108 protein-coding genes, 1 pseudogene, 1 riboswitch and 1 other annotated feature (2 of these 111 cut by a window edge) are annotated in these 115,343 nt (G+C 44.6%); of the genes and pseudogenes, 49 read left to right on the top strand and 60 right to left on the bottom strand.

Annotation, left to right across the window (positions count from 1 at the left end; translation table 11 throughout):
• Positions 1 to 393, bottom strand: partial view of a 16S rRNA pseudouridine(516) synthase RsuA gene (gene rsuA / locus R7Z10_RS09155; protein WP_017820850.1) — the 5' portion only. Its footprint begins 309 nt before the window's first position; only the first 393 of its 702 coding nucleotides appear in the window; it begins with the start codon at positions 391 to 393; its stop codon lies beyond the left edge, outside the window.
• Between the two features lie 121 nt (positions 394 to 514).
• On the opposite strand from rsuA, the gene R7Z10_RS09150 reads away from it, so the two are divergent.
• The 5 genes from R7Z10_RS09150 to rplY all read left to right on the top strand — a co-directional run bounded on the left by R7Z10_RS09150 (position 515) and on the right by rplY (position 5,425).
• A complete protein-coding gene (locus tag R7Z10_RS09150) occupies positions 515 to 2,266 on the top strand; it encodes a DEAD/DEAH box helicase (protein ID WP_021707635.1) in 1,752 nt (583 codons plus the stop codon).
• 95 nt (positions 2,267 to 2,361) lie between these two features.
• Positions 2,362 to 2,787: a PepSY domain-containing protein gene (locus R7Z10_RS09145; protein WP_005378075.1), complete on the top strand. Its 426-nt coding sequence runs from the start codon at positions 2,362 to 2,364 to the stop codon at positions 2,785 to 2,787.
• Between the two features lie 76 nt (positions 2,788 to 2,863).
• Positions 2,864 to 3,523 carry a response regulator transcription factor gene (locus R7Z10_RS09140; protein WP_005378073.1) on the top strand — a complete coding sequence of 220 codons (660 nt, stop codon included), beginning with the start codon at positions 2,864 to 2,866 and terminating at the stop codon, positions 3,521 to 3,523.
• Complete coding sequence (locus R7Z10_RS09135) at positions 3,513 to 4,862, top strand: ATP-binding protein (RefSeq protein WP_005378071.1); 1,350 nt, start codon at positions 3,513 to 3,515, stop codon at positions 4,860 to 4,862. The genes R7Z10_RS09140 and R7Z10_RS09135 overlap by 11 nt, the downstream gene beginning before the upstream one ends.
• Positions 4,863 to 5,146: 284 nt before the next feature.
• A complete protein-coding gene (rplY, locus tag R7Z10_RS09130; protein WP_318104666.1) occupies positions 5,147 to 5,425 on the top strand; it encodes a 50S ribosomal protein L25 in 279 nt (92 codons plus the stop codon).
• A 147-nt stretch (positions 5,426 to 5,572) separates the two neighbouring features.
• Here rplY and R7Z10_RS09125 read toward each other — a convergent pair whose 3' ends face one another.
• Positions 5,573 to 6,088: a GNAT family N-acetyltransferase gene (locus tag R7Z10_RS09125; RefSeq protein ID WP_017634886.1), complete on the bottom strand. Its 516-nt coding sequence runs from the start codon at positions 6,086 to 6,088 to the stop codon at positions 5,573 to 5,575.
• Positions 6,089 to 6,840: 752 nt separating this feature from the next.
• Between R7Z10_RS09125 and ushA the strand changes: the two genes are divergently transcribed.
• Both ushA and R7Z10_RS09115 read left to right on the top strand, forming a co-directional pair.
• Complete coding sequence (ushA, locus tag R7Z10_RS09120) at positions 6,841 to 8,529, top strand: bifunctional UDP-sugar hydrolase/5'-nucleotidase UshA (protein WP_017820852.1); 1,689 nt, start codon at positions 6,841 to 6,843, stop codon at positions 8,527 to 8,529.
• Between the two features lie 415 nt (positions 8,530 to 8,944).
• Positions 8,945 to 9,166 (top strand): hypothetical protein, encoded by a 222-nt coding sequence (locus R7Z10_RS09115; RefSeq protein WP_005386686.1) that lies wholly within the window; start codon positions 8,945 to 8,947, stop codon positions 9,164 to 9,166.
• 134 nt (positions 9,167 to 9,300) lie between these two features.
• On the opposite strand, the gene R7Z10_RS09110 is transcribed toward R7Z10_RS09115, so the two are convergent.
• The gene (locus tag R7Z10_RS09110) at positions 9,301 to 9,549 is read right to left on the bottom strand and encodes a DUF1289 domain-containing protein (RefSeq protein ID WP_005378062.1); all 249 of its coding nucleotides are present in this window, start codon (positions 9,547 to 9,549) and stop codon (positions 9,301 to 9,303) included.
• A 184-nt stretch (positions 9,550 to 9,733) separates the two neighbouring features.
• Between R7Z10_RS09110 and R7Z10_RS09105 the strand changes: the two genes are divergently transcribed.
• The 9 genes from R7Z10_RS09105 (at position 9,734) to R7Z10_RS09065 (ending at position 20,019) form a co-directional block, all read left to right on the top strand.
• On the top strand, positions 9,734 to 10,180 hold the full coding sequence (locus R7Z10_RS09105; protein ID WP_005378077.1) for an META domain-containing protein: 447 nt from the start codon (positions 9,734 to 9,736) through the stop codon (positions 10,178 to 10,180).
• Positions 10,181 to 10,615: 435 nt separating this feature from the next.
• Positions 10,616 to 11,776: an ABC transporter substrate-binding protein gene (locus R7Z10_RS09100; RefSeq protein ID WP_017820853.1), complete on the top strand. Its 1,161-nt coding sequence runs from the start codon at positions 10,616 to 10,618 to the stop codon at positions 11,774 to 11,776.
• Positions 11,777 to 11,785: 9 nt separating this feature from the next.
• The gene (locus R7Z10_RS09095; RefSeq protein ID WP_017820854.1) at positions 11,786 to 13,495 is read left to right on the top strand and encodes an ABC transporter permease; all 1,710 of its coding nucleotides are present in this window, start codon (positions 11,786 to 11,788) and stop codon (positions 13,493 to 13,495) included.
• A complete protein-coding gene (locus tag R7Z10_RS09090; RefSeq protein ID WP_017820855.1) occupies positions 13,461 to 14,108 on the top strand; it encodes an ATP-binding cassette domain-containing protein in 648 nt (215 codons plus the stop codon). Before R7Z10_RS09095 ends, R7Z10_RS09090 begins: the two co-directional genes overlap by 35 nt.
• Positions 14,101 to 14,712, top strand: a complete 612-nt coding sequence (locus R7Z10_RS09085; RefSeq protein ID WP_017820856.1) for a CDP-alcohol phosphatidyltransferase family protein — start codon at positions 14,101 to 14,103, stop codon at positions 14,710 to 14,712. The genes R7Z10_RS09090 and R7Z10_RS09085 overlap by 8 nt, the downstream gene beginning before the upstream one ends.
• 123 nt (positions 14,713 to 14,835) lie before the next feature.
• Complete coding sequence (locus tag R7Z10_RS09080) at positions 14,836 to 15,315, top strand: glycine zipper 2TM domain-containing protein (protein WP_005386695.1); 480 nt, start codon at positions 14,836 to 14,838, stop codon at positions 15,313 to 15,315.
• Between the two features lie 202 nt (positions 15,316 to 15,517).
• Complete coding sequence (gene norR / locus R7Z10_RS09075; RefSeq protein ID WP_025766857.1) at positions 15,518 to 17,047, top strand: nitric oxide reductase transcriptional regulator NorR; 1,530 nt, start codon at positions 15,518 to 15,520, stop codon at positions 17,045 to 17,047.
• Between the two features lie 174 nt (positions 17,048 to 17,221).
• Positions 17,222 to 18,883, top strand: coding sequence for a hydroxylamine reductase (gene hcp, locus R7Z10_RS09070; RefSeq protein WP_258645916.1), 1,662 nt, complete (start codon positions 17,222 to 17,224; stop codon positions 18,881 to 18,883).
• A gap of 80 nt (positions 18,884 to 18,963) precedes the next feature.
• Positions 18,964 to 20,019, top strand: a complete 1,056-nt coding sequence (locus R7Z10_RS09065; protein WP_025766859.1) for a hybrid-cluster NAD(P)-dependent oxidoreductase — start codon at positions 18,964 to 18,966, stop codon at positions 20,017 to 20,019.
• A 213-nt stretch (positions 20,020 to 20,232) separates the two neighbouring features.
• On the opposite strand, the gene R7Z10_RS09060 is transcribed toward R7Z10_RS09065, so the two are convergent.
• The 3 genes from R7Z10_RS09060 to R7Z10_RS09050 all read right to left on the bottom strand — a co-directional run bounded on the left by R7Z10_RS09060 (position 20,233) and on the right by R7Z10_RS09050 (position 23,351).
• Positions 20,233 to 21,174, bottom strand: a complete 942-nt coding sequence (locus R7Z10_RS09060; RefSeq protein WP_047100750.1) for a class I SAM-dependent methyltransferase — start codon at positions 21,172 to 21,174, stop codon at positions 20,233 to 20,235.
• Positions 21,175 to 21,205: 31 nt separating this feature from the next.
• Positions 21,206 to 21,898 carry a TIGR01621 family pseudouridine synthase gene (locus tag R7Z10_RS09055; RefSeq protein WP_213907082.1) on the bottom strand — a complete coding sequence of 231 codons (693 nt, stop codon included), beginning with the start codon at positions 21,896 to 21,898 and terminating at the stop codon, positions 21,206 to 21,208.
• An 82-nt stretch (positions 21,899 to 21,980) separates the two neighbouring features.
• Positions 21,981 to 23,351 (bottom strand): sodium-dependent transporter, encoded by a 1,371-nt coding sequence (locus R7Z10_RS09050; protein ID WP_042522154.1) that lies wholly within the window; start codon positions 23,349 to 23,351, stop codon positions 21,981 to 21,983.
• Between the two features lie 430 nt (positions 23,352 to 23,781).
• Here R7Z10_RS09050 and cls point away from each other — a divergent pair, with 430 nt between their 5' ends.
• The 4 genes from cls (at position 23,782) to R7Z10_RS09030 (ending at position 28,680) form a co-directional block, all read left to right on the top strand.
• Positions 23,782 to 25,236 (top strand): cardiolipin synthase, encoded by a 1,455-nt coding sequence (gene cls / locus R7Z10_RS09045; protein ID WP_053303198.1) that lies wholly within the window; start codon positions 23,782 to 23,784, stop codon positions 25,234 to 25,236.
• Positions 25,237 to 25,447: 211 nt separating this feature from the next.
• Positions 25,448 to 26,653 (top strand): cystathionine beta-lyase, encoded by a 1,206-nt coding sequence (locus tag R7Z10_RS09040; RefSeq protein ID WP_042522027.1) that lies wholly within the window; start codon positions 25,448 to 25,450, stop codon positions 26,651 to 26,653.
• A 224-nt stretch (positions 26,654 to 26,877) separates the two neighbouring features.
• The gene (locus R7Z10_RS09035) at positions 26,878 to 27,807 is read left to right on the top strand and encodes a triacylglycerol lipase (RefSeq protein ID WP_086013868.1); all 930 of its coding nucleotides are present in this window, start codon (positions 26,878 to 26,880) and stop codon (positions 27,805 to 27,807) included.
• Positions 27,808 to 27,819: 12 nt separating this feature from the next.
• Positions 27,820 to 28,680 (top strand): lipase secretion chaperone, encoded by an 861-nt coding sequence (locus R7Z10_RS09030; RefSeq protein WP_047100759.1) that lies wholly within the window; start codon positions 27,820 to 27,822, stop codon positions 28,678 to 28,680.
• A gap of 24 nt (positions 28,681 to 28,704) precedes the next feature.
• On the opposite strand, the gene R7Z10_RS09025 is transcribed toward R7Z10_RS09030, so the two are convergent.
• The 7 genes from R7Z10_RS09025 to pspA form a co-directional block, all read right to left on the bottom strand.
• Positions 28,705 to 29,271 carry a DNA-3-methyladenine glycosylase I gene (locus R7Z10_RS09025; protein WP_017634671.1) on the bottom strand — a complete coding sequence of 189 codons (567 nt, stop codon included), beginning with the start codon at positions 29,269 to 29,271 and terminating at the stop codon, positions 28,705 to 28,707.
• 72 nt (positions 29,272 to 29,343) lie between these two features.
• Positions 29,344 to 32,454, bottom strand: coding sequence for an efflux RND transporter permease subunit VmeI (gene vmeI, locus R7Z10_RS09020; protein ID WP_085569587.1), 3,111 nt, complete (start codon positions 32,452 to 32,454; stop codon positions 29,344 to 29,346).
• Complete coding sequence (locus R7Z10_RS09015) at positions 32,451 to 33,548, bottom strand: efflux RND transporter periplasmic adaptor subunit (RefSeq protein WP_005378112.1); 1,098 nt, start codon at positions 33,546 to 33,548, stop codon at positions 32,451 to 32,453. The genes vmeI and R7Z10_RS09015 overlap by 4 nt, the downstream gene beginning before the upstream one ends.
• A 1-nt stretch (position 33,549) precedes the next feature.
• Positions 33,550 to 34,581, bottom strand: a complete 1,032-nt coding sequence (locus R7Z10_RS09010; RefSeq protein ID WP_053307438.1) for an efflux RND transporter periplasmic adaptor subunit — start codon at positions 34,579 to 34,581, stop codon at positions 33,550 to 33,552.
• A 161-nt stretch (positions 34,582 to 34,742) separates the two neighbouring features.
• Positions 34,743 to 35,132, bottom strand: coding sequence for an envelope stress response membrane protein PspC (gene pspC, locus R7Z10_RS09005; protein ID WP_025766867.1), 390 nt, complete (start codon positions 35,130 to 35,132; stop codon positions 34,743 to 34,745).
• A complete protein-coding gene (gene pspB, locus R7Z10_RS09000) occupies positions 35,125 to 35,358 on the bottom strand; it encodes an envelope stress response membrane protein PspB (RefSeq protein WP_005378117.1) in 234 nt (77 codons plus the stop codon). The genes pspC and pspB overlap by 8 nt, the downstream gene beginning before the upstream one ends.
• A 14-nt stretch (positions 35,359 to 35,372) precedes the next feature.
• The gene (gene pspA / locus R7Z10_RS08995; protein WP_005378119.1) at positions 35,373 to 36,044 is read right to left on the bottom strand and encodes a phage shock protein PspA; all 672 of its coding nucleotides are present in this window, start codon (positions 36,042 to 36,044) and stop codon (positions 35,373 to 35,375) included.
• A gap of 232 nt (positions 36,045 to 36,276) precedes the next feature.
• Here pspA and pspF point away from each other — a divergent pair, with 232 nt between their 5' ends.
• The 6 genes from pspF (at position 36,277) to R7Z10_RS08965 (ending at position 42,728) form a co-directional block, all read left to right on the top strand.
• Positions 36,277 to 37,284, top strand: coding sequence for a phage shock protein operon transcriptional activator (gene pspF / locus R7Z10_RS08990; RefSeq protein WP_017820869.1), 1,008 nt, complete (start codon positions 36,277 to 36,279; stop codon positions 37,282 to 37,284).
• 205 nt (positions 37,285 to 37,489) lie between these two features.
• Complete coding sequence (sapA, locus tag R7Z10_RS08985; protein ID WP_005378121.1) at positions 37,490 to 39,109, top strand: ABC transporter substrate-binding protein SapA; 1,620 nt, start codon at positions 37,490 to 37,492, stop codon at positions 39,107 to 39,109.
• Positions 39,109 to 40,071, top strand: coding sequence for an ABC transporter permease subunit (locus R7Z10_RS08980; RefSeq protein WP_005378122.1), 963 nt, complete (start codon positions 39,109 to 39,111; stop codon positions 40,069 to 40,071). The genes sapA and R7Z10_RS08980 overlap by 1 nt, the downstream gene beginning before the upstream one ends.
• Positions 40,058 to 40,945 carry an ABC transporter permease subunit gene (locus tag R7Z10_RS08975; RefSeq protein WP_005378123.1) on the top strand — a complete coding sequence of 296 codons (888 nt, stop codon included), beginning with the start codon at positions 40,058 to 40,060 and terminating at the stop codon, positions 40,943 to 40,945. The genes R7Z10_RS08980 and R7Z10_RS08975 overlap by 14 nt, the downstream gene beginning before the upstream one ends.
• The gene (locus R7Z10_RS08970) at positions 40,945 to 41,940 is read left to right on the top strand and encodes an oligopeptide/dipeptide ABC transporter ATP-binding protein (protein WP_005378126.1); all 996 of its coding nucleotides are present in this window, start codon (positions 40,945 to 40,947) and stop codon (positions 41,938 to 41,940) included. The genes R7Z10_RS08975 and R7Z10_RS08970 overlap by 1 nt, the downstream gene beginning before the upstream one ends.
• Positions 41,937 to 42,728, top strand: coding sequence for an ATP-binding cassette domain-containing protein (locus R7Z10_RS08965; protein WP_005393308.1), 792 nt, complete (start codon positions 41,937 to 41,939; stop codon positions 42,726 to 42,728). Before R7Z10_RS08970 ends, R7Z10_RS08965 begins: the two co-directional genes overlap by 4 nt.
• Before the next feature lie 82 nt (positions 42,729 to 42,810).
• Here R7Z10_RS08965 and R7Z10_RS08960 read toward each other — a convergent pair whose 3' ends face one another.
• Positions 42,811 to 43,200 (bottom strand): DUF2750 domain-containing protein, encoded by a 390-nt coding sequence (locus R7Z10_RS08960; RefSeq protein ID WP_182039741.1) that lies wholly within the window; start codon positions 43,198 to 43,200, stop codon positions 42,811 to 42,813.
• A gap of 68 nt (positions 43,201 to 43,268) precedes the next feature.
• Positions 43,269 to 44,174 (bottom strand): manganese-dependent inorganic pyrophosphatase, encoded by a 906-nt coding sequence (locus R7Z10_RS08955; protein ID WP_017634678.1) that lies wholly within the window; start codon positions 44,172 to 44,174, stop codon positions 43,269 to 43,271.
• Positions 44,175 to 44,360: 186 nt separating this feature from the next.
• Here R7Z10_RS08955 and R7Z10_RS08950 point away from each other — a divergent pair, with 186 nt between their 5' ends.
• Positions 44,361 to 45,575, top strand: a complete 1,215-nt coding sequence (locus R7Z10_RS08950; protein ID WP_085569590.1) for a putative manganese transporter — start codon at positions 44,361 to 44,363, stop codon at positions 45,573 to 45,575.
• Positions 45,576 to 45,652: 77 nt separating this feature from the next.
• Here R7Z10_RS08950 and R7Z10_RS08945 read toward each other — a convergent pair whose 3' ends face one another.
• The 4 genes from R7Z10_RS08945 to torE form a co-directional block, all read right to left on the bottom strand.
• Complete coding sequence (locus R7Z10_RS08945) at positions 45,653 to 47,392, bottom strand: glycoside hydrolase family 36 protein (protein ID WP_085569591.1); 1,740 nt, start codon at positions 47,390 to 47,392, stop codon at positions 45,653 to 45,655.
• Between the two features lie 198 nt (positions 47,393 to 47,590).
• A complete protein-coding gene (gene torA / locus R7Z10_RS08940) occupies positions 47,591 to 50,053 on the bottom strand; it encodes a trimethylamine-N-oxide reductase TorA (RefSeq protein ID WP_318104655.1) in 2,463 nt (820 codons plus the stop codon).
• A 26-nt stretch (positions 50,054 to 50,079) separates the two neighbouring features.
• Positions 50,080 to 51,264 (bottom strand): pentaheme c-type cytochrome TorC, encoded by a 1,185-nt coding sequence (gene torC / locus R7Z10_RS08935; protein WP_005378139.1) that lies wholly within the window; start codon positions 51,262 to 51,264, stop codon positions 50,080 to 50,082.
• Between the two features lie 50 nt (positions 51,265 to 51,314).
• Entirely contained in the window at positions 51,315 to 51,494 is a 180-nt protein-coding gene (gene torE, locus R7Z10_RS08930; protein ID WP_005378141.1) for a trimethylamine N-oxide reductase system protein TorE, read from the bottom strand.
• Positions 51,495 to 51,956: 462 nt separating this feature from the next.
• Here torE and R7Z10_RS08925 point away from each other — a divergent pair, with 462 nt between their 5' ends.
• Together R7Z10_RS08925 and R7Z10_RS08920 are read left to right on the top strand one after the other, a co-directional pair.
• On the top strand, positions 51,957 to 52,769 hold the full coding sequence (locus tag R7Z10_RS08925) for an ABC transporter permease (RefSeq protein WP_047100766.1): 813 nt from the start codon (positions 51,957 to 51,959) through the stop codon (positions 52,767 to 52,769).
• Positions 52,770 to 53,123: 354 nt separating this feature from the next.
• Entirely contained in the window at positions 53,124 to 53,261 is a 138-nt protein-coding gene (locus tag R7Z10_RS08920; protein WP_005378145.1) for a hypothetical protein, read from the top strand.
• Between the two features lie 85 nt (positions 53,262 to 53,346).
• Here R7Z10_RS08920 and focA read toward each other — a convergent pair whose 3' ends face one another.
• Complete coding sequence (focA, locus tag R7Z10_RS08915) at positions 53,347 to 54,207, bottom strand: formate transporter FocA (RefSeq protein ID WP_005378146.1); 861 nt, start codon at positions 54,205 to 54,207, stop codon at positions 53,347 to 53,349.
• Between the two features lie 298 nt (positions 54,208 to 54,505).
• Here focA and R7Z10_RS08910 point away from each other — a divergent pair, with 298 nt between their 5' ends.
• Positions 54,506 to 54,739 (top strand): TIGR02647 family protein, encoded by a 234-nt coding sequence (locus R7Z10_RS08910; RefSeq protein WP_005387662.1) that lies wholly within the window; start codon positions 54,506 to 54,508, stop codon positions 54,737 to 54,739.
• 43 nt (positions 54,740 to 54,782) lie between these two features.
• Here the strand turns inward: R7Z10_RS08910 and R7Z10_RS08905 are convergent, their stop codons facing one another.
• Positions 54,783 to 55,229 carry a PACE efflux transporter gene (locus R7Z10_RS08905; RefSeq protein WP_042522041.1) on the bottom strand — a complete coding sequence of 149 codons (447 nt, stop codon included), beginning with the start codon at positions 55,227 to 55,229 and terminating at the stop codon, positions 54,783 to 54,785.
• A gap of 89 nt (positions 55,230 to 55,318) precedes the next feature.
• On the opposite strand from R7Z10_RS08905, the gene R7Z10_RS08900 reads away from it, so the two are divergent.
• Genes R7Z10_RS08900 through R7Z10_RS08890 form a run of 3 tightly spaced genes read left to right on the top strand, consistent with a single transcriptional unit; the run spans position 55,319 to position 57,678 of the window.
• Positions 55,319 to 56,197 (top strand): LysR family transcriptional regulator, encoded by an 879-nt coding sequence (locus R7Z10_RS08900; RefSeq protein WP_005378151.1) that lies wholly within the window; start codon positions 55,319 to 55,321, stop codon positions 56,195 to 56,197.
• 18 nt (positions 56,198 to 56,215) lie between these two features.
• Positions 56,216 to 57,043, top strand: coding sequence for an NAD-dependent epimerase/dehydratase family protein (locus R7Z10_RS08895; protein WP_064353801.1), 828 nt, complete (start codon positions 56,216 to 56,218; stop codon positions 57,041 to 57,043).
• The gene (locus tag R7Z10_RS08890) at positions 57,040 to 57,678 is read left to right on the top strand and encodes a YdcF family protein (RefSeq protein ID WP_318104652.1); all 639 of its coding nucleotides are present in this window, start codon (positions 57,040 to 57,042) and stop codon (positions 57,676 to 57,678) included. The genes R7Z10_RS08895 and R7Z10_RS08890 overlap by 4 nt, the downstream gene beginning before the upstream one ends.
• A gap of 60 nt (positions 57,679 to 57,738) precedes the next feature.
• On the opposite strand, the gene R7Z10_RS08885 is transcribed toward R7Z10_RS08890, so the two are convergent.
• Together R7Z10_RS08885 and cysS are read right to left on the bottom strand one after the other, a co-directional pair.
• Complete coding sequence (locus tag R7Z10_RS08885) at positions 57,739 to 58,317, bottom strand: thymidine kinase (RefSeq protein WP_005378154.1); 579 nt, start codon at positions 58,315 to 58,317, stop codon at positions 57,739 to 57,741.
• An 87-nt stretch (positions 58,318 to 58,404) separates the two neighbouring features.
• Complete coding sequence (cysS, locus tag R7Z10_RS08880) at positions 58,405 to 59,787, bottom strand: cysteine--tRNA ligase (RefSeq protein ID WP_005378155.1); 1,383 nt, start codon at positions 59,785 to 59,787, stop codon at positions 58,405 to 58,407.
• A 202-nt stretch (positions 59,788 to 59,989) separates the two neighbouring features.
• Between cysS and R7Z10_RS08875 the strand changes: the two genes are divergently transcribed.
• The 4 genes from R7Z10_RS08875 (at position 59,990) to R7Z10_RS08860 (ending at position 63,191) form a co-directional block, all read left to right on the top strand.
• The gene (locus tag R7Z10_RS08875; RefSeq protein ID WP_005378156.1) at positions 59,990 to 60,484 is read left to right on the top strand and encodes a peptidylprolyl isomerase; all 495 of its coding nucleotides are present in this window, start codon (positions 59,990 to 59,992) and stop codon (positions 60,482 to 60,484) included.
• Between the two features lie 60 nt (positions 60,485 to 60,544).
• Positions 60,545 to 61,282, top strand: a complete 738-nt coding sequence (lpxH, locus tag R7Z10_RS08870; RefSeq protein ID WP_170897160.1) for a UDP-2,3-diacylglucosamine diphosphatase — start codon at positions 60,545 to 60,547, stop codon at positions 61,280 to 61,282.
• A 98-nt stretch (positions 61,283 to 61,380) separates the two neighbouring features.
• The gene (locus tag R7Z10_RS08865) at positions 61,381 to 62,595 is read left to right on the top strand and encodes an EAL and HDOD domain-containing protein (RefSeq protein WP_005378158.1); all 1,215 of its coding nucleotides are present in this window, start codon (positions 61,381 to 61,383) and stop codon (positions 62,593 to 62,595) included.
• An 80-nt stretch (positions 62,596 to 62,675) separates the two neighbouring features.
• On the top strand, positions 62,676 to 63,191 hold the full coding sequence (locus tag R7Z10_RS08860) for a YchJ family protein (RefSeq protein ID WP_171344584.1): 516 nt from the start codon (positions 62,676 to 62,678) through the stop codon (positions 63,189 to 63,191).
• Positions 63,192 to 63,470: 279 nt separating this feature from the next.
• Here the strand turns inward: R7Z10_RS08860 and hisIE are convergent, their stop codons facing one another.
• The 9 genes from hisIE to tet(35) form a co-directional block, all read right to left on the bottom strand.
• On the bottom strand, positions 63,471 to 64,106 hold the full coding sequence (gene hisIE / locus R7Z10_RS08855) for a bifunctional phosphoribosyl-AMP cyclohydrolase/phosphoribosyl-ATP diphosphatase HisIE (RefSeq protein ID WP_005533681.1): 636 nt from the start codon (positions 64,104 to 64,106) through the stop codon (positions 63,471 to 63,473).
• Positions 64,103 to 64,876 carry an imidazole glycerol phosphate synthase subunit HisF gene (gene hisF / locus R7Z10_RS08850; RefSeq protein WP_004749837.1) on the bottom strand — a complete coding sequence of 258 codons (774 nt, stop codon included), beginning with the start codon at positions 64,874 to 64,876 and terminating at the stop codon, positions 64,103 to 64,105. Before hisF ends, hisIE begins: the two co-directional genes overlap by 4 nt.
• On the bottom strand, positions 64,858 to 65,595 hold the full coding sequence (hisA, locus tag R7Z10_RS08845) for a 1-(5-phosphoribosyl)-5-[(5-phosphoribosylamino)methylideneamino]imidazole-4-carboxamide isomerase (RefSeq protein WP_005390889.1): 738 nt from the start codon (positions 65,593 to 65,595) through the stop codon (positions 64,858 to 64,860). The genes hisF and hisA overlap by 19 nt, the downstream gene beginning before the upstream one ends.
• A 12-nt stretch (positions 65,596 to 65,607) precedes the next feature.
• Positions 65,608 to 66,222: an imidazole glycerol phosphate synthase subunit HisH gene (gene hisH, locus R7Z10_RS08840; protein ID WP_017821716.1), complete on the bottom strand. Its 615-nt coding sequence runs from the start codon at positions 66,220 to 66,222 to the stop codon at positions 65,608 to 65,610.
• Positions 66,223 to 66,248: 26 nt separating this feature from the next.
• On the bottom strand, positions 66,249 to 67,322 hold the full coding sequence (hisB, locus tag R7Z10_RS08835; protein ID WP_005378173.1) for a bifunctional histidinol-phosphatase/imidazoleglycerol-phosphate dehydratase HisB: 1,074 nt from the start codon (positions 67,320 to 67,322) through the stop codon (positions 66,249 to 66,251).
• A gap of 69 nt (positions 67,323 to 67,391) precedes the next feature.
• The gene (hisC, locus tag R7Z10_RS08830) at positions 67,392 to 68,432 is read right to left on the bottom strand and encodes a histidinol-phosphate transaminase (RefSeq protein WP_262668612.1); all 1,041 of its coding nucleotides are present in this window, start codon (positions 68,430 to 68,432) and stop codon (positions 67,392 to 67,394) included.
• 18 nt (positions 68,433 to 68,450) lie between these two features.
• Positions 68,451 to 69,743, bottom strand: coding sequence for a histidinol dehydrogenase (gene hisD, locus R7Z10_RS08825; RefSeq protein WP_318104647.1), 1,293 nt, complete (start codon positions 69,741 to 69,743; stop codon positions 68,451 to 68,453).
• Positions 69,744 to 69,748: 5 nt separating this feature from the next.
• Entirely contained in the window at positions 69,749 to 70,645 is an 897-nt protein-coding gene (gene hisG, locus R7Z10_RS08820) for an ATP phosphoribosyltransferase (RefSeq protein ID WP_005378180.1), read from the bottom strand.
• A 53-nt stretch (positions 70,646 to 70,698) separates the two neighbouring features.
• Positions 70,699 to 70,836 (bottom strand) — a sequence feature (His leader region).
• Positions 70,837 to 71,016: 180 nt separating this feature from the next.
• Entirely contained in the window at positions 71,017 to 72,618 is a 1,602-nt protein-coding gene (gene tet(35) / locus R7Z10_RS08815) for a tetracycline efflux Na+/H+ antiporter family transporter Tet(35) (RefSeq protein WP_005378182.1), read from the bottom strand.
• A gap of 109 nt (positions 72,619 to 72,727) precedes the next feature.
• A riboswitch (Lysine riboswitch) is annotated at positions 72,728 to 72,910 on the bottom strand.
• 582 nt (positions 72,911 to 73,492) lie between these two features.
• On the opposite strand from tet(35), the gene R7Z10_RS08810 reads away from it, so the two are divergent.
• On the top strand, positions 73,493 to 73,900 hold the full coding sequence (locus R7Z10_RS08810) for an H-NS family nucleoid-associated regulatory protein (protein WP_005378185.1): 408 nt from the start codon (positions 73,493 to 73,495) through the stop codon (positions 73,898 to 73,900).
• Between the two features lie 126 nt (positions 73,901 to 74,026).
• Here R7Z10_RS08810 and R7Z10_RS08805 read toward each other — a convergent pair whose 3' ends face one another.
• Positions 74,027 to 75,331 carry an inosine/guanosine kinase gene (locus R7Z10_RS08805; RefSeq protein WP_132936560.1) on the bottom strand — a complete coding sequence of 435 codons (1,305 nt, stop codon included), beginning with the start codon at positions 75,329 to 75,331 and terminating at the stop codon, positions 74,027 to 74,029.
• Between the two features lie 117 nt (positions 75,332 to 75,448).
• Positions 75,449 to 75,718, bottom strand: a complete 270-nt coding sequence (locus R7Z10_RS08800; protein ID WP_005378190.1) for a hypothetical protein — start codon at positions 75,716 to 75,718, stop codon at positions 75,449 to 75,451.
• A 188-nt stretch (positions 75,719 to 75,906) separates the two neighbouring features.
• On the opposite strand from R7Z10_RS08800, the gene mnmA reads away from it, so the two are divergent.
• The 3 genes from mnmA to purB all read left to right on the top strand — a co-directional run bounded on the left by mnmA (position 75,907) and on the right by purB (position 79,183).
• Entirely contained in the window at positions 75,907 to 77,031 is a 1,125-nt protein-coding gene (mnmA, locus tag R7Z10_RS08795; protein WP_005378192.1) for a tRNA 2-thiouridine(34) synthase MnmA, read from the top strand.
• 10 nt (positions 77,032 to 77,041) lie between these two features.
• Positions 77,042 to 77,659, top strand: a complete 618-nt coding sequence (gene hflD, locus R7Z10_RS08790; protein ID WP_005378194.1) for a high frequency lysogenization protein HflD — start codon at positions 77,042 to 77,044, stop codon at positions 77,657 to 77,659.
• 153 nt (positions 77,660 to 77,812) lie between these two features.
• Positions 77,813 to 79,183 carry an adenylosuccinate lyase gene (gene purB, locus R7Z10_RS08785; protein WP_262627719.1) on the top strand — a complete coding sequence of 457 codons (1,371 nt, stop codon included), beginning with the start codon at positions 77,813 to 77,815 and terminating at the stop codon, positions 79,181 to 79,183.
• Positions 79,184 to 79,316: 133 nt separating this feature from the next.
• Here the strand turns inward: purB and R7Z10_RS08780 are convergent, their stop codons facing one another.
• From R7Z10_RS08780 to htpX, 9 genes are all read right to left on the bottom strand, one after another.
• Positions 79,317 to 79,850 carry a DUF3833 domain-containing protein gene (locus R7Z10_RS08780; RefSeq protein WP_017821713.1) on the bottom strand — a complete coding sequence of 178 codons (534 nt, stop codon included), beginning with the start codon at positions 79,848 to 79,850 and terminating at the stop codon, positions 79,317 to 79,319.
• The gene (locus R7Z10_RS08775) at positions 79,850 to 80,443 is read right to left on the bottom strand and encodes a chalcone isomerase family protein (protein ID WP_017821712.1); all 594 of its coding nucleotides are present in this window, start codon (positions 80,441 to 80,443) and stop codon (positions 79,850 to 79,852) included. The genes R7Z10_RS08780 and R7Z10_RS08775 overlap by 1 nt, the downstream gene beginning before the upstream one ends.
• A complete protein-coding gene (locus tag R7Z10_RS08770) occupies positions 80,403 to 80,915 on the bottom strand; it encodes a DUF2878 domain-containing protein (protein ID WP_042522066.1) in 513 nt (170 codons plus the stop codon). The genes R7Z10_RS08775 and R7Z10_RS08770 overlap by 41 nt, the downstream gene beginning before the upstream one ends.
• Before the next feature lie 6 nt (positions 80,916 to 80,921).
• A complete protein-coding gene (locus R7Z10_RS08765) occupies positions 80,922 to 82,178 on the bottom strand; it encodes a cyclopropane-fatty-acyl-phospholipid synthase family protein (RefSeq protein ID WP_238765127.1) in 1,257 nt (418 codons plus the stop codon).
• Positions 82,172 to 82,990 carry a DUF1365 domain-containing protein gene (locus tag R7Z10_RS08760; RefSeq protein WP_025766884.1) on the bottom strand — a complete coding sequence of 273 codons (819 nt, stop codon included), beginning with the start codon at positions 82,988 to 82,990 and terminating at the stop codon, positions 82,172 to 82,174. Before R7Z10_RS08760 ends, R7Z10_RS08765 begins: the two co-directional genes overlap by 7 nt.
• Position 82,991: 1 nt before the next feature.
• Entirely contained in the window at positions 82,992 to 84,302 is a 1,311-nt protein-coding gene (locus R7Z10_RS08755) for an NAD(P)/FAD-dependent oxidoreductase (RefSeq protein ID WP_318104640.1), read from the bottom strand.
• Between the two features lie 12 nt (positions 84,303 to 84,314).
• Complete coding sequence (locus tag R7Z10_RS08750; RefSeq protein ID WP_025766886.1) at positions 84,315 to 85,040, bottom strand: SDR family oxidoreductase; 726 nt, start codon at positions 85,038 to 85,040, stop codon at positions 84,315 to 84,317.
• On the bottom strand, positions 85,037 to 85,456 hold the full coding sequence (locus R7Z10_RS08745; RefSeq protein ID WP_005378211.1) for a nuclear transport factor 2 family protein: 420 nt from the start codon (positions 85,454 to 85,456) through the stop codon (positions 85,037 to 85,039). The genes R7Z10_RS08750 and R7Z10_RS08745 overlap by 4 nt, the downstream gene beginning before the upstream one ends.
• A 209-nt stretch (positions 85,457 to 85,665) precedes the next feature.
• Entirely contained in the window at positions 85,666 to 86,535 is an 870-nt protein-coding gene (gene htpX, locus R7Z10_RS08740; protein WP_005388085.1) for a protease HtpX, read from the bottom strand.
• 510 nt (positions 86,536 to 87,045) lie between these two features.
• On the opposite strand from htpX, the gene R7Z10_RS08735 reads away from it, so the two are divergent.
• Positions 87,046 to 87,213, top strand: a complete 168-nt coding sequence (locus R7Z10_RS08735; RefSeq protein WP_005378215.1) for a hypothetical protein — start codon at positions 87,046 to 87,048, stop codon at positions 87,211 to 87,213.
• An 82-nt stretch (positions 87,214 to 87,295) separates the two neighbouring features.
• Here R7Z10_RS08735 and bioD read toward each other — a convergent pair whose 3' ends face one another.
• From bioD to bioB, 4 genes are read right to left on the bottom strand one after another with little or no spacing between them, the layout of a single operon-like run.
• A complete protein-coding gene (gene bioD, locus R7Z10_RS08730) occupies positions 87,296 to 87,982 on the bottom strand; it encodes a dethiobiotin synthase (protein WP_005388086.1) in 687 nt (228 codons plus the stop codon).
• Positions 87,979 to 88,800, bottom strand: coding sequence for a malonyl-ACP O-methyltransferase BioC (gene bioC / locus R7Z10_RS08725; RefSeq protein WP_005388087.1), 822 nt, complete (start codon positions 88,798 to 88,800; stop codon positions 87,979 to 87,981). Before bioC ends, bioD begins: the two co-directional genes overlap by 4 nt.
• Positions 88,800 to 89,951, bottom strand: a complete 1,152-nt coding sequence (gene bioF, locus R7Z10_RS08720; protein WP_064376604.1) for an 8-amino-7-oxononanoate synthase — start codon at positions 89,949 to 89,951, stop codon at positions 88,800 to 88,802. Before bioF ends, bioC begins: the two co-directional genes overlap by 1 nt.
• Positions 89,938 to 90,990: a biotin synthase BioB gene (gene bioB, locus R7Z10_RS08715; RefSeq protein WP_005378222.1), complete on the bottom strand. Its 1,053-nt coding sequence runs from the start codon at positions 90,988 to 90,990 to the stop codon at positions 89,938 to 89,940. The genes bioF and bioB overlap by 14 nt, the downstream gene beginning before the upstream one ends.
• 130 nt (positions 90,991 to 91,120) lie before the next feature.
• Here bioB and bioA point away from each other — a divergent pair, with 130 nt between their 5' ends.
• Positions 91,121 to 92,401 carry an adenosylmethionine--8-amino-7-oxononanoate transaminase gene (gene bioA / locus R7Z10_RS08710; RefSeq protein ID WP_017634395.1) on the top strand — a complete coding sequence of 427 codons (1,281 nt, stop codon included), beginning with the start codon at positions 91,121 to 91,123 and terminating at the stop codon, positions 92,399 to 92,401.
• A gap of 69 nt (positions 92,402 to 92,470) precedes the next feature.
• Here the strand turns inward: bioA and R7Z10_RS08705 are convergent, their stop codons facing one another.
• From R7Z10_RS08705 to lrp, 6 genes are all read right to left on the bottom strand, one after another.
• On the bottom strand, positions 92,471 to 92,737 hold the full coding sequence (locus R7Z10_RS08705; protein WP_005437185.1) for a DksA/TraR family C4-type zinc finger protein: 267 nt from the start codon (positions 92,735 to 92,737) through the stop codon (positions 92,471 to 92,473).
• A gap of 196 nt (positions 92,738 to 92,933) precedes the next feature.
• Positions 92,934 to 94,241, bottom strand: a complete 1,308-nt coding sequence (serS, locus tag R7Z10_RS08700) for a serine--tRNA ligase (protein ID WP_005437179.1) — start codon at positions 94,239 to 94,241, stop codon at positions 92,934 to 92,936.
• 91 nt (positions 94,242 to 94,332) lie between these two features.
• Positions 94,333 to 95,688 carry a replication-associated recombination protein A gene (locus R7Z10_RS08695; RefSeq protein ID WP_017821702.1) on the bottom strand — a complete coding sequence of 452 codons (1,356 nt, stop codon included), beginning with the start codon at positions 95,686 to 95,688 and terminating at the stop codon, positions 94,333 to 94,335.
• Entirely contained in the window at positions 95,689 to 96,315 is a 627-nt protein-coding gene (lolA, locus tag R7Z10_RS08690) for an outer membrane lipoprotein chaperone LolA (RefSeq protein ID WP_104978964.1), read from the bottom strand.
• 61 nt (positions 96,316 to 96,376) lie between these two features.
• Positions 96,377 to 99,430, bottom strand: coding sequence for a DNA translocase FtsK 4TM domain-containing protein (locus tag R7Z10_RS08685; protein WP_318104637.1), 3,054 nt, complete (start codon positions 99,428 to 99,430; stop codon positions 96,377 to 96,379).
• A 152-nt stretch (positions 99,431 to 99,582) separates the two neighbouring features.
• Positions 99,583 to 100,077 (bottom strand): leucine-responsive transcriptional regulator Lrp, encoded by a 495-nt coding sequence (gene lrp / locus R7Z10_RS08680; RefSeq protein WP_005378234.1) that lies wholly within the window; start codon positions 100,075 to 100,077, stop codon positions 99,583 to 99,585.
• A gap of 156 nt (positions 100,078 to 100,233) precedes the next feature.
• Here lrp and ald point away from each other — a divergent pair, with 156 nt between their 5' ends.
• On the top strand, positions 100,234 to 101,358 hold the full coding sequence (gene ald, locus R7Z10_RS08675) for an alanine dehydrogenase (protein ID WP_005378241.1): 1,125 nt from the start codon (positions 100,234 to 100,236) through the stop codon (positions 101,356 to 101,358).
• Between the two features lie 93 nt (positions 101,359 to 101,451).
• On the opposite strand, the gene R7Z10_RS08670 is transcribed toward ald, so the two are convergent.
• The gene (locus R7Z10_RS08670; protein WP_054577965.1) at positions 101,452 to 102,648 is read right to left on the bottom strand and encodes a methyltransferase; all 1,197 of its coding nucleotides are present in this window, start codon (positions 102,646 to 102,648) and stop codon (positions 101,452 to 101,454) included.
• Between the two features lie 53 nt (positions 102,649 to 102,701).
• A complete protein-coding gene (cysB, locus tag R7Z10_RS08665) occupies positions 102,702 to 103,676 on the bottom strand; it encodes an HTH-type transcriptional regulator CysB (RefSeq protein ID WP_005388967.1) in 975 nt (324 codons plus the stop codon).
• 313 nt (positions 103,677 to 103,989) lie between these two features.
• Between cysB and R7Z10_RS08660 the strand changes: the two genes are divergently transcribed.
• Positions 103,990 to 104,754 (top strand): hypothetical protein, encoded by a 765-nt coding sequence (locus R7Z10_RS08660; protein ID WP_005378247.1) that lies wholly within the window; start codon positions 103,990 to 103,992, stop codon positions 104,752 to 104,754.
• A 97-nt stretch (positions 104,755 to 104,851) separates the two neighbouring features.
• Entirely contained in the window at positions 104,852 to 105,622 is a 771-nt protein-coding gene (locus tag R7Z10_RS08655) for a tRNA isopentenyl-2-thiomethyl-A-37 hydroxylase MiaE (RefSeq protein ID WP_047100806.1), read from the top strand.
• Between the two features lie 125 nt (positions 105,623 to 105,747).
• Here R7Z10_RS08655 and R7Z10_RS08650 read toward each other — a convergent pair whose 3' ends face one another.
• Positions 105,748 to 107,376 (bottom strand): methyl-accepting chemotaxis protein, encoded by a 1,629-nt coding sequence (locus tag R7Z10_RS08650; protein ID WP_318104634.1) that lies wholly within the window; start codon positions 107,374 to 107,376, stop codon positions 105,748 to 105,750.
• A gap of 155 nt (positions 107,377 to 107,531) precedes the next feature.
• The gene (locus tag R7Z10_RS08645) at positions 107,532 to 107,798 is read right to left on the bottom strand and encodes a hypothetical protein (protein ID WP_017634954.1); all 267 of its coding nucleotides are present in this window, start codon (positions 107,796 to 107,798) and stop codon (positions 107,532 to 107,534) included.
• Positions 107,799 to 108,089: 291 nt separating this feature from the next.
• Here R7Z10_RS08645 and R7Z10_RS08640 point away from each other — a divergent pair, with 291 nt between their 5' ends.
• Together R7Z10_RS08640 and R7Z10_RS08635 are read left to right on the top strand one after the other, a co-directional pair.
• On the top strand, positions 108,090 to 109,418 hold the full coding sequence (locus tag R7Z10_RS08640) for a sphingomyelin phosphodiesterase (RefSeq protein ID WP_318104632.1): 1,329 nt from the start codon (positions 108,090 to 108,092) through the stop codon (positions 109,416 to 109,418).
• The gene (locus R7Z10_RS08635) at positions 109,415 to 110,371 is read left to right on the top strand and encodes a hypothetical protein (protein WP_054575121.1); all 957 of its coding nucleotides are present in this window, start codon (positions 109,415 to 109,417) and stop codon (positions 110,369 to 110,371) included. Before R7Z10_RS08640 ends, R7Z10_RS08635 begins: the two co-directional genes overlap by 4 nt.
• Before the next feature lie 84 nt (positions 110,372 to 110,455).
• Here the strand turns inward: R7Z10_RS08635 and R7Z10_RS08630 are convergent.
• Positions 110,456 to 111,383: pseudogene (locus R7Z10_RS08630) on the bottom strand (tryptophan--tRNA ligase).
• A 601-nt stretch (positions 111,384 to 111,984) separates the two neighbouring features.
• Between R7Z10_RS08630 and R7Z10_RS08625 the strand changes: the two are divergent.
• Complete coding sequence (locus tag R7Z10_RS08625) at positions 111,985 to 112,941, top strand: AEC family transporter (RefSeq protein WP_005388415.1); 957 nt, start codon at positions 111,985 to 111,987, stop codon at positions 112,939 to 112,941.
• Positions 112,942 to 112,985: 44 nt separating this feature from the next.
• On the opposite strand, the gene R7Z10_RS08620 is transcribed toward R7Z10_RS08625, so the two are convergent.
• Positions 112,986 to 113,441 (bottom strand): MarR family winged helix-turn-helix transcriptional regulator, encoded by a 456-nt coding sequence (locus R7Z10_RS08620; protein ID WP_017635039.1) that lies wholly within the window; start codon positions 113,439 to 113,441, stop codon positions 112,986 to 112,988.
• Between the two features lie 187 nt (positions 113,442 to 113,628).
• Positions 113,629 to 115,343: the 3' portion of an efflux RND transporter permease subunit gene (locus R7Z10_RS08615; RefSeq protein ID WP_005378264.1), read on the bottom strand. 1,447 nt of this gene lie beyond the right edge of the window; the window shows 1,715 of its 3,162 coding nt (coding positions 1,448-3,162); its start codon lies off the right edge, out of view; it ends in the stop codon at positions 113,629 to 113,631.

Here is a 115,343-nt window from a genome sequence, read left to right as displayed (position 1 = left end):
GTACGTTTTCTCACACTTATGCTTAGGTGAGGTAATACGATGAGACCACTTACCATCATCCGTAATCAATACTAAACCAGTTGTGTCGACATCTAATCGGCCCGCAAAGTGAAGGTTTTCAATTTTAGGCTCATCAAGCAATGCGAATGCAGTTTGGTTGTAGCCATCTTCATGTGAACAAACAAAGTCAGCAGGCTTATACAACATAATGTAACGAGGACCAGGAGCACCAATAACACGGTCTTCCCACATCACTTCCGCACCTTTAGGTACTTTAAATGCACCACTTTTTTGAACCTCACCGTCAACGGTGATGTCTCCACTTTTGATGATCTTTGTTGCCTGTTTGCGTGTTGCACCCAGAGCGTCACACAAATATTTATCTAAACGCATGAATACCTCATTGAATTATACCCAAGTGATCTCTAAATCTTGGTTTAAAGGTCACTTGGGTATAAAAGTCAGGTATTATAGCGTTCCTCGTTCGAATAGTTGAGCAATTTCACATATTTTCATGTACACACTTCGTCCTTATCAAGCCGACTCGGTTAAAGCCGTTATTCATTACTTTCGTAAACACTCGACACCAGCAGTGATCGTGCTGCCAACCGGTGCAGGAAAAAGCTTGGTGATCGCAGAACTTGCTCGCCTTGCGAAAGGACGAGTGTTAGTCCTCGCCCACGTAAAAGAACTGGTCGAGCAAAACCACGCAAAGTATGAAGGTTATGGTTTAAAAGGTTCTATCTTCTCAGCAGGATTGGGACGAAAAGAAACTGACCAGCAAGTCGTGTTTGCTTCGGTTCAATCGGTCGTACGTAACTTAGATTCGTTCAAAAACCAGTTTTCTCTGCTCGTTATTGATGAGTGCCATCGTGTGCCAGATGACAAAAACAGCAGCTACCAAAAAGTTATTACTCACTTACGAGAACTGAACCCTGGCATTAAGGTGCTGGGACTAACTGCAACGCCCTATCGTTTAGGAATGGGCTGGATTTATCAGTATCACACCCGAGGTCAAGTGCGAACCGAAGAGCCTCGATTCTTCCGCGATTGTATTTTCGAACTGCCGATCCGTTACTTGCTCGACGAAAACTTCCTCACTCCAGCCCGCATGATGGATGCCCCCGTTTTGTCTTACGACTTCTCTCAGCTGAAGCCCGCTAACACCGGACGCTACAAAGAAGCAGAAATGGACATGGTGATCGATAAAGCCAAACGTGCGACTCCGCAAATTGTTGAGCAAATCATGCAATATGCGAAAGAGCGTCAAGGTGTCATGATCTTCGCTGCAACTGTTCGACACGCACAAGAGATACACAGTTTATTGCCAGAAGGCGAAACTGAAATCGTCATTGGTGATACACCTACGCCGGAGCGCGATGCGATCATCCAAGCGTTCAAGAATCGTCAAATAAAATACTTAGTCAATGTTTCGGTACTGACAACCGGGTTTGATGCGCCGCATGTCGATTTAATCGCGATTTTGCGACCAACAGAGTCAGTCAGTCTGTACCAACAGATAGTAGGACGAGGATTACGCTTATCAGACGGAAAATCAGAATGTTTAGTGCTTGATTACGCAGGCAACAGCTACGATTTATACCAACCAGAAGTCGGTGATCCCAAACCAGACTCTGACAGTGAAATTATCACGATTCCTTGCCCGGCTTGCGGATTCAATAACAACTTCTGGGGTAAGTTGGATAGTAACGGTTTCTTGGTTGAACACTTTGGCAGACGTTGCCAAGGTTACTTTGAAGATGAAGACACAGGCGAACGTGAACACTGTGGCTACCGTTTTCGTGCCAAATACTGTGGTGAATGTGGTGCGGACAACGATATTGCTGCACGAATTTGTCATGAGTGTGACGCGACGCTCGTTGACCCAGATAAAAAGCTAAAAGAAGCCCTTAATCTCAAAGATGCATTAATCTTTGAATGCACAGAAATGGACCTATCTGTATTTAAGTCCAGTGATGGTAAATCTCAGCTAAAGGTGACGTATTCTGGTGAACCATACCAAGGCGAAGGCAATGCGTTAGTTCATGAGTTTTGGTCATTGAGTACCAAAAAACAAAAACAAACGTTTAAAGATCAGTTCGTACGCCCCCACTTAGCAGACAAGCATCGCCCTTTTGAAGAGGCTTCACCGACACGCGTTGTAGCTAATCAACATCGTTTCCGTTTGCCTCAGTTTGTTATTGCTAGAAAATCTGGTCGCTTTTGGAAGCTGCGGGATAAGATTTTTGAAGATGAGTTGAAATAACATCGACAACACATGGCAAAACTCAATTAGCTGATTCACTCTCTGTTCATCTATATCCGATATACTGCGGCTAACGCTCCAGAAAAGGTTTGACTATGTATAAAGCAACGACTTCTCTACATTCTGCGTTACTTTTCGGCCTTATCACGACATTCATGTGTGCACCAAGTTTTGCCAAGCATGGCAACGAGTACACATCACAAAATGGCCACGCCATCGTGCAAGATGTCGAAAAGCCAGGAACACGCATCGAATTCGATGAAGATCAAGATGAGGTCTATCGCGCGGTTCAACAAGGATATATACGACCATTTTCGGAACTTTACGCCGCAGTAGAAAACGACCTATACGGCCGCATCATCAAGGTCGAGCTTGAAGAAGATGATGATGCTTGGGTGTATGAATTGAAAATTCTGTACAACAATAGCGTCCTGAAAGTTGAGTACGACGCCGCCACGCTGGAAATGCTTGAGATCAAAGGTCGCAGCTTTAACAAAGCGTTAAAGCCGCAAAACAACTAAACTTGTCTAATGCGTAATCCAGACGCGATGCGTAGCTTACTTCGATAAAAATCCAAACATAATAAGAATCATCAATATGAAAATACTTGTTGTTGAAGATGATCCTCGTTTAGGCGAGCAAATCATCGAAACATTAGAAAGTACCGGCTGGGTACCAGAACTGTCCCAAGATGGCATAGACGCTCTGTATCGCGCGACTTCGGAAGAATGGGACGCCATTGTTCTTGACCTCGGCTTGCCAAAACTGGATGGTCTTACCGTCCTAAAAGGCATCCGAGATGAAAACATTAATACTCCTGTCGTGATTCTAAGCGCTCGCGACACCCTAACGCAGCGAGTTGAAGGCTTAAACGCAGGTGCAGACGATTACCTAACTAAACCATTTGAAATGGTTGAGCTTATCGCTCGTATTCGTGCACAGCTACGAAGAGCCTCTGGTAATGCCTCTCCTGTGATGCAAATTGGCGACTTGAGCTTGGATACACGCACTTCTAAAGTCATGTGGCAAGGGCAAGCGGTAAGCTTGACGGCGCTAGAGTATAAAGTGGTCGCTTACTTTATGCATAACCCGGAAAAAGTGATTTCTCGAACCGAACTCGTCGAGCACATTTACAAACAAGACTTTGATCGTGACTCCAACACAATCGAAGTTTTTATCGGCCGAATTCGCAAAAAAATCGCACCAAAGATCATCAAAACTGTCCGAGGGTTGGGATACCAATTAAATGCCGAATAGAAACAGGCTACCGTTGAACGCAATAAAACGACTGAGTATCAAAAGTCGCCTCGTTTTAGCGGCGATCGTTTGGTTAACGGCAATGATCCTCGCCGCTGGTGTGACGATACCGACGCAGGTCTATAACTATATGGTTGATGACACTCGCTCACAGCTCAGCATTTTTATGGATGAAGTCGCCGCACAGTTAGAAGTCGATAACACCGGGCATCTTTCACTCGCAGCTCAGCTATCAGACCCTCGATTTAACCGACCTTACAGTGGTTTGTATTGGAGCGCCTCTACAGAGGCAAGCCTCGAACGTTCTCGTTCGTTGTGGGACAAAAAAATCGAATACAAAGGTTTGGATAAAGATGCGTATGGAGCAAGAGGCGAAAAACTAATTACGCTAGAAAAAGCGCTGTATCTTCCTGATTACGATGGTCCTATTCACATTATTATTGGTATTGACGAAGAGCCCATTAAAAATACCCTTCAAACGTTAATCGGCCAACTTTGGCTTATTTTGGGTTTATTATTCGCGGGCGTACTTACCGTCATTTTACTGCAAATTGCTTGGTCATTGAGTCCGCTTACAAAGCTACAAAAAGAATTAGCCGAGCTGAAGTCTGGTAATAAAAAGAGTCTAGAAGAAACCTACCCAAAAGAGATTTCTCCTCTAATCTTCGACCTCAACGCTCTGCTGTTCCATTACCAAGAATTACTAGAGAGAGCTCGCAATCATGCAGGTAACCTATCTCATGCACTTAAAACGCCACTTTCTGTTCTAAAAAATGAAGTTCAGACGTTAGAACCTGAGGCACAATCCCGTCTCCGAGCTCCAATCAATCAAATACAAGACCATATCGATTACCATTTGGGTCGTGCCCGTATGGCCGGATCGATGAACATATTATCAGTGAAGTCGAACCCAGCAGATCGTGTGGATGCTATCTCAATGGCGTTTGATAAAGTGTATGCGAGCCGAAGCATTACCTTAATTAATGAACTTGATTCAGAGCTGAATGTAGCAGTAGAGCAGACCGATCTCGATGAAATGCTAGGTAACTTGCTAGAAAATGGCTATAAGTGGGCCAACAGCATGATTCGTGTGCACTCCTCTCAGGATAAGGAAAATATACACATCATTATTGAAGATGATGGGCCAGGCATCCCTAAAGAGAAACTGAGTCAAGTAATCAAGAGAGGAGTTAGATTGGATGAAACAACCCCTGGCTCAGGTCTTGGTCTAAACATAGTCAGTGAAATGGCACACAGTTACCGAGGTCAATTAACATTGGATACAAGCGCTTTAGGTGGATTAAAAGCATCTTTAGTCTTACATCTCAGCCGAACATAAAGCATATAACACATAAACTTTGTTTTTCGGACCATGATCAGTAAACCGATGAAAATGAAGTCGATGTGAACAAAATCCAAGCAAAGCGTTAAAAGGGATAGCCTTCCACCCCGCTAAATCATACCTTTTTGTTGATTTGGATACGATTTGGGTTGCCCATTTATAAGTGGAATGATAGTATCTGCGCTCGCTTGAACAGTTCCTGTTTCAAGCTTTACCACGAACAACAAGGTCGCATTGTTGATTGTGAACATTTGATTTTTACTAATTTGAGAGTAAATACTATGAAATTCGAAGCAGTAGTACGTACTGAACTAGGTAAAGGTGCGAGCCGCCGCCTACGTCACGCTGGCAAATTCCCTGCAGTTGTATACGGCGGTGAAGAAGCAGCAGTAGCTATCGTTCTTAACCACGACGACATCGTAAACCAAATGGACAAGCCTGAATTCTACAAAGGCATCGTTCTAGTTATCGATGGCAAAGAAGTTAAAGTTAAGCCACAAGACGTTCAACGTCACGCGTTCAAGCCAAAAGTTGAACACATGGACTTCATCCGTATCTAATTCCCTACCAAGGAATTAATCGGATTAAATCCAAACCTTTTGCATAAAAGATAATCGGATTTACCAACCGAGACATCTACAAAATTTCAAAACCCCGGAGTCTTACCACCTCCGGGGTTTTACTATGTTTGGCATATAGCATTTGATTTATGAACGGGCAATATACTTCACTAAAGTGAGATCGGTCAGCGTCATACTCTCAATCACTTCCGACTCTTCCTCTCCAGTACGCACAAAACCACACTTCTTGTAAAAGTTAAGCCCCTGTTGATTAGTATCCAGTGCTTTCAAACTGATCTGCATAACTGACGTAGAGAGCAAACGTGTCTCTAACTCATCTAACAGTGCACTTCCTGCTCCTTGCCCATAATGTAGCGGCGTAACGTAGCAACATGTCACTAATGCCGTTTTATCTTCGCTGGTGTGGTTAGGTAACTCGTAACTTAAAAAGCCAACAATTTCTCCTTGCCTCTCAACTACGATCAATTGGGCCAGTTGCTCCGTCATCACTCGTGCCCACATCCTTTCTCGACGCTCAATCGTAAACTGCTCTATGTAGCTCTTTGGCATTAATCCTTTATACGCCACCTGCCAAGAATCAACGTGTATCTTGGCGATTTGGGCTGCTTCCTTTTTGAGTGCGTCCCTTACTGTGTATCTCATAAGCATCCTTTATTAGCGTTCACCACTTACAAATTCTTTTAACCCTACCCTTTAAACCAAAGCTCAAAGATAACAGTTACAGTCGCAACGCTTTACATTAATCCATTTCATTTTCATTAATTAAATGATAGTTCACATCATAATATTCGAAGAAGAACGATCCATTATTTACTTTTCATTTTGACTCATTAGGTTGAATCTATTTGTTTAAACATTCGAGTGTCAAATGCGGAATAAGCACGATAAGGTATCGGATGAGGATAAATAAACGATGCTTAAAGCATAAGGTTTCTAAACGATCGCAATTATAGTAAAGAGATAAATACAATTTTTAATAGAGTTTGGCAGAATAAAGCCATGATCAAATGAGTTTAAGCTCTGTGCTGTTCATTATGCATACAAACCGCCACCCCTCATCATCAGAGCGAAAATTTATAACGATTTGTGTCATACCTATTAGGAAAAACATAAACTTGGCAAAATAATCACCAAAATCAGCGTAATACTTCGCAAAAATGCGCATTGATTCACACAAACAACACACATTCAATTAACTACCTCACAAAAAATAGAGCTAGCTATATAAAATAAATACTAAATACCAATTCTGTTTATTTATAGACGTAGTTTGCAGGCTTATTAATTCATTTCTCCGATAGAAGTATAAATAAGAGATAGATCACTAAAGTTTCACATTAATTCCGTATATTTCACGCCGTAACAATAACAAAATCACAAAGAAAGGATCCCTTATGAAGTTTTCCAAATCTCTTTTGGTAGTGGCAGTGGGCGCTGCGCTAGCAGGATGCGGCTCAGACAGCGACAATTCTCCAGTAACCTGCGAGACTGCAGATTCTTGTACTAAGTTCACCGTTCTCCACACTAACGATAACCATGGTCGCTTTTGGCATAACAGCGACGGCGAATACGGCATGGCTGCGCGTCACACTTTAATCGAATCTATCCGCGCAGAAGTCGAAGCAAAAGGCGGTGAAACCATTCTGCTATCTGGCGGTGATATTAATACCGGTGTACCAGAATCAGACATGCAAGATGCGGTTCCAGACTTCGTAGGGATGAACCTACTTGGTTACGATGCAATGGCTGTCGGTAACCACGAATTTGATAACTCACTAGATATTCTCGATATGCAAGCCGAGCTAGCTGACTTCCCTATGCTGGCTGCGAATATCTATAAAAAAGATACAAACGAGCGTTACTTCGACCCTTACAAAGTATTTACTATCAACGGCCTTAAGATCGCTGTTATTGGTCTAACAACGCAAGACACTGCGAAGCTAGTCAATCCAGACAACGTATCAAACATCCACTTCGAAGACCCTCAAGTAGAAATCAAAAAGGTACTGAAGGAAATCGAAGAGAACGAAAAGGTAGACCTAGTATTTGCAACGACGCACATGGGTCACTACGAAGATGGTAAAAACGGTAGTGAAGCACCAGGTGACGTGAAACTCGCTCGCTCTCTTGAAGAAGGACAGCTAAACGCTATCATCGGTGGTCACTCGCAAAACCCTGTATGTATGGAACCAGGTACCAATGAGTATGCTGATTTCAAACCTGGGGATGATTGTGCCCCAGACCAACAAAAAGGCACTTGGATTATGCAAGCGCATGAGTGGGGTAAATATGTGGGTCGTGCAGACTTCGAATACTACGACGGCAAGCTTCACTTAGCGAACTACGCACTGATTCCTGTAAACCTTCTAGACGAAAACGATGAAGTTATCGGTGAACGAATTCAACAAGATGCAACAGTAAAAGCGTTACTACTGCCATACCAACAACAAGGTCAAGAGTTATTAGATGAGAAGATTTCTAATACGACGGGTAAGTTAGAAGGTGATCGTAACGTAGTTCGCTCTCAACAAACTAACCTAGGTCACCTACTCGGCGAGGCATACCGTACTTACAAAACGGTAAATGCTGACTTTGGTGTTATGAACTCTGGCGGCGTGCGTGATTCAATCCAAGATGGTGATATCACTTACCGTGACGTACTAACGGTTCAGCCATTTGGTAACTTCGTGACTAAAGCAACTATGACAGGTAAAGAAGTTAAAGAATACCTAGACGTGGTTGCGACGAAATCTGCAGGGTCTGGTGCTTACGCTCAACTAGATAACATCACTTTAGATGTAAACTGTGATGCTGGCTCAGTAACCATTACCGATATTAACAATAAAGGCTTCGATCTAAACGAAACGTACACATTCTCTGTAATCAGCTTCAGTGCTGCTGGTGGCGATAACTATCCAATCATCGATGTTCAATCTACACAGCTAACCGATGCATACGTTTTGCGCGAGTTCTTCGTAAACAACCCACAAATCTCTGCGGATAACTACAACAAGAACTTAGAGAACGTCAAGTACTTCAGTAATGGCCAACCAGTAAAAGGTTGTCCTGCAACTGGTAGCTAATACTCAACACCTTACCCCTGGCGCTAAGAGCTTTTACAAGCAATTTCGTCAGGGCTTTCCTTAAAACCGAAGCTTTGTGCTTCGGTTTTTTATTTTCGATAAATTACTGAAAACTCTCCACCTTCACAATATGTTCAAAAATTGTTCATTTGTGTTATTGACGCCCCTGTGTTGGGCTTCTATGTTTGATAAGGTCTTTTAAATATGCAGGTTCATCGGCTAAATTTCGCGAAACATTTTCAATCGCACAGTCAATGATTCTGAGAAAGATGTGAATGGCGTTACAAACACTGCTCTCAAACAATTTGTCTTTGGACTTCAAACGATGGTGATGTGCCTCCACGCGCACACTAATGAGCAGCGATCTGGACGTCAATGTGTTCAAACTGCTGCCATCGAGTTCTGGAGGTCAAAAATGAAACGAGCCAGCAATAGCTACAGACTCCAAATGATCAAAGAAGTAGTTACCCGTAGAGAGCGTGAAGCTTGTACGGATCCTATGGCGAGATACATTCATCAACTCATGGATGAACGCCCAACAAGTAAATTAGATGTTGAATTCAATCATCGATTTTCAGGAAATCACTTCGACGAACAAGCGGGAGGCTGGGTTAGCGACCGTTGGTCGATGAAATAACGCCAATTACCGCTTTATAGGGAAAATGGATAGGAGATTCCCGGTTCTTAAAGGACACCTTGCCGGACCGGGAATATGTAAAAGCCTAATCAGAACCGAAAGCGAAGGCGTAACCCACAGACTGAACAAGAGTTCTAGAATAAGTCTTGTTGAGGCGATGACTCATCTTGAAGCTGTTCTGGCTTCGTCTTCCCTGCCAACATCTTTCTTCTGTACCTTTGACGACACAACTTAATAACGTGCAACTGCTGAGCGGGGGTTAAGTTAAGCCAATTAAACCTTTCCTCTCTCTTTCTCATACACCCCTTGCAATACCCTTTTTCATCGGAGGTACATACTCCAACACAAGGGCTTGGGACAGTAAAAAACTCCAGTTGCTCCATACTAAAACCGCTCTTTCCATATTAGGGCGTATTGGCCTAGTTTAAATAATGAGAAGATTAGTCAGCAACAAAACTTGCTATATACTTCGTTATGTCAAAAACATACGAAACCATAACCTTATGCTGACAAAAACAGTGTTTTATTACTTATACTTACCGCGTTTATAAAAACGGAGTCTATAAAATGAAGCTTAGCCTAAAAACGTTAGTTACAGCAATCTCTCTCCCTGTTCTTATGACTGCTTGTGCTAGCAACGGTGATGATGTGAAAGAAATAACGGCTCAAGATTTGCAGCACCACAACTGGGAACTTGTTCAAGTTGATGGCAAAAATATCGTTCTAGACGAACACCAAAAAGCGGCTCGCCTAGAAATCGGTGAAAATCTAACCGCAAACGGCAACGCAGGTTGTAACAACTTCTTCGGTCAAGCCGAGCTGAAAAACAACCAACTACGCATCGAAAAAATGGGCATGACCATGAAGATGTGTATGGAAGATCAAATGAAGATCGAAAACGCAATGACACAAACACTATCTAACTGGAGCGATATCACGCTAACTAAAGATGGTCTTGTTCTGAAAAGTGCCGATCACGAATTGACGTTTACACTACGTGACTGGGTAAACTAATCCCAACTAAGTAAACCAGATAGTATCTTAAAGCAGCCAAACGGCTGCTTTTTTTATATCGATGAATCGTTAGTCATGCATGCTAAAGTCATTTAAATGGCCAACTTTCTTTCTCTTTTCGCCCTCAATTCCATGCTTTAGACATCAATTTTGCTCTGTAAAACAACCTATTCATATCTCTGGGGACAATAATTTTCAATTACTTGAAAGAATATCCTCAAACAAACGGTCCGCTCCTAAAATGACACCAAATTTGTCCTTTATTCGTTTTGCTTCACATTGAGAGTAATTCTTTGAATCAATGAGTGATTCCGTTTGGGATTGGCATTGATAATAGAGAGAGATGAATTACTATCCTTGTAACAGAGCGGAACGACTTGCGAAAACGTCAATAGAAACGAAAGCAAGAACCAAAAGACATAACACGGAATAGATATGAAAAAGCTACTCAGCAGCATTGGCATTTTAGCCACGACTTTTGCGACACCTTCTTTTGCCGATTCATCAGTGAATAGCGAATGGCAAAAAATCGAACAGCAAGCCGACGGGCAATCCGTCTACTTTCATGCTTGGGGCGGGAGCCAAGAAATTAATCGCTACATACAGTGGGCGAGTAGAGAGCTAAAATCACGTTATAACGTGACGCTAAACCACGTTAAAGTAACTGATATTTCTGAGACCACTACTCGACTTATCGCAGAAAAAGCGGCAGGCAAAAACAGCGGTGGTAGTGTTGATATGGTTTGGATCAATGGCGAAAACTTCAAATCAATGAAGGATAACCAATTGCTATTTGGTCCTTTTGTCGAAGGTTTGCCAAGCTGGCAATATGTGGATAAATCTCTACCAATTGATGTGGACTTCTCCGAGCCAACAGAAGGTCTAGAAGCACCTTGGGGAGTAGGACAATTAGTGTTTATCCATGACGAGCAAACCCTCCATAACCCTCCAAAATCATTCTCAGAAATGCTGAGCTATGCAAAAGCGTTCCCGAATCGCCTGACTTACCCTCGACCACCAGAGTTTCATGGCACAAGCTTTATCAAAGCATTACTCATTGAACTGTCTAACAACGCCCCTGAGCTGCAACAACCAATTACCGATGACACGTTTGAACAAGTCACTCAACCGCTGTGGTCTTATCTAGATGAGTTTCATAAAGTCGCTTGGCGCGGTGGTAAGCAGTTTCCAGGCGGTACAGCAGAAACCCTTCAGCTACTAGATGATGGTCAGACTGACCTGGCGATTACCTTTAACCCGAACGCGGTTTTCTCTGCGCAGTCGAGCGGTAATCTTGCAGAGAGCACCAAAGCGTACGCAATGGACGCAGGAGCACTCTCAAATATCCACTTTTTAGCGATTCCTTGGAACGCAAATGCCAGTGCTGGTGCACAAGTTGCGATAAACTTTTTATTGAGCCCTGAAGCACAGTCTCGCAAAGGTAACCTAAACATCTGGGGCGACCCTTCGGTACTAAGCAACCAATACCTAACTGGTTCGGCCAAAAACACTCAACAATTCAAATCCATCGCTGAGCCACATCCAAGTTGGCAAGCGGCGTTGGAAAAAGAATGGTTGAAACGCTACGGGAATTAGTAAGAATCCATGTTAAGAGCGCTGTATTTAGTCATTATCGCAGTTTGTATTTTGCCTACCATTCCGGGACTACTTGGAGTGGTGGTCTCTGCGCTCGGTTATGTACCTCCTATCGGTCTACACCACTTTTCTTTTGATGGCTTCAATGCCGTCTTTGATTGGGAAGGTGTTTGGACATCCATCGGGCTTACTTTCTACTCCGCCATTTTCAGTAGCTACTTGGCTTGCTTCATCACGTTTGCCATTCTACAGGCGTCTTGGGGCAGCAAGTTTTGGCGAAAAATTGAAGTTAGCCTTTCCCCACTTCTCGCGATGCCGCACGTCGCGTTTGCAATTGGCTTTGCGTTCTTGTTTGCCCCAACTGGTATGGGCGTTCGTGTTCTCAACCAACTGTTTGGTTACGACCCGAATGCACAAACGGTGAATGACTTAGCATTGTTGATTAAAGACCCACATGCACTCGGTTTGGTCATCATGCTTGCGATTAAAGAAGTGCCGTTTTTATTGTTGATGAGTATTCCGATCCTTCAGCAATTGAAAGTCGATAAGGTTGAAAAAGTCAGTCACTCGATGGGCTATAGTTCGGCGCAAGCGTGGTGGAAATGCGTATTTCCGCAATGGTTAGCAAAACTTCGTTTCCCAATGCTGGCGGTATTGGCTTACAGTTTGTCCGTTGTCGATGTCGCCCTGATTATTGGCCCTACCAACCCGCCGACGTTTGCGGTTTTGGTATGGCAATGGTTTAACGATCCAGATTTATCGCTCCTACCAAGAGCGGCCGCTGGCGCAGTAATACTGTTTGTGATGGCTAGTCTTTTGATTGGTTTCGCTCGATTGGTGGAATGGTTAACGACCAAAGGCTTCAAACGCTGGCAGTACTCTGGTCGAAACGGGTTTCGTTTACCCGGTAAAACCCTATTTTCACTGATTGCGCTACTTGCACTTCTAATGATTCCACTCATGGTGCTGTGGAGCTTTGCTCAACGTTGGCGCTTTCCAGATTTGCTCCCAAGCCGTTACAGCCTGCGTTTTTGGGAATACGAATGGCACAGTATTCTAGGGACTCTAGAGCAAAGTATGTCAATCGCCCTGATCAGCGCGACTATCGCGCTAGTTCTTGCTTTAATAGCACATGAGTATCGCCTTCGTTATCGCTGGCAGATACCCGGTTACATCATCGCCATCCCGATGCTGATTCCTCAATTATCGGTGCTATTCGGTATGCAAGTGGTAACACTGTACTTAAACAGTAACGCGTATTTCTTTTGGGTATGCTGGGCGCATGTGTTCTTCGCATTCCCATTTATTTACCTCTCGCTAGACGGGCCGTGGCGCAGCTTCGATAACAGCTTAACTCGCGTCGCACTCAGCTTGGGTAAAACACCGATGCAAGCTTGGTTAAAAGTGAAACTGCCAATCCTCCTACCTGCGATTGCATTCGCGTGGGCTGTCGGTATTAGTGTCAGCCTAGCGCAATACCTACCTACATTAGTGCTAGGGGCTGGGCGCATTAGCACCATCACAACCGAAGCCGTTGCACTATCCAGTGGTTTTGACCGACGTGTCACCGCTATTTACGCCATTTGGCAAGCTCTGCTGCCATTCATGTTCTTCTCTTTTGCGATACTGCTTAGCCACTTGCACAGGACGTATCGCCGCTTGTCTATAAAAGGTTTACTACTGAATGAGTCTTTGTCTCGAAAACCTCGCCATCCGTAAAACCAATGGCGACGCGCTTTTCTCGGCGTTTAATATGACCGTAGAAAAAGGTGAAATCGTTACCCTGATGGGGCCTAGCGGTTGTGGTAAATCCACTTTGTTGGATGCCATTGCCGGGCACCTATCCGCCGAGTTCAATTACTCTGGAGCCATTACGCTTGATAACGAAAAGTTGGATGCCCTCCCTGCCCATAAGCGTCAGGTCGGTATTCTGTTCCAAGAAGATTTGCTCTTCCCTCATTTAACGGTGTGGGAGAACCTTGCCTTCGCGCTACCAAACTCAATCAAAGGTGAAGAGCGTAAAGCTCACGCCATGCAAGCACTGAAGAACATTTCATTGACCAAGCTAGCAGAGTCCTTTCCTGACCAAATCTCGGGAGGGCAACGCGCCCGTATCTCATTGACTCGTATGCTGCTAGCAAAGCCGAAAGTTGCGCTACTTGATGAGCCCTATAGCAAGTTGGATAAAGACCTGCGTGTACAATTTCGCAATTGGGTGGTCGAACAATTGCAGCAAGCGAACATCCCTACTTTGATGGTAACGCACGATGAAGACGATATTCCTGATGGCAGCCGCTGCATAAACTGGCCGTGGGAGACAAATCATGCTTGATAGCCTGAGTATAAAGCTCATCCGCAAACCGCTGGCACTCAGTGCGACATATATCGATAAATGTGGTATCACTGCAAATCAGACGACAGTATTTGGTTTTGTGCTTGGCTGTTTTGCCCTGCCTGCTTTGATCGCCGAACAGTACTTGTTGGCGTTGCTGTTTATTTTGCTGAACAGAATCTGTGATGGGTTAGACGGAGCACTGGCAAGGATTCAGGGCATTACCGATGCGGGTGGTTTTCTTGATATCAGCTTAGATTTTTTGTTCTATTCGTTGATTCCTTTTGGCTTTGTGCTTGCCAACCCAGAGCACAATGCCGTTGCAGGCGCATTTTTGATTTTTTCCTTCATCGGCACTGGTAGTAGCTTTTTGGCTTTTGCCATCATGGCAGGAAAACAAGGCATCGATAATCCGGTATATAAAAACAAATCGCTTTACTACATGAGCGGCTTAACCGAAGGTACAGAAACCATTGGCTGCTTGATTTTATTTTGTTTGCTACCGCAACACTTTGCCGTCATCGCGTATATCTTTGGCGCGGCATGCTGGTTTACTACTTTTACACGTATTTATTCAGGGTTTCATACGCTTAACGATCATTAATACTGCTTAGACAATCGCGTTTCCTTAAGGGACAGGCCGCTAAGCCACTGTTTTATAAAGCACCAAAACGCAGGTTAAATTGGGGTATATACTCTTTGAATGAAGAAACCATTCGGAGGCTATATGAAAAAACAGATCAATTTAGGCATGTTGCTCACCATTACTTGTGCGCTCGTGCTTGGCGGCTGTAGCTCACCTAACCCGTACGGAGATGCATACGGCTCATCCGACACTCGCAAAGTTCAGCAGGTTTACTACGGCACAGTAGAAAAAGTAGAACCCGTAACCATTGATGCCTCTACCCAATCCAATGCCATTGGCACCATCGCTGGTGCTGCCGTGGGCGGGATCTTAGGCTCAAAAGTTGGGGGCGGTTCTGGCTCGGATATCGCTGCCATTGGTGGTGGTCTATTGGGTGGCTATGCAGGCAGCAAAGCGGCTGAAGCAACCGCGAAAAGAAATGGCGTGAATCTGACCATTCGTTTAGAGGACGGAAAGATTATCTCTATTGTTCAAGAAGCAAATCCAAACATGATTTTCCAACCAGGCCAAGCGGTCCAAATCAATGTTTCTGGTAATGACGCCAGAGTCGTTCCTCGTTAATTCGGACGAACCAAACCTTTGGCCTGCTTTGATTCAAACACCTAACCCGCGCAAGCTTACATCACTGGCTTGTTAACTTGCGCGTTTCTTTTCGTATCAAACTTGATCGTCGTCAATGGAACATCAATCTCCCACACCTTTCGATGTTCAAATGACATCAAGTTGCTAGCATGAGCCCATTCCAGATAACTTTGGGCTTGTTATGACTCCGACTGTTGACCACGTACTCCTTAATATTGCGCTAAACCTCAGCTCAAATCGCTCTCACGAGCAGCAATATCAAAATCTCATTGATGGGGTCGCGCAAGTATTCCCATGTGATGCGAGCTGCCTGTTTATCTTCGATGAGGATGGGTTTCTAACTCCTGTCGCGGTAAAAGGCTTATCCAGCTCGGTCTTAGGTCGTCGCTATTTCCCCAAGGCGCACCCTCGCTTAGATGCCATTATTCATAGCCGTGAACCGGTGCGTTTCGATGCCGATTGTTCACTGCCGGATCCTTTCGACGGCACACTATTAACTGAAGACCAATGCATTGATGTTCACGATTGCATGGGCTTTAGCTTGTATGTCGAAGGCCAACTTGTTGGCGCACTAACGATGGATGCACTAACAGTGGGCGCGTTTGATGGCATCGATCCTGTCGCTATCGAAACCTTTGCGGCTTTGACCGCTGCGACATTGCGTAACATAGCTCAATTAAAAGCGCTCAAAGCGCAAAACCAGAAGCAAAAAAGCGTCACTCAAACCCTTATCCAGCAAGCCCGTTCTCAACATGGTGAAATGGTGGGTTTGAGTCCGCAGATCAACCAGTTACGAAACAACATTGCGACTGTTGCTCAATCAGATTACGCGGTACTTATCACAGGAGAGACCGGTACTGGTAAAGAACTGGTCGCGCACTCGGTACACGCGCAATCTCATCGTAGCGATAAGCCGATGATTTACGTCAACTGTGCGGCCCTGCCTGAAGGTCTGGCTGAGAGTGAACTGTTTGGCCATGTCAAAGGCGCATTTACAGGTGCTAATAGCCACCGTGCCGGTAAGTTTGAACTGGCAGACGGTGGAACGATTTTCCTTGATGAAGTGGGCGAACTGCCTTTGATTTTGCAAGCAAAATTGCTGCGCGTAATTCAGCAAGGCGAGCTGCAACGTGTGGGTAGCGATCAGCATTTGATGGTCAATGTGCGCATCATCGCCGCGACCAATCGACAATTAGAAAAAGAGGTCGAAGCTGGCACATTTCGAGCAGACCTATTCCACCGTTTAAATGTATTCCCAATCCAAGTCCCCCCACTTCGTGCCCGTGACGGGGATATTCCCGTTTTAGCAGGATATCTGTTAGAAAAGGTACGCCAACAATTTAATGCGCCCAATCTGCACGTTCACCCTAAAGTGTTGACTCAACTGGAGTCTTTACCTTGGTACGGAAACGTACGCGAGCTCGAACACACTTTAACTCGCGCGGCTTTACACGCTATTCAACAAGGTGCAAGCACGATCATGCTTAACCATTTTGACACCTCACTGGCTCTCGATGATGTAAAAAACACATCGCATTATCTGCCTAAAGAAAGCCAACCAATGCGAGAGCTAATAGAAAGCTATCAACGTGATTTAATTGAACATGCTTTGAGCCAAACTGGTGGCGTTTGGGCAAAAGCAGCGGAGTTTTTACAAATGGATCGCGGGAACTTATATCGGATGGGTAAAAAGCTCGGGATCAATAAATAACCAACCACAAGAAGCCGATGTAATTAAGACATCAAGCCCGTTGTCTTAATTACATCAACCACTCTCCTAAATCTGATAAAAATCAATACAAATCAACAAGATAAAAACTGGCACACATTCTGCTCTCTAGTGGTCAACATCACGACTATTAAAACAATCACTGGAGAACCCAATATGTTCTGTATTCAATGTGAACAGACAATTCAAACCCCTGCTGTTAAAGGTTGTTCTTTTGCACAAGGTATGTGTGGTAAAACTTCTGAAGTATCTGACCTTCAAGATGTGTTGGTTTACACACTGCAAGGGGTTTCTTTTTGGGCATCAAAAGCACTTGAATTCAACATCATTAACGATGAAATCAACCAATGGGCACCAAAGGCATTTTTCTCTACATTGACGAACGTAAACTTTGACCCTGAACGTGTCCTAGAGCTAACTTCTCAAGCGGCAACGTACAAAGCATTGCTAAAAGAGCAAGTAATGTCTGCTGCAACACTCGCCGATACCGAAGTTGCTGACATCCCTGTTGTTGCTCACTTTGAGCTACCAAATAGCGCAGAAGCAATCTTAGCTTTTGCTCCTCAAGTCGCGGTTAACCGTGGTAAGGACCAAGTACATGAAGATGTTATTGGCCTACGCCTACTTTGCCTATACGGCCTTAAGGGTGCCGCAGCATACATGGAGCACGCACGTGTTCTTGAGCAAACCAACAACGATATCTATGCCGAATACCATGAAATCATGGCGTGGTTGGGCACAGACCCTGAAGATCTTGGCGAACTACTTGATTGCTCAATGCGCATCGGCCTGATGAACTACAAAGTGATGGAAATGCTCGACCAAGGTGAAACAACGACCTTCGGCCATCCAGAACCAACCACGGTGAACGTCAAGCCAGTAAAAGGCAAATGTATTCTTGTTTCTGGCCATGATTTGCATGACCTAGAAAAAATCCTGCAACAGACCGAAGGCAAGGGCATTAACGTTTATACCAACGGTGAAATGCTGCCTGCACACGGCTACCCTGAGCTGAAGAAATATCCTCATCTTGTCGGCAACTACGGCAGCGCATGGCAAAACCAACAGAAAGAATTCGCAAACTTCCCTGGTGCAATCGTAATGACGTCAAACTGCTTGTTGAATCCAAATGTGGGTCAATACGCAGACCGTTTATTCACTCGTAGTATTGTTGGCTGGCCTGGTGTGGCTCACATCGAAGGCGATGATTTTAGCCAAGTGATTGAATGTGCTCTAGCGCAAGACGGTTTCCAACACGATGAAATCGAACACCACATCACGGTTGGTTTTGGTCGCAATGCACTGATGAACGCCGCCCCTACGGTTATCGACCAAGTGAAGCAAGGCAACATCAAACACTTCTTCCTAGTCGGCGGTTGTGATGGTGATAAAGCGGAACGCAGCTACTACACCGATTTTACGGCTGAAGCGCCAGAAGACACGCTAATCCTGACCTTGGCGTGTGGTAAGTTCCGCTTCAACAAGAATACGTTCGGAGATATCAACGGCATCCCTCGCCTATTGGATGTGGGCCAATGTAACGATGCTTACTCTGCAATCCAGCTTGCACTTGCACTGGCGAAAGAGTTTGACTGTGATATCAATGAACTACCACTCACGCTTGTGCTTTCTTGGTTCGAGCAAAAAGCGATCGTTATCTTGCTAACGCTATTTGCATTGGGCGTGAAAGGCATTTACACAGGCCCTACTGCACCGGCATTCCTAACGCCAAACCTAATCGCCATCATCCAAGAGAAGTTCGATATGCGCAGTATTGGCAATGTTCAGGATGATCTAAAAGCCATCCTAGCAGCTTAATAAACTTGCTTGTTCGCGCCTCCTTACGTGGAGGCACTATCTATTTCGAACTAAAAATAGCCACAACCAAAGAGATTGTTATGTTTTTTGAATGGCAAGGTAACCAACCCGTCACACTCCGTTGCATCGACAAATACTTCGAAACACACGACACCGTCAGCATCAAATTGGCCGAACTAACCGAATCACTTCTGTTTCAGTTTAAGCCAGGCCAGTTTATTAACTTAGGCGTCGAAATTGATGGAAAAATGGAGTTTCGTGCCTATTCAATCAGCTCTATCAATGAAGACGATCACCTTCAACTCACCATCAAACGAGTATCTGGCGGTAAAGTATCGAACTACATCGTTGACTCGCTGCTGCTCGGTGATACCGTTCAAGCATTACCACCAGCGGGCGAGTTTAACTGCATTGACCACCCACCCGTTTTACGTAATGGCGAAACAAAAGCCTTGCTTATCAGTGCAGGTTGCGGCGTCACGCCCGTATTTTCGATGGCAAAACACTGGCTGAATAATCAAGATGAAGACGACAACGATGTGGACATCGCATTTCTTCATATCGCACGCAGCCCAGAAGAGACGATTTACTACGATCAGCTAGAAACGTTCGACGCTGTGTATCCCAACTTCCATTTAAAGCTGTTGCTGAAAAACCGCGAAGGAACGTCACACCCACAAGGTCGTTTGAATGCCGACTGGCTTAAAGAGCTTGTTCCTGATTTCAAGCAACGCACCGTTTACCTGTGTGGTCCAAGCCAGTTTATGCAAGATGTTCACGGCTATTTGAATGACCTTGGTTTTGACATGACGAACTTCTACCAAGAGAGTTTTACGCCTGCGACTGGCGCAGAAACATCGGTCTCCGATGAGACGGTTAACGTTTCTGTTCCTGATTTTGCTCAAAGCATCGATGCGCAAAAAGGTCAGGTACTGGCCGATGTGCTCGAAGGCGCAGGTTTACCATTAATCGTCGCTTGTCGAAGCGGGATTTGTGGCTCGTGTAAATGCAAGGTTCGTAAAGGCAACGTCTCTTCCACCAGCCTAGAAACATTGACGCCAGAAGAAATTGAACAAGGCTATGTGCTCGCCTGCTCATCAACCATCGAAGCGGATCTTGAAGTGCAGATCGGTTAATGCTGCTGGTATCAATCTTTTATTGTTTCCCGTCATTCCGGCGAGCCTAGGCGAGATCAGGAACCTAATATCAGCGTGTTAAGAATAACTCATTCTGATAATAGACTCTGAATCACACTCGCGTCTCGCTATTCAGATTGACGGGGTATCGCGGAAATGCCAGCCGTACTCAAACGGCTGGTATTATAGATAGGTACAACTTTCGTTTCGTCGTCATTGCTTCTCGCTAAACAGCAACACTTTCAATGCTGCTTCGCTGTCTACGTCCATAAACTCTGGTGGGTTATCCAGACGCTCACGGAATGTCAACTCTGGCGCTTCTTCTTTCATGCTTTCAATCAAGAAGTCGCTTGTCACAGATGGCGAGTTCACACATGCCATCACTTGACCGCCGTCTGCCAACAAATCCGGCAATCGACGTAGAATCTTTTTGTAATCTTTCGTCAGCGCAAAGCTGCCTTTCTGGAATGAAGGCGGATCGATGATAATCAAGTCATACTGACCAGATTTTTTAATCTTACCCCACGATTTAAAGATATCGTGCCCCATAAAGCTTACCTGGTTGATGTTATGACCATTTAGCTTGTGGTTCTCACGACCTTTAGACAGCGACGCTTTTGCCATGTCGACGTTAACCACTTTATCTGCGCCACCCGCAATGGCAGCGACAGAAAAGCCACACGTGTAAGCAAACAAGTTGAGCACGTTTTTTTGCTTCGCATTTTCGCGAACCCAATCACGACCGTAGCGCATGTCCAAAAACAGACCGAAGTTTTGATTGCGGCCAATATCCAATTGGTATTTCAAACCGCTTTCTTCAACGACAGGGCGAGCGTCTAATTCACCGACAAGCACTTCTGAAGGCGCACCATCGGCATAACGGTGCTGAAGAACCATAGTGCGACCTTGCTTGTCTGCCCACAGTGGTGATTGTGCCAACGCATTGAGGCTGCTTTTCAGCTCAGCGAGAAACGCGTCGTCGACTTCTTTAAACAAGTTGATGATCAACTGACCTTGTAACCAATCACAGGTGATTTGCTCTAGGCCCTCAAAACGACGGCCACGACCATGAAACAGTCGACGAATTTCGTTAGGAGCTTGCGCGAGCTCGGTTTCTAGATGCTGAAAGAACAGCGGAAGTTGTGATGCTTGCATCGAGTTCTCTTATTAGTTTTCTTTGTGACGGTTATTTGATCGTAGGCCAGTTCAGTTCCCAAGGGGAAAGCCAAGTATCCAAACCCTGAGAGACGATTTCACTGTGCCATTTGTTACCCAGCACTTGGTATTCTCGTGGATCGCAAACAAAGCGATATTGCTCATCTCGGTATTGGAAGCAAAGTGAAAATGCATGCAGGTAACCGCGATCAGCCTCATTGCCTGCATTGTAAATCGGGTCGCCAACAATACCTGAGCCAACCGATTTTAATGCCACGCGGATTTGATGCGTTTTACCAGTGTGTGGCTTACATAAAAATAGGCGCTCTCCGGACTCTGCCGCAAGAGAGAAAAACTGGGTGACGGCTGGGTTATTTTTGCTGTTGACCAGCTTCCATGATGAACGGCGCGAACGCTCCATATCACCAACGACCAAACCTTGTTTCTTTTTCGGCTTTTTAGAGCCAATCGCCAGATAGAACTTTTCCACTTGGCGGTCAGCAAAAGCTTGCGATAATGCACTGGCCGCTTTGGCGTTGCGTCCGAGGAGCAGAATACCCGATGTCATTTTATCCAAGCGATGGATAAGATAGAGCTGCTGATCACCACTCTGCTTAGCCACTTCTTGCAGCAGCATTGTGTCGCCATCGTCTTTATGAACAGAGACGTTGGGATGCTTATTGATGATCAGAAAATCGGGATGGGTATGTAGAATATCGAACATAAAAAACTGGCTCCACGTTTGGAGCCAGCAGTATACATAAGTTACCGGACAAAGCTATCGAGGCTTGCCCCCAAGGTCTTTGCTAAAGCTTCTTCGAGAAAATGCCAGCAAGACCAATGATTGCGATACCCAGCAGCATGATTTCACCTTTGCCACTATCAAAGCCAGACTTAATCCCCATGAAGGCAACAATAGCAATCGCAACAGGAATCAGGTATTTAACTAGGTTGTACCACAATCCAAATAACGGGAAGGATACTTCGCCGTCATTAGTGATCTCTTTTTCTAGCTCAGCACGGCTTAGGCGCCATCCAGCAAAGATACAAACCAACATACCACCAACCGCTAGGAAGATTTTGTCCGTTAGCAAGTCGAAGATATCAAAGGCACCTGTACCAAACAGCGTTGGCCCCATTCCACCTAACGATAGTGACGCAAAAATACATAATGCCGCCATAACTGCACTTGCAGACAGAACCGCGTTAGAGCGCTTCATGCCTTTCTCATCGATTAGGTAAGACACGACAACTTCCAATAGTGATACTGAAGAAGTTAATGCCGCCACCGTCAAGCCGATGAAAAATAGCAACGCGAATAGCAACCCAATCACACCGCCCATTTCAGCAAATAGTTGAGGAACGACAACGAATACAAGACCAGGGCCTGCCGCAGGCTCCATGCCAAAGGCAAACATAGCTGGGAACATAGCAACACCAGCAAGAATCGCTACACCTGTATCCATCGCAGTAACCATACCGGTTGTTTGAACTAGGTTCTCTTTCTTCTTCAGGTAAGAACCGTACGTCATCATACAACCCATACCTAAGCTAAGTGAGAAGAACGCCTGCCCTAGTGCAGCAAGAACCACATTGCTGTCGACTTTAGAAAAGTCCGGCATGAACAAGAACTCAAGGCCAGCCATTGCACCTGGCAGCATCAAGCCTTTAACAGAAACAACGATTAGGATTAAGAACAAAAGCGGCATCAGAACCTTACCGGCTTTCTCAATACCACCCGAGATCCCTTTCATCACAATCATGACGTTAAGGAACAGGTAAACACCCATCCACATTAAAGGTTGAATCGGATCTGAGATGAAACCGCCAAAGCTGTCGCCAATTGCTTCTGGCGCGCTGAGTAGACCACCACCCACTTTAAAGATGTAGGCCAATGCCCAACCACCAACCACAGGGTAGAAGCCCATGATCAAAAGACCACTGAAGACTCCCATAACGCCAGTGAACGTCCAGCGTCGGTCAGTTGTTTTGAATGCACCTACGGCAGAAAGACCTGTCTTACGACCAATAGCGAACTCTGTCAGCATCACGCTAAAGCCGATAAAAATTACAAAGATAAGATAGATAGCAACGAATGCACCGCCGCCACTCTCACCTGCTGTGTAAGGGAATTTCCATATATTGCCTAAACCGACAGCGGAACCCGCTGCTGCCATTACGAAGCCTAGTTTAGACCCCCACGTATCACGTGGTGCTGCTGTATTAGTTGTAGCCACGCTTTTTCTCCAAAATTAGTTTGTTGTGTATGCATAGAGATAGGCGTCTAAAAAGTTTATGTAAAAATTATTGTACACTTATAAAATAAGCGTTCGACGCACTATGTCTAGAAAGTAAAGCAGCTCCCCTTTAAAATTGGAACCCCAAAAAAGTACATTTATCGCACAAGTGTCGAGTTACGCAGGTTAAATGCTGCTTTTTTGTTCAAAAGTTAAAGAATGACCTTATTTTTCACATTAAAATAACAGAATCAGCTGTTAAGAAATTCGTTCCTCATATAAGGTCAATCCCATGTCTAAATGGGAAATCTATTCCCCCAACCCACTTTTATGCTTAATATCCTAGAAGGGCATATTACTCTGAGCGTATATGGACAAGTTTTATCACTTTCTTACTTTAGCTGGCATCGGGCTATATTGGTTATTGGTCGCAGGTGTGACCATTCGTGTCGTTTTAAAGCGCCGTGCAGTGAGCGTGTCTTTAGCTTGGCTAATGATCATTTATATCCTTCCCGTTCTGGGTGTCGCGTGTTATTTCCTCTTCGGTGAACTGAACTTAGGCAGAAAACGGGCCGAACGCGCAAAAGAGATGTTTACACCATTTGAGAAGTGGTTCAGTCAGCTTAACGACTGTAACGCGCACAACCCAGAAACGATGGGAAGGCACATCTACCGAATTGATGAACTATGTAACAACCGCCTTGGTCTTCCCGCATTGAGCGGTAATACATTGTCGCTGCAACAGTCACCTAATGAGATTTTGCATTCCATTATTGAAGACATCGAAAACGCGCAGAGCAGTATTCGAATGGTATTCTACATTTGGCATCCAGGTGGTTTGGCTGACTCTGTCGCTTCTGCACTTATCCGAGCGGCTAAACGCGGCGTAGATGTCAAGCTATTGCTCGATTCAGCAGGTAGCCCGCGTTTTTTCAGAAGTCCTTGGTATCGAATGATGCAGGATGCTGGAATTGAAGTTATTCAAGCGTTAGAAGTGAAGATGTGGCGTATTTTCTTACGTCGTCTTGATCTTCGCCAGCATCGCAAGATCATCGTAATTGATGATGAAATTGCTTATACCGGTTCAATGAACTTGGTTGACCCGGCTTACTTCAAGCAAAATAGTGGCGTTGGGCATTGGGTGGACATCATGGTTCGCATTACGGGACCAACGGTAAACGTATTGAGTGCCATCCACTGTTGGGATTGGGAAGTCGAAACTGGCGAACGCCATTTACCGAGACTACCTGAATGTAAAATCGATGAGAGTGAATTCCAACACCCTATTCAGGTTGTGCCTTCTGGCCCAGGTATGCCGGAATATCTGATCTATCAAGTATTAACATTGGCAATAAACCAAGCCAATCGCTCGGTACGAATCACAACACCATATTTCGTGCCCAATGCTGATTTACTCGAAACGTTAAAGATGACAGCACAACGAGGCATTGACGTTGAACTCATTATTCCCCATAAAAATGACTCTATGATGGTGCAATGGGCGTCACGCGCTTTTTATAGTGAGCTCTTGAGTGCAGGGGTCAAGATTTATGAGTTTTATGGTGGTTTGCTGCATACAAAATCTGTCGTAATTGACGACCAATTCTGTTTAGTTGGCACCGTAAACATGGATATGCGCAGCTTGTGGCTGAACTTCGAAGTGACCCTCGCCGTTGATGACGAAGAGTTCACCAAGCAAATGTCTTGGTTACAAGATAGCTATATTAAGCAATCTCACACTGTTGTATTGGAAGAGTGGGAGAAAAGGAGCCTATTTTCTCGGTTCTTAGAGCGAGTGTTCTATCTCTTCAACCCACTCCTCTAATACCTCAAATACACCGACTAAAAAACCTCCAGCGCTACATGCATCCTGCTGGAGGTTTGTTCTTTTAGCTCCCTATCTACACGATACCTCTCGACATCATTACCTGTTCATCTTGGCTGTTATTGGCTGATAGTCGACTTTTCCCTTGCATAACCTACGTCGTCCATGTTTTAAATATTCAAAACCGCAATATTTAAGACAGGGAACTTTTATGTCAGAGGGAAAAAAAACCAAACTCATTACCGCTGGCCGCGATAAAAAGTGGACAAATGGTGTTGTAAACCCACCCGTTCAACGCGCTTCAACTGTGGTATTCAATACCGTTGCAGAAAAGAACCAAGCCACCATTAATCGTGCAAACAAAACGTTGTTTTATGGTCGCCGAGGCACCAACACGCACTTTGCTTTCCAAGACGCAATGGTTGAGATTGAAGGTGGAGCTGGTTGCGCGCTTTACCCTTGTGGAACGGCAGCAATTTCAAACGCCATCCTCTCTTTCGTTGAAACTGGCGATCACATTCTAATGGTGGACACTTGTTACGAACCAACTCGTGACTTTTGTAACACCATAATGAAGAAAATGGGCATCGAAACCACCTATTATGACCCAATGATCGGTGAAGGTATCCGAGACTTGATTCAGCCGAATACCAAAGTCCTTTTCTTGGAGTCTCCTGGTTCAATAACCATGGAAGTCCAAGATGTACCTACATTAGCGCGCATTGCCCACGAGCAAGATATCATCGTGATGCTTGACAACACATGGGGAGCAGGCGTGAACTTCTCTCCTTTCGAGCATGGCGTAGACATTTCCATTCAAGCGGCAACTAAGTATATTGTTGGACATTCAGATGTCATGCTAGGTACTGCTGTGGCTTCTGAAAAGTATTGGGATCAGCTTCGTGAACAAAGCTACCTGATGGGTCAGTGCGTTTCTCCTGACGACGCATACCTAGGTCTTCGAGGTATTCGCACGTTGGATGTTCGCCTAAGACAGCACGCAGAAAGCAGTTTAAAAGTCGCTCAGTGGCTCGCTTCTCGCCCAGAAGTTGATCATGTCCGCCATCCAGCTTTAGAAACAAGCCCTGGCCATGAGTTTTTCAAACGAGACTTCACAGGTGGAAACGGCTTGTTTTCATTTGTTCTCAAAACGTCTTATCCAAAAGCGACGACGGCTCTGCTTGATGGTATGAAACACTTCAGTATGGGTTACTCTTGGGGCGGTTATGAAAGCCTCATTCTAGCTAACGAACCTAAGAGCTTTAACAGCCTGAGAACCGTAGCTCACCCACACTTTGAAGGTACTTTGGTTCGTATTCATATTGGCTTAGAAGACGTAAATGACTTGATCGCTGATTTAGAGGCTGGTTTTGCGCGTTATAATGCCTTAATGCTTGAAAAAGAAGCCTCCCTATAACAATGATTGAATCGCCCTGCATTGCGGGGCGTTTTTATAACCCTCTGACTTAATTAGAATTAACTAACATTCGCCCGAACCATTAATTAATGTTAATCATTTGTGTTGTTTTTCAATTGAGCAGTCACAGAATGAAATAATGTGCCATAAATAGGCTTTTCAAATTTAGAGTTTCTCTCCTACTTTTTATCATTCATAAGAGGTCATACCACAAGGAGATAGTTTTGAAACTCAAATTTATAGCGCTAATGCTTTTTACCTTAGTTACCGTCCCAATAACCTCCGTATACGCTGCGACAGGTTATACCCAAACCAAGTATCCGATTGTCTTGGTTCACGGTTTGTTTGGTTTTGATACCCTGGCAGGCGTTGATTACTTTTTCGGAATACCACATTCCTTAACAAAAGATGGTGCTAAAGTTTATGTTGCACAGGTATCCGCGACCAATAGCAGCGAAGTTCGAGGGGAGCAACTGCTTGCTCAAGTAGAAACCTTACTTGCAGCTACAGGCGCAGAGAAAGTCAATCTCATTGGTCACAGTCATGGTGGTCCAACAACGCGCTATGTTGCCTCTGTCCGTCCTGACCTAGTCGCATCAGTTACGAGTATAGGAGGCGTTAATAAAGGGTCTAAAGTAGCCGATTTAGTTCGTGGCACCGTATCTGAGGGTTCGGGGAGTGAGCAGCTCGCGGTAAAACTGGCGCAAGGTTTAACCACTCTTATTAATCTTCTATCAGGTGGTTCTGATCTCGACCAAGACCCTTTAGCCTCATTAGCAGCCTTGACCACGGAAGGATCATTGGCGTTTAACCAGCACTACCCAGAGGGAGTCCCTACCAGTGAATGTGGTAATGGCGACTTGCTAGCTTCAAATGGCGTTTATTACTACTCATGGACCGGATCATCCACTTTTACAAACGTTTTCGATCCGACTGACGCTGCCATGATGGTACTTGGCTTAGCCTTTGATGGGCCGAATGATGGCTTAGTTGGTGCGTGCAGCACACATTTAGGCAAAGTCATACGTGATGATTATCAAATGAACCATTTGGATGAAATTAACGGTCTACTCGGTATTCATCATCTTTTTGAAACCGATCCAGTCACGCTTTATCGCCAACATGCAAATCGTCTCAAACTTCAAGGTTTATAAGAGGTCATCACAATGAAGAAAGTCGCTCTCACCACTTTTATCCTGCTCTCGATATTTGGCGTGGGAGCGCTTTCTCTGTTGCAAAGCGACAAACAACAAGAGATAACCTCTAACCATTCGCCATCTCAGCAAGATATAGCCGCCGATGTCTCTTCCCCAAAAGATTTCTTCGAATATTCTCTTAGCCGGCTGGGCGAAGAAGATCTCGATACGATCAAAGCGGAAGTCAATGATGACACTTTAGCAAAGCAAACTCTGAATATTGATGCCAAACTTTTTCAAACCTACCTTTCCTACAAGCAAGCACTCTCTGCATTAGAGCCTTTTGAGCACAATCACCTAACGCTTGAACAGTTAACCATGCTGAATGAAGCAATACTGAACTTACAGCTTCAATACTTTAGCGAGGCGCAGATAACCCAATTGTTTGACGAAGAAAACCGACTTCGCCAACTTGCTTTAGAAAAGCTGACGATTAAAACACAGGCATCGGATATCGAGAGTCAAGAACACCTTCTCAATCAAGCGTTATCAGAACAACCGGATTACATACGAGAAAGTGAACGCAATAACGCATTAGCAAAGCAGCTCGAGCAAGCTTCTCAGCTTGATTCACAAGACAAGTACATCGCCCGTGTTGCTCTGGTAGGAGATGCCGGAGCGCAGAGGCTGCAAAAACTTGATGAGCAAAGAGAATCATTTGAGACTCAACTCGCCACTTACTTAAAGCAGCGTCAAAATATTCTGAATAGAGATTTTCTAGGGCAAGACGAAAAACAGGCAGAAATCATTGCTTTAAGAAAACAAAGCTTCGATGCCACTCAATGGCGTCGAATCGAAGCTTTGGAACGTATTCATGATAGCCAGAACTAACAACATTAGCTTAATAGCCAAACGTTACTTATTCTGCTTTTTAGGACATCCAACGATATGGTCATCCACCATGCCGACGGCTTGCATGAAAGCATAACAGATGGTTTCACCGACAAACTTGAAGCCTTTCTTTTTTAGGAATTTACTCATGGCTTTGGATTGCTCTGTCGAAACTGGCACGTCACTCATATGTTGCCATTGATTAATGATTGGTTCGCCGTCCACGAACTGCCACAACGCGTCTGATAAACTTCCGTATTCAGCAATTAACGCTTTGGCCGCTTTGGCATTACTGAAAACCGAGTTAATCTTTCCGCGATGCCTTACAACATCGAAGTTTTCCACGATGTATTCAGCGCGTTCTTCATTTCTTTGTTCCAACGCATCTAGATCGTAATTCTCGAACGCTTCTCTGTAACCTTCGCGCTTTTTAAGGATGGTGATCCAACTAAGACCAGCTTGCGCACCTTCCAAAGTAATAAATTCAAACAGGACTTGGTCGTCATATACTGGCACGCCCCATTCGGAATCATGATATTCGCGCTCTAATGGGTGATTCATCGCCCACGCACACGTTTTTTGTTCTGTCATTATTCTTCCTTAAAAAGCGCCTCTAACTGATGAGCTAGAGGCGCGATATTTTTCATCGTTATATCAGTAGCACTAAGCCTGTTTCGGTACTGCCACTTTATGGAACAAACGATACAACACTGGCACGACAATCAGTGTCAGGACTGTCGCAAAACCCAAACCAAACATAATCGTAACCGCCATTGGTTTGAAGAAAATATCTGGCAACAGTGGGATCATACCAAGGATCGTCGTGATAGCAGCCATACAAACGGGACGGACGCGACTTACCGCAGCATCAACGACCGCGTCATAAGCCTCTTTACCGGACTTCATTTCAATTTCAATTTGGTCCAGTAATACGATGCCATTTTTGAGCACCATTCCCGATAAGCTTAAGAAGCCGAGCAATGCCATAAAACCAAACGGCGTGTTGAGTGCCAACAAACCGGTGGTGACACCAATTAACGCCAGTGGCACGGTAAGCCAAACAATGAGTGGCTCTTTGATAGAGTTAAATAGGAATACAGTGATCAAGAACATGAACAAGTACCCCATTGGCATAGTAGTAAACAGTGACTCTTGAGCATCACCTGAAGATTCGTATTCACCACCCCACTCTAGTGAATAGCCAGGAGGCATTTGAATCGCTTCGATTTGGGGCTGTAAACGTTTTTGCAACGTCGATGCGGTTTCTTCACCTAGAATATCAGGGTCTGCCATCACAGTGAGCATACGCTTACGGTTCTTACGTACGATGATAGGATCCTCCCAACGCATGTCGTAACCCATTGTGACTTGTTGAAGTGGGATAAACTCACTCTGTGCTGGACTCCATATTTTCATGCCTTCGATGTTACGAATATCAATGCGCTCATCTTCTGGTAAACGAGCCACGATAGGCATGAGCGTCGTGCCGTCTCGGTATAAGCCTATCGTCATTCCAGAGAATGACATGGACAAGAAATCATCGACGTCCGATTTGGTAATGCCATAGCGACGTGCCTGACTCTCGTTAAACTGAGGTTCAAGAACTTGGGTTCGTTCACGCCAATCATGCCTGATATTTGTTGCCTGAGGGTCGGCGTACATGATGTCCTTGACCTGAGCGGCTATCGTACGAAGGACGGTTGGATCTGAGCCAATAATACGCGCTTCAATTTTTGCACCACCACCAGGGCCTAACTCAATCTGTTTGAGCTTGTAATTGATTTCTGGGTAGTTGGCTTTTAAATACTCTCGAAACTTCGCCATTAATGGTTTTAACGCTTCGTAATTTTCCATACGAGTGGTTATCTCACCATAAGCCGCATAACTTTTCTCTGGCGCGTACGTTAACATGAAGCGCTGTAAACCTTTACCCGCGGTCGTCGTGATATGGTCAACATGCTCTTGCTTAGCTAACCAACTTTCTAACTCTTTAAGCGTTGTGTTAGTTGCTCGAATATCAGTTCCTTCTGGCATCCATACATCTAACTGAAAAATCGGCGTTGTCGACGATGGGAAAAACGCTTGCTTCACAAAGGTGAACCCGTAAACACTTGCCGCTAATCCCGCAATCAGCACCACAACGGTAAACCAAGCACGACGCATACAAAACTGAAGAAACTTTTTATAAATAACGAAAATAACCCCGTTATATGGATCATTTTCTTCCCCTTCACCTTGTTTAATCTTCTGGCCTTTAAAGAAGATGTCAGCAAAGAATGGTGTCAACGAGATAGCGGTAAACCAGCTCAACATTAAAGAGATCAGCAGAACCGTAAACAAAGTGCCACAGTATTCACCCGTAGAGTCTTCAGACAGTCCAATTGGCGCAAATGCAGTTACCGCAATCACAGTTGCCCCAAGTAATGGCCACTTTGTTTGGGTAACAATGTCGGTCGCTGCTTGGAGTCGAGTTCGCCCTTTTTGAGTACCAATCAAAATCCCCTCAACCACAACGATTGCATTGTCCACCAACATACCTAACGCGATAACCAAGGCACCTAATGAAATCCGCTGCAAATCTATCGCGAGATACTTCATGAAAATGAACGTACCCAACACCGTCAGCAGTAAAATTAAACCGATAAGCAGACCTGAACGTAGCCCCATAAAGAACAGAAGTACGATAATGACGATACCGACAGCTTGAGCCAAGCTCACAACAAAACCGCTAACCGATTTATCCACTTCTTTCGGCTGACTATAGATTTCCGAAATTTCGATACCGACAGGTTGTTGGTACTTTAGCTCTGCAAGGCGATGATCAAACGCTTTTCCGACTTCAACGACGTTGACGCCTTCAGCAAAAGAAACACCCACGTTTAGTGCGAGGCTGCCGTTAAAATTAATAATATTATTCGGGACTTCTACGTAACCACGTTTTATTTCCGCCACATCTTTCAAGAAGATGAGCCCCTGAGCACCCGACTCAGTAATCAACAAATCGCCTAGCTCATCCACACTCTGGAACTCGCCAGTCGGCTGAATTCTGATGTACTCGTCACCAATTCTGATCGCTCCTGCGTCAGAAACTACGTTTTGCGTCGAAAGAAGATTAAACACGGTATCCGGAGCAAGACCTATACTGCTCAATTTTTTCATCGATACTTCGATGAACACTTGCTCTTGCTGTTGCCCAGATACCGAAACTTTACTCACGCCATCAACCAGTTCGAGCTCTCGGCGTAAGTAATCGACGTAATCCAGTAGCTCTTTATAGCTATAACCGTCGCCAGTCACCGCTAACAAAATCCCGTAAACATCACCAAAATCATCGATCACTTGAGGTTCATTCACACCTGGAGGCAACGTCCCTTTAAGGTCGTTCACTTTACGGCGCAACTCATCCCAAATTTGTGGTAGATCATCAGGGCCATAATTGTTCTTCATCGTGACCGTGATTTGAGATAAGCCTCGGCTAGAAATCGAATTTACTTCATCAACATAAGTAAGCTGCTGAATCGCTTTTTCGATTGGATACGTCACTTCTTCTTCGACTTGTTGCGGTGTCGCACCAGGGTAAGAGGTCACTACCATCGCATCTTTAATAGTAAAAGCAGGGTCCTCAAGACGCCCTAAACCAAAGAATGCGGCGATACCACCAATCAAAAATATCAGTGCGACCATCCAACTGATGACGCGATTTCGGATGAAGTACGCAGCAATACCGGTCACATCATCATCACTTTGAGGCACTGATTTATTAAGATCGCTCATAGACCGGCCTCCTGCGTAGCCATTTCCTGTATCACTTCCACTTTCATGCCATCCCTTAATCGAGAAACACCGGCAATCACAACTTTGTCTTTGAGCATGAGACCATCAAGGATTTGAATGGACGTTTTAGATGCCTTACCTGCTCGCACCTGTTTGCGCGATACCGTATTGTCGTCATTCAGTACCCAAACAAATTTGTTTTCGCGCCCCAGCTCGTCACCATCCGCATTAAAAATGGCTTCGATAGGGACATTAATTCCTAGGTTGAGATCAAGCCCAACATTCTCGTCTTTAGACGTTACTTCAACAGCCATCCCATCTAGGATGTACTCTTCTTCCGGCATAGGAAGCGACAGTGTGACAGTAAACGTACCTGTTGTTGGATCGGGTTCGGTCGTAAATTCTTTTACCGTCGCGTTATATTCGTTACCGCTGGGCACGCGCACCAATGCTTTGATCGCTGTGAGTCTTTCTTCCGTTGGCGGTTGGTTCACATAGAGGCGGTCTGGAAGCTGAATCAACACTTCGACTCGCTCCAAGCTGTGAATATTAACGATATGCTGTCCGACTTGAACATTTTCGAATTGGTCGATATTAACTCGCGAAATAATCCCATCCACGGGCGCTTTTAAGGCAGTAAATGATAGACGAAGTTTGGCTAACTGAAGCTCAGCTAAGGCGATTTGTCGTTGTGCTGCAATTTCATCAAACTGAGACTTAGCTAATAGGCCTTTATCAACCAAAGGGCGTGAGCGGCGATACTGACTGTCGACAACAGAAAAACGCGCACTCGCATTATCTACATCCAACTCATAGTCAGTGGGATCTAGCGTTGCAATAACATCACCCTTCGTGACTTTGTCGCCCTCTTTTACCATGATGCGGCTGACTTCTCCTGCCACTCTGAAGCTCAAATGAGAGCGATCCGCTGCATTCGCAACCGCAGGGAAGTACAAGTTGTCGTCCACCTTGTTTCCCGCTAATGACGTAACTCTAACTCGTGGCGTTTCGAGCTCTTTTTCTGGCGCCTTATCCCCACAGCCAACGAGAAAAAGCGTTGAAAGTAAAGTCGCTAGAGAGATGATTCCTTTCATATTACAACCCTCTTTCCTTAATCCACGCTCTTACCTTAATTCCGGGTTCAATTACACTGACACCCGAGATAATGATTTGGTCGCCATCGTTAAGCCCGGCTAACACTTGATTTTTGTCATTCATCTCAATTGCGGCTTTGGACACAATGCCTTGCTCATCGACACGCCAAACGTATGTTTTGCCGTTCTCTTCTAGCAACGCGGAGTTAGGAATCTTTGTCGCTCCTGCACTTTTGGACAGGAGGTAAGCATTGCCAGACATTCCCGGCAAAAGGCCTATTTCTGCTGGTCGCTCCATGACCATCGTAACTTTGTAACTGCCCGTTTTAGGGTCGGCTTCAGTATCGATTTCCTGAAAGGTTAAGTCAAAGGCTTGCTCGGGGAACGCATCAAATATCATTCTGGCAGAGACATCGCTCCCCTGCGTGTAACGATTTAGAAGATAGTCTGGGATTTGGAATATCACTTTGAGGAGTTGGTTGGACTGAATATTCATCACCCCTTCTTTCGCGGCAACATATTCATGGTTTTCTGCTGGAATGTACGAAATGGTGCCATCATATGGCGCGACAAGTTTGGTATATCTTAAGTTTGCCTTTGCTTGATTCCATTGAGCTTTTGCCGAGTTGTGGTTCGCTTTTGCCTCATCAAAATCTTGCTCAGATACTACTTGGTCTTTACGTAGCTTTTGGTATCGCTTGTATTGCACATCTGCGAGCAAAAAATTTGCCCGAGCTTGCTGTTCGAGCAGAGAATATTCATCTGGGTTTAATGACGCCAAAACATCACCTTTACTGACGACTTGACCTTCATTCACTTCTATCGTTTGAAGAAGCCCTGGAACTCGAAATGTCAGTACTGCTCTATCGCCAGCTTCCGTCGTGGCAGGAAAATGTCGCTCAAACTGGGCATTGCCAACAGATACTGTAAATAGCTTCGCAGGACGCGATTCAGGTTCAGGAACAGGAGGAAGTTCTTTGCCGCACCCCGACAAGACAGCCGAGATGGCAATAGGAATGAGCAATTTTCTCATTACATTCATCCATAAAAATTGGGGGATTATTTTTAAAGTAGATGAATTTTGAACGAACTTCCAGAGCAGAAAAGATTAATAGTGCTTTAAAATTAGTAATTTGTGATAAAAAAGCAGGCTTTATGCCTGCTTCAGTTAAATCTTCTTTGGATACAAAATGCCTAGAGCTTACTGAATTCTCTGTTCACCCTATATGTATCAGACGTAACATAAGCTTCCATGTTACGAATTTTGCCATCAAGACGGTCAAAATCCCTTTCCAACACACTGAGCAGTTGATCAGGGCTTTGCCCTTTCTGCCAAGGCTTACTTTTGAGCGTATGCTCTTGCTGAGCTCTGATATTTTCAGAATACGTTACTGGTTGCTTTTCTAACATAAACGCCATCGCGATGTACGCTAACAATACCAAAAACGTACCACCTAACAGCGCTGCAGAAATCACTACAATACGAATCAACCAAACTTCTGCACCAAAGTAGTTGGCAATTCCGGCGCAAACACCGGAGATTTTGCCATTTACTGGATCACGATACAGTTCTCGATTATTCATACTTTCGTCTCCATGTTGGTGACTCAGCATCCAAGATGCGCTCCAATGTATCAACTCGGGACTGCATCGCTTCCGCTTTTTCAGATAGTACCTGAAGGCGCTCTAAATCTTGGCTCGACAGTGCACTATCTGTTTTGCGTTTGCTGCGATAGTGTAAGAAGAGCCATAGTGGAGCGACAAAGATTAAAAAGACAATCACTGGTCCTGCTATAAAAAATGCCGACATAAATGGCTCCTTTCTTATTTATCTTTCGATGACATCTGTTCTTTCAGTTTTGCCAACTCTTTTTCAATTTCGTCTTGTGCCTGCAACTCTGCAAACTCTTGTTCTAGCGATTTAGCATTACCAGTTTGAGCATACAGGTCTGCTTCCGCTTCCATTTCATCCACTTTACGTGAGTACTGCTCAAATTTCGCCATCGCTTCATTAGTACGGCTAGTGTGCAGGTGTTTTTGCACATCACGACGGTTAGATGCAGTTTGGTTACGAATTGCTAGTGCTTGCTGTTTTGCGCGCGTTTCAGCAATTTTGCTTTCCAACTTACCAATCTCGCCAGTAAGCTTATCGATCGTTTCTTCCACTAAGGTTTGCTCAGTGTGGAGGCCCTTAATCACTTGCTCTAGCTTTTGCTTTTCAATTAACGCTGCACGAGCTAGATCTTCACGCTCTTTAACTAATGCTAAGCTCGCTTTTTGGCCCCATTCGCCAATTTGCTCTTCTAACGTTTCAACCTTACGAGCCAACTCTTTCTTGTCTGCAATCGCTTTAGCCGAGTTAGTACGCACTTCAACAAGTGTGTCTTCCATTTCTTGAATGATAAGACGGATCATTTTTTCAGGATCTTCCGCCTTGTCCAGTAATGCACTGATGTTTGAGTTAACGATATCTGCAAATCGAGAAAAAATACCCATAACGGAACTCCTCTTTTTTCCTATTAAAACTCGACAAGGTGGTGATTAACCTTGTGTCTCCCTGAATATATAACAAGTAACGTGCCAACTTATAATTTTCTTTTAAATCAGATTGTTATTCATTTTGTTGTCGTTACACACTATTGTGCTATGATGTTTTTCACCAACTGTTGGTGAAATTTACCAACTCTATCTCTAAATCATGGCTCGGCTGTTAAATAAGAAGGACTTTATGAAGCAAAACCTGATTGGTGAATCACCTGCTTTTCTCGCTGTACTAGATAAAGTATCACAACTTGCACCCATTGAGCGCCCTGTCCTCATCATTGGTGAACGAGGTACGGGTAAAGAACTCATCGCTCAGCGTTTGCATTATTTATCAAGACGTTGGGATAAACCACTACTATCACTCAACTGTGCGACATTAAGCGAAGGGCTAATAGATTCCGAATTGTTTGGACATGAATCCGGCTCCTTCACGGGCTCTAAAGGTAAACATAAAGGGCGTTTCGAGCGTGCCGAGGGCGGTACTTTGTTTCTTGACGAACTGGCAACCGCACCACTTTTAGTTCAAGAAAAGCTATTACGTGTCATTGAATATGGTGAATATGAGCGAGTTGGCGGTCATACCGCTCTCAATGCGGATGTTCGACTTGTTTGTGCAACCAATGCCGACCTACCAAAATTGGCAGAGCAAGGTGATTTTCGTGCAGATCTGCTCGACAGGCTAGCCTTCGATGTCATTATGTTGCCGCCTCTTCGCGAGCGCAAAGAAGACATTCTCTCTTTAGCAGAGCACTACGCGATGAAAATGTGTCGTGAACTGCAACTGGAATACTTTGTCGGTTTTACCCCAAAAGCGCAGCAGTCGCTTATTGAATATGAATGGCCCGGTAACGTCCGCGAACTAAAAAACGTGATTGAACGTGCGATTTACCAACATGGTCTGAATGCTCACCCAATTGATGAACTGGTTTTCAATCCCTTTGAAACGGTTTGGCACAGCGCGCTTGGCCATAGTGCAAAACAAGCAGAACAACAAGAAGAGGAAGCATCAAGCAACACCATCCAATTCCCTCTAGACTATAAACAATGGCAAGAGGAACAAGATATCCATTTACTCAATCGTGCATTGGAAGAAGCCAAGTTTAATCAACGACAAGCAGCCGAGCTACTTGGCTTGAGCTATCACCAATTACGAGGGATGGTTAGAAAATATGGTTTGGTCGGACAAAGCTAACTTGACCGAGAGTACTCAATCAATACACGAGCTCGTGACTGCGCTCTAATTCGCATGCATTTATGGCATAACACCTTACAGTGTATGGATTTTATGTTTGGAGCGAGTTCACAAAGGTGATAAATTAGCGAGATCATTTTCGCTTGTTAGCTTTGAAAGAGTAAGATCAAACGAAACGAGCAAGATCCAATGAACATTTCATATTATGAATGCTTTTATAAGATTATCGCTGAGCCTTATTGGGATTAGCCTACTGACCGCTTGTGGCGATGAAATTGACCACAATGATATTCGCAAAGCTGGCTTTGTGTTTTGCGGACAAGGTAAGCCGACCACGTTTAACCCTCAGCTTATTGATAGCGGTATTACCGCAGAGGCTCTGAGCCCGCAGCTGTACGATACGCTGCTCACGCTCGATCCTAAATCACATCAGCCCGTGGCAAGCATCGCCGAGAGTTGGTCAGTAAATGAATCAGGGACGGAATACACGTTTAAGCTTAAACGTGGTGTTCAATTCCAAACCACGCCTTGGTTCGCACCCACTCGCCCATTGAATGCAAAAGACGTGGTATTTAGCTTCAAGCGAATCATCGATGTAGACCATCCTTTTCACCAAGTAGGTGGTGGTTTTTATCCATGGTTTGCAGGGTTAGATTTTCAAAACCTACTCCAAGACGTGGTTGCAATAGATGAGCATACGGTAAGGTTTACGTTATCTCAGCCAAACTTTTCTTTCTTGGCCAATATTGCCACCAGTCATGCGGTTATCTTGTCTGCGGAGTACGGACAGCAATTGGCAGCAAAAGATCATAAAGAAGAAATCGACCAACTTCCTATCGGTACCGGCCCTTATCAATTAAAAGAGTACCAAGTGAACGATTTGATTCGATTAGAGCGTCATTCTAATTACTGGAAGTCACCAGCAAAAATGGAACAAGTGGTGTTCGATATATCTCACAGAGGCACGGGTACATTAGCTAAACTTTTAAGAAACGAGTGTGACGTACTCTCTTCACCTATTTCGAGCCAAATACCTGTCATTCAAGAAAATGACAACCTTGAGCTGACGGCTACACCAGCTAACAACGTTTCCTTTATTGCGATAAACACAGAAACCACCGCGCTGAGTGATGCTCGAGTTCGCCAAGCACTTAACTTAGCGATCAACCGTCAAAATATTTTAGATTCGGTTTACTACGGAACTGGCTCCCAAGCTTATACCTTGCTACCACCTAATTCATGGGCTTATCAAAAAGACAGTGTAAAAATTCGTTATGACCGGAATTATGCATTGGCACTACTTCGAGATGCAGGCTACGAAGACGGCCTAGAATTGACCATGTGGGTACCACTTGAACCACGTGCTTTTAACCCAAGCCCTCGCAAGACCGCGGAGCTAATCCAAGCGAATTTTGCCGATATTGGGGTTAAATTAACGCTACTTACCGATGATAGGTTTGAACGTGTGGATTTGGAGAACATCAACGATATCGATTTACTTTTAACAGGTTGGATTGGTGATACCGGGGATCCTGACAACTTTTTCCGCCCTTTACTATCTTGCGAATCTGACCGCGTTGGCCTTAACGTGTCCATGTGGTGTAACGATGACTTCGATTTCTTGCTCGATTTGGCGTTAGAAACTCAAGAACCGCGTTACCGTTTGAACCTATATCGCCAAGCACAGAACATTTTGAATCAAGAGTTCCCGGTTATTCCTCTGGCGCATGGCGTGCAGTTCCGTGTGCACGACAAATCGCTGACAGGCTTCAAATCAAGCCCTTTCAATGCCCAACCGTTTGATAGAGTTGAGAGAATTCACTGATGTTTTGGTATACCGTTCGACGCTTTAACCTATTTATCATCACTTTGATGATCCTTACATTAGTGGGTTTTTCTCTGCTTCGCCTTGACCCTCTCTCGCACTGGGCAAACGTTGATTTTTGGTCTGGTTGGCAAACTTACTTAATCAACCTTTCTCAGCTTGATTTTGGCATAAGTAAAAACGGCAACGCGATTTATGACGAGCTCGCCGTCGTATTCCCTGCCACTTTGGAACTGTGCTTTTTTGCCTTTTTGGTGTCCCTTTTGATCGGTATTCCACTTGGAACCGTGGCTGGGATGAAGCAAGGTAAATGGCTCGACACCAGCATTTCATTCATGTCGATGTCTGGTTATTCCGCCCCAATTTTTTGGGTGGCTTTGTTACTTATCATGGTTTTTTCATTAGAGTACCAACTCTTTCCCGTGGCAGGACGATATGACCTGCTTTACGAAATTGATCATGTAACCGGATTTGCCATTATCGACGCATTCATGGCGAAAGGTGAATACCGCGCTCACGCACTGCAAAGCGTCATTGAGCATATGGTGCTGCCATGTTTGGTGCTTGCTTTGGCTCCAACCACCCAGGTTGTCGGACTAATGCGCTCCTCGGTAGCGGAAGTGATGAGCCAAAACTACATCCGTGCAGCGAGAATCAAAGGTCTTTCGAACCGCGAAATCGTAACTCAACATGTATTGCGGAATGCGATACCGCCTATCATTCCCAAAGTTGGTGTTCAACTTTCGAGTATGATTACCTTAGCTATCATCACGGAGTCTATTTTTAACTGGCCAGGTATTGGTCGTTGGCTTTTAGATGCGCTAGCAAGCCAAGACTATGCATCTATCCAAGCTGGCGTGATGGTACTTGCGACTTTGGTTCTTACCGCTAACATACTCTCGGATTTGATTGGCGCGATGATTAACCCTTTAGTTCGAAAGGAATGGTATGCTAACAAATAACGTTTATCAGGAAGAGCGCATTCCAACACAGTTTGAGCGTTTTTGGCGAAGCTACCGCGCCAACGGACTAGCCATGTTTGGCTTGTGGTGCTTGGTGTTTATCGTCCTTATTACCATTTTTGCCCCCCTACTTGCACCATTTGACGCCCAAGCACAGTCAGGTGAGTTGCTTGTGCCGCCATCATGGGCTCCAGCAGGAACGGTTGATTACTTTTTGGGGACCGATGACTTAGGTAGAGATATTCTTTCGCGCCTGATTATGGGCTCTCAGCTGACATTTGGCGCTGCTGTCGCCATCACCGCAATTGCTGCCGTTGTAGGCTGTTTAATTGGCGTATTGGCAGGTATGACGAAAGGCTTACTGTCGAGTACTCTCAACCACTTGCTCGATACCGTCATGTCGATCCCGTCGCTCTTATTAGCAATCATTTTTGTGGCATTTCTAGGCTTTGGTGGGTTCAATATTTTACTCGCAATCTGCTTGGCTTTGATTCCGCGTTTTATTCGCTCCGTTTATATCGCAGTCCACACCGAAGTTGAAAAAGACTACATAATGGCAGCACGCCTTGATGGCGCTAATGATTTCTACTTACTGTGGAGTTCAATTCTTCCTAACATTCTGACGGTCATTGCCGCTGAAATCACACTCGCGCTCTCTGCTGCGATTTTAGATATTACGGCACTGGGTTTTCTTGGCCTAGGCGCACAGGCACCAAGCACCGAGTGGGGAGCAATATTAGGTGACTCTGTCGAGCTTATTTATATTGCACCTTGGACAGTGACCCTACCCGGCCTGACCATCATGTTTACTGTTATTACCCTAAACTTAGTAGGTGAAGGTGTACGTCAAGCGCTTAATGCGGGGATCGAATAATGCCGTTGTTAGATATTCGACATTTGACCATTGAGATCGAAACACCTCAAGGGTTGGTCAAAGCCGTTGACCGAATGAGCCTAACTTTGAACGAAGGCGAAATTCGTGGTCTTGTAGGTGAGTCTGGTTCAGGGAAAAGCTTAGTTGCAAAAGCGATTGTCGGGGTAAGTAAAGATAACTGGCGCATCACCGCAGACCGTATGCGCCTTGGCAATATTGACTTGCTTCAGCTTACACCAAAAGAGCGTCGGCGCGTCATTGCTCGTGATATTGCGATGATTTTCCAAGAGCCTTCAACTTGTCTTGACCCTTCAGAGGAAGTCGGGCGTCAATTGATTGAATCCATTCCATCTCGCGCATTTGAAGGGAAATGGTGGGAGCGATTTAAATGGCGTAAAAAACAGGCCATCGCGCTTTTGCATAAAGTGGGTATTAAAGATCACAAGCGTTTAATGGGTAGCTACCCTTATGAACTGACTGATGGTGAGTGTCAAAAAGTCATGATTGCCATGGCGATAGCGACCAAACCAAAGTTGCTGATCGCAGATGAGCCAACCAACGACTTAGACCCAATTACTCAATCGCAAATTTTGCGTCTGTTGAGCCGCATGAACCAACTTAATAACACAACCATTTTGCTTATCGGCCACGACTTAGCGACCATAACACAGTGGGCAGGACGTATTACGGTAATGTATTGTGGTCAGTCGGTGGAGTCTGCCGATACCAGTAAAATCATTGCGGCACCCAAGCACCCGTACACCGATGCCTTGCTTAAAGCGATGCCTGACTTTAATGATTGGGTACCACACAAGCAAAAACTCCAATCCCTACCGGGCTCGATTCCGCCATTGCAGCATCTGCCTATCGGTTGTCGCCTCGGACCACGTTGCCCATATGCGCAGAAACAATGTGTAGAAATTCCACACACCAGACGAATTAAGAATCATAAATTTAACTGCCACTTTCCATTGAACACGGAGAAAAAGTCATGAGTGCGTTACTTGAAGTCGATAATTTATCGAAGCAATTTGTTACGCGCTCCCGTCTGTTCAAACGTCAGGTTAATGAGGCAGTTAAACCGGTAAGCTTTACTTTAGAGCCAGGACAAACTATTGGTTTTATTGGTCAAAACGGGTCAGGAAAATCCACACTAGCTCGTATGCTTGCTGGCGTTGTTGAACCAAGCTCCGGAGAGATCCGTGTGAATGGCGAACGATTGGAGCACAAAGATTACGCGACACGCTGCAAGCTCATCCGCATGATTTTCCAAGATCCAAACACATCGTTAAACCCACGTATCCAGATTGGTCGTATTTTAGAAGGTCCGCTAAAGCGAAATACCAACATGCCGCCAGATGCGCGCATGCAGCGTGTAAAGAACACCTTGCTCCGCGTAGGATTGCTGCCTGAGCACGCCTATTTTTATCCACAAATGCTAGCTGCCGGTCAAAAACAGCGCGTATGTTTGGCTCGTGCACTTATTCTTCAACCTTCCATCATTGTCGCTGATGAGGCGTTAAACGGTTTGGATATGGCAATGCGCTCGCAGATCATTAACTTATTCCTCGAGTTGCAAGAAGAGATGGGATTGTCATTTGTGTACGTGTCTCAGCATATTGGCATTGTTAAGCATATTACTGATAAAGTGATGGTGATGCATGAAGGTGAAGTGGTCGAGTTTGGCGAGACCAACCAAGTACTGACTCATCCCGAGCATCCTATTACTCAACGATTAGTCGAAAGCCACTTTTATAAAGCGCCAAGCCATCAAACAAAATAGCTTATCAAAGATGTAATCGTGCAAATGTAAAGAAGCCTGCTTTAACGCAGGCTTCTTTATTGCATGGGTACTAATCAAAAAACTAACAGCGGCTCGCTTGTTTGCGCAGTTCAAAATCAAACTCGTCAGGAAACAATACGACCCCTTCTTCATTTTGATTTGGGAATACAACAATCGATAGCTCGTCATCCTCTAGACCAGAGGTCCAACGGCTGTGCCACTTGTTTAGAGAGATCGCTTCTGGCTCGCAATCTTCCCAATCACCATTCGCCCATTGCAAAGCGAACTCTTCGTTTGGCCATACTGGTACACAATCATCATCTTCTGTATTTAACATGACACAGCCATGTTCGTCTTTCAGAATCCAAACCTTACGATTCGCCACAATCTCTTTTACGCAGTACTTTAAACGTTGCTCTTCGTTGTAGCGATTAATGGTATCCATCTGCTCTTGGGTCAGTTGCTCAGACATATTCGTCTCCTATTTCCCATAGAAAAATGCCCGCAGCTAGGCGGGCATTTAAAGTATATGCTAGAAAATTAAGCTAGCTCAGTTTGAAGCCAAGGCCAACCTTGCTTCTTACGGCTTAGCGTGTTTTCCATCATTAGCATGCCGTCTTTTTCGTGCTTAACAAGCTTCTCAGCCCACTCACCTTTGTATAGAAGACGAGTTTGAGCAGTCGTGATGTCTGTTAGCATTACAGCAGCGAACGCTAGGTTATCTTTCTCACAACGAGATTCTAGGTCTGCTTCTAGTGCTTCGATCATACCGTCAACTTGCTCAAGAGTTGCAAGTTCAACTTGACCAACCACTACGTCACGACCGTTGAATGGGTAACCTTTAAGGTCTTTCTCAACAAGCTCAGCCGCTGATAGACCTTCGATGTTTGTTTTAGCAATTAGAAGATCTTTAGTGAACGCGTCAACATCTTGTACGTCTGCGATTGCCGCTAGTTCAGCAACGGCATCTTTGTCTTTTTGTGTACAAGTTGGAGAAGCAAAACCTACTGTGTCAGATAGAATTGCTGACATCATTAGCTTAGCAATTTGTGGAGTAATCGCGTGACCTTCAATCTTGAACATGTTGAATAGAACAGTGTTGGTACAACCAACAGGCCAGATCCATGCTTCCATTGGGTTTACTGTCATCACGTCACCTAGACGGTGGTGGTCAACAATACCCGCAATTTCAGCTTCTGCGATATCGTCTGGTGCTTGTGCTAGATCTGAGTAATCTACTAGCCAAACGGTCTCACCCGCAACTGATGTGCGAAGCTCAGGAACTTCAGCGCCAGCAACTTCTAGGATGTGCTGAGTTTCACGGTTGATTTCGCCTTGGCGAATTGGCATAGCTTCAACGCCACGCGCTTTTAGAAGTTCAGTTGCAACGAGTGCACTACAAATACTGTCACTGTCTGGGTTCTTATGACCTACAACTAGAATCATGTTTCTTCCTATTCAAGTCAATTTTATACGCCGCCTAATACAGTTAATTAGGGCGTGTTTGCTCACAAAGGCCGATACTTTACCTGATTTCAGAGAGTTTGACACGAAGAAAAGTTCACAATGCTATTGCGAATAAATCTCATTTACATATAATGATAATTATTCCTATTTGCATTTGAGTAAACGATGAACGCGACCCAATTTTTACACTCTGCACAACAGTTGTTTCAGCCTACTCAGTTTCGTTTAGCTTATAAGCGATTGCTGATCCCTATCGTCATGCTCATTTTGCTAGGCAATGAAAATACACGTGACGTAGCCGTACAGACGCTATCCGACTCATTCTGGGCAGTGTCATGCTATGTTGCTGCCACATTGGCTATTTATCATTATCTTTCAAACTTTATGTCGAAAACCAATCGAATTACCGAGCTATATCATCGCTCGCGTAATCATCAGGTTTTCTTTGCTTCTTTGTTGGGTGCTTTGCCTGGCTGTGGTGGCGCTATTGTTGTGACAACGCAATTTATTAGTGGCCGAGTGGGATTTGGTGCGATTGTCGCGGTACTTACTTCAACAATGGGTGACGCTGCCTTTTTACTTCTTGCCGCCAAGCCAAGTGTTGGATTAGGCGTGGTTGGATTAGGCATTATCGTGGGTACTCTTTCAGGGTTAGTCGTTAATGCTTTTCATGCTGATAACTTTCTGCGACCAGAACCAAAAGAAGCACCTCAGACACATGCTTGTTGCCAACACCAGACAGACCGACACACACCCCTTGAACAACGTGCAATCAATCTACAAGGCGCCTTTTGGAAATGGCTTATTGTGCCTGCTAGTGTCGTTGCTGTGTTAATGTCTTTCCAAATAGATATTAATCAGTTGCTATCTTTGAAAGCCAACACCATTGAATGGCTGGGCGCTATCTTCGCGGTGATCACAATGTCGTTGTGGGCTATGACAAAAGAGCTCGGCGATTATCAGTCAACGGTCTCTGAAGATGAAAAAATTGTGGACTCGCATCCAATTCAAAAAGCGGCTCAAGACACAAACTTCGTCAGTGCTTGGGTGATCGTCGCTTTTCTGGCGTTTGAACTGACGACCTATTTTTCTGGAATCGACCTCGTAGAAACCTTTTCTCATTGGGGGATATGGATGCCATTAGCTGGCTTAGCCATTGGTATGCTACCTGGTTGTGGTCCGCAAATTTTAGTCACTAGCCTGTACATCTCTGGTGCAGCGCCACTTTCGGCGCAATTGGCAAATGCGATTTCCAATGATGGTGACGCCCTATTCCCCGCCATTGCTATGGCACCGAAAGCTGCTTTGGTCGCGACAATTTATTCGTCCATTCCTGCGTTTATTGTTGGATACGGGTATTACTTTTTATTCGAGTTCTAACGCCCAGAGCATCAAAACGAGAAAGGAGCCGCAGTAGGCTCCTTTCTTGATCTCGGTATTGGGCGATTTACTTCACGCTATGCTGTAACGATCGCTTTCGCATTGAGCCCTTTATCCACGCTCACCATTAACAACTGGCAAGGTTCTTGGTTTAGCTTTTCCCCTGTCCAGTAATCATACCAGTCCACCGGTTGATCAGACGTCAGCGTAAATTCCATCGCTCCGTAACTCGCATAATTAAACAAACAATGGAGGTCATTCTTCGTCGTTAGTTTTAAAAACGCGTGATTTAAACTCAAAGCGGTAAACTTTGCAGATTGTTGGTTACGTTGTTGACGTAACATGAGCTTAGACAGTGTCTTCTTAGCAAACGGCGTAATCTCAGGGAGCGGATCACCAGATAGCAGCAAACCACCACTCGCTAATAACACCGTGCGATGAAATTCATACTCTTCTCTGGATGCAGATTGATTAGCTAATGAAGTGAACGTGGCGCAATCCGGGTCAATTTGCCACAATTTTCGATGCTGCCAACTACGGTAAAAGGTTTCTTTGGCTATCTGTTCGAATCGACGACTATGACGCTCTACATCGTCAGAAACACGCATTGCATCCACAAGCCCCAGAGATGGCCACATTGGCGCGTTGCAACCTAAAAGCCACGCATCACCAACGCCTTTAGCAATCGCTTCCATTCCTAAACGATACGCCTCAACGCCTGTAATACCAGATTGTTTACGCACACCTTTTAAGGTGCCCCAATAGTTCGCGTCTAGCTTGAACAATTCAACGCCCCACTCTTGTCTCATGACAGAGACCACATTCGTCAGATGGTCTTGCACTTCTGGATTTGAGGTATCGAGTATGTACCAAGGTGTGCAGCGCCAACCACCGTATGTGACATCTTCTGCTTTAAGTAAGCTTCCATCTTTGTGGCGAACAAACCAATCTGGATGCTGTTTGAAGATCTCCGACTCAGGCTGAGCAATAAAGGGCGCCATCCAAATCGCCGGCTTTTTGCCTTTTGCACGGATACTATGAATGAGCTCTTTTACGCCACCAGAAAACTTATCTGATGGGGTTAACCAATCGCCCATAAAGGCTTGATAGCCATCATCCAGAAGTACCCACTCCAGGTCTTCGAGCTTATCTTGCATGCAATCAACGTTCTGCATGATGTTTTGCTCTGTCACGTCTGCGTAGTACGCGTACCACGAACACCAACCAACAGGCGCATCTTGTGTCACACCTTGGCGAACAGGATGATGCTTTGCAATCATCTCGCCATAGGTTTGATAAAGCTCGGACAGCGATTGACCACAGAGTACCGCCACGGATTCAAGTTGATTACTTTCCCAATCCGCCACTTGAGTCAACTCACCATCAATTGCGGCTGATAAAACCCAATGCCCATCACGCAGCACAACATCAAAATAGCCTGCAAAGCGATGACATGATGTGAAGCCAAATAATGTGTAGCCCGCTGAACCTTCCACCACTAAATAGTTGTAATAACGCTTAGGTGCATCTTTAGGGTAGATTCGATAAGAAGGATTATTGTCTGGGCAGCGACCAATATCAACGGGGTGATTGATCGTTCCCGCCGTTTGCGCCAACATTTGAAAACCATCCCCAATTACGTCGGCCTCGTGCTCGTACAAAAACGGCATTTCGAATAACACTTCACGGTCCGTAAAGGTTTTATTGTGAAGACCAGCAAAAGAAAAATGTAATTGATTACCCTCGACTTCAACTTGGAAGTCATTGTTATTCACAGTGATCTCAGTGTGATTTGCTAATTGAATGCTCTGAGCCATAAAGAGTCTACTCACTTAATTATTATTGTTTAGCTTGGCGCATTATCTCCTGCTTGTCTCACCCAATTCGTTACCATCATCACGAATACCAGTCTCGTTTAACGTTATGAAGTTACTATTGAGACAACGCTCACTGAAATTTTGATAAAAAAATACCAGCCCTGAGGCTGGTATTTGGATTTATGCAAACTGCACTAATTAAGCAACTTCGATCGGACCACCAAATGAAGTGACTGGCGGCACTTTACCTGTGAGCTTCTCGAAGTCTACGATACATGTGTTCGCAGAAGTCGCCTGTGCAAGCTCAGAAGAACCGATGTCTTGCGTTAGGGTGTTAGGATCACCGTAGGTACAGATTGCGCCTTCTTTCTCGTTTAGAGGACCGTACCATGCACCTTCTTCGATACGAATAACGCCACGTGGGTAGCTGTCAGTCAAAACAGCACCAGCTAACAGCTGACCACGACCGTTGAATACACGTACCAAATCACCATCTTTGATACCTTTTGCTTTGGCATCTGCTGGGTTGATGTAAACCGGCTCACGACCTTGTACCGCGTAAGTCGCGCGGAACTCTTCAGACTCACACATTTGAGAGTGAAGACGCTTATCAGGGTGGCAAGACTGCAACCAGAATGGGTATTTATCTGAACCAGGACCACCGTGTGAACGCTCTGATTTTTCGAACCACATTGGGTGCTCTTGACAGTGTTCGTAACCGTAACGGCCGATCTTGCGTGATGTAATCTCGATGAAGCCAGACGGTGTACCTAGTGGGTTAAGCTCAGGGTCTTTACGGAAGTCCGCATGACGAACCCAAGGTTTACCTTCACCGAAGTCTAGTACGCTCTTCTCCCAGAACTCGTTGAATTCTGGCATTTCAAACTTACCTTCGTTCGCTTTTTTACAATCGTTGTAAAGGCTTTCGATCCATTCCATCTCGCTCATACCACGAGTGTATTCTTCGCGGCGACCAAAACGCTGAGTGAGTTCACTCATGATTTGGAAGTCAGGCTTAGATTGGAACAATGGATCAACGAGACGATGCATCGCAATCAGACCTTTGTTCGAGTATGAACCGTATACGTCGATGTCGTTACGTTCCCATTGCGTACACGCCGGTAGAACGATATCTGAGAAACGACATGTCGCAGTCCAAGCAAACTCGATCGTTACAACCGTTTGAAGTTTGCGGAACGCTTTCTTCATGCGGTTACGATCTTGATGGTGGTGCCATGGGTTACAACCCGAGATAACCATCATCTTGAAGTCTGGCAGTTTCACTTTACCGCCGTTGTAGTTGATCTCTTTGCCAGGCTCTAGCAGACAGTCGATCCAACGTGCAACAGGGATAGTACGACTGTAACCGTTAAAGTCGTTGTTGTCCCACTTCGGTTTCATACCTTGGTCAAGGTTACGAGGGAAACCACCAGGGCCCGCGAAACCAGTAGAAGGCACACCGATACTTGAGTAATGGTGACCGTAAGAGATACCACCGCCAGGTAGACCGATTTGACCAACCATTGCAGCAACCACAGCCGCTGCCCAGTATGGCTGCTCACCGTGCTCTTGACGCTGGATACACCAACCCATCAGGATCTGTGTACGACCGCTGACTAGCATGCGTGCGAATTCACGGATCTTGTCCGCTTTCACGCCACAAATCGCTGCTGCCCATTCAGGCGTCTTCTCTACTTTGTCTTTTGTCTTACCTTGAACGTATTGAATGAACTCTTCAAAGCCGAGACAGTAAGTATCAATGAACTTCTTATCGTACAGGTTTTCGTTGTACAACACGTGTGCCACAGCGAGCATGAACGCTACGTCTGTCAGCGGGTTGATGTACAAGTGATCGTTCTCTAAGTAGCGCTGAGTTTTGTTCTTCACTGGGTCTACAGATAGAACGTTGATCTCACCTTTCGCCACTTTTTCTTTTAGTTGTGCAAGGTACTTAAACGACTCATGCGTTTCACAGTTCCAACCTACTTGAAGGTTTTTCACTGGGTCGTTAGCCCAAAGAACGATGTTGTCAGAGTTTTCTAGGATCTCAGACCAAGACGTACCTTGTGCATAAACTTCGGTTGAGCCTAGCACGTACGGCATAATGGTTTGACCTGCACCCGTCGAGTAGTCACCTACTTTAGTGATGAAGTTGCCATGCATACCTACTGCACGTTGCATGTGCGCAGTACAGTTGTTAAATGAACCCGTTTGGTTCCAACCTGTTTGACCTGCATGCAGCGCCCATGGGCCGTAGTCTTTTTGAATACGTTCTAGTTCGCGATAAAACAAATCTAGCGCTTCATCCCAAGTTACTCGGATGAAACGGTTGTTACCACGAGTATCCGCGCTGTATTTGTGTTTCTTCAACCAATCTAGACGAACCATTGGGTAACGCACACGTGAAGGGCTGTAGATAATACCCTTGATGCCGTTCAACATTTCTGTTGGGTTTTTGTCTAGCTCTAGCGGCTTGATCTCTTGAACTTTACCCGCGTAGATGTGGGCGCGGAACGCGCCCCAGTGAGAACCGGTTACTTTCCAAGTACCTGTCGTCTCAACGGCATTTGCAGAGGCGGACGCCAATAAGCTAGGACCAATTACTGACGCTGCACTTGTGGTTGCTACACCTTTAAGAAAACTTCTTCGTGTAATAGCCATTTAAAATTACTCCAATCCGACGCTTATTAGTGGTGACCTTCAGCATAATCTGAAGAGTGTTTCTGTAGATACTTCAAGATCAGTGCTTCACTGTCTGTATCTAGGTTAACGAACGCCAACATACCGTCGAACATACCTGGCCAGGTGTTCGCGTCGAAGTGCGCTTCCGCAGGTTGAGTGTGACATACAGAACAATTGGTCTTGTAGGCTTCACGAGATTTTTCCCAAACAGGATTGATGTCGTTCAGCATAGACTCTTTCTTAATCCATACTTTCGCCGCTACTTTTTCCCAAGGAAGGCCTGTTAGCTCATCCACTTTTTTCTCACCAGTCGTCACAATGTTGCTGTCTGTTGCTGCTTCTTTCATCAGAGACGCAGTCGCAATGTTCTTACCGAAGTCTTCTTGAATTACACGACCAAAACCTTTTGCTTTGCGCCAACCGTCAATTTCGATCTCAACAAACTCGCCTTTGTCTTCAAGAACTTTAACGGTCGATGCAGGATTAAGAAGACCAGCTTCTTTACTGCCTTGCGCATCAAAGTAAATTGGTAGGTGACGAACGCTCACGAGTTGCTGACCAACGCCGTAATCAGTGTTAGAAGTCATACCCTCTAGATCACCCACGATACCGCCAATGCTGTCCATGCCTGCTGGTAGGTTGTGCGCAATACCCTTGTGACAGTCAACACAGCTTTGATCTTTCTCAGCGGCTTGCTTCATTTGGATACGAGCCGTAGGAGACATTTGCTCGAAATCCATCGATTCGTAGTTGTGGCAGTTTTTACACTCCAGAGATTTGTTTGCCGAGAAACGATCCCATTCGTGTTTAGCAAGTTCGATACGACGCTCTTCGAACACACCCGGTTCGTCGTAGTTGCCAAATACTTGTGCAAATACTTCTTTAGAAGCTTGCATCTTACGAGCGATCTTATCTGTCCAGTTATGTGGAACGTGACAATCAGGGCAGGTAGCACGAACACCAGAGTGGTTTTTCCAGTGCACCGTTTCTTGTAGCTCAACGTACACGTTGTCACGCATTGTGTGACAACTAATACAGAATTCTTCTGTGTTGGTTGCTTCTAGAGCGGTGTTAAAGCCACCCCAAAAGATAACACCAGCAATAAAGCCGCCCATAGTCAGCACACCTAGGCTGATATGTACAGCTGGGCGCGTCATAGTACGCCACAGTTTAATGATTAATGATTTCATTATTTGCTCTCTTAAAATCTTTTCAAAAGTGTGGTTATGAGCTCACTGGCTTACATGCCGTGCGCGCCTGGAGGTCCAAAGAAGAAGACTTGCAACATCCAAACGATGAACCCGTAGCCGCCAACAAAGGCCACACTCAGAATTGGGAAGAGAACAACTGCAATGAAGAGGAACGACTTCCACTCCAGGGAGCGTTTTTCACCACTCTCAATTTTATTAACATCACTCATACATTTGCCTATTTTGTATCTAGTGTTATTGAAAAGCCCGCGTAACCAAGCTTAAGTTTTTTACAATCTCTAATGGAAAATGTTAGACCATACTAATAGTAGGGTTCAATCAAATAAGCGACCTCAGACCTTGTAATTCAACACTTTTTTGAGCTCATCCAGAGATATGATGGATTGATGTTATTTATTAAAAAACATGAACAGATGTGACAAAATAAGTCTTTTAAGGAGTTGTTAAATAACCAACATTTAAGAAACATCGATCACATTTAAATCGTAATTACCATGCCATAAATCGACTTAAAAACTCCGAAAAAGATAACCGTTTGTAAACAAAATGCTGCGTATTAATGTCGAAAATAGCACTCAAGATTTACTTTAAGAACAGCAAAAAGTGCACGTAGTGGTTCATATAAAGGGGAGGCTTAGATACAATTATTCGCGTATTTTCAAGGAGCGATTATGGACAACGTGGTGGATATAAGCTGGGTCAAACTGGCACTGTTTGGTTTGATTTTATTGGTCCCCTTCTTTATCAATGCCCGCTACAAATTAGGGATAGCAAAAGACACCATAATCAGTGTTATCCGAATGACACTTCAGCTCATATTGATTGGCGTGTATTTAGAATATCTTTTTCAATTAAACAGCTTACTTGTCAATATACTTTGGCTTGCCATCATGCTACTGATTGGTGCCAGCTCAATTGCGGGAAAAGCTCGCTTACCTAAAAAGCCACTTATGCTTCCGCTACTAACGGGCCTTACCTGTGGTCTAATACCACTTCTGATAGCAATTACAGCAGGCTTAGTGCAACCATCCCCTATTTACAATGCGCAGTACATGATCCCACTTGCTGGTATGTTATTGGGTAACAGCTTGAGTAGTAATATCATCGCTCTTCAGAATTTGTTTACGGCTTTTGAGCAGAGACAAGCAGAATATGAGGCTGCAATCTCACTTGGAGCCTCTCCTCGCTACGCATCCTTCCCCTTCATTCAGGAGGCTCTTAGAAAGTCCCTTGCCCCGACTTTAGCTTCTATGGCCACTACAGGGCTGGTTACCTTACCGGGTATGATGACCGGTCAAATTCTAGGTGGCGCGAGCCCGATGGTTGCGATTAAATACCAGTTAGTAATTATGCTGGCTATTTTCGTCATGTTGAGTGCCTCCGTAACCATAACGTTAGAAATGACATTGCGCTGGGTACAAACCAAAGAAGGCCGAATAAAGATAAAAATCGAGCAACCCGAATCGACCAAAACTCATGGTTAGCTGGCGCTTGTGGGTAAAGACCGTTAAACAACTTATATTGCCAAGTCGAACATACTTATAACTGAATAACTCAACTATTCTTCGAGCACTCATCAAGACGCTTTCAGATGAAAAGTCAGGCAGAATTCTTTTTGATATAAGCCTCTAATTTTATGAAATTTTCTTTGCAAGTTTAGATACGCACGACCTTTGATACAGGTTATCCACAGAAAATGTGGATAAGCCCCCAAAACCCATACGCAACCAGAAACATAGCAACATAAGTGATCAATCGAATCGTCATGCATTGATCACGTGACTGACATGTTCTAATTTTAAAGTAAAGGCAGTGACCACAAACTTGGAGAGACGTACATGGATGTCTTAATGATCAAAGAAAATTACGATGAACTCCTGTCCGATGCACCTCTGGATTGGCTCGTTCAAGAACCAAAGGAAGTAACTTCTCATTGGCTCCCAACCGATTTTGGCATCAACGAAGAGTTGATTTAACATGACTCGACTTATTTGACATTTGCAGAGACAAATAAAAAGAAAGGCGAACCATCTGGTTCGCCTTTCTTGTGATCTTCTAAACTTATCGCAAATGGTTATCTTCATCGCGTAGATAAATCATCCAATACCACATGCCAACAAATACGCCACCACCAATAATGTTTCCTATCGTAACAGGAATTAGGTTGTTTACGATGAACCCCATCATGTTTAAGTCCGCGTAGTTTGCAATATCTGCCCCTGTCATTTGCCAAAACGCTTCTGGCGCAAAGTACTTAATACCAATCGCCATAGGTACTTGGAACATGTTCGCAATACAGTGCTCAAAACCTGCCGACACGAACATAGCCACAGGCAAAATCATGACCGCTATTTTATCTGTCAATGTTCGCCCACTAAACGTCATCCAAACTGCAATACAAACTAATACGTTACACATAATGCCAAGCGCAACAGCAGCAAAGAAACCATGATGTAATTTGTGTTGGGAGATCGCCATCGCGTTAAGACCAACTTGGCCATGATCAAACATATATTGCTTGGTAACTAGCATACAGGCCACGAGCAAAATGGCCCCAACCATATTGCCAAAGTAAACCACCAACCAGTTTTTGATAAGTGCTTGCCAAGAGATTTTTCCACTCGCACGCGCAACTAGTGTCAGCACAGAGCTAGTGAAAAGCTCGCCGCCAGTAACCACCACCAAAATCAAACCAAGGCTAAATGCCAGACCACCAATGAGTCGTGTAATGCCCCAAGGCAGCTCGCCTGCGCCTGTCGTTACCGTGGTATAGAAGATGAAAGCAATACCAATATGAAGCCCCGCAGAAATGGCGAGCAGAAAAGATTTGATTGGAGCTTTCGTTGCTTTGCCTACCCCCACTTCAGCCGCGCGTTCCGCAGCTTGTGGCGGTAATAGTGAGTCAAACTGATTAAAGTTCATTCTGGTGTAACATTTAGAAACATTTAAAGAGGCGCGGATAATCGCTCTATTTCCCTATTTTTTCAAGTGCTATTTGGCGTGTTTACTAAAATCGTTGTTATTGGGAGATCAAGCAATAAATAGCGCCTATCATTCGCTACCGTAAGTATCATTGATACTTAACAAGTATTCGGCCTTTCGAACAAAGATCCTGCGTTATATCAGCCTGATAGCGCCATACTTAACACTTCTTGTCGTTGAATGTTGCCCAACGCTACTTTTCAGACTAGCTTGGTAAAAAAGCGCAAAGGAATCATTTATGAAATATTCAGCTGAACATATCGCCGAATTGAATCTACTTCTTCAGTTCGACCTAAGTAGTGCTGCAACTGGTATTAAAGTTCATACAGACGCGTCAGAAGAAATGCAGGCAGCCGTTGCTCGTCTATATAAGAAGCAACTTTGTACACAGCCTGACGGTGGTTATCTAACAGACGAAGGCATTGAAGTTGCAGAACATGCAGATAAGATTTTGAGAGTTCTGTCTGTGTAATTTGAACAAAAAACGCCACCGAACTCGGTGGCGTTTTTTAGTCCTATATTTTTCCTGTCGATGCCTGTGGCAATAATCGCTTTTTCATTTTGCTAAATGGTTGAACCTTGTCATACAACCAGTTAAAACCAGTGGCATAAAATAGGAAGAAAACGAGGAAGCCGGCTTCCAGCATCAGAGCTTGAAGAAGCGTAATTTCTAAGAACCAGGCAATCACAGGTAGAGAGATAAAGATTAATCCTCCCTCGAAACCAATAGTGTGTCCAAGCCGCATCGCTAAACTTCGCTCAGCTCGATTGTCACCAAACCACTTATCAAAATACAAGTTGTAGATGTAGTTCCATATCACGGTATACATGCTCAACCCGACCCCAACCAACGCGAGATCACTAGAACCCTTTCCAGTGATCAATGAAGCCGCTGGTACAATAATCGCGAGTGCGATTAACTCAAAAAGTACTGCATGAAAAATTCGTTCGTTACGAGTCATATTTCTCTGTCCAAATAGTTCTACTCAATGCTTAGAATTTTATCTATCATTTAGATAACCAAAAGTTAGATACCATCGGTTTAAGCGATATGTTTACCATCGAACAACTGCAAGCTTTCATTGCTACATCAGAAGCAGGATCATTTTCAGGAGCAGCTAGAAAACTGGGGCGAGCTCAATCTGTAGTGAGCCAGCACATCATGAATATGGAGATCGACTGTGGTGTTGAGCTTTTCGATCGATCAGGCAGGTACCCTAAATTAACTGAGAATGGCCTCGCGCTCGTACCTTATGCACAAGCAACAATCAGCCAACTCGACCGCCTAAACAATAGGGCATCGCAGCTCTTTTCCACGCCAACGAACAAATTAGTCTTAGCTATTGATGAAGGGATTCCTCTGACTCGCTTGCCGGATGTGCTAAAGAAGTTAGAGCAACGCTTTCCACACTTACAAGTTGAATGCTTAACGGCTTCAAGCCCTGATATCATTGAATTGGTTAAGTCGGAACGCGCCACGACTGGGATTATTTTGAGTGATTTACAAATGCCAAGACACATCGATTTCACCAATCTTGGCAATATTGCATTTGATGTCTATGTCTCTTCAACACATCCTTTAGCAAAGCAGCAAATCACTCACATTGATCAACTAAAACAACATCGTCAATTGGTCATACGATCCAAAAGTGCAGAGCCATGTGGTCTCAATCAAGCATTTAGCCCAGATATCTGGTACGCTGATAACTACTATATTTTGTTGGAATTGGCGAATAAAGGGTTTGGTTGGTGCTTTCTACCACAGCATTTAGTCGCGTATTCACCTAATACATTAAAAAAGGTTGGGGATGATTTCACAAAACTGGCTTGGCAAGTCAATGTTGACCTTATTCAGCACCAGAAATGGCATTCAGATCCCCTCCATCAACAAGCCAAAGCAGAACTGCTCAACCTATTCGGGCAGACATAAGTAAGTAGGAAGACCCAAATGGCAAATACATTGATCGTAGGTGCAGGCTGGCTCGGAACTCCGCTAGCAGAAACATTGATGAAAGATGGACACTATGTTGTCGTCACTCGTCGTAGCCAAACTCGATTAAAAGAGTTACCCACCTCATTAACTCACTCCGCATTGTTCGATTTCAATCAATTGAACGCCACAGCACGGCTAGATGAGTTGCTCAAACAGCATCAAATTACGCACGTTATCGGTGCTTTTCCTCCAGGGTTTCGTAAAGGACGCGGTCAAGAATATGCCCAGCAATGGCAAATACTTGCCAACGCAGCTAAGCAAAACAACGTTGAAAAACTTCTCATGATCAGCTCTACCACGGTTTACCCTAACCTTGCTTCCGATATGGAAGAAGCTGACGCGTCACTCTCTTTAGCAGCCGAAAGCCCTTATTTCTCTGATAATGCACGTATTATGCTTCAAGCAGAGCAGCATGTTATCGACTCGAATATTAGCTTTGTTATTCTACGTTGTAGCGGATTAATCGGGCCAGATAGACACCCATCTCGCTTTGCAGCAAGGCTTCAACAAGTTAGTCGTAAAGCACCAGCTAATATGCTTCATCAAGATGATGCTGTCTCGGCTGCGAAATTTGCCTTAGGCAATTTAAGCAACCAAGTCATTAATGTGACGACACCTCATACTGTCAGCAAGGCTGAGTTCTACCAAGCTGCCATAAACAAAATCGGAAGTGAGATACCTCTTCCACCCGTCACAGAGCAAGCTGACAAGCGTATTCTTGCTGACAAACTACTCTCACTTGGTTATCGATTTCACTTCAATTCAACTTTGGATGCGCTATGAGACTCTATAGACATATAGAAACGCTTTGGGATTACATGCAACTCAAACATAAACTGAAGCCTGCGGACTGTTTGTTTGTGATGTGCAGTAATGATGTGCGTGTAGAGGAGCACGCTGCCAAGCTCTACCACCAAAAGTTGGCACCTTTGATTGTATTTTCAGGGGGTGAAGGTCGCTTCACAGATGGACTGTTTGAAAAAAGCGAAGCAGAAACCTTTGCCGAGATTGCAAAGATGTCGGGCGTTCCAAGTGAAGCAATTTTGCTCGAAACTGAATCCACAAACAGTGGAGAAAATGTTCGCTTTACTGAGCAACGATTAAAAGAGGAAGGAAAACAGTGTTTCTCGTTTATTCTGGTACAAAAACCGTTTATGGAGCGTAGAGCAATCGCGACATTTGAAAAACAGTGGCAGTCACCCTACACTCAGCTCCAAGTAAGCTCTGCGGCTCTTCCATTTTTTGAATACATTAATGAAGACATGCCATTAATGATGGTGCTAGAAGCACTAATGGAAGATTTCTCTCGCGTAAAAAGCTATCCAGAGAAAGGATTTCAAACCAAGCAGAACATCCCTCATCAAGTCGAATCTTCTTACCAGGTTTTACTCGAGCGGTTTGGTTTTGACTTAGTCTAACTTTTTCTAACCGACAACAAAAAGCCACCAAGTTCGGTGGCTTTTCTGTATCAATGCGGCTTATTTACCGAGCGCTTCTTTGTAATGTTGGCGGCATACGGAGACATACTTATCGTTACCGCCGATCGCAACTTGATCGCCTTCTTTAATTGCCACGCCGTGTTCATCGGTACGAATAACCATATTCGCTTTGCGGCCGCAATGGCAGATTGTTTTGAGCTCAACCAGCTTGTCTGCCCAAGATAATAGATACTTACTGCCTTCAAAAAGTTCGCCTAGAAAATCGGTGCGAAGGCCGTAACACAATACTGGAATATGCAACTTATCAACGACTTCAGTAAGTTGATAAACTTGTTCTTTCGACAAGAACTGACACTCATCAACAAGAATACAGTGACGTTTTTCAACCTCATTCAGAGCTGCGATCTCCTGATACAAATTGGTATCCTGACGAAATAAATGTGCGTCAGATTGAAGACCAATACGAGAGCTCACTTTACCGACACCAAAACGATCATCTAGCGCAGCCGTAAAAATAACTGGCGTCATGCCGCGTTCTTGATAGTTGAAAGAGGATTGAAGAAGCGTTGTTGATTTACCCGCATTCATTGCTGAGTAATAGAAATACATCTGAGCCACAGAGCATTACCTAAAGTTAAAGTTTTAATTTATGGAAATGGAAAATAAAAGGGCTGAATTATCAGCCCTTTAAAAATGAAAATTCAATTACTTACGACGCCACGTTGTGCCTTCTGGACCATCTTCCAGAACAATGCCCATTTCGGTCAGCTTGTCACGAGCCATATCTGCATTCGCCCAATCTTTCGCAGCGCGAGAGTCATTACGCAGCTTGATCAGAGCTTCAATTTCAGCCACTTCATCATCGTTACCCGCATCACCTTTTAGGAAGGCTTCAGGATCTTGGTGAAGAATACCGATCACGTCAGCTAGTTCACGCATTAGCGCACCGAGTTCGCTCGCTTTCTCTAGGTTTTCTGTCTTCAGACGGTTAACTTCTCGCGCCATGTCGAACAGTACTGAGTAAGCTTCTGGTGTGTTGAAGTCATCGTTCATCGCTGCAGTGAAGCGAGATACGTATTCTTCACCACCAGCAGGCGCAGCGTTTAGGTCTAAACCACGTAGAGATGTGTACAGGCGCTCAAGCGAAGCACGTGCTTGGTTTAGGTTATCTTCGCTGTAGTTTAACTGGCTACGGTAGTGACCAGACATTAGGAAGTAACGCACTGTTTCAGCATCGTAGTGACCAAGAACGTCACGGATAGTAAAGAAGTTACCTAGAGATTTAGACATCTTCTCACGGTCTACCATTACCATGCCGCTGTGCATCCATGTGTTCACGTATTGTGTATCGTGTGCACAGCATGATTGCGCGATTTCATTTTCATGGTGTGGGAACTGAAGGTCAGAACCACCGCCGTGAATGTCGAAGTGGTTACCTAGGATTGAAGAGTTCATTGCTGAACACTCAATGTGCCAACCTGGACGACCTGGACCCCATGGTGACTCCCACGTTGGTTCACCCGGCTTTGACATCTTCCAAAGAACAAAGTCTAGAGGGCTGCGTTTTGCTGTTTCGATATCAACGCGCGCGCCAGCTTGAAGCTGATCAAGGTCTTGCTTAGAAAGCTTGCCGTATTCGTTGAATTTACCTACTTCAAACATTACGTCACCGTTATCTGCAACGTATGCAAAACCGCGCTCGATTAGCTTCTCAACCAATTCGATGATTTCAGCAATAAACTGTGTCGCACGAGGTTCAACGTCCGGACGTTTCATGTTCAGCGCATCAAAATCAGCGTGCATTTCACCAATCAAACGCTCAGTCAATGAATCGCAAGACTCACCATTTTCTGCGGCACGTTTGATGATCTTATCGTCGATATCTGTGATGTTACGTACAAACGTCAGATCATAGCCCAAGTAGCGAAGGTAACGTGATACAACGTCAAAAGAGACGAAAGTACGACCGTGACCAATGTGACAGAGATCGTAGATGGTAACTCCACAGACATACATACCGACTTTGCCAGCTGTAATTGGTTTGAATTCCTCTTTCTGTCTTGTGAGTGTGTTATATATCTTTAACATGATCTCTATCTATGATTGTGAATGAATAAAAGAAGATGAGTATATCAACTCCAACCTAGTTAGGTAATAGCAATTAACCGATAAAACGATAATCGGCTAAACTTCAAGCACAAAACGAAGAATTTCCTCTTCCTGAGTTTTTAAAGCACTAGAACTTAGGCTAGAATCTCGGGCTCAACACAACACAGTAAAGGAAAGTAGCATGATCACCCTTCACACTAATTTTGGTGACATCAAGATTCAACTAAACGAAGAGAAAGCGCCAGAGACAAGCGCAAACTTCCTTCAGTACTGCCGCGACGGTTTCTACGACAACACGCTTTTCCACCGTGTTATTGACGGCTTCATGATCCAAGGTGGTGGTATGGAGTCTGGTCTACGTGAAAAAGCGACTCGTGCACCTATCAAGAACGAAGCAAACAACGGCCTAAGCAACAAAGTGGGTACACTTGCTATGGCACGTACTATGGAGCCGCATTCAGCAAGCTCTCAGTTCTTCATCAACGTAAACAACAACACATTCCTAGACTTCCGTAGCGAAAGCCTAGACGGTTGGGGTTACTGTGTGTTCGGTGAAGTAATCGAAGGCATGGACATCGTAAATAAGATCAAAGGCGTTAGCACTGGTTCTTACGGCATGCACCAAGACGTACCTCTAGAAGACGTAGTAATCACTGGTACAACAATTGAAGAGTAATTCTTAGGAATTATTTTTAAAAGATAAGTTAATGGGGAGGCATAGCTTCCCCTTATTTCTATGACGACATTATTTATTTCCGATCTTCACCTTACCCCATCACGTCCTGATATCACGGAATGTTTTGTGACGTTCATGCGAACAGAAGCAACAAAAGCTGATGCACTTTATGTACTCGGCGATCTGTTTGAGTTCTGGATTGGTGACGATGACAACACCCCTTTTGCAGACCAAATCCGTGCAGAATTTAAAGCACTGACGGATGCGGGTGTGCCAACTTTTTTCATCCAAGGCAATCGAGATTTTTTACTCGGCAAACGCTTTTGCAAAGAAACCGGTATGACATTACTCGACGATGTCTGCACGATTGATCTTTATGGTCAAAAAGCCGTAATCCTACATGGCGATACGCTCTGCATTGACGATGTGAAATACCAAGAGTTTAGAAAAACCGTTCACAAACCATGGCTACAATGGTTGTTTAACCGTATTCCTTGGTTCATTAAGAAGAAAATTGTCTCAAAAGTTCAATCCGATATTCGTGATGATAAAATGAGCAAGTCATTAGATATCATGGACGTCAACCAAAATGAGGTCGAGAAAGTGATGTCTCAGAACTGCGTCAACTTAATGATTCATGGTCACACACATCGCCCGTACACACATTTTTTTGACGTCGATGGCGTTAAAAAGACCCGAATTGTTTTAGGGGATTGGTATACGCAAGGCTCAGTTTTAAAAGTAAATTCTGATAGTTTTGACCTACAAACGAGACCGTTCATACAGAATTTGCGTTAAGCATGTAGAGCGTGTAGAAGATTCACGCTCAAGTCGTAGATATTTTGTAAAAAATCGCTATTATCATAATACTAAGTTAAACAGAACGAAGTACCTAATTGAAGTATTCTTACGTAGCTCGCCAACCGATTCTGGATAGAGAAAAACGAACCATAGGTTACGAACTCCTCTTTCGAGACGGCCCTAAAAATACCTTCCCTGAAGTAGAACCAGAGCTGGCTACTAGTCGACTGCTATCCGATCATTTTTTGTCGACGCATTACAACACATTAGGAAACAAACTTGGCTTTGTTAACTTTCCGCATCAAAGCTTGGTAAACTTGGTCCCAACTTTGTTCCCTAAAGAATCTCTCGTCATTGAAGTCCTTGAAGACTGCGAACCGACAGAAGAACTGTTAGAAGCCATCAAGCACCTTCATGAGTGCGGATACAAAATTGCTCTGGATGATTTTGTTCCGACGAAAGCTTGGAAGCGTTTTCTTCCATACGTTTCCATGATCAAGTTTGATATTAGACTTGTGCCGATCAAGAAAGCTGCCATTTTTATTCAGGCGTTGAGCCCATTTAAAATCGACTTTCTTGCGGAAAAGGTAGAGACCTATGAAGAGTTTGAGCAAGCTCTAGAAGCCGGTTTTAACTATTTTCAAGGGTATTTTTTTAGCAAACCTGAGATGATCCAGAAAAAACGGTTGAACCCCGCGTTTCTTACCGTCATCCAACTTTGTAAAGAGATTGCAGATAAGCCCATCGACTTCAATGAGGTTGAACGTCTGTTTTCGATTGATGTGACGCTGTCATACAAGCTGCTTACTTACGTAAATTCAGGATATACATTAACGACTAAGATCAAATCGTTCAGACAGGCGCTTATTTATCTGGGTGAAGAGCGACTACGACGCTTTATTTCCTTAGTTGCAATTGCGTCCGTTCAAGAAGATAAACCTGACTCTCTTTACTCTTTAGCGATTCAGCGTGCACGAATGTGTGAACTGTTACTTAGTCAAATGAACACTAGGTATGACCCTGGGCAGGCTTTTTTGACAGGCATGTTTTCTTTACTCGGCTCTTTGCTCGATCAACCGCTCTCGGATGTCATTGAAGATATCCCCGTTGACGAAGATATAAAACTCGCATTAACCAGTCGAAAAGGCGTACTTGGTCACTTACTTTCGATGACGATCGCCTATGAACAAGCGGACTGGGAGTTAGCCGAGCGATATTGCACCGTTCTTAAATTAACCGAACCTCAATTAGCGGACGCTTTTAATCAATCTACCGAGTGGGCTCAAGAACTGCTGTCTCAAACGCCCTAAATCGCTATAATGCCTCACCTCCAGCCTCGCAATTGTGAGGTTGTTTGTTTTTACCGCTTAATTAATCGAGATTTCATTTTATGGCTTCTTCTTGCCCTTGCGGATCTAACCGCACCTACCAACAGTGTTGTGAAATTGCCCACAACAACCATGCTGACGTCACCACTCCAGAGCAGTTAATGCGCTCTCGTTACAGTGCGCATGTGTTAGGTCTAGTCGATTACGTGGTCAACACTTATCATCCAAGCTGTAATGCAGAAGAGCAACGTGAAGGCATTGCCCAATCTATCGACAGCGATTGGTGCAAACTTGAAGTTGTAAAAACAGAAGCTGGCAGTAATAACAATGAAGGCTTTGTAGAGTTTAGCGCTTATTTTGATGAAGACGGCAAACGCTACTGCATGACCGAGCGTTCTCGTTTCGTGAAAGAAAATGGGCTTTGGTACTACATTGACGGCACGTTTCCAGAAAAAGAGCTAGAAGAAGAACCAGAACAAGATCCTCGCCTAAACCAACCAGTGAGTAGCCTAAAAGTAGGTCGCAACGACCCGTGTATCTGTGGAAGCGGTAAGAAATTTAAGAAGTGTTGTGGGTAAGATCATCCACTCCTAGCTTATTGAGCTCTCTTTAATGAGATTCCTGATCTCGTCTAGGCTCGTTGGAGTGACGTGAATATATGTACCTGTTTGAAGTAAATAACTCTACTGCAAGCACCATTAGAAAATATACCGTCATTCTTAACAGCGAGGAACGAGTGTGATTCAGAATCTAATCGCTACTAGCACTGTTGCTGGTTTTACCCCGAATCAAGAACACTAAATTAAAAAAGCCCCTAGGCTCGAGAGCATAGGGGCTTTCACTTATCTATAGCAAGCTTACTTATGACGCTCTTTCAGTTTGTTCACTACGTCATTCATCGATAAGCCTTGGTCTTGAAGCAATACCATTAAGTGATAAATCAAATCTGCTGATTCACACACTAACTCCGCCTTATCGCCCGACGTCGCCGCAAGCGCGACTTCAACGCCTTCTTCGCCCACTTTTTGCGAAATACGCTTGGTGCCACGGGCATAAAGACTGGCAGTATAAGAGGAATCTGGGTCGGCACTCTTGCGGGCAGCCAGTAACTGCTCAAGTTGATGAAGCCACACCATTTGTGACTCCTCTTGAGGGTCCACATCCCAGCAAGTTGTGTTACCCAGGTGACACGTAGGGCCAATGGGATTAACTTTCACCAGTAGCGTATCGTTGTCGCAATCGAGCTGCATGTTCACCAATTGCAATACGTTGCCAGAAGTCTCACCTTTCGTCCAAAGACGTTGCTTGGTACGAGAGAAAAACGTCACTTGACCCGTTTCGCCCGTTTTTGCCAACGCATCTTGGTTCATGTAACCCATCATCAGCACTTGGCTTGATTGGAAATCTTGTACGATGGCAGGTACCAGACCATCCACCTTTTCCCAGTTGATTCGCTCAGCTAGCGAACTTACTTCGGCGGCTTTCACACTCATAGTCGTACCTCAATGCCTTGTTGTTTCAAATACTGCTTTAATTCACCAATGTTGATGACTTGTTTGTGGAATACCGATGCGGCAAGCGCGCCATCCACATTGGCTTTTTGGTATGCTTCCGCAAAGTGCTCCATAGCACCCGCGCCACCCGATGCAATCAGCGGTACATTACATACTTCGCGCACCATATTCAGTTGTTCGATATCGTAGCCGTTACGCACACCGTCTTGGTTCATCATGTTCAGTACGATTTCACCAGCGCCGCGTTTTTGTACTTCTTGCACCCAATCACGCGTTTCCCATTGGGTCGCTTTGGTGCGTTCTTCATCACCAGTAAACTGGTAAACCTGATACTTGCCCGTCTCTTTGTCGTAGTATGAATCGATACCAACGACGATACATTGCACACCAAACTTATCAGCAAGGTCAGTAATCAACTGAGGGTTCGCCAAGGCAGGAGAGTTAATAGATACCTTATCTGCACCAAACTCAAGAATGCGCGCCGCGTCCTCTGCTGATTTAATGCCACCAGCCACACAGAACGGAATATCAATCACTTCTGCAACGCGAGCGACCCAACTTTTATCAACGACACGCCCATCACTTGAAGCGGTAATATCGTAGAACACAAGCTCGTCAGCGCCTTCTTCAGCATAACGCTGTGCCAGAGGAACGATGTCGCCAATGATTTCGTGGTTGCGGAACTGGACGCCCTTCACCACTTGTCCATCACGAACATCAAGACATGGAATTATTCGCTTTGCCAGCATGCAAATGCCTCCTCTGCTGTGAATTTACCATCTAACAGCGCACGACCAACAATCACACCAGCCACACCGCTGCCTTTTAGCGCTTCGATATCTGCTAATGAGCCAATGCCACCTGAAGATTGAAACTGCACTTGTGGGTACTGTTTACATAGGTCGACATAAAGCTCTACGTTTGAGCCTTCTAGCGTACCGTCACGAGAAATGTCCGTACAAAGCACGTGCTGCAAACCTACCGTCAGGTAATCGTTGATCAGAGCTTCGATAGTCACGCCTGAATCTTCTTGCCAACCAGAAATCGCTACTTTACGTGTGCCGTCTTGATCGATGTTGATGTCTAGCGCGAGAACGATTTTCTCTGCACCGTATTTTTCCATCCAACCTTTCACAAGCTCTGGCTGTTTTACTGCTGTTGAGCCAACGACAACACGCTGAGCCCCCGCTTCTAGCAGATCAATCACGTCTTGCTCTGTGCGCACTCCGCCACCGATTTGGATGTTCGCTGGCGTGCTTGCTAGTAGCTTTGCAATTAAATCAAGTTGACGTGCTGTCGTGTCTTTCGCGCCAGTTAAATCCACCAAGTGCAGCCAGTTAGCACCAGCTTGGTGGTACAAGTTGAACTGCTCTGCTGGGTCGACTTTGTACTCAGTTACTTGGCCGTAATCACCTTGATAAAGGCGAACCACCTGTCCTTCAATTAAATCAAGAGCTGGAATAATCACACTAAATCCCTTTTATAATTCTAAGAAGTTTTGAATAAGCTTCGCGCCCGCTTTTGAAGAACGCTCAGGGTGGAATTGCACGCCGTAATAGTTACCGCTTTGTACTGCTGCTGTGAACGGGTTGCCGTATTCACATTCCGCAATCGTGTAATCCCCAACAGGCATCGCAAAGCTGTGCACGAAGTAGAAATACTCTCCTTCTTCAATATCTTTGAAAAGTGGATTACCTGCTTTTGCAGAGACCGTGTTCCACCCCATATGCGGCAACGGCAAATCGCCAGTTTGTAGTAGCTTCACTTCGCCATCACAAAGTCCAAGACACTCAACTAACTCGTCGGCTTTCTGCCCTTTCTCTTGAGACACTTTGCCCAACAGTTGCATGCCTAAACAGATACCTAGTAATGGCTTTTCTACCTGTTTTACCAAGCTGATCAGATCGCGCTCTTCTAGGTTCTTCATCGCTTCGCTGGCGGTTCCCACACCCGGTAGGAATAGCTTATCTGCGGATAATACGACTTGCGGATCTTTTGAAATCGTTACGTCATAGCCTAGGCGTTCAATGGCAAACTTCACCGAAGAAACGTTGGCACAGCCAGTATCGATAATGACAACTTTCTGTTCTGTCACTGTTTTTCTCCTTGCTAACGTTAGCCTTAAAGCACGCCTTTACTACTTGGTAGCTCAGTGCCTTCTACTTTGATTGCTTGGCGTAACGTACGACCAAACGCTTTAAATAGACTTTCAATGATGTGGTGATCATTGTTGCCCGCAGAAGAAAGGTGCAACGTACATGCTAATGTGTCAGTCAGAGAGCGGAAGAAGTGAACTACCATCTCTGTTGAAAGATCACCCACTTGCTCACGGCTGAATTGCGCGTCGAACTTAAGGTAAGGACGACCTGATAGGTCTAGTGCGCATTGCGCCAAACACTCATCCATTGGCAAACTAAAGCCAAAGCGACCAATACCACGCTTGTCACTCAGTGCTTCTTTCAACGCTTGACCCAACGCAAGAGCGGTATCTTCTACTGTGTGGTGATCATCAATGTGCAGGTCACCTTCCACTTTGCACACCATTTGGAATCCACCGTGCGTCGCAATTTGATCCAGCATGTGGTCAAAAAAGCCAAGACCTGTAGAAATATCGTTACCGCCTTGCTCGTCAAGGTTAACGAATACTTTAATGTCTGTTTCTTTTGTGGTTCGAACGACTTCAGCAACACGCGCCTTCACTGTGAGATCTTTTAGGATCTGTTTCCAGCCCATGGTTTCTGGGTTGTATTGAATACCACGAATTGCCATGTTTTCTGCAAGTTGAAGATCAGTTTGACGATCGCCAATCACAACAGAATTTTGGAAATCCACTTTGCCACCTTGAAGGTACTCTTTTACCAAGCCTAATTTAGGCTTACGGCATGAACAGTTATCTTCATCAAAGTGAGGACAAATCAGCACGTCATCAAATTTCACACCTTGAGATTCAAAGATCTCCATCATCATGTTGTGTGGTGCATCAAAATCAGCTTGTGGGTAGCTGTCGGTACCCAAACCATCTTGGTTCGTGACCATCACTAGGCGGTATCCTGCATCCTGCAACGACAGCAGGCTTGGGATAACAAATGGTTCTAGTTTTAGCTTATCTAAACGGTCTACTTGAAAATCAATCGGCGGCTCAACAATTAAGGTGCCATCACGGTCGATAAAAAGGATTTTTTGTTGTTTGCTCACTCGAACTTCCTTATTGCTATTCTTTTGGCGCTCCCGCTATTGAGCGAGAGCGATAAATTCTGTCTCTATTTATGCGTAGTAGTTTCTGATAAATCCAAGCGTTTTTTCGCACTCGTCACGGTTACCCACACTGATACGCACACAGTTTTCAATTGGCGAGTTACGCAAAATAATGCCCGTATCCCAAGCCGCTTTGAAAAGGTCATCGCCATCTGGGAATTTCACCAATAGGTAGTTTCCCCACCCTTCAAACACTTCCAAGCCCGGAATCATTGAAAGGCCAACTTGCAAGTAAGCACGGTTTGCATTCAAATCGAGAACTTGAAACTTCGCTCGTGCTAAACCAGCTTCCGAAAGCGCCTGAGTCGCAATTTCTGCCACTGGAACTGGGACTGGGTAAGGTGCGATAACTTTAAGAAGTACATTAATCAGCTCTTCGTTCGCAAGCGTAAATCCACAACGCAGACCTGCAAGCGCAAAAGCTTTCGACAGAGTACGCAGAATTGCAAGGTTCGGGTATTGCGCCAGTAGGTCTACCGTTGACGCTTCTGGACAAAAATCGATGTACGCTTCATCCATTACCACGATTGCACGGTCTTTTGTCATCTCAAGCAGAGACACAATGTCTTCACGCTTAACCAAGTTACCCGTTGGGTTGTTTGGCGAACATACAAAAACCAGTTTCACGTTATCCAGATTAGCTTCGATGCCTGCAAGGTCTAGTTGCCAATCTGACGTTAGCGGCACGGTTTTACGCTCTACACCTATGGTTTCTGCACTGATGGCGTACATACCGTAAGTCGGTGGGCAGTAAAGAATCGCATCTTCACCCGGCTCACAGAAAGCACGAATCAGTAGTTCAATACTTTCATCAGCACCGCGAGAAGTCAGTGTTTGTTCTGGTTTAACACCCGCATACGCTGCGTAAGCGGAAATCAGTTCTTTCGGTTGGCATTCGCTGTAACGATTAAGACGAGCAAAGTCTGTTTTGTATTCATTGTTAAATGGTGATTCGTTGGCATTTAGCCATACGTCACCCGTACCACCGATTCGGCGAGCCGACATATAAGGGGTAAGCTGTTGGACTTGTTTACGCGCTAGCTTTTCCATCTCATTACTCTCTTATTCTTACTTACTTGCTAATTTTTCTACGCGGATAGTAACAGCACGTTTGTGAGCGTCCAGACCTTCCGCTTCAGCCATCGTGACTACCGTTGGTGCAAGGTTCTTTAAACCATCAGCAGAAAGCTCCTGAACCGTCATTCGTTTAGAGAAATCCGCCAAACCTAAGCTTGAATAAGTACGTGTGTAACCGTAAGTAGGAAGGACGTGGTTGGTGCCCGATGCGTAATCACCTGCTGATTCAGGCGACCAATCACCTAGGAAGATAGAACCTGCGTTATCTAATAGAGGTAAAAGCTCGCGTGGGTTCTTAGTCTGAACAATTAAGTGCTCAGGACCGTAGTAATTCGAAATGGAAACCGATTGAGTAAGAGACTCGGCAATGATGATCAAGCTTGAAGCCAATGCTTGCTCTGCGATGTCTGCACGAGATAGCTCCTTAAGCTGACGTTGAACCGCATCCGTCACTTGATCAGCAATCACAGGAGAAGGAGTCACAAGTACCACTTGAGAATCAGGACCGTGTTCCGCTTGGCTCAAAAGATCCGCAGCGATAAAGTCTGCATCTGCGGTTTCATCGGCAATCACAAGAACTTCTGATGGACCTGCTGGCATATCAATCGCAGCACCACGGAAATCATTGCTAACCTGACGTTTTGCTTCGGTCACGTAAGCGTTGCCCGGACCAAAGATCTTATCTACTTTCGATACAGTCTCGGTGCCATAAGCCATTGCAGCAACTGCTTGGCCACCACCGACGTTGTACACTTCATCAATGCCACACAGTTTCGCGACATAAAGGATCTCATCAGCGATTGGCGGTGGAGAACAAAGAACGACTTTACGACAACCTGCAATTTTTGCAGGAACGCCGAGCATCAAAACAGTCGATGGCAAAGGCGCACTGCCACCAGGAATGTACAAACCCACTTTTTGAATTGGACGTGTTACTTGTTCACAAAGAACACCTGGCTGCGTTTCCACCTTGATCGGTTGCGGCTTTTGCGCTTTGTGGAACTTAGAAATATTGGCGTAAGCTTGCTCTAGTGCGCTCTTCATTGACTCTGACAAACGCTCTGACGCTGCCTTAATTTCCTGAGAAGAAACACGAATGGATTCAGGCTTAACACGGTCAAACTTTTCTGTCAGCTCAATAAGAGCAGAGTCACCTTCTTCTCGAACTTTAGCAATAACTTCGGCCACAGCAGTGGTGATATTGGCACCTTCTGCAATAGCAGGGCGCTCCAAAATAGAGTCTTGCTGATTCTCACTTAATGATTGCCAAACGACTGTTCTCATGATGCTTACTCCATCATTTTTTCAATTGGTAGAACGAGAATTGAACTTGCGCCCAACTCTTTCAGCTGTTCCATTGTTTCCCAGAACAGGTTTTCAGAACTCACCAAGTGAACAGCCATTTTCTGCTTATCTGCAGAAAGAGGAAGAACAGTTGGGTCTTCAGCACCTGGCAGTAGCGCTTTAATTTGATCTAACTTCTCTGCTGGGGCGTGAAGCATAATGTACTTAGATTCTTTCGCTTGCTGCACGCCTTGCATGCGAGTTAACAGCTTTTCGATTAGCGCCACTTTGTCTGCGTCGAACTCACCTGTGCGTTGAATCAATGTCGCTTTTGATTTGAAGATAATTTCAGCTTCTTTAAGGCCGTTCGCTTCCAGTGTTGCACCTGTAGAAACCAAATCAGCGATAGCATCAGCGAGACCCGCGCGAGGCGCAACTTCTACAGAGCCTGTCAGCATACATGTAGAGAATGGAACGCCGGCTTCATCCATGTACGCTTTTAGAAGTTGAGGATACGTTGTAGCAATACGCTTGCCAGCTAAGTCTTGTGGACCGTTGTACTCTTCGTCCTTGTCGATTGCGATAGATAAACGACAGCCACCAAAATCAAGTCGACGAAGCTGAACAAACTCGCAGGGTTCACCTAATGCTTTGCGGTCAAGGCGAACTTCTTCTAGTTCATTTTCGCCAATAAAGCCAAGGTCAACAACGCCATCCATAATTAAACCTGGGATGTCGTCGTCACGAACCAAGAGTAAATCAATTGGCATATTTTCAGAATGGACAACTAAACGCTCGCCCATCACGTTGAACTTTACGCCGCACTGTTTTAGTAGAGCTTGACTCTCTTTGCTAAGACGACCTTTTTTCTGAATTGCGATTCTTAAACGTTGTGTTTGCATTGCTTTGTCCCTATACAAGATTTTGATATCTAAGTATTTTTCAAACTAATAAAACTAAAAAACCCTCGGGAGATTGAAGTCTCCCGAGGGTTTAAAATCTGCTTTTACTTTGATTTTACCTCCGGGAGTTTCCTGCCTCCCGGGTATGCGTACATCTCCCGAAAGACTAGATTGGGTGATGATGGTGATGAATGTTCATTACAAAATTACGCATACTTATTTCAAGGCTCTTCTCATTTGCTTTGTTACCAACCACACTAACCAAGCTGATTACTTTTTTCAACCCTTAATTTTAAAAAAATTCGAATTGTATAATACAAATAAAAAAGGAGGCCGAAGCCTCCTACAATTTCACCTTTTAAATCAGTGAATTACGCACTCTGGCAAGACGCTATTTTAGACTTTGAAAGCCATGACAAAATAGCGCAAACGATAACGAATGTGATCGACGCTGCAATGAACGAGAACGCAATTGAAGCAGTCATACCAAGGGCAATAAAGCCGACGCATGAAACAAGCGCGACTGATAATGCATAAGGTAGCTGTGTTGATACGTGATCAATGTGGTTACAACGTGCACCCGTCGATGACAAGATAGTCGTATCTGAGATTGGTGAACAATGGTCACCGAATACCGCACCAGCTAAAACCGCACTCAGCATCGGTAGCATTAGCGCTACGTCTGTTGCCCCAGCCATGTCACCCGCGATTGGTAACATGATACCGAACGTACCCCATGAAGTACCTGTTGAGAACGCCATTAGGCCAGACAACAAGAATAGGATAACTGGTAGCCAGTGCGGGTTAATGTTGCCCTGCGCCATTGTCGAAAGGTAAGTACCAGTCTTCATATCACCGATAACAGAACCAATGGTCCAGGCAAATACTAAGATTAGAATCGCACCAAACATAGACTTAGCACCAATCCAAAGTGTACGTGCGATCTCAGCCATTGGTAGACCTTGCTTCACAACAGTAAACAGTGCAACTGCTAAGCCAAGCAAGCTACCGTAGATTAGTGATGTACCTACATCTGTATTTTCAAAAGCACCAAGAAGCGCAAACTCCTTACCATCAGCAGCCAATGCTTGGCCACCCGTGTAAAGCATTGAAGCGATAGTCGCGATAATCAGCGTCACGATAGGAAGTATCAAATCTGACACTTTACCCTTTTCACTTTCACGGATATCTAGCTCTTCGTTTAGGTCATGCGCTTCTTGCGAGTCATTTTCTTTGTCTTTATCAAAGCCACGACCTTGCGATGCAGAAATTTCATGCTCACGCATTTTACCAATATCAAGACCAAACCATGCAACAGCGAACACCATTAGCAGCGCAAAAACGGCGTAGAAGTTCATTGGGATAAGACGAACATATGCGCCAAGAGCCGAATACTCTGTGATCCCATGTGAGACTAAGATCCCGCCAATAATAGTAATAATGTAAGCACCCCAGCTAGAAGCAGGCATAATTACACACATTGGAGCAGCGGTTGAGTCTAGAATGTACGCAAGCTTAGCGCGAGACACATAAAAGCGATCGGTTACTGGGCGAGAGATCGCACCAACAGCAAGGCTATTAAAGTAATCATCGACAAAAATGAATACGCCTAAAAAGGCGGCAAGAAGTTTGGAGCCGCGTTTACTCTTCACTCGAGATTGTGCCCATTCAGCAAAAGCACGAGTACCGCCAGATAGCGTTAATAAAGCTGTTGTCATACCTAATAAGATTAGGAAACCAACAATGCTCATGTTCCAAGTGTTAATTCCGCCATCTTCAATAAAGACAGAAGAAACTTGAGAACTGACGTAACCTGCGGTGTCGCTGATAGACCAGCTATTAAGTAGCACCGCACCTAGCACGATACCTACACCCAAGGAAACTAATACACGTCGAGTCAAAATCGCCAAAGTCAAAGCGACAATAGGTGGCAATAATGAAACAGGAGAACTAGAAAAATCTATTAAATTCATGATCTTCAAAAACCAAAGTTTGGCTAGAGATCTACTGCAGACAAGTCACGTAGCATACGATACGTGCTCATGTTGAACTTAGCGACAGGGAAGCGAACACTCCACCCAACCCTACAGTAGCGCTCCATAGTTTAATGTGAATATATACTATGGCAGTGTTGTTCCTTTCAGATACAACCCCAGCAAGTAACTTTGATGAGTTACTTACTTCGGCAATCTTCGCCTTCCACTATTACTCATTGGCATCACCCCAATAATAGCTACTCTTCGAGACCGCGCCTCTACGGCAACAACAAACAATTAACCACTAACTGTACAAATTAACAACAAATTGTCTGCAATATTGCATCAGGTGGCAGCCATTGTACTTATGATGAGAGTCAATGCAACACATCAAACTAAATTAAACAAATAAATAATGGCTGAGATAATTTATAAACCTTGCCTACTTCCATAAGTTTTGTGCAACTGAAATCACATCAATCATGTTATTTATGAAACATTATTACTACCTTAGAAATATCATGGTTTATCTTATATCAATAAATTAAGGATATATGACACAGCATTAAAGATGGATGCTTCATATTTTTAAGTAATAACTCAAAATTTTTTATAAAAAACCAAGCTGTCACTCTCTCTATACAATAATGATTGTTGATTTTAGTTCTCATCTAATAATGATTTATTTCGAGTGTAATAATATTAATTGCTTTAAAAAATAGTCAAATTTAAACAAAATCTTGATTTAGCATTTGCACATAAGGAAAAGATAAAGTTAAATATAAGGACTCTTTGTTTATTTATAGATTGGCATTATTTAATCGTAACGATAAAAAGTGCCCAACACATTAACCTTTTAATAGGAATCGTTATGTCAGAGCTGACTAAAACCCTTCTAAATATCCGTAGCCTTCGTGCATTTTCTCGTGAGCTGACTCTAGAACAATTGGAAGAAGCTCTAGATAAACTCACTACTGTCGTAGATGAGCGTCGTGAAGCAGAAGAAGCAGAACGCGCAGCACAAGCAGAGCAAGAAGCTAAGCTTGCAGAGATTGCTGAGAAAATCGCTCAAGACGGTATTGATGTAGAAGCACTTATTACTGCGCTATCTGGCGAAACTAAGACGAAAGGCAAAGCGAAGCGCGCACCTCGCCCTGCTAAATACAAATACACAGATTCAAACGGTAATGAGAAAACTTGGACTGGCCAAGGTCGTACACCTTCGGCGATTCAAGAGCAACTTGATGCAGGTAAATCTCTGGATGAGTTCCTAATCTAGATCCGTGCTATTTTTAAAAGGCTCCCATAGGGAGCCTTTTTATTTAAACCATTACAAATAAAAAAGGCACATTTCTTAATGCGCCTTTTACTTTAGTTACAGAATAGTTAATTAAACCGCTTCGTATTAACGTTCCCAGTATGCTTCTTCTAGGCTATCTTCTCGCTCAGGAAGTCCGCGCGACAATCGTGGTGAATGTTGCACGAGAACTTCGTAGCTCGCACGGTTTGCGTATTTGCAGACTTGAGAAAAAGAAGAGTAAGTTAAATACTCGTTACTGTGCTTGCTTGAATTAGGCACATTTTCTTTATGGTATTTATTTGCTGCCATATCATGAAGAACCGCAGATAACGCGGCATCACCTGCGCCATTTGTATTCTTAATTTTTTCTGGACCACCCATATATGGCGAGATATGCGAGTACACTTTTATTGGCGCCTCGCATGAGTCTTTTTTCGCCGGACGACTAAATTCATAACGATTAAATTCAGCAATTGACCCTGGAAGTAATGGCAAAGAAGTTTCGCGCTTCGCGCTATCTTCCGTATACCCAGCCATAAATAGACCTACAGGACCCGCCGTGCACAATACTAGATCAGCCCACTCCAATGTTTTATCAGACGCAGCAAGTGGATCAGATTCCCCCGTCAGAGCTTCTGCTTCATCTTCATTCATCGCAACGACTGAAACGTTATCTCGAATGAATTCTTGCCAATATTTAGGGTCATCTTGAATAACAAACTTTGTGCCTAAAGTCAGAACAACAGGCACATCATTCTTTTTCGCGTACTCAATTGCTTTCATTGTTGCTTCCGGCATTGGGTCGCCGTCTTTGCAACGTACTAGATATGACGTCAGTACAAGTGCTGATGCATTTTTAAAGATTTTCTCTGGAATGCTATCAGGATGGAGTTGGTTCATTTGCCCTTCGCTGATAGCAAAAGTACGTTCACCGTCTTCTGTGATAAGAGCAAAACAACGGCCAATTGCACCATCTACACCTTGTAGGTAGTTCAAGTCCATGCGGCTTGATGTATTACAAAGATAACGGTAACCGTAGCTGCCAATCTTAATATCCTGGCTCATCACTCCAAGTAGTGTGGAGCGGTCATCCGCTAGCACGGAGTAGTTATGTAGCGTGTTACCAATTGTACCGCCCGCATACTCATTGGTAATCAAGTTCTCTTCTTTCAGTTGCTGGTATAACTCTTCTGCTCTTTCGTCATCGATAACCAGAGAGTGACCTTTACTCAGACCGTACTTTTCAATCACATCCGTTGTAACTTTTGCTTCAATATCAACCAAGGTTTGGTCAATACCAATGATGTGAGTGCGCGTCATCTTCTTGCTTTCTTGTGCTTGGCTCACCAGCGGGTCACGAGCATGAACAGGAAAATAGTGCTTCGATTTGCGTTGTCCAGGAAATTTCATATTGTCAGTCTGAGTAAGGGGATGAAAAGGAGAGCGGATTCTATACCGCTAATAATAAAGCAGCAATAAAAGCGATTATAGCAAACGTTTGCTGACAGCTTTTTTCTTTTAGGTGGCTTATTCACCTTCCATAAAGCTGAGATCTGGTAGTTGCTCAAGGTGCTCGCTATAACGCTTTAGGTTGAACTCACCTTCATTCTTCATTACATCAAAAATCTCAATTGACATCGCACATGCCATCATCGCAACCGCATCTTCACGTGGTGTGCCAGTCATCATTAAACGCATAAGGGTTTCTTTTACTTTAAGCGGGTTGCCATCTTCGAGCTGATTTTCCACAATTTCAATCAACTCACTTTCTTGCATAAATTGGTTTTCTTCTGTCATTTGGTGTTTCCTCTTGGATTTTGGCCAACTATGCCATATATACCTCTTCTATACTTGCGAAATTACTCGTTCGAATCTTTGTTGAAGAAAAATCCAGCGAAACGAATTGTGATTTCGATCTCGGATCTGTCACCGGTCTGTGGATTCTGATAGAATCTGCATCCCGTTTATTTAAGTGGTGTTTAGTAATGTCTGATAACAGCCAAAAGAAAGTCATCGTCGGTATGTCCGGCGGCGTTGATTCATCTGTTTCCGCGTATCTTCTAAAGCAGCAAGGCTACCAAGTAGAAGGCCTTTTCATGAAGAACTGGGAAGAAGATGACAACGAAGAATATTGTACAGCGGCAGAAGATCTTGCTGACGCTCAGGCAGTATGTGACAAGCTAGGCATCCACCTACACACTATCAACTTTGCTGCCGAATACTGGGATAACGTATTTGAGTACTTCCTTGCTGAATACAAAGCTGGCCGTACTCCGAACCCTGACATTCTTTGTAACAAAGAAATCAAGTTCAAAGCATTCCTAGAATTCGCTGATGAAGTACTTGATGCTGATTACATTGCAATGGGCCACTATGTGCGTCGCTCTTTCCCAGAAAATGGTGAAAAACCACAGATGCTACGTGGTCTAGATGGCAACAAAGATCAAAGCTACTTCCTGTACACATTAAGCAACGAGCAAATCGCACGTAGCCTATTCCCTGTTGGTGATCTAGAGAAGCCAGAAGTGCGCCGCATTGCGGAAGAACAAGATCTAATTACCGCTAAGAAGAAAGACTCAACTGGTATTTGTTTCATCGGTGAACGCAAGTTTACAGAATTCCTCGGTCGCTACCTTCCAGCTCAGCCTGGTAATATCGAGACTCCAGAAGGCGAAGTGATTGGTCAACACCAAGGCCTGATGTACCACACACTTGGTCAGCGTAAAGGTCTACACATCGGTGGCCGTAAAGGCGGCGGTGGTAACGAGGACCCATGGTTCGTTGGTGAGAAAGATCTAGAACGTAACGTTTTGATTGCTGTTCAAGGTAAAGACCATCCAATGTTGAAATCAGAAGGTCTACTTGCATCACAACTTCATTGGGTAGATCGTGAGCCAATTCGCGATGTTATGAAGTGCACAGTGAAAACTCGTTACCGTCAGGAAGATATTCCTTGTACAATCATCCCTATCGATGATGAAAACATTAAAGTTATCTTTGACGAGCCACAAATTGCTGTAACTCCAGGTCAATCAGCAGTGTTCTACAAAGGTGACGTGTGCCTAGGTGGCGGCATCATCGAGCAACGCATTAAATATTCTCAAGCTTAGGAGTCGTTACGTGGCGAATACACTTTATGACCGTACTATCGCTTTCGCTGGGATTTGCCAAGCTGTTGCTTTAGTTCAACAGGTAGCGAGAAACGGACATTGTGATCAAGATGCTTTTGAAACATCAATCAACGCTATTTTGAGCACGAACCCTGCTAACACAGTTGGCGTATTCGGTCGCGAAGCCGATCTAAAGCTCGGCCTAGAATGCTTGGTTAAAGGGATTGATAGCACACCATCAGGCAGTGAAATTACTCGTTACATTATTAGTTTAATGGCGTTAGAACGTAAGTTAAGCTCTCGTAACGATGCTATGTCTCAGCTTGGTGATCGTATTCAAATGGCCAAGCGTCAGTCAGAGCACTTTGAGCTACTAGACGATCAAATGATCAGCAATTTAGCGAGCATCTATCTGGATGTCGTTAGCCCTATTGGCCCACGCATTCAAGTAACGGGCACGCCATCTGTACTGCAGCAGACGGCAAGCCAACACAAAGTTCGTGCGCTGTTGTTATCTGGCATTCGTAGTGCAGTTCTTTGGCGTCAAGTTGGTGGTAAGCGTCGCCACCTAATCTTCGGGCGCAAGAAGATGGTAGAGCAAGCACAAATCCTTCTTGCTCGTCTGTAGTAAAATATCAAATAAGCAGCTCGCGTTTATCGCGAGCTCATTTTTTTCGACTAAAACAAATCTCGCGCAAACGTTTGCGCAATATTCGTGACAATTGCCACAGTTATTGGTATAAAGCTCACGAAATTTAGAAACCCAATTCAGGAGAACATCATGGAACTGTCAGCATTGACTGCTGTTTCACCAGTAGACGGCCGTTACGGAAGCAAGACAATTGCGTTACGCGAAATTTTCAGTGAATACGGTCTACTAAAGTACCGTACTATCGTTGAAATCCGCTGGCTACAAAAGCTTGCTGCTACTGCTGAAATTGCAGAAGTGCCAGCGTTTAGCGCAGAAGCAAACCAATTCCTAGACGACCTTGCTGCAAACTTCTCTGAAGAAGATGCACGCCGTATCAAAGAGATCGAGCGTACAACTAACCACGACGTAAAAGCGGTTGAGTACTTCCTAAAAGAGAAAGTAGCAGACGTTCCTGAACTGCACGCAGTAAACGAGTTCTTCCACTTCGCATGTACTTCTGAAGACATCAACAACACATCACACGCTCTAATGCTTAAAGAAGCTCGTGATAACGTGATTCTTCCAGAAATCCGTAACCTAATCGACGCTATCAAAGCACTAGCAGTGGAATACCGCGACATTCCTCTTCTATCTCGTACACACGGTCAGCCTGCTTCTCCATCTACTATGGGTAAAGAAATGGCAAACGTGGCGTACCGTATGGAGCGTCAATTCAAGCAAATCGAAAACGTTGAGATCCTAGCGAAAATCAACGGTGCAGTAGGTAACTACAATGCACACCTTTCTGCTTACCCAGAGCTAGATTGGCACAAGTTCTCTGAAGAGTTCATCACAGAGTCTCTAGGCGTAACTTGGAACCCTTACACAACTCAAATCGAACCGCACGATTACATCGCTGAGCTGTTCGACGCTATCGCTCGTTTCAACACTATCCTGATTGACTTCGACCGTGACGTTTGGGGTTACATTGCACTAGGCCACTTCAAGCAAAAAACTATTGCTGGTGAGATCGGTTCTTCAACAATGCCTCACAAAGTTAACCCAATCGACTTTGAAAACTCAGAAGGTAACCTAGGTCTTGCGAACGCTGTATTCGGCCACCTAGCACAGAAACTGCCTATCTCTCGTTGGCAACGTGACCTAACTGACTCAACGGTTCTACGTAACCTTGGTGTTGGTGTTGGCTACGCTATCATCGCTTACACTTCGACACTTAAAGGCATCAGCAAGCTAGAAGTAAACCGTGAAGCGCTTCTTGCTGAACTAGACAAGAACTGGGAAGTACTAGCTGAGCCAGTACAAACCGTTATGCGTCGTTACGGCATCGAGAAGCCATACGAGAAGCTGAAAGAGCTAACTCGTGGTAAGCGTGTAGACGGCGAAGCAATGCGTAACTTCATCGACGGTCTTGAGCTTCCTGAGCACGAGAAAGCACGTCTGAAAGAGATGACACCAGCGAACTATATCGGTCAAGCAATCGAGCTGACAGATAAGCTGTAATACTCCTGTAACGACCAGATACTTAAAAGGTTGACGCGAAAGCGTCAACCTTTTTTAGTTAGGAGAGTTAGGTCGGGAGAAAATAATTTTAGTTATATGGAATGGATTATTAATTGAAGATCAGCCCCATTTGTTATGGCAGCTTTTGGAAGAACAAGGTTATTGTTCCTACTTCCACACCAAACTTTTTTATTTTCGTTAGATTGAAAACGTGTCTGTCATCCTGACGATAAAGCCAATCATCAAAAGCAACCGTCACTGATGAATCCTCCATTTGTAGCTCAAAGTCATATTGCCACTGTAGCGCATTGCCCTGCTCTTCCCCTGTTGCCACACCTATAATATCGTCTGCCTTACCTTCATAACGACCGTCTTCTAATCTAGTGATAACCCAAATTCGCTGGTCCACCTCTCCGTCATCAAACACGAAGTCTTCCACCAGCGTCAGCGTATCACCCGCTACAGTACCCACTATATCGACTTCAAAGCGACGCGTTTGCTGTCCGGTATAATCTTGCACCATCCCCCACGCCTTTATGTCGCCTTCGAAATAACCGAATACGTCAAAAGTCGGTTTAGAAGAGCGGTAATTATCAATGTCTGCGGAACATGCCGAAAGAAAAACAGCTGCCACTAAAGTCGCTGATTTAAAAATTCGTTTAAACACTATCTAACCTGCCCTATCAATTGTTTTCGGAGTTTCGGAAATTCTGTGTTGGGTGATAACCATATAGCCAAAAATGCATCGTTCATTCGTTCGTCTTCAATGATGCCAACGTTCTTTACTTGCACGTCCCCAACCTGCTTATAAAAAAGCTGACCAGATTTTCCATCTGTTAGATAAGTAAGCTCGTCACCTTTTTGAATATCAGGAAACATACGATCGAGCTCGCTGATCCAAGCTTTTCGATATGAGTCCGTAAAACCCAATTTCGCCCACTGCTCATCCGTCACATCAAGCAGCTGTTGCTTACTGATGTCTCTCTTGTAATTAATTTCCAACGCAAGGGGATGTGGCGATACGTCATCGCTTACGATGAACTTTCCATCAGGCGCTTTTAATCTTGAGTGATAAATATCGAAGATGAACCAAGTAAGTTGGGCTTCTCCAACAGTTTTCCATCCCTTCCAATTCGCAATGTTGCTAGCAGCTTCGCTGTTTCCAACAGGTTGAGCTTGCAGAGCAAAAGAGCCAGTTACTATTACCAACGCAAGCAGCCTAGTCAGTCTCTGAGTTAAGTCTCTCTTCAAGCTTTTCATTTCCGTACACCTTGAGTATCAAGAGCATCATGACGCACCATTCGACAAACAACATTGCCAGTGTAGCGCCAGTGCTAAATCCAAATTCAACGGCTTGGAGCTTATAGCCAGCAAAGTAGCTCGCTGTTCCTCCGAGTCCGCCTACTATTGATACGTAGGTTTTTGGGAAACGGTACAAAATTGACTTGAGTTGATAGGCATACCAGGCGAACAGAATCCAAAGGCACAAAAGCCAAAGGGGTAACCATTGAGTGGCAAACATGAAAATTGAAAATTGCTGATTTAATGTATCAAGCACGAGACCAATCGTGGCGATAACACCAATACTTTTGAGCGAAGATGCGTCAGTTTTCAAACAATATAGTAGGGTTGCCAAAGTAAGGAATAACGTCACCCATTGCCATTGATAGGTTCCAAGCACCGCTGCAAACCAGCAGAGTTGGAACCATGTCGAAGCAAGAAACACCTTCATAACGAACTACGGGCGTTGAAACGTCATGTGAACGGCACTGATCGTGCGAGCCAAAAAGCCACCTTCACAGTAGCTCAAATAGTAGCGCCACATACGCACAAAGCGGTCGTCGTAGCCAAACGAGCGCACTTCATTCTCTGCTCGATTAAAACGTAAGTGCCATTCGTTCAGCGTCTTGGCGTAGTCCAAACCAATATCGAACAAGTCTCGCGTCACTAAGTCACTGTACTTTGTTGTTGCTTGGGTTAGTGAGGTTACCGACGGTAAAAAACCACCCGGGAAAATGTACTTTTGGATAAAGTCGACGTTGTTACTGTAGTAATCGTAACGCTGATCGGCAATCGTAATCGCTTGAATCGCCATCAAGCCACCAGTCTTCAATAAAGACTCACAGACCTTAATGTACGAAGGCAGGAATTGTTTGCCCACAGCTTCAATCATTTCAATAGAAACGAGCTTGTCATAAGTGCCGGTTAGGTTTCGGTAATCTTCTTTGAGTAGAGTGATTTTGTCTTCTAAGCCACGCTCTTTGATTTTTTGCTCCGCGTACGCGTGTTGCTCTTCAGATATCGTTGTTGTGGTGACCTGACAACCGTATTGTTCAGCCATGTAAATCGCCATAGCGCCCCACCCAGTGCCAATTTCAACAACATGATCGGTAGATTTCAGCTCAAGTTGCTGACATAGACGATCCATTTTGTTGATTTGAGCCTGCTCTAGAGAGTCATCCGCATGATTGTAAAGCGCCGACGAGTACAGCATATTGGTGTCAAGGAACGCTTCGTATAGGTTGTTACCCAAGTCGTAATGCGCATGGATATTTTTACGTGAGTTCTCTTCAGAATTTCTGTTTGACCAATGGCTGAACTTGTACAGTATTTTAGTCAACCAACTGCCTTGCTCTTCGAGTTTATCTAGAGCACGCATGTTAAGGGCCATCAGTTTCATTAATGAGGTTAAATCGGGGCTATCCCACCACCCATCCATATAAGCCTCACCAGCAGCAATACTGCCGCCCTGCAAGATCCGTGAATAAAAGCCTGGATGTTTTACCTCTATAGTAGCGACAACAGGTTGACCACTGTACTCCCCATTTGGCGCACTAAAACGCTCGCTTCGCTCTGTCGTTTCCGTCTTAAAACTTTCAATAACTGTTAAGCAGCCGATTTCCATTTTTTGCAGACATTGAAAAATAACTCCGCGAGCCGCTTTTTGCGTTGTCGTCAATTTACGCGGCAATGTCATAGAACTAGTATTTAACATGCAGAATTCTCCTTGTGCTTTTTATTTTTTTTGTCTGTTTTTTCAGTATCGGCTTCTATTTCTTCATGCGTTGAATATTTAGGATGAGAATAAAAAGGTGCGCCTTTCACCCAAAGTTTTAATGCGTGCCAATAAATACCAACCATTACTTTTACCGTTTGTATTGGTGTAACGATCAAACACCTCAATAAGGTTTTGCTTGAAAGTGGCTTGGCTTTCATAACCATGGTGGCATCAAAGTGTTTCTCTCCTTTGTGACATTCAAGATGAATATTCAACTTGTCTGTCAAAGGTTTAATTCTCCAGCGGTAGAGTTGGTCAATCGGGTTGAATGGTGAAACATGGAATGCTTTAACTTGTTCCCAACCAAACTTTTCTTCTTCTTTATCTGCTGACACCACGTAGTAATGTCGTTCATTCCAAGGAGTGTTACTCACCTCTGCGAGGAGATACTTCCATTCTCCTTCCGCGTTATAAACGTAGTAGAAATTAACGGGACTGAAATAAAGTCCTAGATAACGCAAGTGACAGACTGCGATTACCTTGCCGGTACAGCGAACACCTGTCAGTTCTTCAATTTTGCTGTGCACTGCCGACTTGACGCTACCTTCACCAATGTAATCACTGCGCTTGAAGCGAGCCCAATGCCACCAACGCGAACCAAAACCCCATACTTTTTTCTCTAAAGCATCGATCTCGTCTACATCAATGGCGGGCATAAATAAAGAGTAGTTCAACTCATGATTCACCGGCGTGAATCGACGGTGACGAACGTTGCCTATAAACAATCGGCTGTTCATTTGGCTATCCATATCACGCTGCGCCTTTTTCGAAAGGAACCACATTTTGTTCGCGGTACTTTTCTTCTAGTTCTTTCACAACATCAAGCGCGCTACGCACGCCATCTTCATGAAAACCGTTGTACCAATAAGCCCCGCAGAACCAGGTACTTTGTTTGCCCTGTATCTCATCTTTGCGCTGCTGCGCTGCAATAGACTCAGTGGTGAATACTGGATGATGATAAGTGAACGAACGCAAGACTTTATTTGAGTTAATTTGCTCAGTACTGTTCAACGTTACACAAAACGTGTGTTCTGATTGAATATGCTGAAGAATATTCATGTTATAAGTGAGCGAAGGGAGGCGTTGCTGTTCCTCTTCACTTCCTTCCAATAGGTAGTTCCATGATGCCCATGCTGCCTTACGTTTTGGTAGTACGGCAGAGTCGGTATGAAGAACAACTTCATTTGCTTGGTATGTCATATCCCCCAAGATTTCCTGCTCAATTGGGCTGATATCCTCTAGCGTTCTCATTGCTTGATCACTGTGACAAGCAAAGATAACGTCATCAAACCAATGTGTTTCTCCGCGAACTTGAACGCCAACCCCTTTTTCGTTGCGAACCACTTTTTCGACAGGACTATTAAGACGAATATTCTCGACAAAGCCTTTAGTCAATGGTGGAATGTATGAACGTGAACCACCTTTAATCACATACCATTGTGGTCGGTTAGTCACATCTAGCAGACCGTGGTTGAGGAAGAAACGTAAGAAGAACATAAGAGGGAATACGCGCATGTCAGCCAAAGTCGACGACCAAATCGCAGCGCCCATCGGTAATATGTAGTTATCGGTAAAGAAAGCACTGAATTTGTGTTCGTCAAGGAACTCACCTAACGTCTGAGAGTGCGTGGACTGCTCGCTAGCGAAGCGCTTGGCAAGTTTATTGAAACGAAGTATCTCGAAGATAAATCGATAAAATTTAGGGTTTGCCCAGTTACGTTTTTGAGCAAACAATGTCGACACTGTGTGGCCGTTGTACTCTAGTCCGTTCCCATCATTTCTGACACTGAAGCTCATTTGAGTCGGCAGACCTTCAACGCCAATCTCGCTCATCATTTTAATGAAATTAGGGTACGTACGGTCGTTATAGACGATGAACCCAGTATCTATCGCGTATTCTTTACCATCAAGGCTCACATCAACGGTTGCAGTATGGCCACCGATGTAATCGTTCGCTTCAAACAGCGTTACATCATGTTCTTTATGCAAGTAATAACCACAAGTAAGGCCAGAGATTCCCGTTCCCACAATCGCTATCTTCTTTCTTCCTGCTGTTTTCATTTTTATTCCTTCTTATGATACGAGTTTAGCAGTTAGGCGAGCTTGCCAACTGTATGGAAGTAACGAGATAAAACGTAAAATACTGGTAAATCTCGCCGGGAAATAGATATAGGTCTTGTTGGCGGCTAACTGCTTCCTGATAGAGTCCGACGCTTGCTGAGTAGAAATGATCATTGGCATTTCGAAGTCGTTTTTGTTAGTCAACGGCGTTTCAACAAAACCAGGAAACACCGTTACCACTTTGATCCCTTTCTTTTTCAAGTCGACGGCGAGCGTGCGTGCAAAATAACTGACTGCCGCTTTGGATGCGCCGTAAGCTTCAGCACGAGGCAATGCCACTTCTGATGCGATAGAGCCAACAATAACAATGCGGTGCCCTCTCTCTAAATGCACTTGGCAGCCTTCAACGCAGTTGGCAACACCGACAACATTTACGTTCATCACACGCGCCATGAGTTTCGCGTCGACCACTCCCTCATCCATGTACTCACAATCGCCTGCGTTAAAAACCCATGTGTTTGGCGTAAATGGCAAATTAGAGAGCGCCTGCTGAGTTTCCTCATAATTTGTCACATCAAACTGCAATGTATGAATTTTGGAGGAAACTGCCTCCAGTTCTGCAAGAACATCTTGATTCCGACCACAAGCAATCACATTCCATTCTGAGTTCGCGTAATCTAGGGCAAGCTGCCTTCCTATTCCGGAGGTGGCGCCTGTGATTAAGATGGTGTTGTTCATTGTCCTAACCTCTGCTTGATGGTTTTAACGACTGAACCAAGTAACGGTAAATGCTCATAGAGCATCTCTCCGAGATCAAAATAGTCTCGGTGATAAATGACCTGACCTTCGCTAAATTTGAGGTGCGAAACACCATTGACGAGAATAGGCGCACCCTTCTGAAGTTTGGGATGCTGAAGGTCCATTGTCCAAGTTAGGAAGCCTGTATCTCCGACTTGTTGATGCTCATGGATTACAAAATCACAACTGATGACGTTGGCATATAATGAGGTGAAATAATCCGAAAGTGCTGGCCATCCTTCTAAACGATGCGCTGCGTCCTCAAATACTACATCTTGGTGATATATATCCTTAAGCAGATGTAAGTTCGCTTTGTTGAGCTTTTGATAGATATTGCCAACAGACTGTATGTCCATTTTTTACTCCTACACGCCCATTAAGTTGTACAAAATTATTATATGTACAAGATAGTTCATTCCACCAAAGTTGTACAAAAATAATTTTGTATAACTTTATTTCTGTAAGTAGTACGTGATGAAGTTCGCACGCGATCAATCGGCGAAAAAAAAGGCTTGGTCAAAACCAAGCCTTTTCAGCAGATTAACAATTATTTAAGTAGGAACAATTAGTATTGCTGGCCTCGCAACGCTGCAATACGTTTATCTAGCGGAGGGTGGCTCATTAATAGCTCAGTCAGCGACTGCTTGCCATTGATACCAAACGCCATCATGGTGCCATCCAGTTGAGATTCATGACTCACCTTCAAACGCTCTAGAGCCGCAATCATTTTTTCTTTGCCAACGAGGCGCGCAGCACCTGCGTCCGCGTGGAATTCGCGATGACGGCTGTACCACATAGTCAAGAAGCTAGCTAGGAAACCAAATACCAGTTCAAGCACCATGGATACGCCAAAGTAAACCATCATATTTGTACCTTGGCCTTCTTCATCATCGTTCGATGCCACGATATTGGCAATAAAGCGTGATAGGAAGATAACAAACGTGTTCACGACACCTTGCATCAACGTCATCGTGACCATATCACCATTTGCAATATGGCTCACTTCGTGTGCAAGTACTGCCTCTGCCTCATCACGAGTCATATTGTGTAAAAGACCAGTAGAAACGGCGACAAGAGAGTCATCTCGTTTTGCACCTGTCGCAAATGCATTGATATCTGGTGAATCATAAATAGCCACCGTTGGCATACCAATACCCACTTGTTGAGCTTGACGACCCACAGTTTCGACTAACCAATGCTCCGTTTCGTTGCGCGGGCTTTCAATGACCATACCACCAACCGAGCGTAGCGCCATACCCTTTGACATCATCAACGAAATAAATGCGCCACCAAAACCAAATACAGCAGCCATTACAAGTAAACCTGACAGACTGCCTGGTTGCATTCCAGTTACAGCGTAAACAATATTCAGAACAACACTAAGCACTAGCACGACAGCTAGGTTAGTTGCTAGGAATAACATAATTCGCTTCATTACTTTTCTCCGAGGAAGCTTATCGTTTTTTTTAAAACGGATTGTTATAAGGAACAAATGGTAATCGCTATAAAAGCCAATTCCGTTGATTTTCATGTTCCGTGCGTTATAGATATAATCTATCCGCGATAAAAACAAGGTTAAGCAATAAATTGCAACATTTGTTTTCGGGACTGAAATATTTAATTCAAGCGATTTCAAAACATGCTTTGGTAGGAGCCGGAACCTCCGTTCATATACATTTATCAAAATGATAAAATAAGCTCTGAGCTACCCATCATCTATTGATAGATGATCTTGGTGTTAAATCTATCACCTCTTAGCAACTTAGCTAGAAATTTTTTAATAGACCAAAAACAGTACGTTAGCTCTGCTATAGACTTTGGTCTTATTGTGCGGCTACATGGACATGCTAAATTCGAATGAGATGAACAAAACAGAGCCACTCTAAGTACATTGCAAAAAGTGCATTGGGTGAGCTCAAAAACTCCATGTATTGAGGGAAAAACCATGGTAGAAACTAACGACTATCAAATGGCTATTGATTTACTACGTTGTCACCTAGGCATCTCAGAGGACGAGGCAAAGCAACAACTTGGTATTTCAACCGATCATCATATGTCTCAGCGTGTTGCAGAAACACAACAAGCATTGATGGGGCTCAGCCAAGATAAGTAATCTGACTTTTTAGGTTACACCAACAAGAAAGGGCTGCATTGCGCAGCCCTTTGGGTTTTTTAGTCTTTTATCCTAAACACCATTAGTCAGTGTTTAGCAACGGCTCTACATTAATGTACTTGCCTAGCTCTTTGCGTTTAGCACTTGGAATATATGGAATTTCCCCAAGCTTAGGTGCATCGATACGTGCTTCTAGCATCTCGATAATGTCAGCGTAGTGCTCTGTGCCTGGGTTGACGCGGTTTGCCACCCAGCCAACAAGATTCAAACCATCCGCTTTAATACTCTCCGCTGTGAGTAAAGCGTGGCTCAAACAGCCTAATTTAATGCCAACCACCAGTACAACAGGTAACTGCTCTTCTTTTACCCATGTAGATAAACAGTCCGTATCGGATACTGGCACACGCCAGCCTCCAGCACCTTCAACGAGAACAACATCGGCTTGCTGCTTATGTTGAGCCAGTTTTTGACTCAGAACATCGTAACTTATTTCGACATGTTCATGCTTCGCTGCAATGTGGGGAGAAGCAGGCAACTCTAAAGCGTATGGGTTCACATCATCATAGGCCACATCGAGTGTTGCGACGTCTTGTAAGTGTAAAGCATCAGAGTTGCGCCATCCCGCTTCAGTCTTGTCACTCCCTGCTGCCACTGGCTTATAACCAATAGTGTTTAGTCCTTTTGCTGCGATCGCTTGCAAAATGGCTTTAGACGCTACCGTCTTTCCAACATCAGTATCCGTACCAGCAATAAAAAAAGCATCAATCATAGATGTATTACTCCAAAACAAACCTGATAACTTGCAGGTAGAAGACCTTGATCGTTTTTAAACGCTTGGTACGCATGCTCAACTTTTAACAAAGTCTCGCGACTAGTTAAACCGTGTGAGCGCCCGCTTACGTGATTTGCACCTATACCTTTGAGGTCACGCATAACTGAAAATGCAGAGTCGTACCAAACTGTGATGGTGGTCAAGTCTAGTTGATGGCTGTCACATCGAGATTGCGCTAACGCAATTTTTACCTGATTGAGCGTTAGAAAGTTATTGACGTGTTGATATGCATCAATTTTTTCCCATGATGCACGCAGCTCATACAGTGATCCATCAACCAGTGTAGAGAACCACGCTTTCCCACCATTTTTTAGCACGCGGCGCACTTCTTTTAGTGGGTAACTTAAATCTGTACACCATTGCAGCGCTAAACTTGAAAACACGTAATCGAAGCTATCATCGTCAAATGGTAAGTTTTCAGCATCAGCAACTTGGTAGTGCATTCGTACTGCACCACAACGCTGCTCTGCTTTATCTAACATGGCTTGAGAGATATCTCCGCAGACTACTTCCGCACCGCGTTGTTGAAGTAGTTGGGAGAAATAACCCGTGCCACAACCTAAATCCAATACACGTTTTCCCGTCAAGTTTTCAGGAAGTTTATCAAGCAGCTGATGCCCGACATCACGTTGAAAAGCCGCATGTTTATCGTATGTTTCTGCTGCTTTACCAAACGAAGAGGCAATCGCGTCTTTATCTTGATGGAAACTCTCTAACGCGAGCGTTTGCGCTAATGCGGTAGTTGCATTATCCATTACAGCGCTCCTAATGCTTGCTTCAATGCCATTGAAAGCGTTTTAACTTGTTCGTTGGTGTGATTGGCAGTGAGTGTGATTCGAAGGCGAGACGTCCCTTTAGGCACCGTCGGTGGTCGAATAGCGGTAACCCAAATGCCGTTTTGGCGACAAGCGCTCGCAACCTGCAAAGCCAGTTCAGATTCACCAATCACAAACGGCTTAATCGAAGTCTGAGTCTCAACAAAGCCCTCCAGATCGCTGAGGCAGTCTCGATACACTTCACTAAGCTCTGAAAGCTTTTCACGTCGCCAAGACTGCTCTTGAACGATAGAAACCGCATGCGTTAGCGCATAGGCTTGTGCCGGAGGCATCGCTGTGGAATACACATGGTGACGAGCAAACTGAGTTAAAAAGTCCCCCGTTGCGTGGTCACATAAAATAGCCGCGCCAGACATACCAAACGCTTTGCCGAAAGTAACGATCAGTATCTCGGGTTTAACCGTTGCCAACTCACAAGAACCACCACCGGATTGACCAAGAACGCCAATACCATGAGCGTCATCGACAGCAAACCAAGCATCATGACTACGAGTGACTTCAGCTATATCGCTAAGCGGCGCACAGTCGCCGTCCATGCTGAATACCCCTTCAGTCACAACTAGATGGTTGTCTTCGCTATTAATCAGCGACTTTAGGTGCTCGATGTCATTGTGTTTGAAGCGCTTCATCTTAGCTGGTGACAACGCCCCCGCTTCCATCAGTGAGGCATGGTTCAAACGGTCTTGGATCAATACGTCTGATTTTTCCAACAAGGTGAACAACAAGGCTTGATTAGCACTGAATCCAGAACCAAACAGAATTGCTCTGTCGTAACCCAACCATTCGGTCAGTGCGGCTTCTAAATTGCTGTGCGCGGCACTAAAGCCAGTCACCATCGGTGATGCTCCACTGCCACTACCATATACGCTTAAACCTTGCTGCCAAGCCCGAACAAGCGCTTGGTCATTAGCCAATCCCAAATAATCATTACTTGAGAAATTAATGTAGCGTCTACCTTCGTGTTCCAAAACGGACTGGTTACCGGCAAACACCACATTCATAGAACGATTCAACCCTTGCGTTTTACGCTCAGCAAGGGCGGACTCGATACGAGATTTAAACGCTGGCATCGTAGAAAAGGTCGTCTTTTGTCGGACGGGCAGCAACGCGCTCTACGACGCGATCGAGTAACTCGTTTTCTTCGATTTCATCAGGCTTTTGAGACACCTCTTGGCTGTTAATACCGAGCTTGTTGAACAGCATCATGTCTTTGTCTTCAGAAGGGTTTGGCGTGGTCAGAAGCTTGCAGCCATAGAAAACGGAGTTTGCACCCGCCATAAAACACAGCGCTTGCATTTGTTCGTTCATGTTTTCACGGCCAGCGGATAAACGAACGGCTGATTGAGGCATCATGATTCGTGCAATCGCAATCAGGCGAATGAAATCGAAAGGCTCAACATCATCCACTTCTTCCAGTGGTGTCCCCTTTACCTTCACGAGCATGTTGATTGGAACGCTTTCAGGGTGTACCGGTAAGTTAGCCAATTCAACCAACAAACCAGCTCGGTCGTTAGCACTTTCACCCATGCCGATGATGCCACCGGAACAAATCTTCATGCCAGCATCACGAACGTGAGACAAAGTATCTAAACGGTCTTGGTAAGTACGTGTGGTAATGATGTTGCCGTAAAATTCAGGTGAGGTATCTAGGTTGTGGTTGTAGTAATCCAGACCTGCGGTTGCCAATTGCTTTGCTTGATCTGGTGTCAACATACCTAATGTCATACACGTTTCTAAACCCATGCCCTTCACACCTTTGATCATGTCAGTCAAATGCGGCATGTCACGCTCTTTAGGGTTTTTCCATGCAGCGCCCATACAGAAACGAGTAGAACCAGCATTTTTGGCTTTTTGCGCAGCATCGAGTACGCGTTCTACTTCCATCAGACGCTCTTTTTCGATGTCTGTGGTGTAACGAGCACTCTGAGGACAGTACTTACAATCTTCTGGACAAGCACCTGTCTTAATCGACAGAAGCGTGCTTACTTGAACATGGTTGGTTTGTTGATATTGACGATGTACAAGCTGCGCTTCGAATAGGAGATCCATGAATGGTTTTTCCATGAGATCGCGCACTTCAGCATGCGTCCAGTTATGACGAACTTCCACGTGTATTCCTTTAGTCACTTTTGTTGTTGTGTTGACAGTCTACTGAGTCTCGATAAACTGTCAACACAACACAAAAGAACAAAGTTTACATCTGTTTATTTTTTAACCTCAATTATTATTGGAATCGCACATGGATCTCGCCTTCGACCGCCAGCATATCTGGCATCCCTACACTTCGACATTGACACCTCTGACCTGCTACCCAGTAGCATCGGCAAATGGTGTTCACATTAAATTGGAAGACGGTACTGAGCTGGTCGACGGCATGTCTTCTTGGTGGTCGACGATCCACGGCTACAACCATCCGCATTTAAATCAAGCCGCTCACCAGCAAATCGATCAGGTCTCTCACGTGATGTTTGGCGGGATTACCCACCAGCCAGCAATCAGTTTGTGTAAGAAGTTGCTATCCCTAACCCCAAGTAATCTTGAAAATGTATTCCTTGCCGATTCAGGCTCCGTTGCCGTAGAAGTCAGCTTAAAAATGGCACTGCAATATTGGCATGCAAAAGGCGAACGCCGACCGAAGTTTCTTACTTTGCGACACGGTTATCACGGCGATACGTTTGCGGCGATGTCGGTTACCGATCCCGATAACTCAATGCACTCTCTCTACAAAGGCTTTTTGCCTGAGCATATCTTTGCGGAGTCACCAACTTGTGGTTATTGGGATGAATGGAAGCCAGAAGACCTCACCGACTTCGAGCACAAGATTGAGACGCACCATAAAGAACTTGCTGCGGTGATCCTAGAGCCTATCGTTCAAGGCGCAGGCGGCATGCGTATCTACCATCCAGAGTTTCTCAAAGGCGTGCGTAGGCTTTGCGACAAATACGGCTTGTTATTGATTGCAGATGAGATCGCAACCGGATTTGGGCGTACCGGTAAATTGTTTGCCTGCGAACATGCAGACATTCAGCCAGATATTTTGTGTGTCGGGAAAGCACTCACTGGAGGCTACATGACCCTCTCTGCAACTCTGGCGAGCAAACACGTTGCGGATACCGTTTGTGGTGGTGATGCAGGTTGTTTTATGCATGGCCCAACGTTTATGGGTAACCCACTTGCCTGTGCTGTTGCAACTGCAAGTTTGGAATTGATTGAGCAAGGTAACTGGCAACAGCAAACTCAACAAATCGAAGCGTTGTTTTCTGAGTTACTACCAAAACTTGAAGAATACGACTTGGTGAAAAACACCCGTTGGTTGGGCGCTATTGGCGTAGTGGAAACGTATCGCCCTGTGAATATGGAAACCATCCAAGCCTTGTTTGTTGAACACGGAGTGTGGATTCGTCCATTTGGCAAACTGATTTATATGATGCCGCCGTTCATCAGCAAGCCAGAAGATATTGAAAAGTTAGTGAATGCGATTGATGCTGCGTTACAACGTAAAGACTGCTTCGCTTCATAGTTCAATTCAATACGAAAACGGTTTGAGTATGAGACTCAAACCGTCTCGTTATTTATTAGAGCAGTAAAGCTATCGAAGTTGACTGTCTTTACTCGCTCGTCGATTGAACAATGCTTGGCGTTGAGATACCAATTCGATTGTTGACTGACATTCGATACACAAACGAACGCCTTTCATTGCAAGACGACGCGCTTCTGGAATCTCATCACCACACTCATCGCAGTAATGGGCGCTCTCACCCTTTGTGATACTGCCACGAACACGGGAAATCTCGTCGTCTATTGTGTTTTGAATTTGTTGGCTGACGCTATCGTCGTTTGCCCACCCTACGGCCATAAGCCCTCCTCGTTACTTGAATGAGAAAATCTACTTACCGTGGTAAGGTGGACGATTATATCGATTACAAATAACAAGATAATTAGGGTAAATTCGAAAACACTATTGCAGCCTAGTAATAATCAATTTTCACTCGACGCAGATAACAAAAAACCCAGCACTAAGGCTGGGTTTTGGTGTTCTAGTGGTTAATGAATTAACCGATGTGCGTTGCGCCCGCCATGTACTTCTGAAGTACTGTAGGGATTGCAATGCGGCCGTCTGCTTCTTGGTTGTTTTCTAGGATAGCAACCATTGTACGACCTACAGCTAGACCAGAACCGTTTAGCGTGTGTACAAGCTCAGGTTTCTTCTCGCCTTTACGACGGAAACGTGCTTGCATACGACGAGCTTGGAAATCCCACATGTTAGAACATGAAGAAATTTCACGGTAAGTTTCTTGAGCAGGAACCCAAACTTCTAGGTCGTAAGTCTTACGAGCGCCGAAGCCCATGTCACCTGTACATAGAACCACTTTACGGTAAGGAAGCTCTAGAAGTTGTAGAACTTTCTCAGCGTGACCTGTTAGCTCTTCTAGTGCGTTCATTGAATCTTCTGGCTTAGTGATTTGTACTAGCTCAACTTTGTCGAACTGGTGCATACGAATCAAACCACGAGTATCACGACCGTAAGAACCTGCTTCTGAACGGAAACATGGCGTGTGAGCTGTCATCTTAATTGGTAGATCCGCTTCGTCAGAAATCGTGTCACGAACTAGGTTCGTTACAGGTACTTCTGCAGTAGGGATTAGAGACAGTTTACGTGGCTCTTCGTCGTTTACTTTTTCTACTAGCGGCTCAGTGTGGAAAAGATCTTTACCAAACTTAGGAAGCTGACCAGTACCGAATAGGCTGTCAGAGTTTACTAGGTAAGGTACGTACATTTCTGTGTAGCCGTGCTCTTCAGTGTGAAGATCCAGCATGAACTGAGCGATTGCACGGTGTAGACGAGCAAATTGGCCTTTCATCACGATGAAACGTGCGCCAGTGATCTTAACTGCACTTGCGAAGTCTAGACCGTCGCCCATTTCGCCTAGGTCAACGTGATCTTTCAGTTCGAAGTCGTAAGACTTTGGCTCACCCCAACGAGAGATTTCAACGTTGTCGTTTTCATCTTTGCCATCTGGCACTTCATCTGCTGGGATGTTTGGTACAGAAAGCGTGAATTCGTCTAGTTGAGCCATTACTTGCTCAAGTTCAACTTTCTTCGCATCAAGATCGCTACCTAGCGTACCGATTTGTTTCTTGATCTCTTCTGCGCCTTCTTTGTCGCCAGCCGCCATTTTTTGGCCGATTTGCTTGGAGATGGAGTTACGCGTGGATTGTAAATTTTCTACTTCTACTTGAATGGACTTACGTTGTTCTTCAAGTTTACGAATAGTATCTACGTCTAGCTTAAAGCCACGACGCGCCAGTTTAGCAGCTGTTTCATCCAGCTCTGTACGAAGTAATTTAGAATCCAGCATTGTTAATCCTATGCTTTTTGTTGTGAAATCACGCGCACTTTCCAAGCGTACGCGTTAAAAAAATTTACTAAACAAATGTATCCAAAAACGCCTACTTTTCATAGCGCTTTTGTGGGCTATTTGCGTCTAAAGTAGCCAAGTAATCTAACTTTTCGCCGATTTTGGTCTCCAGACCACGATTTGTCGGCTGATAGTACCTACGATCGCCCATTTCAGGCGGCAAATATTGCTCACCTGCTGCGTAAGCACCAGGCTCATCGTGAGCATAACGATACTCAGCCCCATAACCCATGTCTTTCATCAAACTGGTTGGCGCATTTCGAAGGTGATGCGGCACTTCATATTCAGGTAAGTTATGAGCGTCCGCTAGCGCTTGTTTCCACGCCACGTAAACAGCATTACTTTTTGGCGCACATGCTAAGTACACGATCGCCTGTGCAATCGCACGTTCACCTTCTGCTGGGCCAACGCGTGTAAAACAGTCCCACGCGGAGAGTGCCACTTGCATGGCTCTAGGGTCCGCATTGCCGACATCTTCTGATGCTATCGCAAGTAATCGACGGGCAATATAAAGAGGATCACAACCCGCAGCAATCATACGTGCAGCCCAGTAAAGCGCCGCATCTGGGTTAGAGCCACGAATGGATTTGTGGACCGCAGAGATTAAGTCATACCAGATATCACCTTTGTTATCGAAGCGAGAGACTTTCTCCCCTGCCACTTCAGCCAGCAACTTAAGCGTGATCTCTTTTTCACCTTGCGCATTGTCTTCTGCCATGTCGTAGAGCAGCTCAAGATAATTGAGAGACATGCGAGCATCACCGTTTACCAGTTCTGCTAGGCGGTCTAATACGTTATCAGCGAAGTGTGCGGGTGTATTGCCCAAGCCACGCTCTTTGTCACTGATCGCTTGATTCAGCGCCAGTGAGATTTCATCTTTATCGAGAGACGTTAGCTTGTAGACACGTGCACGTGACAGCAATGCGTTGTTTAACTCAAACGACGGGTTTTCTGTCGTCGCACCAATAAAGGTAACCGTGCCATCTTCGATATGCGGTAAAAACGCGTCTTGTTGAGATTTGTTGAAGCGATGCACCTCATCCACAAATAAGATGGTGCGGCGGCCCGCCATTTTGTTCTCACGTGCTTTCTCGATTGCAGCACGGATTTCTTTCACACCAGACGTTACCGCAGACACACGCTCTACTTCAGCATTGGCATAGTTTGCAGCCACTTCCGCTAATGTCGTTTTGCCTGTGCCTGGTGGTCCCCAAAGGATCATAGAGTGAATGTGACCCGCCTCTAGCGCACGGCGCAGTGGCTTACCAGGGCCTAAAATGTGCTGCTGTCCAATATATTGCTCGATCGTTTCCGGTCTCATACGAGCAGCAAGGGGACGAAAATCTTCGTCCCCTGAGAAATCTAATGTGTAATTACTCACTACCAATTAATTCCTTTGGTCATCCACTTCCACACCTTTTGGAATTGTGAATGTGAATCTGTCTGCTTTTGGTTTACCCAGCTTCACGTTGTTAAAGGTGAACAAACCTTTTTGACCGTCTTGCTCAACCACGTTGAAGCCTTTAACGACACCTTTGGCATCAATATTAATCTGGAATTGACCTTGTGTGGAGTCTACTGCGGTAGGAATGAGAGTGAACTGGTCACCTTTTTGAGATATTTTGTAGTTATTCCAATCACTTGCTCGGTTACGCGTTAGCAAAACAAATGGCGTTTGCTCTGTTGCTTGCTCTTGCCAGTAGATGCTCACTTGCTCGATGAATGGGCTGTAGTACCACAATGTCTTACCGTCAGAGACCAATAGGTTCTCATCAGGGAATGTTGTACTCCAACGGAACAGGCTTGGACGGGCGATTTCAACCGTACCTTCTCCTTCCATCACCATTTCGCCTTCAGGGCTGATAACCTGCTGAGAGAAATCCGCACTAAAGCCATCATTCATAGAAAGGCGTTTGTTTAATTCATCTTTAGGAGACGCTGCGTGCGCAGTAGAGAAGAGGGAAAAGCTTAAAACAAGCGCAGAGAAAAGTTTCGCTGAAAATAGTTTTTTCATTCAGATACCTATTATTAGAACCACTCACCTCAGTTGGACTGAGGTGAGTAACACAAGTTCATTAATCTTTTGGTGGCGCGGGTGCCAGTACTTCGCGGTTACCGTTATGACCCGGAGCACTTACGATGCCCTGCGCTTCAAGCTGCTCTACAATACGGGCGGCACGGTTGTAACCTATCTTAAATCGGCGCTGAACACCGGAAACCGAACCTCGACGTGATTGAACCACGTGCTCAACAACTTGATCGAAGAGCGGGTCTACATCTTCATCCGCTTCCATTTGCTCACCTGGCAATAGACTTTCTGGAGTTTGATCTCCACTGATGATCTCTTCAATGTAGTTCGGTTTACCACGCGCTTTCCAGTTGTTTACAACTGCATGAACATCATCATCTGATGCAAATGCACCGTGAACACGAGTTGTATGACTTGATCCCGGCGGTAGATACAACATATCACCCATACCAAGTAGTGATTCTGCGCCGCCTTGATCTAGGATTGTACGAGAGTCCGTTTTAGTCGATACCGTAAACGCAACACGAGTTGGAATGTTCGCTTTAATTAGACCGGTAATTACGTCAACCGATGGACGCTGAGTCGCAAGAATTAAGTGAATACCTGCCGCACGCGCTTTTTGCGCCAAGCGAGCAATCAGTTCTTCAACTTTCTTACCTACCACCATCATTAGGTCAGCAAATTCGTCAACAACAACGACGATGTAAGGCAGCTTTTCTAGCAATGGCGGTTCAGTATCCATGCTGTCGCCTTCCTGCCAGAACGGGTCATGGATTGGGTGGCCCGCTTCTGCTGCCATCTTCAATTTTTCGTTGAAGCCCTTCACATTACGTACACCTAATGCCGACATCAATTTGTAACGACGTTCCATCTCGCCCACACACCAACGTAGAGCGTTTGATGCGTCTTTCATATCAGTCACAACTTCAGAAAGAAGATGAGGGATACCTTCATAAATAGAAAGCTCTAGCATTTTCGGGTCAATCATGATGAAGCGTACATCTTCTGGACCTGCTTTATACAGCATGCTCAAAATCATCACGTTCACACCCACCGACTTACCAGAACCTGTTGTACCTGCTACTAACACGTGAGGCATCTTCGCAAGATCTGCCACCACAGCTTCGCCCGCAATGTCTTGACCTAACACAACCGTTGTTGGTGACGTTGCTTGCTCAAACTGAGGGCTACTGATGACATCAGATAAATAGACCGTCTGACGACTCATATTTGGCAGTTCCAAACCGATGTAAGGCTTGCCAGGGATTACTTCCACAACACGTACCGCCATCGCAGACAATGCACGCGCTAAGTCAGTTGAAAGACCAGAAATACGACTTACTTTCACCCCCGGCGCCAAATCAAGCTCAAAACGAGTGATCACTGGACCAGGATAAATACCAACCACATCGGCTTTGATTTTGTAGTCAGCGAGTTTGCTCTCTACCAATCGAGCGACCTGCTCTAGCGCATCACGGTCGATAAAGTTTTCACGTTTTTCTGGATGATAAAGCAACTCGAGCGTTGGGAGTGGCTCTTCCGGAACTGGCAAGTTTTCTTCTTTCTGTACCAAAAATGGGTTCTGTGTTGCAGCGACTTTGGCTTGTGCATTGGAAACCATATCTTGGAATGCGGTAACGTCTTGGTCGTTGTCTTGGACCTCTTCTACTTCCACTTTTTGAGGAGCAGGTTCAAATGTTGTTGAAGGTGTTGCTGCTTGCTGATGAGGCGTTGTTGGCTGTACTTGCTGCGCAGGCTGAGACTCCACTTCGTCTTCATCATCTAACACATCAAAGTCAGAGATCGTAGGCTCAATATGTTGGCTCGACTCTGTTTGCGCCGTGATGCTATCTAATACAGCAGAATCAATTGCAGGCTCTTCATGTACAGGATGCTCAATACTTGGCTGCTGTACTTGCTCTGCTTCAAATTGTTCGTACTGCGCATAATCTGGTTCAACACTGATCGGTTCTTCTGTAGCTGTATGTTGCTCTACATAGGAAGAGGAAGAGTAAGTGTCTGCAAGTGATGGGGCTGCCTGCTCTTCAGTTCCCCAGTCATCTGCTTGTTGCGCCGCTGCTTCAAGCTCTTCTATCGTAACATTCAGTTGCTTGGTGCGTTCCAAGAGCGGATCAACGTTATCAGTGTTAACCGTATGGATAGGTTGTATTTGAGGCTCAGGTTCAGAATAAACTGGCGCAGCATTAACCGTAGCCTTGCGTTGTGGTGGCGTCGGTTCTACCATCGCCTGTTCCGCAGGCTTATCAGGTTTAGCTTGCGGCATATAAATAGGATACTCATGCGCTGGCGCCGGCTCTTTCGGTTCATCGACATCGTACGCCGTTAAATGAGGAAGCGGCTCATCATCAATTTCATGGTCTACATTATGTTTAGGCGTAGAGACTTTATCTTCTACAAACTCATCAAGCTGAGGTTCTAAAACTTCCTGCTCTGAACCTCTTGCCTTATTTGCAAGCGCGGCAATTAGTGCTAACGCACGATCACCAAGCCATTCCACGATGTTAAGCCATGAGATGCCAGTGAAGAGCGTAAAGCCCGCTCCCCACAAGAACAGCAGTACCAATGTGGTACCGAGTACATTCAATGTAGGTAAAGCGAGGCTAGACAACACATCCCCGACCACACCTCCGGATGAAAAATACCAAATGTCATCAAAATTAATATCGGCAAGACCGCAACTGGTCATAATAAGGACGACAAGACCGAGCAGCCTTGTACCCCATAGCATGAAATCAATGGGCTCATCTTCTCCTCGTTTACGGCAAATCACCCATGCAGCCGCCGCTAGCAAGAAAGGGATTGGGTAAGCGAGAGAGCCAAATGTGAAGAATAGAGTATCGGCTAGCCAAGCGCCGAAAAGGCCACCAGCATTATCGATATCCCCTCCCCATGCGGTTTGGGACCAAGAAGGATCGGCCGGGCTGAAGGTAAATAGTGCAACCGCAAGCAATACCGAGCTAAGAACGCCAACGATAAAGCAGCACTCTTTTAAGCGTTGGAAGCCATTTAGGCGTGAAGACTGGGGCTCTTCACTGGTTTTGATAATGGTTTCGACTTTCTTTGCGTTCTCTTTGAACATAAATCAACTTGAATATGGAAATGAAATAGGAAATTGCAAAACATTCCGAGCGGCATCAAGCCGCTCGGTAAATTGATTTAACCATATCAAGGAGAAAAACCCAATTACTCTCTGGCGAAAGCGGAAGCATATACCGCTTTCTTTGCAAGAAATTAACGAGTTTTGATCACAAGCTGGTTAGATTGTTTCACTTCTTCCATAACAACGTATGTGCGAGTGTCATTTACGCCAGGTAGACGTAGTAACGTATCGCCCAATAGTCGGCGGTAAGCACCCATATCTGATACACGGGTTTTAAGAAGATAGTCAAAGTCACCTGAAACAAGATGACACTCTTGTATGTCGTCTAGCTTTTGAACAGCTGAGTTAAACTGCTCAAACACATCCGGCGCACCACGGTTTAGCGTAATCTCAACGAATACTAATAGTGATGCATCCAGGAACTGCGGATTCAATAATGCAGTATACCCTGTGATATAACCCTGACGCTCTAAGCGACGTACACGCTCCAAACATGGCGTTGGAGAAAGTCCCACACGTTTTGAAAGCTCAACGTTTGAAATACGACCGTCTTTCTGCAGCTCATTAAGAATGTTGCGGTCGATACGGTCTAGTTCCTTGGACGGCTTTTTATAGTTGTCTGCCATTTTTTATTCCACCTTATTACTTCCTTGCAAAAAAATATACTACAACTTTTTAATATTTGGTGCCAAATTTTACAAATCTATAACTATACTAGTTATTAATTCGACAATAACACCCTACTAACAGTTAATACAACCATTATAGAAAGAGGATACAGGATGATCATTGGCGTACCTAAGGAAATCAAGAATCACGAATATCGTGTTGGTATGATCCCAGCTAGCGTGAGAGAACTCATCTCACATGGTCACCAAGTTTTAGTTGAGACCAATGCAGGTGCCGGCATTGGTTTTTCAGACGATGATTACATCGCTGTCGGCGCATCCATTCTCCCTCATGCTGCTGACGTATTTGCGCAAGCAGACATGATTGTAAAAGTAAAAGAACCCCAAGCAGTAGAGAGAGCAATGCTCCGCGAAGGGCAAATTTTATTTACTTATTTACACCTAGCACCAGATTTTCCACAAACTGATGAGCTAATCAAGAGCAAAGCTGTCTGTATAGCCTATGAGACTGTAACAGATAATATGGGTCGTTTGCCACTGTTAGCACCAATGTCAGAAGTGGCAGGTCGGATGTCTATCCAAGCTGGTGCGCAAACGTTGGAAAAATCGCATGGCGGTCGTGGTCTACTCCTAGGCGGCGTACCTGGTGTTGAACCTGCAAAAGTCGTTATCGTTGGTGGTGGCGTTGTTGGTGCAAACGCCGCTCGTATGGCGGTTGGCCTTCGCGCTGACGTCACTATTCTAGACCGTAACGTAGACACACTTCGTAAGCTTGACGAAGAATTCCAAGGTCGCGCAAAAGTGGTTTATTCTACTGAAGACGCTATCGAGAAGCATGTTCTAGAAGCGGACCTTGTTATCGGTGCCGTTCTAATTCCTGGCGCAGCAGCACCTAAACTGGTCACTAAAGAGCATATTGCTAAGATGAAGCCTGGTGCGGCAGTGGTTGACGTGGCAATTGACCAAGGCGGTTGTTTCGAAACTTCACACGCGACAACTCACGCAGATCCAACTTACATCGTTGATGAAGTGGTTCACTACTGTGTAGCAAATATGCCTGGCGCAGTTGCTCGCACTTCAACATTTGCACTCAACAACGCTACACTTCCATACATCGTGAAGTTAGCAAATAAAGGCTACCGCGAAGCACTTCTAGAAGATAAAGGCTTCCTTGAAGGTCTAAACGTTATTCACGGAAAAGTAACGTGTAAAGAAGTAGCAGAAAGCTTTGACTTGGAATACGTTGAACCAACTCAAGCTATTGCTATGTTCAATTAATGACAAAATAAAACATAAATTGTCACGTTTTGTTTACAAAAGCCCACACTGAAGTGGGCTTTTTCATATAGAGTATTTGGCTATAAAGAATAACTAAATCTTATATGCACAAATTAAAATATTTCTAGGCGTGACCGATTTAGGGCAAAACTCTGACAATCTAACACGGTAACCACGTTCTTCAAGATAAAGCACTTTGTCTAATGCGAGCCAGATCTCCAACGGACGTTGAAAAACAAGTTGCACTAAGCTCATTCTCTCCATTTGCCAGAAGCGTTGTTCGCTTAACTTTTCAAAATGAGAGAAATCGATTTCTTGAGGAAGAATAATGCCTTTTTGCTCCGCTGCCCAGCGACAGAACAATTCAAAACCATCACTTAATTGCGACTTACGGATACTCGGCACAGGCTGATACTCTGCCATTCCCAAAGCTTGTCGCGTGATCAAATCAAACCCAAGACGAAACATCATTTCCTGCTGACGATGACGACGCACGCGCTCTCCTCCCGTCACCGTTTGTTGTAATGGGATACGCAGTTCTTGCTTAGACAATGAGAGAGAAGAAGCCCTGCCCGATTCCGACATCGGCTGGTATTGTTCCGACTGAATCAAGTGGTAACAACAAGGTGATATGGTCATCGCAGCAACCCCATTTTCACTGCCGTACTGCATTAGACGAACGTGAAGGTCACCGCATGCATGCAGTGCTACTGCGTGTTGCGTTGGCTTAAACACGGCTTTCGCTTTGCTATCAAACGCGTCGCCTTGAATAAACGTCATCTTCCAATGATGTTCATTGGCTGCTTGTTGCCCCGAATCGCACAGTGCTTGTTGGTATTCAAAGCTGGTTACAGGCTGATCGGTTTGCGTTGTCAGGATTCGCCCCAAGTAACCTTTACCTGAGCACCATTCTAGCCATTCTTCGCCACAGTGTTGTTGAATTGCAGCTTCACCCATCGAGCTAATTTGCTCCAACTTACGTCCCGGAATACCGTTATCTAAACCACGAGCGAGTTCCAAGCCGTTTAACGACAAAAGCTCTAAATGAGTCAGTTCTGCGAGTTGTTCAAGCTCAGGCAAAAACGGACTAAGTGCTTTTAACGCGAGTTCTGGTGCTGCTTTGTATTCTTCGATTTGAGAGGGAGTAAGAGACGCTAGCCATTGGCACAGTCGAGGATGTTGCTCCTGCCAAGGTAATGATGTGTGAATGCTGCTTTTAAAAGGCTCGAATCGCCACAAAGATTGGTTCTCGATTAAGCAGTCATTAATAAACTGAAATTGCGTTTTCATAGCTCCCCCTACAACGAGCGCATTGTAGAGGGAATCGAAACATCAATGAAGTGTTATCTCACTGGAAGCTCGATGTCTTTAAACATCTCTTCGATTTCTGCATTAGACTTCAACGAAATCGCCTGCTCAACCACTGGACGCGTTAAGTGCGGTGCAAAACGTTCCATAAAATCGAACATGTAAGAGCGTAAGAATGTACCACGGCGGAAGCCGATGCTCGTGGTGCTCGCGCCAAACAAATGGCTCGCATCTATTGCAACCAAGTCACCGTCCTGCTCTTCATCCACAGCCATGCTTGCAATCACACCCACACCAATACCCATACGAACGTAAGTTTTAATGACATCTGCATCAGTTGCAGTGAACACCACTCGCGGGGTTAAACCTTCGCGGTTGAATGCTGTATCCAGCTCTGAACGGCCAGTAAAACCGAACACGTAAGTGACTAATGGGTAAGCGGCAAGATCACTGATCGTTACTTTGTCTTTCTTCGCTAGTGGGTGGTCTTTAGGCACAACTATTGAACGATTCCAGTGATAACAAGGCAGCATGATGGCATCTTGATATAAGTGAAGCGCTTCTGTCGCAATCGCAAAATTCGCTGTGCCTTTAGCTATCGCCTCAGACATTTGTGACGGTGTACCTTGGTGCATGTGTAACGACACTTTTGGATAACGAGAAGTAAAACCTTTGATGACATCTGGCAGTGCATAACGAGCCTGCGTATGTGTCGTGGTGATATTCAGTGTCCCCATTTCTGGATGGGTGTGCTCTCCAGCCACCGCTTTGATACTTTCTACACGAGCGAGAATTTCTTGAGAGATACGTACAATTTCTTCTCCAGCTGGCGTCACTTGCGTTAAGTGCTTACCGCTACGTTCAAAAATCTGAATGCCTAACTCGTCTTCCAGCAACCGAACCTGTTTACTGATACCTGGCTGAGAGGTATATAAGCTTTCCGCCGTTGCAGATACATTCAGATTATGGTTTACAACCTCAACAATATACTTCAGCTGCTGCAGTTTCATCGTAATCCCTTACTTATTCATGAGAGAGTTTATTGGCCACTCAAGCGAGCGATATAATAATTAGTTATAACGCGTTCAAATCGAAATGAACAGCAATTTCTAACTTATACCTCAATCACATACTAATAATCTTCAAGCAAGAAACAATATGCACAAAGTTGAGCCAATAAATGACCGAAGTTCTATGATGTGACTTCTATCAGTAACTAAAACGTGGGAGAGACAAAATAATCAAACAAATAAGGTGCCGAGTAAGATAAGATTCATGTATTCTTTAACGCTAGCCGCAGAAAAGTAAAGCAGACGCAAAGATATGAATATTGGTTTAATAATCGCTTTGGTAGCCATCCTACTGGTGTTAATCCTAGGCTATAACATTATGTTGCAATATAAGGTTAAAGTTGAAACCGCAAAAAGGCAGGAATCAGCACGATATGTAGCCTTGATAGATGGTACTGAAGAGTTGATTGGTCATGCGCACCATATCCCTTTTAGTAAAGAGCTGTTGTTGTGTCTAAACAATCGCATTCTTGACGCGCTAGAGAGCATGCATGAGCTGGACCCGAAGAACAAGCAACTTGCTCAACGTATCGAAAATATGAAGCAGCAGATTACGCAGCTAAAAGAGAATGGCCCTACTGGCGAGAGTACCACTTTCAAGATGCCGAGTAGTGATAAACAAGCTATCGTCATGCTTAAGCTGGTTAAACGACTTCGCGACACTATCCGTAACGAGCACAACAAAGGCCGATTAGATACCCAGACCTACGTCACCGAAAATGCGCGCTTGGAAACGATGCAAATTCGCATCAACATTGAAAATGTCATCAAAAGAGCAAACGACTCTATCGCTCGTGGTCAACCAGGCACCGCGCTTCAACTGCTGCGTAAAGGTATCGATGCTTTGAGCACTAAGAGCGATCCTTATTCTATTCAAGCGAAACAAAAGCTTGAAGAGATGTTGGGTGACTTAGATAAAAAGCGCCAAGATAAAAGCGATGCTGAAATGCAGCAGATTGCTGACAAAGAGCGTGACAATGACATGGAAGCACTCTTCGGCGAGAAGAAAAAGTGGTAACATTCACTTCAGGTCAAGAAAGGCTGCAATTGCAGCCTTTTTTCTATCCGCAAGACAACGGATATGCCCAATAAAAATGTGAAGTACTAAAACTAAAATGATGAATCTAGACGCCTATCAAGATCTTCTTGCTCCCATTAACCAATTTCTGCAATGCAGTACACCTGATGAATGGGTAGAGGAAGCAAAGAAACCAGAGAACCTTCAAACCATTTTGTTAGACCACCTACTGTGCGAACTAAAAGCTGGCCAATCTGCCATGTTTTTAATTCGTAAGTATGCCGTTGATCAATCCAGTTCACATGCTCTACTTGACTGGTTTAAGCCCTACGAAGATTTTGCTTACCGTAACGTAGGCTCATTGGAAACTTTAAAAGGCAAGAGCAATATTTCTAAGGCAATCATGGCTAAGTCCGACTCACCATATAGCCAAGATTTGATCGATAAGATGGTGCTTTTGATAAAAGAGGAGTTACACCACTTTTATCAAGTTTTAGAGATCATGGAAAGTCGTGGAATTGAGTACAAAAATATTCCAGCAAGTCGTTATGCTAAAGGACTGATTTCGCATATGAAGACTCATGAGCCGGAAACGCTGATCGATAAACTCATCATTGGTGCGTACATCGAAGCTCGATCTTGTGAGCGTTTTGCCAAACTAGCACCACATATGGATGACGATATCGCAAAGTTCTACATTTCTTTATTACGTTCAGAAGCACGCCATTACCAGGATTATCTTGTATTAGCGGAGCAAATCGCAGGCAAAGATATCAGCGAGCGCATCGCCTACTTTGGACGTATAGAGGCAGATTTAATTTCTACGCCAGATACAGATTTTAAGTTTCACAGTGGTATTCCAGCCTAGCGAGCATATTCTCCCAAGGTTGAGCATACTCTGAACTTATATAGACAGAGAATAAATAAGCCGGACATTTCGTCCGGCTTATTTATTGTAGCAATGAGGTTAGGAATAAAGCTGAAACACAACAACTAGAGCTGGAATGAACCCATTCGAGTTTTCAAGTTGTGCGCTAGGCTACTAATCTGCTGACAAGCCACAGCCGTTTGTGAAGCTCCCTCAGCCATCTCTGTTGAAGCACTATTAATATGCTCCACGCTGCGATTCAGCTCTTCGGATACAGAATTCTGCTCACTGCACGCCGTTGCGATTTGTGTGCTCATTTGCGCTATGTTATCGACAGAATGTTCAATTTCTTTTATCTGGCTATCAGTATCATTAACTTGCTCAACACACTGAGAAATACCCTCCTGACAATCACGGCTTGAATGCCCTATTTTACTGCTGCTCTCTTGTAGCTGATTAACAATTTCCACAATTTGTGAAGTGGAGTCTTGAGTGCGTTGCGCCAGAGAACGAACCTCATCTGCCACAACAGCAAACCCACGTCCTTGTTCACCAGCCCGAGCGGCTTCAATTGCGGCGTTCAGTGCTAACAAGTTTGTTTGCTCGGCAATCCCGCGGATCACATCGACGACCACATTGATATTGTTTGAGCTCGATTCAAGCTCACGTGCCAGTTCATCTGATTCTTGGATCGTATGTGATACACGCTCAATTACTGCGATAGTTTGTTGTAACGTCGCCGTTCCTTGCTTTGCCACTTCCGCAGCCGAATAAGCAGAGGTTGCGCCAACTTCGGTATTTTGTGCCACTTCACTTACAGCAGCTTGCATTTCTGTCATCGCAGAAGCCACCGAGCTAAGTTCAATTTGTTGATTTTGCATACCAGAGGCGGTCTGAGAAGAAATAGCACTCACTTCCTCTACTGCTGCCGTTAGCTGAATCGTTGAGTCATTAATCTCAGAAACCAGCGAATGTAAGTTTGTTTGCATACCGACAAGCTCTTTAAGCAACGTTACTAACTCGTCTTTGCTCAATTCACTTTCGTCGATTTGATTATTCAATTGACCCTTGGCGATTTTAGAAGCGAATTCCAATGCTCGATCAACAGGCCCGCAAATGACTCGAGAAAGCAGCATGGCAGACATTACCATGACCAATGCGACGACAAGCGCACCAACAGCAGCGCTGTATTGTGTAAATGCCGCTTCACTTTGTACTTCTTCACCAATCAAACTCACCAACTCATCGTTCAACGCGAGGGTATCATCCAAGCTGCTCAACGCTTTTGAGTAGGTATCGAAACTTGATAAAATTACATCATTTGCACTTTCAGCATCGCCTTGGCTTAGCAATACGTTGTAAGTCTTCGTTTCTTTGATGTATTGATTCCAAGTTTCTTTAAAAACGCTAAAGGACTGCGTTTCACGCTTATTAAGGTCGAGCTTTTCGTATTCTGCAATACCAGCCTGCACATCAGAACGCCATTGGTCGAGGCCTTTTAACCACTCACCAATTTTGGGGTGATTTGCGTTTGGCAATAAAGAGAACTCATCTTTACGCACTTTAGTAATATCAACTTGGATACCTTTCAAAATCGCAACAGAAGGTAAACTTTTATCTGTTAACACTGAAATGTCTTTATTCAGTGTTAACAAACCTTGCACCAACATTACTGACACTAAACCAAACACGGCAAAAACGGTTAAATAACTAACCGATATTTTCTTTACGACACTTAAGTCTTTAATACGCATGCACTTTCTCCCCGCAGCCTTTCCAAACCTCTCACTTAAGTGAAAGCTTAACCTCTAAAACACACTGTTTTTTGCGCTCGATATCATTGAACGCTCTTATATACATCGGCTTGAGAGATCAAATCTTGACCAGTAATTGATAGTTTTATCACATGCTATTTTAGAGATAGGCTCGCATGCTCCGTATTGTGTCTACATCTTTTCATGAGCGCTTCTCGGCGCAGATCCAAGATCTCATCGATGAGCTTTTCTTTCGCATTTATCCCAAAATGCTGGGCATAATTTTTTACTTTTGCTATCTCATTAGGTTGCAAGCGGTACACCTCTTTCTTTAAACGCGCTTCTGCTTCACTTCTAATCAGACCTTGCTCTTGTAACAATTTAATGATGGTTTCATCGGTTGGATTTACTGCTCTAGCCATGGTGCTCCATCTATCAATTTGAGTTCTAGCCATATAGCTAGATGAATGACGCCGCACAACTTATAGAGCAAAGATGACAGCTTGATTGCAGTGAATGCAATTCGTTGACTGTTGGTACTATTTTCCACCGCTTTAACGGCCACACACTCAATATCCCCATTCTCACCATTGAATAAAGATCACATTCTGATAACAATTTTCAGCGCTGGCTTAGATGTCATCCATATTTAACGTGCAAGTAACATTTATAAACAAGAATGATTGCTCTAGTTCAAATGATGGAAAAATAAGATGAAATTTTCGCAGTGGAGCCTTTTATTAAGTAGCTTGATAGCGTTACCCAGCATTGCAGATACCGACGTTTACCTAACGAATAACTCTGATCAACCGTTAACTATTCAAGTAAAACATGAAGGCAGTGATTTGCTTCAATACGGAGACGAGTGGCAACAACATGTGCAGGTACTTGGTCCGTGGGAAACTAAATCTGTATTAAGCTTCAACCGCTGGGAGGGCGTGAAATCAAATCAAACTTACCGTTTTGAAACTGTGGTTTCTAGCCCCGAAGGTGAAAGCATAACACTCAATCAAATAATGGAAGGCCATTGGTACAATTCGACCATTGAATACGGCTTATCCGCAGCCGATTTCGAGTTATCTCTCAAAGATGATCGTAACATTCATCGTGCCAACACTAACGCTTTTGGTACGAGAGAAACCGAACTGGCATTTAAGTCAGACAGTACCGCTCGATATGATGATCTTTACTACACCATCACGCCAAGCAAGGTAGCGGAATCTGTCGACAACGAAGAACAAAACCTTAAGTTGATGACTTATAACATCTGGGCGTTGACGGCTATTGCATCGCACATTGGAGATCGTTACGAACTGATTCCTCAACATGTAAAAGGTTACGATGTTTTGGCGCTGCAAGAGGTGTTTGCCAGCGGCCGTGAAGCATTCTTACGTGAGTTAGCCAAGGAATATCCTTACCAAACAAAGATGTTAGATAAAGAAGGCGTTAATATTCATGATGGTGGCGTAATCATAGTTAGTCGCTACCCTATCGTGAATGAAGCGCAATATGTCTTTCCCGATTGCTCTGGTACAGACTGCTTTGCCGATAAAGGCGTAAATTATGCGGAAATAATTAAAGGTGGTCAGGCTTACCATGTGTTTGCTACCCATACCGCATCTTTCGATACAGACACCGCCCGTGAGTATCGTCAGCGCCAGTTCAAACAAATCCGCGCACTCGCCCAATCTCTTGACATTCCTTCGAGCGAAACTGTGGTATACAGCGGCGACTTTAACGTAAACAAAAGAAAGTTCCCTGGTGACTACCAACAAATGATCGCTAACTTAAGTGCCATAGAGCCTCACTACTCTGGTTACACGGAGTCAACCTTTGATCCCCGTATCAATAACTTCGCAGGTGAAGCGTTATCAGGTGGCGAAAACGTGGAATACCTTGACTATGTTATGGTGAGTAGTGAATACGGGGTGAAATCATTCAATGACAACCGTGTAGACGTGCCGCGCACAACCGCAGAGAGTTTATGGAAACACTATAACCTTTCTGACCATTTCCCAGTAAGCGCAACAATCAAGCCATGAAGAAAATCGCTTTGATAATCATGTCCGCCATTATGGCGGGCATGATATTTTTAACTTTCAGTCACGATGTTCAAAAAGAAGAGCTCGCTTCCTCTCCTTCCCCTAAGACAAAAAATCAGAGTGTCTCCAGTACATCACCACAAACAAGCAGCATCGTGCCCGATACAGATACTTCACCACAAACAGCTAAGCTCCCTTCCACAGTTCAAATAACGACTGAGCGATTAACTCAACTCAAAGGCAGGAAACTTGTCGCCCAACTTGAGACGTTTTGGCAAGAGTGTATGTTGAACCGTAGTTGTGAAGAGCAGGTCGCCTTGTTTGAGGCGCATTTATCTTCAGCTCGATTCCAGCTTTTGGCGAACTACCCTCAGCTCAGCAGCCAATGGCAAGAGAGTGTAGGAAATTTGTTATTTGATGAGCAGCAATCACTGGCGTCGCGTATTGCACAGCTGAAGAACGAAGCAAGACGCATCTGGGGAGAATTGGCTGATGTTGTTTTCGCGGATGAGTTCGCGCTGTACGATTTCAACTTAGAAGCCCAAAAGCTGGACACTCAAAGCCCAGATAACTTTTTGCGAGCTTTCGAGCAACTCACCATTGACTGGCAAGAACATGCAGGTGCTATCGGGCTAACAAGCGACCAGGAAAAATATGAGCGTGCGGTCACCCTGATTCCTAATAGTATAAGCCTACCAGATCGCTTGGCGCTCATCGCAGAGCTAGAACGAACTTACTTAACGAAAGAAGAAAGTAAAAACATTCATGCTCGTCAGCAGCAAATTACAGAGCAAAAAAAACGAGTCAAAGATTATCAACAAGCATTACAGCAACTTGAGTCCAAACTAAGAACGCAAAGAGCCTCTAGCCATTCACATTTGTCAGAACCGGAATGGCAAAGCTATTACCAACAAGAAGTCGCGGATTTTCGTCGTGAATTTTTTTCTTCTTAATAATGCGCTTTGACTGACTGGGAACTTAAAAAGGCACGTTGCTAACCAGCCGTCGTGCCTTATGTTCAACTCTCTACTTTTAATTCAGAACAAATTTAAACCAAATACATCTTTCACATCAAATAGCACTTTTTCGGTTTTCTCGCGAGAACGCTCACTACCTTGTTTTAAAATATCAATCAGCTGCGCTTTATCATTCAAATACATAGCGCGCTTTTCTCGAATAGGGCGAAGCATCTCTTGTAAGCATTCTTCTAACACTTTCTTGGTCAAACCATCACCTAATCCACCTCGTCGATAATGGTCTTTTAGCTGTTCGACATAATTTTTATCAGGATGAAAAGCATCGAGGTAGATGAATACAATATTCCCTTCGACTTGGCCAGGGTCCTCAATTTTCAGATGATTAGGATCGGTATACATAGATTTCACTGCCGCGGAAATCTCCTTTTCGGAGGCGCCTAAGAACCTCTTTTCCACCCAGGTGGTTTATTTTTCTCACGATTTCATTAGTTTGCTCTAACATCGGCAGCTGGTCATCACCCACTGGTACTAGCGTCGCATGAAACCCCGTAATATCAGCAGCTTGAGAAATTGGATACGTTAAAAAGCCTGCGGGAATAGAGCGTTCAAAGCCTTTACTTTGAATCTCATTTTTAACCGTAGGGTTTCGCTCTAATCGTGCGATAGAAACAAGATTACTGTAATACATTGTCAACTCGGCTAACGCTGGAATTTGAGACTGCAACGTGATCGTCGTTTGAGCGGGGTTGATACCAACAGCCAAATAATCTGCAACGACATTGAGAATATTAGAGGATACCTTTGATGGGTTATGCGCGTTATCCGTCAGCCCTTGCATGTCCGCAACCAAGATCGTTTGCTCGTGCTCCGTTTGCAATTTGACTCGTTGTTGCAATGAACCAATATAGTGCCCGAGGTGTAATGGACCTGTTGCTCGATCTCCGGTAAGTATAATTTCACGCTGAGATGTATTTTTATGGGTATTCATATTTGTCTCCAAGTATTTAATAGATCGCTACTGGAGATAAAAAGATCAAACACTCTTAGCTACCATCCAGCAGCTTAAGAATGTAAGTATTCCGCGCCGCTCTATTTAGAGCGCCACCAAGAGAAGGTTGTTAATGAAGGGCGAACGTGTATTTTCATGTTTTTTAAACTAACAGCACATACCGCAGAACTCAATCTGTTTTGTACTGAATTAGAGTGAGTGTTCCAACAGCCAATTAAGAGGATTACATTGGTAAAGACATCGCAATGACCAAAACCGCACCAAATACCGAACCAGAGACAAACGCACACAGTACAGTTTTGTTGTGTTTCCTTTTCATTGATGAACTCCTATCCATAACTACGATGACCAGCCCTCACATCTAATACGCATGTGGATGCATCACGACAACGAGTTAACCAACATATCGCACGTAGGACCAGTACCGCTTTGTTAAATTGGGACCTCGTCCATAACTTGGAGTGTAAATGACTCCGGAACCTACAACAGAAGAAAATTTCATCACGTTACTGTCCTACCCTCCGGGTTTGTGGCTTAATAGGCAACAGGAACACTTTTTTCTTTTGCTGCGGATACTTACATGGAAGCTGTTTTACATCAGTTGCAATTCTCTTTGTCGATAACCGGACCTATCTGTTTGATGTTGGTACTTGGCGTTCTTTTTAAGCGCTTTGGTCTAATCAACGATAATTTTATCGAAGTAGGCTCTAAACTGGTGTTTCAAGTTACCTTGCCTGCGATGTTATTTGTCAGCATTGTGGCTTCAGAACACGACTTTTCCGCGGCAAGTGGATTCGTCAATTTCGGCGTCATCGCTAGTATTTCGTTTTTCATTTTCACCTACCTTTCCGTCAAACTTCTGTTCAAAGCATCGCCTGACCAAGGCGTTCTCATCCAAGGTGGGTTCCGAGCAAATACAGGTATTATTGGTATCGCTTACGTTGCCAATGCGTATGGTTCTCAAGGTGTGGCGCTAGCAGCGCTCTATGTCGCGGTCACCACATTTATTTATAACGTCCAAGCGGTAATTTGCTTATCGCCCAAGGGGGCAACGTCTGCCTCGCAAGCAGCAAAGATGATGGGCCGAACACTGACTAGGAATCCGCTCATAATCTCCATTGTTCTAGGAATGGCTTTTTATTTACTCGCTATTCCAGTACCGAATGTGGTTATTGACGCAGGAGACTACTTGTCCAAAATGACATTGCCTTTGGCGCTGTTGTGTACGGGTGGCTCACTTGACTTTAGCTTGATGAGAAAAGAGAAAGGTCCATCTTGGTTTGCGAGCAGTTACAAGCTCATCGTAGCGCCAGTCATCATCACCATGGGAGCTTACTTAGTAGGATTTCGAGGAATTGAGCTAGGTATTCTTTTCTTTATGAACGCCTCTCCAGTCGCTGCTGCCAGCTATGTCATGGCGCGTTCCATGGGAGGCAATGCCACGTTAGCTGCAAATATCATCGCACTCACTACGGTGCTTTCTACCGTGACCTGTACGTTGGGCATCCTATTTCTTAAGTTCTACAACTTAATATAATTGGTCCGCGATAAAATAAAGACGCTAAACGGCATTGATGTCAGTTACTGGTCGTGATTCGCAAAAGTGAGCTTTCTTACCAGACGAAAAAATTCACTCGCTTCAGATTCCGACAAACAAGAAAAAAACTCTTTCTGTAAATTCGTCATGATTTGATGAACTTGCTTTAAAGCATTTGCTCCCTCTTTTGTCATGCTTAGCATTTTAAGGCGCTGATTCGATTTACTTTTAGAAACTTGAACAAACCCTCTCTTTTCCAGATTGTCCACCATCCGTTTTGCTACACTTCGCTCAGTTCGAACCGCATCAGCCAACGCTTGCTGGCTCATAGGTTGAAATTCTTCTAAAGCGGCCAGTGCACTTGCCATTTCTAGTGTCATCAAATTTTGCCGAGAGAGCTCGGCTTGGGCACGATTGCGGTACATGCGCTGCATCACACCGCAGACAAACATAGGGCTTTGATCCAAAACGGAAATTGGAGAAATTTTCTGATCTTTCATCGTCGTTTTTCTTCTTTAGGCTTTCATTCGGTCGAAAAGGCTGTGCTGATACTGCACACAACACGCCGTCTTTCAGGCTCGCGTCATAGACGGTAACCACCAAGTGAAAACATAAAATAAAGAGCGCCGAAGCGCCCTTTTATTGTGTTTATTATCACTAGTATAACTCAGTTAACACAACCAAGTCCTACTCGCTTTGCTGAGTGGGTTTAGTGCTGGTCTCAGACAACTCTGCCTCCGACTCTTTTCTCGCACGTCGATCAAACAATCGCTCAACCACTACAAAGAAGATTGGGACGAAGAATATACCCAATATCGTGGCACTGATCATGCCACCAAGTACGCCGGTACCCACTGCGTTTTGACCTGCCGATCCCACACCTGAACTGATAGCAAGTGGTACCACACCCAAACCAAAAGCAAGCGATGTCATGATAATTGGGCGCAGACGAACGCGAACAGCATGTAAGGTTGCTTCGATAAGCCCAGCGCCTTTCTCATAGTAGTCCTTTGCAAACTCAACAATCAGAATGGCGTTTTTGGTTGCCAAGCCGACCGTCGTTAATAAGCTCACCTGGAAGAACACATCGTTATCCATACTGCGCGTCATTACCGCAAGCACAGCACCAAGCACACCAAGAGGAACAACTAACACCACGGCGAAAGGTACTGACCAACTTTCATACAAAGCGGCAAGAACTAAGAATACGACGAGGATAGATAGCGCATATAGCATCGGCGCTTGGTTTCCGGAAAGGCGCTCTTCATACGAAATACCATTCCAGTTCACCGTGAAGCCTTCCGGTAGCTTTTCTACCATTGCTTCAATTTCTTCCATGGCTTCACCAGTACTTACACCAGGAGCTGCACCGCCTTGAATATTCATTGCTGGCAAACCATCAAAGCGCTGCAAAAGAGGAGAACCATAGGTCCACTCGCCACTCGCAAAAGCAGAGAAAGGCACCATCTCTCCTTTAGCGTTGCGTACGTACCATGAATCGAAGTCTTTTGGCTGCATGCGGTATTCCGCATCACTTTGCACCATCACTTTCTTCACACGACCGCGGTCAATATAATCGTTAATGTAAGCCCCGCCCCATGCAGCTGACAGGATTTGGTTTACGTCATTGATACTGACATCCAAAGCACGAAGTTTGACGTGGTCAATGTTCACTTTGTACATTGGCGCATCTGCCTGACCGTTTGGACGAACACCAACAAGTTTCGGGTTTTGTGCTGCCATGCCCAGAAGTTGCCCTTGAGCCGCAACTAATGCATCGTGCCCTTTATTCAACGAGTCTTGGAGATAGAAATCGAAACCTGTCGAGTTACCTAGCTCTTGAATCGCTGGAGGGGCGAACGCAAACACCAAAGCTTCTTTAATGGTAGAGAAGTACCCCATCGCTCGACCAGTAATGGAAGCGGCATCGGCGCCTGGCGCTTCACGCTCAGACCAATCTTTCAGGCCGATAAATGCCATCCCCATGTTTTGGCCTTGACCTGCGAAACTAAATCCAGCAACGGAGAAGACGGATTTTACATTGTCTTTTTCGTCTACTAGATAAAAGTCACGCATTTTCTCAAGCGTTTTTTCCGTCTGTTCTTGTGTTGAGTTAGGCGGCAAAATAGCCATTGAGAATACTGTGCCTTGGTCTTCATCTGGCAAAAATGATGTTGGAAGGTTCATAAACAACCAGCCAGCACCTGCACTCATTGCCAAAAATACAACCAACATGCGACCTGTGCGTTTTAGAAGTTTGGCTACGCCGGTTTCATAGCCTGCTGTCATCGCATCAAACTTGCGGTTAAACCAGCCAAAGAAGCCTTTCTTCTCTAGAAGCTCAGCATCGCCTTTTTTCAGCAACGTAGCACACAATGCTGGAGTCAGAATTATCGCAACCA

This window comes from Vibrio sp. Vb1018, assembly GCF_033338775.1.
Classification (GTDB): Bacteria; Pseudomonadota; Gammaproteobacteria; order Enterobacterales; family Vibrionaceae; genus Vibrio; species Vibrio alginolyticus.
Note: the sequence above shows the minus strand (reverse complement) of the source record. Positions and strands in the feature narration are given on the sequence as shown.

What these genes read in the sequence shown, in the direction of transcription:
- R7Z10_RS09135 (WP_005378071.1), top strand. Translation starts at nt 3,513, where the DNA reads ATGCCGAATAGAAACAGGCTACCGTTGAACGCAATAAAACGACTGAGT.
- R7Z10_RS09025 (WP_017634671.1), bottom strand. Translation starts at nt 29,271, where the DNA reads ATGACAGAACAAAAAACGTGTGCGTGGGCGATGAATCACCCATTAGAG.
- serS (WP_005437179.1), bottom strand. Translation starts at nt 94,241, where the DNA reads ATGCTGGATTCTAAATTACTTCGTACAGAGCTGGATGAAACAGCTGCT.
- R7Z10_RS09140 (WP_005378073.1), top strand. Translation starts at nt 2,864, where the DNA reads ATGAAAATACTTGTTGTTGAAGATGATCCTCGTTTAGGCGAGCAAATC.
- ushA (WP_017820852.1), top strand. Translation starts at nt 6,841, where the DNA reads ATGAAGTTTTCCAAATCTCTTTTGGTAGTGGCAGTGGGCGCTGCGCTA.
- R7Z10_RS08965 (WP_005393308.1), top strand. Translation starts at nt 41,937, where the DNA reads ATGAGTGCGTTACTTGAAGTCGATAATTTATCGAAGCAATTTGTTACG.
- torC (WP_005378139.1), bottom strand. Translation starts at nt 51,264, where the DNA reads ATGAAATCATTAATCATTAAACTGTGGCGTACTATGACGCGCCCAGCT.
- R7Z10_RS08890 (WP_318104652.1), top strand. Translation starts at nt 57,040, where the DNA reads ATGAGACTCTATAGACATATAGAAACGCTTTGGGATTACATGCAACTC.
- R7Z10_RS09065 (WP_025766859.1), top strand. Translation starts at nt 18,964, where the DNA reads ATGTTTTTTGAATGGCAAGGTAACCAACCCGTCACACTCCGTTGCATC.
- R7Z10_RS08755 (WP_318104640.1), bottom strand. Translation starts at nt 84,302, where the DNA reads ATGAAAACAGCAGGAAGAAAGAAGATAGCGATTGTGGGAACGGGAATC.
- R7Z10_RS09080 (WP_005386695.1), top strand. Translation starts at nt 14,836, where the DNA reads ATGAAAAAACAGATCAATTTAGGCATGTTGCTCACCATTACTTGTGCG.
- R7Z10_RS08805 (WP_132936560.1), bottom strand. Translation starts at nt 75,331, where the DNA reads ATGAAATTTCCTGGACAACGCAAATCGAAGCACTATTTTCCTGTTCAT.
- R7Z10_RS08910 (WP_005387662.1), top strand. Translation starts at nt 54,506, where the DNA reads ATGAAATATTCAGCTGAACATATCGCCGAATTGAATCTACTTCTTCAG.
- R7Z10_RS09015 (WP_005378112.1), bottom strand. Translation starts at nt 33,548, where the DNA reads ATGAAAGGAATCATCTCTCTAGCGACTTTACTTTCAACGCTTTTTCTC.
- pspA (WP_005378119.1), bottom strand. Translation starts at nt 36,044, where the DNA reads ATGGGTATTTTTTCTCGATTTGCAGATATCGTTAACTCAAACATCAGT.
- hcp (WP_258645916.1), top strand. Translation starts at nt 17,222, where the DNA reads ATGTTCTGTATTCAATGTGAACAGACAATTCAAACCCCTGCTGTTAAA.
- R7Z10_RS08760 (WP_025766884.1), bottom strand. Translation starts at nt 82,990, where the DNA reads ATGGATAGCCAAATGAACAGCCGATTGTTTATAGGCAACGTTCGTCAC.
- R7Z10_RS09105 (WP_005378077.1), top strand. Translation starts at nt 9,734, where the DNA reads ATGAAGCTTAGCCTAAAAACGTTAGTTACAGCAATCTCTCTCCCTGTT.
- R7Z10_RS08635 (WP_054575121.1), top strand. Translation starts at nt 109,415, where the DNA reads ATGAAGAAAATCGCTTTGATAATCATGTCCGCCATTATGGCGGGCATG.
- R7Z10_RS08705 (WP_005437185.1), bottom strand. Translation starts at nt 92,737, where the DNA reads ATGGCCGTAGGGTGGGCAAACGACGATAGCGTCAGCCAACAAATTCAA.
- R7Z10_RS08775 (WP_017821712.1), bottom strand. Translation starts at nt 80,443, where the DNA reads ATGAAAAGCTTGAAGAGAGACTTAACTCAGAGACTGACTAGGCTGCTT.
- lpxH (WP_170897160.1), top strand. Translation starts at nt 60,545, where the DNA reads ATGACGACATTATTTATTTCCGATCTTCACCTTACCCCATCACGTCCT.
- R7Z10_RS08900 (WP_005378151.1), top strand. Translation starts at nt 55,319, where the DNA reads ATGTTTACCATCGAACAACTGCAAGCTTTCATTGCTACATCAGAAGCA.
- R7Z10_RS09125 (WP_017634886.1), bottom strand. Translation starts at nt 6,088, where the DNA reads ATGAGATACACAGTAAGGGACGCACTCAAAAAGGAAGCAGCCCAAATC.
- R7Z10_RS09030 (WP_047100759.1), top strand. Translation starts at nt 27,820, where the DNA reads ATGAAGAAAGTCGCTCTCACCACTTTTATCCTGCTCTCGATATTTGGC.
- R7Z10_RS09150 (WP_021707635.1), top strand. Translation starts at nt 515, where the DNA reads ATGTACACACTTCGTCCTTATCAAGCCGACTCGGTTAAAGCCGTTATT.
- R7Z10_RS08750 (WP_025766886.1), bottom strand. Translation starts at nt 85,040, where the DNA reads ATGAACAACACCATCTTAATCACAGGCGCCACCTCCGGAATAGGAAGG.
- hisC (WP_262668612.1), bottom strand. Translation starts at nt 68,432, where the DNA reads ATGGAAAAGCTAGCGCGTAAACAAGTCCAACAGCTTACCCCTTATATG.
- R7Z10_RS09110 (WP_005378062.1), bottom strand. Translation starts at nt 9,549, where the DNA reads ATGGAGCAACTGGAGTTTTTTACTGTCCCAAGCCCTTGTGTTGGAGTA.
- R7Z10_RS08955 (WP_017634678.1), bottom strand. Translation starts at nt 44,174, where the DNA reads ATGATTCTAGTTGTAGGTCATAAGAACCCAGACAGTGACAGTATTTGT.
- bioD (WP_005388086.1), bottom strand. Translation starts at nt 87,982, where the DNA reads ATGATTGATGCTTTTTTTATTGCTGGTACGGATACTGATGTTGGAAAG.
- R7Z10_RS08620 (WP_017635039.1), bottom strand. Translation starts at nt 113,441, where the DNA reads ATGAAAGATCAGAAAATTTCTCCAATTTCCGTTTTGGATCAAAGCCCT.
- R7Z10_RS09040 (WP_042522027.1), top strand. Translation starts at nt 25,448, where the DNA reads ATGTCAGAGGGAAAAAAAACCAAACTCATTACCGCTGGCCGCGATAAA.
- R7Z10_RS08650 (WP_318104634.1), bottom strand. Translation starts at nt 107,376, where the DNA reads ATGCGTATTAAAGACTTAAGTGTCGTAAAGAAAATATCGGTTAGTTAT.
- norR (WP_025766857.1), top strand. Translation starts at nt 15,518, where the DNA reads ATGACTCCGACTGTTGACCACGTACTCCTTAATATTGCGCTAAACCTC.
- rplY (WP_318104666.1), top strand. Translation starts at nt 5,147, where the DNA reads ATGAAATTCGAAGCAGTAGTACGTACTGAACTAGGTAAAGGTGCGAGC.
- hisG (WP_005378180.1), bottom strand. Translation starts at nt 70,645, where the DNA reads ATGCAAACACAACGTTTAAGAATCGCAATTCAGAAAAAAGGTCGTCTT.
- R7Z10_RS09095 (WP_017820854.1), top strand. Translation starts at nt 11,786, where the DNA reads ATGTTAAGAGCGCTGTATTTAGTCATTATCGCAGTTTGTATTTTGCCT.
- R7Z10_RS08640 (WP_318104632.1), top strand. Translation starts at nt 108,090, where the DNA reads ATGAAATTTTCGCAGTGGAGCCTTTTATTAAGTAGCTTGATAGCGTTA.
- R7Z10_RS08860 (WP_171344584.1), top strand. Translation starts at nt 62,676, where the DNA reads ATGGCTTCTTCTTGCCCTTGCGGATCTAACCGCACCTACCAACAGTGT.
- R7Z10_RS08655 (WP_047100806.1), top strand. Translation starts at nt 104,852, where the DNA reads ATGATGAATCTAGACGCCTATCAAGATCTTCTTGCTCCCATTAACCAA.
- lolA (WP_104978964.1), bottom strand. Translation starts at nt 96,315, where the DNA reads ATGAAAAAACTATTTTCAGCGAAACTTTTCTCTGCGCTTGTTTTAAGC.
- hisD (WP_318104647.1), bottom strand. Translation starts at nt 69,743, where the DNA reads ATGAGAACAGTCGTTTGGCAATCATTAAGTGAGAATCAGCAAGACTCT.
- pspB (WP_005378117.1), bottom strand. Translation starts at nt 35,358, where the DNA reads ATGTCGGCATTTTTTATAGCAGGACCAGTGATTGTCTTTTTAATCTTT.
- pspC (WP_025766867.1), bottom strand. Translation starts at nt 35,132, where the DNA reads ATGAATAATCGAGAACTGTATCGTGATCCAGTAAATGGCAAAATCTCC.
- R7Z10_RS08765 (WP_238765127.1), bottom strand. Translation starts at nt 82,178, where the DNA reads ATGTTAAATACTAGTTCTATGACATTGCCGCGTAAATTGACGACAACG.
- R7Z10_RS09060 (WP_047100750.1), bottom strand. Translation starts at nt 21,174, where the DNA reads ATGCAAGCATCACAACTTCCGCTGTTCTTTCAGCATCTAGAAACCGAG.
- sapA (WP_005378121.1), top strand. Translation starts at nt 37,490, where the DNA reads ATGAATGCTTTTATAAGATTATCGCTGAGCCTTATTGGGATTAGCCTA.
- R7Z10_RS08810 (WP_005378185.1), top strand. Translation starts at nt 73,493, where the DNA reads ATGTCAGAGCTGACTAAAACCCTTCTAAATATCCGTAGCCTTCGTGCA.
- torA (WP_318104655.1), bottom strand. Translation starts at nt 50,053, where the DNA reads ATGGCTATTACACGAAGAAGTTTTCTTAAAGGTGTAGCAACCACAAGT.
- ald (WP_005378241.1), top strand. Translation starts at nt 100,234, where the DNA reads ATGATCATTGGCGTACCTAAGGAAATCAAGAATCACGAATATCGTGTT.
- cls (WP_053303198.1), top strand. Translation starts at nt 23,782, where the DNA reads ATGGACAAGTTTTATCACTTTCTTACTTTAGCTGGCATCGGGCTATAT.
- R7Z10_RS08770 (WP_042522066.1), bottom strand. Translation starts at nt 80,915, where the DNA reads ATGAAGGTGTTTCTTGCTTCGACATGGTTCCAACTCTGCTGGTTTGCA.
- focA (WP_005378146.1), bottom strand. Translation starts at nt 54,207, where the DNA reads ATGAACTTTAATCAGTTTGACTCACTATTACCGCCACAAGCTGCGGAA.
- R7Z10_RS08645 (WP_017634954.1), bottom strand. Translation starts at nt 107,798, where the DNA reads ATGGCTAGAGCAGTAAATCCAACCGATGAAACCATCATTAAATTGTTA.
- R7Z10_RS08905 (WP_042522041.1), bottom strand. Translation starts at nt 55,229, where the DNA reads ATGACTCGTAACGAACGAATTTTTCATGCAGTACTTTTTGAGTTAATC.
- R7Z10_RS08970 (WP_005378126.1), top strand. Translation starts at nt 40,945, where the DNA reads ATGCCGTTGTTAGATATTCGACATTTGACCATTGAGATCGAAACACCT.
- bioC (WP_005388087.1), bottom strand. Translation starts at nt 88,800, where the DNA reads ATGGATAATGCAACTACCGCATTAGCGCAAACGCTCGCGTTAGAGAGT.
- R7Z10_RS08745 (WP_005378211.1), bottom strand. Translation starts at nt 85,456, where the DNA reads ATGGACATACAGTCTGTTGGCAATATCTATCAAAAGCTCAACAAAGCG.
- R7Z10_RS08980 (WP_005378122.1), top strand. Translation starts at nt 39,109, where the DNA reads ATGTTTTGGTATACCGTTCGACGCTTTAACCTATTTATCATCACTTTG.
- R7Z10_RS09090 (WP_017820855.1), top strand. Translation starts at nt 13,461, where the DNA reads ATGAGTCTTTGTCTCGAAAACCTCGCCATCCGTAAAACCAATGGCGAC.
- mnmA (WP_005378192.1), top strand. Translation starts at nt 75,907, where the DNA reads ATGTCTGATAACAGCCAAAAGAAAGTCATCGTCGGTATGTCCGGCGGC.
- R7Z10_RS08975 (WP_005378123.1), top strand. Translation starts at nt 40,058, where the DNA reads ATGCTAACAAATAACGTTTATCAGGAAGAGCGCATTCCAACACAGTTT.
- lrp (WP_005378234.1), bottom strand. Translation starts at nt 100,077, where the DNA reads ATGGCAGACAACTATAAAAAGCCGTCCAAGGAACTAGACCGTATCGAC.
- R7Z10_RS08625 (WP_005388415.1), top strand. Translation starts at nt 111,985, where the DNA reads ATGGAAGCTGTTTTACATCAGTTGCAATTCTCTTTGTCGATAACCGGA.
- R7Z10_RS08875 (WP_005378156.1), top strand. Translation starts at nt 59,990, where the DNA reads ATGATCACCCTTCACACTAATTTTGGTGACATCAAGATTCAACTAAAC.
- R7Z10_RS08925 (WP_047100766.1), top strand. Translation starts at nt 51,957, where the DNA reads ATGGACAACGTGGTGGATATAAGCTGGGTCAAACTGGCACTGTTTGGT.
- cysB (WP_005388967.1), bottom strand. Translation starts at nt 103,676, where the DNA reads ATGAAACTGCAGCAGCTGAAGTATATTGTTGAGGTTGTAAACCATAAT.
- R7Z10_RS08920 (WP_005378145.1), top strand. Translation starts at nt 53,124, where the DNA reads ATGGATGTCTTAATGATCAAAGAAAATTACGATGAACTCCTGTCCGAT.
- pspF (WP_017820869.1), top strand. Translation starts at nt 36,277, where the DNA reads ATGAAGCAAAACCTGATTGGTGAATCACCTGCTTTTCTCGCTGTACTA.
- R7Z10_RS08895 (WP_064353801.1), top strand. Translation starts at nt 56,216, where the DNA reads ATGGCAAATACATTGATCGTAGGTGCAGGCTGGCTCGGAACTCCGCTA.
- R7Z10_RS09085 (WP_017820856.1), top strand. Translation starts at nt 14,101, where the DNA reads ATGCTTGATAGCCTGAGTATAAAGCTCATCCGCAAACCGCTGGCACTC.
- cysS (WP_005378155.1), bottom strand. Translation starts at nt 59,787, where the DNA reads ATGTTAAAGATATATAACACACTCACAAGACAGAAAGAGGAATTCAAA.
- R7Z10_RS08800 (WP_005378190.1), bottom strand. Translation starts at nt 75,718, where the DNA reads ATGACAGAAGAAAACCAATTTATGCAAGAAAGTGAGTTGATTGAAATT.
- R7Z10_RS08960 (WP_182039741.1), bottom strand. Translation starts at nt 43,200, where the DNA reads ATGTCTGAGCAACTGACCCAAGAGCAGATGGATACCATTAATCGCTAC.
- R7Z10_RS09115 (WP_005386686.1), top strand. Translation starts at nt 8,945, where the DNA reads ATGAAACGAGCCAGCAATAGCTACAGACTCCAAATGATCAAAGAAGTA.
- vmeI (WP_085569587.1), bottom strand. Translation starts at nt 32,454, where the DNA reads ATGAGCGATCTTAATAAATCAGTGCCTCAAAGTGATGATGATGTGACC.
- R7Z10_RS08735 (WP_005378215.1), top strand. Translation starts at nt 87,046, where the DNA reads ATGGTAGAAACTAACGACTATCAAATGGCTATTGATTTACTACGTTGT.
- R7Z10_RS08950 (WP_085569590.1), top strand. Translation starts at nt 44,361, where the DNA reads ATGAACGCGACCCAATTTTTACACTCTGCACAACAGTTGTTTCAGCCT.
- R7Z10_RS09050 (WP_042522154.1), bottom strand. Translation starts at nt 23,351, where the DNA reads ATGGCAGCAGCGGGTTCCGCTGTCGGTTTAGGCAATATATGGAAATTC.
- R7Z10_RS09055 (WP_213907082.1), bottom strand. Translation starts at nt 21,898, where the DNA reads ATGTTCGATATTCTACATACCCATCCCGATTTTCTGATCATCAATAAG.
- purB (WP_262627719.1), top strand. Translation starts at nt 77,813, where the DNA reads ATGGAACTGTCAGCATTGACTGCTGTTTCACCAGTAGACGGCCGTTAC.
- R7Z10_RS08670 (WP_054577965.1), bottom strand. Translation starts at nt 102,648, where the DNA reads ATGAAAACGCAATTTCAGTTTATTAATGACTGCTTAATCGAGAACCAA.
- R7Z10_RS08945 (WP_085569591.1), bottom strand. Translation starts at nt 47,392, where the DNA reads ATGGCTCAGAGCATTCAATTAGCAAATCACACTGAGATCACTGTGAAT.
- bioF (WP_064376604.1), bottom strand. Translation starts at nt 89,951, where the DNA reads ATGCCAGCGTTTAAATCTCGTATCGAGTCCGCCCTTGCTGAGCGTAAA.
- torE (WP_005378141.1), bottom strand. Translation starts at nt 51,494, where the DNA reads ATGAGTGATGTTAATAAAATTGAGAGTGGTGAAAAACGCTCCCTGGAG.
- R7Z10_RS08685 (WP_318104637.1), bottom strand. Translation starts at nt 99,430, where the DNA reads ATGTTCAAAGAGAACGCAAAGAAAGTCGAAACCATTATCAAAACCAGT.
- hisIE (WP_005533681.1), bottom strand. Translation starts at nt 64,106, where the DNA reads ATGAGTGTGAAAGCCGCCGAAGTAAGTTCGCTAGCTGAGCGAATCAAC.
- R7Z10_RS09100 (WP_017820853.1), top strand. Translation starts at nt 10,616, where the DNA reads ATGAAAAAGCTACTCAGCAGCATTGGCATTTTAGCCACGACTTTTGCG.
- R7Z10_RS09145 (WP_005378075.1), top strand. Translation starts at nt 2,362, where the DNA reads ATGTATAAAGCAACGACTTCTCTACATTCTGCGTTACTTTTCGGCCTT.
- htpX (WP_005388085.1), bottom strand. Translation starts at nt 86,535, where the DNA reads ATGAAGCGAATTATGTTATTCCTAGCAACTAACCTAGCTGTCGTGCTA.
- bioA (WP_017634395.1), top strand. Translation starts at nt 91,121, where the DNA reads ATGGATCTCGCCTTCGACCGCCAGCATATCTGGCATCCCTACACTTCG.
- R7Z10_RS08660 (WP_005378247.1), top strand. Translation starts at nt 103,990, where the DNA reads ATGAATATTGGTTTAATAATCGCTTTGGTAGCCATCCTACTGGTGTTA.
- hisF (WP_004749837.1), bottom strand. Translation starts at nt 64,876, where the DNA reads ATGCTGGCAAAGCGAATAATTCCATGTCTTGATGTTCGTGATGGACAA.
- R7Z10_RS09010 (WP_053307438.1), bottom strand. Translation starts at nt 34,581, where the DNA reads ATGAGAAAATTGCTCATTCCTATTGCCATCTCGGCTGTCTTGTCGGGG.